The organism is Sphingomonas sp. MA1305 (assembly GCF_016107325.1).
In the GTDB taxonomy this organism is placed as follows: domain Bacteria; phylum Pseudomonadota; class Alphaproteobacteria; order Sphingomonadales; family Sphingomonadaceae; genus Sphingomonas.
This window is the reverse complement of record NZ_RCVT01000001.1, coordinates 1-115,343: the sequence shown is the minus strand read 5'-3', so window position 1 is coordinate 115,343 and position 115,343 is coordinate 1. Positions and strand designations below refer to the sequence as shown.

Below are 115,343 nucleotides of genomic sequence, written 5' to 3'. Positions count from 1 at the left end.
ATCGAGGAGGTGGTGATGCGGCTGCGCGCCCTGGTCCGCCGTGCGGCGGGGCATGCGGCGGCGCGGATCACCTGCGGGCGGCTGGGCTATGACACGCAATTGGGGCATTTCGATCTGGATGGCTTGCCGCTCAAGCTGACCGCCTTCGAATGGCGCGTGCTGTCGGCGCTGATGCTGCGCCGCGAGGTCGTCGTCGACCGCGGCGAGCTGATCGAGCGCGTCTACGAATATGATGCCGATAACGATTCCAACTCGCTCGAGGTGATCGTCGCACGGCTCCGCCGCAAGATCGGAGCGGAGATGATCGAGACGGTGCGCGGTCGCGGCTATCGGCTGACCGCGGGTGAGGGCAATCCGGCGTGACGCGTCTGTCGCTGCACGCACGCCTGCTGTTGATCGCCGCGATCAGCGGCATCGCCGCCCTCGCCTTCGCCAGTGTGACGATCGGCGGCGTCTTGGAGCGGTTCGTCATGCAGGGCCTCGACGAGCGGCTCGATGCCGAAGTCGGCATGCTGGCGCGTGCGATCACGCCCGACGGGCGCCTCGATCCGGCACGGGTCGCCGATCTGCCCGGCTTCGACACGCCGGGATCGGGCTGGGGCTGGCGGGTCCGCAGCGTAGCCGGCTCCTGGCAACGCGGCGCACCGATCGCCGATGCCCCGCCGCGCGGCGGGCCGCCCTTGGCGGGTCCTCCTGCCCTGCCACCCGCCGCGGGCATCGCACCAGGCGACGGGCGTGGCCCGGACGGGCGCCGCATCCACCTGCGCCGACTGGTCGTACCGATCGGCGGCGGCAGTGCGGAGATCGTCGCGGGCGCACCGCGCGCGCTGGTCGAGCGACCATTGTTGGCTGCGCGCGGCACGCTGGCGATCGCGCTGGCGCTGCTCGGCGCGGGCCTGGCGGCGGCAACCTGGGTGCAATTGCGGCTGGGCCTGCGGCCGATCCGCGCGTTGCAGGGGGCGGTGGCGCGGGTGCGGGCAGGGAGCGACGCGGCGCTGCCGCTCGACCAGCCGCGCGAACTGGTGCCGCTGGCCGAAGAGATCAACGCGCTGATTGCCCAGAATGCCGCGGGATTGGCCAACGCGCGCCACCATGTCGCCAATCTGGCGCATGGCTTGAAGACGCCGCTGGCGACGCTGGCGCTGCGTCTGGAGCGGGACGGCGCATCGGCAGAGGCCCGGGCACTGGTCGCGGAACTCGACGGCAGGATCGCGCACCACCTGCGGCGTGCGCGCAGCGCCGCTCCGTCGGCGGGCGAGCGGGCGCGCAGTGCGCTGGGCGAGGTGGCCGCCGACGTTGCCGATGCGCTGCGCCATATCCACGCCGAACGGCAGATCGTTGTCGAGGTCACCGTGGCGGACGGCGCGACGGTCGCGGTGGAGCGGCAGGATCTCGAGGAGATGCTGGGCAATCTCGTCGACAATGCCTGTCGCCATGCAAGCCGGACGGTGGAGATCGCGGCGGTTGCGGCGGAGCGCGCCTGGCAGGTCGCGGTGCTGGACGACGGGCCGGGCCTCGTCCCGGATGCACGCGCCAAGGCGCTGCAACCGGGGGTGCGGATCGACGAGCGCGGCGAAGGCTATGGCTTCGGCCTCGCGATCGTCGCCGAACTGGCGGAACTGTACGGCGGTGCGCTGACGCTAGACGAGGCGCCGCGCGGCGGACTGGCGGCGCGGCTGACCCTGCCGAAGGCCGGCTGAGATTGTCCCGCTAGCGGGGTGGCGGTCACATCAAAAGGTGAACGACATCGTCGGCCGGCCAGGCGACCAGGCGCGCGTCGCCGGCCAGCGTCGCTTCGTTCACCGCGCCGCGCGATGCGATGCGAATCCGGTAGCGGCCGGAATGCCGAGACGCCTCGACGACATTGCCCTCGCCGCCCAGCGCCAGCGCCAGCGCCGCCGGCAGCTCGATCCGTGTGACCGGTGCCGCCGCCGGCACGTCCGTCGGCGCGGCGTCGAGCGTCGCGCGCATATCCATCGCCAGCCCGTCGGCGATGCCGCCAACGATCACCTGAACGGCGGTGGGCGACGGGCGCAGCACGCCGCGTGCGCCGAGCGCCTTCAGCCGCGGCTCGTCGATCGCGTTGCTGTCCGCCACCACCAGCCGCAGCCGGGTCGTGCAGGCGTCGACCGCTTGCAGGTTGGCGGCGCCGCCAAGCGCCGCGACGAACGCCGCCGCCTTGGCATCCGCCGTCTTCGGCGCCGCCACGGCCGCGGTCCCGGCGTCGACCGGCTCGCGTCCCGGCGTCTTCAGGTCGAAGCGGACGATCGCCCAGCGGAACAGGCCATAATACAGAACGGCGTAGAGCGCGCCGATCGGCAGCAGCAGCAGCGGCCGGGTCGCCTTGCCGAAGTTGAGGACATAGTCGAACAGTCCGGCGGAAAAACCGTAGCCAAGCTTGACGCCCAGCGTGTTCATCAACGCCTCGGCCACCCCGGTCAGCAACGCGTGGAGCAGATAGAGCGCCGGCGCGAGGAACATGAAGCTGAATTCGATCGGCTCGGTGACGCCGGTCAGGAACGAGGTCAGCGCCAGGCTGAGCAGCATGCCGCCGACCGCCTTGCGTCGCTCGGGCAGCGCGCTGCGGTACATGGCGAGGCAGGCGGCGGGCAGGCCGAACATCATGACCGGGAAGAAGCCGCTCATGAATCCGCCCGCGGTCGGATCGCCGGCGAAGAAGCGGGTCAGGTCGCCGGTCTTGCCGTGGAAATCGCCGACGACGAAATAGGCGACATTGTTGAGAATGTGGTGCAGGCCGGTGACGATCAGCAGCCGGTTGAGCACGCCGAAGGCGAACAGACCCCAGCCGCCGGCCGCGACGACGCCGCGGCTGAGCGCGTCGACGCCCGCGCTGATCGCGCCATATCCCGGGCCGAGCAGCCCGCCGATCGCCAGGCCGGCGAAACCGGCGAGGATGGGCACCAGCCGCCGCCCGCCGAAGAAGGCGAGATAGTCGGGCAACTTGACGGTCGAGAACCGGTTGTAGAAGCCGCCGCCGACCAGGCCCGCGACGATCCCGATCGGAACCTGCAGCTTGTCGACCGCCGCCGCCTTCCACGCCGCCGCCAGCGTCGCGGCGACCGTGTCCGCCAATCCGGTGGGGACGGTGCCGGGCGGTACGACGAAGAACAGTTGCGCGCTGTTGCCGATCACCAGATAGCAGACCACGCCCGCCATCGCCGCAGCACCATTGCCGTCGCGCGCGAAGCCGGTGGCGACGCCGACCGCGAACAGCAGGCCGAGATGGTTGAAGATCGCATCGCCGGCCGCGCTGACGAAGGCGATGTCGAGCAGGTCGGGCTGGCCGAGCCTCAGCAGCAGGCCGGCGACGGGCAGCACCGCGATCGGCAGCATCAGCGCGCGACCGAGCGGCTGCAGGAAGGTCATCGGATTGGGCAGGCCGCGCGGCATCAGCGGGACTCCTGGCTAAAGGCGCGGGCGAGCGCGCGCACCGCGGCGGGTCCGTCAGCGGCGAGGGCGGCGCGGGCGTGGGCGGCGGCCGCCGCCCCGTCGAGCGTCGCGACCAGCGCCTTGGTCGCCGGCACGCGCGCCGGCGGCACCGACAGGGTGCGGACGCCCAGCCCGACGAGGATCGGCGCGGCGAGCGGATCGGCGGCAAGGCCGCCGCAGACGCTGACCGGTGTCCCGCTCCTGGCGGCAAGGTCGCAGGTGGTGGCGATCAGCCGCAGCACTGCCGGGTGCAGGCCGTCGATCCCGGCGGCGAGCGCCGGATTGCCGCGGTCCATCGCCAGCACATATTGGGTGAGGTCGTTGCTGCCGATCGACAGGAAGTCGGCCTCTGCCGCGATCAAATCTGCCGTGGCGGCGGCGGCGGGCGTCTCCACCATCGCGCCGAGCTGCACCGGCGGGCCGCCGATCTCGGCGAGCAGGCGGTCGAGCGCGGCGCGCACCGTGGCGAGTTCGCCGACGCTGGCGACCATCGGCACCATGATCCGGCAGGCGGCGCGATCCGGCACCGCGAGGATGGCCCGCAACTGCGCGTCGAGCAGCGCCGGCTGGGCGAGCGAGACGCGGATGCCGCGCACGCCGAGCGCCGGATTTTCTTCCGCCGGCAGGTCGAGATAAGGCGCCGGCTTGTCGCCGCCGACGTCGAGCAGGCGGATCACCACCGGTTTGCCGCCGAGCGCGGCGACCACGCCGGCATAATCTGCCGCCTGTTCGTCGATCGACGGCGGCGCGCTGCGGTCGAGGAACAGGAATTCGGTGCGCAGCAGACCGCAGCCTTCGGCCCCCTGCGCCGCCGCGGCGCGGGCATCGTCGACCGAGCCGAGATTGGCATAGACCGCGATCGGCGTGCCGTCGCGCGTCGTCGCCGGCCGGTCACCCGCGGCGCGGGCCGTCGCTTCCGCCGCCGCCCGCGCATCGATCGTCGCCACCGCCGCCGCGCGGCGCCGGGCGTCGGGTTCGGCCAGCAGGGTGCCGGCATCGCCGTCGAGGATCACGCTCGCCCCGTCGGCGACGCCGTCGAGCGGCCGGCCGAGCGCCACCGCCATCGGCACGCCCATGCCCGCCGCGAGGATCGCGACATGCGAGGTCGGGCCACCCCCGGCGACCGCGATCCCGGCCAGTCGCGCGGCATCGAGCGCGGCGAGCTGCGACGGCAGCAGATCCTCGGCGAGCAGGATCGCGCCCTCTGGCAGCGTCAGCGCGGCGGGCTGCGTTCCAAGCGCCGCATAGACAACGCGCAGCGCGACGTCGCGAATGTCGTCGGCACGCTCGGCGACGCGGGCATTGCCCGTTGCGCGGAGCCGCGCCCCCTGCGCTTCCGCCGCGGCGAGGATCGAGGCCGCGGCGGATGCCCCCGTATCGATCCGCCGCCGCGCGTCGGCGACGAGATCGGGATCGTCGAGGATCGCGCGGTGCGCGGCCATCACCGCCGCGATCTGCGCGCCGCCCGCGGGCGCGGCGAGCGCCGCACCGACGCTGCGCAGGGCGGCGTCGAGCCGCGCCTGTTCCTCTGCGACCGTGGCGGCCGGGGGCAAATCCGGTTCGGCCGGCCTCAGCCAGCAGGCGGTGCCGATCACCAGCCCCGGCGCGGCCGCGACTCCGACCAGCGCGTCGGGGTCGACCGGAGCGGGCGCGACGGGAGCCGGCGAAGATCGGTGCGTAACATCCCCCTCCACTTCGGCCGTCAGCAGCGGGACGATCGCCGCGATCGCCGCGGCGGCGCCCGCCCCCCTCGCCTCGATCGTCACCGCCGCATCGTGAGCGAGACCCAGCGAGAGCAGGGCGACGGGGCTGGTCGCCGCCGCCCGATCGGCGCCATGCAGCAACGTCACCTCGGCACCGCTGTCCCGCGCGGCGGCGGCGATCCGCGCAGCCGGTCGCGCGTGCAGGCCGTGCGGCAGGCCGACGCGCATCTCGTGGCGGAGCGTCTCGCCGGTCGCAGTCGCGGCGGCGCCCGACGTGTCGGCGGCCGTGACGCGATACAGCGGGTCGCCGACCCGGATCGGCCCCTCGGCGGCGAGATCGGTGATCGTCGCCCCATCCGGCTCGACGACCAGCACCGGCGTCGCCGCAGCGGCGGCACCGCGCACCAGGGCGTCGAGATCGAAGCGGACCAGGGGATCGCCCGCACCCACCCGGTCGCCGATCGCGACCAGCATGGTGAACGGCGCGCCGCCCAGCGTGACGCTGTCGATGCCGAGATGGAGCAGGATCTGGACGCCATTGCCCGCGTCGAGCGTGACTGCATGGCGCGCCGCATGGATCGCCGCGACGCGGGCATCGCAGGGTGCGTGCAGCGTATCGCCGGTCGGATCGATCGCGAGGCCGCCCCCCATCATGCCACCGGCGAAGACTGGATCGGGCACGCTGCCCAAGGTCATCGCCCAGCCGTCCAGCGGCGCCCTCACCATCACATCGGTCATCGCTGCATCACGGTCTGTCGCATCGGCGCATCGTATCGGATACCGTCGCCAGAACAATACCTATTGAAGACCATTTTGTGACGATCGTCAGCAGGTTCGCTCCGGCATCAAGGAGATGCTCGGGCGGCAACTCCGGCGCCGGGCCGCCGACCCAGCGGAAGCGTCCGGTCCATGGGGCGGCACGCACATCGTCCTGGACAAGCGCTATGCCCGCCGTCGGCTCACGATCTACGGACAAGACCCCGCTATGCAACGGGAGCGGTCACGCCGCGGCTCACGACCGGGCGACGCCGACCCCGCCGGTGATCCCCGCCGGTGCCCCGGCCGCCGCCTCCACGATCAGCGTCACGGTGCGCTCGCCCGCGCCCGGCGGCATCCTCGCCACCAGCGGCCCGGCGGCGACGTCGGTCTTGCTGCCCACCGACACACCGTCGACGAAGGCGGTCGCCCGTCCGGTGATGCTGGCGAAGCGGATCGTGCCGCCCGATTGCATGACGCTACGCAGCGGGGTCACCTTGGCGCGATAGACGCGCCAGCCCGCCGCCGGCTCGGCCGGCGTCGCGACGCCGCTTCGCACCCATGCCCAGCTGTTGTTGTCGCCGGCACCGGGCGCGAGGGCCGCATCCGGGCGCGTCGCAAGCAACGGGGACACCCGCCAGCGCTCGATCCGCGTCTCGGTCGCGCGCGGCGGCACCTGTGGGCGGATCGGGCCGGCCAGCAGGTCGACGCGGATCTGCGCCGGCTTCAGTCCGGCCGCCGTCACCCGCAAGGTCAACGGCCCCCGACCCGCCCCGGCGCGGACGATCACTTGCGCCAGGCCGTTGAACAGCGAGCGCGCATCGCCCTTCTCGCTCTCGTGGCTGTTGGGATCCCCGTTGCCCAGACCGATGATCGTCCCGCCCTCGATCGCGAAACGGACCGGCAGGTTGGCGGTCGGCACGTGCCGACCCGCGGCATCGATCGCATCCACGCTGAACGGCTGCACGTCCTCGCCGTCGCCGGCCATCACCCGCCGCGCCGGCGTCAGCCGCAGCGCGACCGGTCGGCCGGTCGTCGCATGCGCCGCGCGCGCGACGATCCGTCCGCCGCGCCAGGCGATCGCCTCGATCGTCCCCGGCGCATAAGGCACATTGAAACTGTTGCCCATGATCCGGTCGACCGCCGCTTCTCCCACCGGCTTGCCATTGAGGCGAAGCTCGATCCGCTCGGCGTTCGACATGACGAGCAGTGCGATCAGCTGCCCCTCGCGGCCCGGCCAGGTCCAGTGCGGCGCGATGGAAACGACCGCCCGATCGTCGATCCAATGCGCCCGATGGATGTCATAGGCAGTCTTGGGAAAGCCGCAGAGGTCGAGGATGCCGAAGAAGCTGGCAATCGTCGGCCAGTCATAGGGCGTCGGCTCGCCATGATAGTCGAAGCCGGTCCAGACGAAGCCGCCGGCGACGAACGGCCGCGCCGCGATCTGCTTCCAGGTCTCGCGATGCGTCGCGCCCCAGGGCGCGGCCTCGGTGTCCATCGAGGTGACGACACGCGCAGCCTTGTCGGTCGCATAGGCGCCGCGCGTCATGAACGCGCTGGTATCTTCCGAACTGGTCGTCGGCTTGGCCGGGTTGAGCGCGTGGAACCGATCATAGTCGCGCTGATAATAATTGAACCCCATCACCTCGACCACGGTCGAAACGTTGACCGGTTCGAAGAACGATCCGTTCATCGCCGCGGTGACCGGCCGGCTGCCGTCGAGGCGATGGACCGCGGCGGCCATGCGGCGCACCATCTCGACCCCCGACGGGGTGCCCTGCATCGGCTCCTCGTTGAACACCGACCACAGGATGACGCTGGGATGATTGCGGTCGCGGCGCACCAGCCATTCCAGCTGCGTCATATAGTCGGGCGCCGGATTGAAATTGCGGTTCTCGTCCATGACGAGGAAGCCCATCCGGTCGGCGAGGTCGAGCAAGGCCGTCGCCGGCGCATTGTGCGAACAGCGGATCGCGTTGCAGCCCATGTCCTTCAGCCGCGACAGCCGCCATTGCAGCAGGGCATCCGGCACGGCGACGCCGACACCGGCATGGTCCTGGTGCAGGCAGACGCCCTTCAGCTTGACCGGCACGTCGTTGACGAACAGCCCCTTGTCCGCGTCGAAGCGCAGCATGCGGAAGCCGACCGCGACACGCCGGCTGTCCACGGCGGCGCCGTCGCGCTCCAGCGTCACCTCGACGGTGTAGAGCGTCGGCTGGTCGACCGACCACAGGCGCGGCGATGCCACGGCGAGGTCGAGCGCGAGTTCGGCGCTGTCCAGCGTCGGCACCGTGACAGGCTGCGACCGCACCTCGGCGACCATCGCGCCGGCGGGATCGAGCAGTCGCGCATGCGCCACCACCGGCATGTCCGTCGCCTCGATCGACCGCGCGGTGACGGTGACCGGCACATGCCAGCCGCTGTCGCCGCGGCGCGGATCGCAATGGACGCCGTCGGTGACGATTGATACCGGCGCGCGCCGCGCCAGCCAGGCATGACGGTAGAGGCCGGCGCCTTCGTACCACCAGCCCTCCATCGCGTCCGCATCGACGCGGATCGCGATCACATTGGGCTCGTCGCCGAAGCGCGCGAACGGCGTGATGTCGATATAGACGCTGTTATAGCCGGACCAATTGTGCGCGACGGTGCTGCCATTGACCCAGATCGTCGCATTGGTCGCGATCGCGTCGAGCTGCAGTTCCAGATAGCGGCCGCGATCGGCGGGATCGAGGCGGAAGGTGCGGCGGTACCAGCCGATGCCACGCGGCCGATAGCCCTGCGAGATGTTTGCCGTCTCGACGAACGGCTGGAAGCTGACCCAATCGTGCGGCAGCGCCACCGCCTGCCAGTCACTGTCGTCGAAGGCGAGCGCGGCCGCGCCGGGCGCATTGCCGGCCTTGGCGCGCAAATAGGTCTGCTCGTGATCCTTGGGCGGCGCGAACGGCAGGTCGCCGAGGTGGAACAGCCAGCCGGTATCGAAGCCGATGCGCGACGGATCGACGACCGGCAGCGGCGGCGGCAGCGTCGTGGCGACCGGCGGCATCGGCAGCGCCCCGGCCTCGCCATAGGTCAGGCTGCGCGCGTCGCCGCGGTACGGCAGGGCGATCGTCAGACCGGCGGCGGATGTTCCGAGAAGCAGCCCGCGCCGGTCGATCGTCATGCCTGTCGTCCCCCGATGGTCGTCACGACTGGCGCCATCGCCGTCGTCAATTGTACCCAATCCGCCCTTAAGCCGGGGGCGAGCACGCCGCGCTCCCCGGACAGGCCCAGGAACGCGGCCGGGTTGCCCGCCGCGAGCCGTGCCGCTGCCGCCGGATCCAGCCCCAGCATGGCCATGGCGTTGGCAACCGCTTGTGCCATGTCGAGGTCGGAGCCGGCAAGCGTCCCATCCTCATAGGCGCAGATGCCGTCGGCGACATGGATCGCCCGCCCCTGCAGCACGAAATCCTTGTCCGCCGCGCCGACCGACGACATGGCGTCGGTGACCAGCATCATGCGGTCGAGGCCGCGTGCGGCGATCGCCACGCGCAGCACCGCTGGGGCGACATGGACGCCGTCGACAATCAGGCCGCACCATGGCCGCGGATCGTCGAGCGCGGCGCCGACCAGGCCCGGCACACGCTGCACCATCGGCGGCATCGCATTGAACAGATGGGTGATGCTGGTGAGACCGGCGTCGAACGCGGCGACCGCGGTATCGTAGGGTGCCTCGCTGTGCCCCGCGCTGACCAGCACGCCGGCCTTGGCCAGCGCCGCGATCTGCGCGATCCCCGCCAGTTCGGGGGCGAGCGTCACCATCACCCGCCCGCGCCGCGGCCGGGTCAGCAGCGCGACCATCTCGTCATCGAGCAACCGAAAGCGCGCGGGATCGTGGATGCCCTTGCGCGCGACGTTGAGCCACGGTCCTTCGATATGCACGCCGACGATGCCCGGCACGCCCGCGGCGATCGCCGCATCCATGGCGTCCAGCGCCAGCGCGATCCGGTCGGGCGTATCGCTGATCAGCGTCGGCAACAGGGCGGTGGTGCCATAGCGCGCATGCGCGGCGGCGATCGCGGCGATGCCGTCGACGTTGGTCTCGTCGTTGAACAGCACGCCACCGCCGCCGTTGACCTGCGTGTCGACGAAGCCGGGCATGATCCAGCCGCCGGCCAGGTCGATCGCGTCGGGCGCGTCCGCGGCAAGCGGGCGAAGCGCGGCGATGCGATCGCCCGCCAGCGCGATCTCGACGCCCGTCCAGCATTCGTCGCCGACCACGATGTGGCCGTTCACGTAACGATGAAGCGTCGTCATAGCGTGCGGGTCACCTTGGCGAGGTGCGGCGGCTGATCGGGGTCGAGACCGCGACGTCGCGACAGCCGCTCCGCCATGCCGTAGAAGCTCGCCAGCATCAGGATCGGCTCGATCGCCGGATGCGCAGCGGCGGCGGGCAACGTGCCCGACAGATCACCGGCATGCGCGCGCAGCACCGTCGCGCCACGCTCGGCGAAGGCGCGGGCGACGCTGACCACATCCTCGCCGGCCGCGTCGGACGTGGCGAGCGCAAGCACCGGGAACCCCTCGCCGACGATCGCCATCGGACCATGGCGGACTTCGGCGGCGCTGAACGGCTCGGCCTGCAATTGGCAGGTTTCCTTGAGCTTCAACGCGCATTCCTGCGCGACACCGAAGCCGTAGCCGCGGCCGATCACGAACATCTGGCGCGCGTCCGCCAGCGGCTCGACTCCGGCGCTCCAGTCGCGTGCGACGGCCGCGTCGAGCATCGCGGGCAGATCGGCGAGCGCCGCCTTCAACGCCGCATCGTCCGACCAGGCGGCGACCAGCGCGGCCAGCCCGGCCATCGCCGCGATGCACGATTTGGTCGCCGCGACGGAACGCTCCGCACCGGCGCTCAGCGCCAGCAACGTATCCGCGCCGGTCGCCAGCGACGATGCCTCGTCGTTGACCAGCGCCACCACCGCCGCACCGCCGCGGCGATAGGCCTCAACGGTCGCCAACAGGTCCGGACTGCGCCCCGACTGCGAAATCGCGACGCACACCGCGCTTTGCGTCGCGACCGGTGCATCGAAAATCGACACCACCGAGGGAGCAGCCGACGCGACGGGCACGCCGACCAACGTCTCGATCAGATATTTGCCATAGGTCGCGGCATGGTCCGACGAACCTCGCGCGCAGGTGACGACCACCGCCGGGGGCTGGGCGCGCAACTGCTCGCCGAGCGCGGCGAGGCGATCGCCATTGCGCGCGAGCAGGCGTGCGACGGCGGCACCGGCTTCCCGGGTTTCGGCACGCATCAGCGTTTCGGCGGTCGCGGTAGTCACGTCGGTTCAATCCTCGAAAAGCTTAGCCGTCGGCGAGTTCGGCGACGAAATCGTAGCTGTCGCCGCGATAATAGGAGCGGGTGAACTCGACGACGCGGCCGTCGCGCAGGAAGCCGCGCCGCTCGATCAGCAGCCCCGGCGAGCCCGGATCGACGCCGAGCATCCGGGCATGGTCGGTGCCGAACGGCACCGCGCGCAGCCGCTGCAGCGCCCGCACCGGGCGATGCCCGGTCTGGGTCAGCGCCTCGTAGAGCGAGGTGCCGACGACATCGATGGACGGAAGGCTGAACCCCGCCATGGTCGACAATTCGAGCGCCATCGGCACATCGTCGGCACAGCGCAGACGCTGGAACCGATAGACCGGCTCGCCGGGCGAAAGCGACAGCGCCATCGACTCCTCGGGACTGACGATGCCGGTGTTGCGCGAAATCCAGGCACTGCTCGGCACGCGTCCGCGCGCGATCATATCCTCCGTGAAGGAGGATAGTTTGGAGAAGCTCTTTTCGACCCGCCCCGCGACGAACGTGCCCGCGCCACGCCGCCGGGTCAGCAGGCCTTCCTCGACCAGCCCCTCGATCGCCTTGCGCACGGTGATCCGCGACACGCCGTAATCGGTGGCGAGATCGCGTTCGGCGGGAATGGCATCGCCGCGGGCGATCACGTCCGCGGCGATCGCATCGCGGATCAGCTGCTGCAATTGCAGGTAGAGCGGCGACGGATTGTCCTGCCGGAAGCTCCCGATCCTGCTCACGAAGGTCATCGACGACTCCTAGCTGGCCGCTGCGGAATGCATCGGCATGGAACGAGCGGAACGGGGAACGATCGACGCAGGATCGCGGTCCACATCACATTTGTCCTATATTGGTTATCTCGTCAATGACGTGCCTCAGTCGGGCAACGGCATTGATGTCGGTGAGCCTAGGGTTGGGCCCGAAGCCCAGCTTCGACGATGCTTCGTCCTCCGGCCGACCGGCGCCGCTCGCGGAGCCATGCACCTCCCTGATGCCGGTCGCAGCGATCAGGGCCGCGACGTTATCGGCCTGCACCCCCGCCCCCGCCATGATCGAGCAGCGACCGTCGGCACGCGCGACCATCCTGGCGATTGTCGCCGCACCGGCAGGCGCAGATGGCGCCCCGCCCGATGTCAGGATGCGGGAAAATCCCATCGCGATCGCCGGCTCCACGGCGGCGGCGGGATCGTCGAGCAGGTCGACCACGCGATGCAACGTCAGCGCCGGCGGCGCCTCCGGCCGCGCCAAGCCGTCGACCCAAGCCCGCAAGGCGGCTACGTCGAGCATGCCGTCGCGCGCCGCACCGAATACGAGGCCCTCCACGCCCTGCTTCCGCAATGCCGCCGCTTCCGCCGATGCAAGGGCGAGCATATCCGCATCATAGGCGAAGTCGCCTGGCCGCGGCCGCACCATGGCGTGCACCGGAATACGCGCCGGGCCAGCGATCGCGAGCACCGCGGCAACCAGTCCCTGCGACGGCGTCAGCCCGCCGAGCGCCAACGCGGCGCACAATTCGATCCGGTCAGCGCCGCCGGCGATGGCGGCTCGTGCCCCCGCCACCGAATCGACGCAAATTTCCAGACCGATTCGGCCGTCACGCCCCCCTCCCGTCATCATCCCTCCCATCGGGCGACCGCCATATCGTCGGCAGCGCCCGCCAGCCTATCCGCTTCTACGCATTCCGGTGCGATTTGCACGAGGTGTAGGGCCAATCCTATTCCTGAAACAATAATGCAATTTTTCTGGTAGCGTCTTGGGTATGGATTGGTATACATACGTATACAGTAACTTGTCGGACGCGCCCCGGAAGCGGGTTCGCCGACGCAGGGACGGAACATGCCGCCGGTGATGACGGCATCGCTTTTTTGGGGCCCACCGCCCGGGGTGCGCCCGCGACCTTTATTGGGGGAGGATTCATCCATGCGTCTGCGCCACGTCATCCTCGTGACCACCGCTCTCGCGGGCCTTGCCGGCCCCGCCCATGCCCAGACTGTCGATGCACCTGCCCAGACGCAGGACGAAAGCGCGGTCGGGCAGAATAACGACATCGTCGTCCGCGGCATCCGCAAGAGTCTTCAGGACGCGATCGAAACCAAGCGCTCGACCAACGCCATCACCGACGTGATCAGCGCAGAGGACGTCGGCAAATTCCCCGACACCAACGTCGCGGAATCGCTGTCGCATCTGCCCGGCGTCACCGTCGACCACCAGTTCGGCGAAGGCGAGCAGGTCTCCATCGCCGGCGTCGAGCCCGCCCTCAACCGCGTCCTGATCGACGGCCATTCGATCGCGTCTGCCGACTGGGGCGGCAACCCCGGCGACCGGTCGAGCCGCACGTTCAACTATTCGCTGCTGTCGCCGGAGATCATCAGCCAGGCGGTCGTCTACAAGACGCCGGAAGCGCGTATTCAGGAAGGCGCCATCGGCGGCACGGTCGACATCGTCACGCGCAAGCCGCTCGACCTCAAGCCGAACACGCTGACCGCGACCGGCGGCTACGAATACAACGACCGTTCGAACAAGGGCAATTTCCGCGGCTCCGCGCTGTACAGCTGGCACAATGCCAGCGACACCTTCGCGATCCTCGGCTCGGTCAATTACGACAAGGAAAACCTCGCCCGCGCCGGCGTCGCCGTCTACGGTTATTTGACCGGCAGCCAGTTCACCACGACTAACGCTGCCGGTCAGACCGTCCTGCAGAACCCGAATGCGAAGATCACCGGCGGAACGATCGCTGATCTGCAGACCGCTCGTCTGCCTGCGTTCCTCGCTCACGAATATTTCCAGCAGACGCGCGAGCGTCTTGGCTTCACCGGCACGATGCAGTTCAAACCGGCGGACAATTTCACGCTGACCGCCAATGCGATCGTCATCAAGGGTAATTACGACAACTTCAGCAATTCCGAATACAGCTACAACGTCCGCGGGTCGCAGCTGACCGCGGCGACGATCAGCAACGGCCTGATCACGTCGGCAACCTTCGCCGCCCAGCCCAGCACCAGCAAGACCTGGATGGGTGAACTCGACACCAACTTCCGCCGCACGCGCATCTCGAACCAAAGCTATACGGCCCTGTTCGACTGGGATCTGGACGGCGGGTGGAAGGTCACCGGCAACGGCGGCTATACCCGCGCGACGGGTGGCAAGGACCCCGAATATCTGCTGAACTTCCGCACGCGTCAGGGCTTTACGGTTGGCGCCAACGGCCGCAACACGCTGCTCAACTGGGATTATCCGGCGAGCGACGGCACGCAGTGGATCAGCACTTCGCCGGCGGAATCGAGCCTCCAGACGGAAGCCGCGGTGCTCGCCAAGACCAACGGCGCGGGCTTCTACGGTGCGCAGATCGGCGGCATCACCTCCGCGGACAACACCGTCGACCAGGAGAAATTCGGTCAGATCGACTTCACGCACGACCTCGATGGCTTCTTCAAGAAGCTGTACTTCGGCGTGCGCGTCAACGTGCACAACAACCAGCAGACGACCTACGGCGGCGCGACCTTCACCAACAACTTCTTCACGCTTGCCGACCTGGGCGCCTATACGCTCGACAGCAGCGTGTATGACGGCCTGTCGACGTCCGGCAACGGCACGCCTTATGCGACCTTGACCCAGGAGAATGCGATCAAGGCGCTGACCGCTGCGGGTACGCTCAACGTCACGCGTGCGCTCGACACGGGATCGTTCTTCAAGGTGCAGGAGCGGATTGGCACCGGCTATGTCCAGCTCGATTACGCCGCGGGCAAGTTCCGCGGCAATATCGGCGGGCGCTTCGTCCGCACCCGCGACATCTCGTCCTATTATCTCTCGTCGAACAATCAGACGGCGCTCGTCGTCGCACCGCGCACCGACGATCGCTTCCTGCCTTCGGTCAACGTCGCTTACGACGCCAGCAGCTCGGTCGTCCTGCGCGCCGCCGCGGCGAAGGTCATCGCCCGTCCGCGGTACAGCGATCTCGCCGGCTCGCTGTCGCTCGACGACACGCAGCGCACCGGCAGCGGCGGCAACCCCGATCTGAAGCCCTATGCCGCCACCAACTTCGGCCTGTCGGCGGAATGGTATTTCGCACCGGCCAGCTATTTCTCGGGCGAGGTCTTCTACCGCGACATCACCAACTATATCGGCAACCAAACGGTCGAGCAGCAGATCACTAACCAGCTGACCGGAAACACCTATACCTACAGCGTGTCGCGGCCGGTGAACGGTGGCAAGGCGTCGGTAACCGGCTTGTCGCTGACCGCCCAGGCCAACCTCATTTGGGGTTTCGGCATCCAGTCGAACTACACCTTCGCCAGTGCCGACACCGGCACCTCGGGCCAGGGCCTGCCGTATCTGTCGCGCGATACCTACAACATCGTGCCCTACTTCGAATCGGGACCGTTCCAGGCGCGCCTGAGCTACAATTACCGCTCGAAGTATTTCTATGGCTTTGGTCGCCTGCAGTCGTCGAACTATACCGACGCCTATCGCCAGCTCGACTTCTCGGCGTCCTACAACATCAACGAGCATTTCCGGGTCACCGCCAATGCGTCGAACCTGCTCGACGAGACCTATTATCAGTACAGCAGCACGCCAAGCGCGCCGACCGCCATCTACAAGAACGGGCGTGTCTTCTCGCTGACTGGTACCGCACGCTTCTGATCAGACTTCCTCCGGAGGCGGCGTCCTCATTCCGTGCCGCTTCCCTCCTCCACAGCCCCGGCGTCATCGCCGGGGCTTTTTTGTGGACCGGGCATGGACGGGCGCCGCCGGGTCCGTCATGGTACCTGACAATACCAAAACCACACCAAGGGAGCCGGTCATGATCCGCCACGCATCGCGTCTCATCGGAACGGCGCTGCTCGGCATCGCCGGTGCGGCAACGGCACAGACCAAGCCGCCGTCGCTGGTGCCGATGCCGCAGAGCGTGACGCCCGCCGCCGGGCGCTTCACCATCACCGACGCAATGCAGGTCGGCACCCCCGCCGGTGACGCCGGCACCGCCGCCGCCGCGCGCTTCCTCGTCGATCAGGTCAAGGCGACGCGCGGGCTGACGCTGCGCTCCGTCGATACCGATGCGCGGATCCGCTTCGTCCGCGATCCTGCGGTCGCCGGTGACGAAGCCTATCGGCTGACCGTGACCGCACAGCGGATCACCGTCGCCGCCTCGGGCGACCGCGGCCTGATCCACGGCGCCGCAACGCTGGCGCAGCTCGCCAGTCCCGACGCCGCCTTCGGCAAGCCCGCGGTGGTGGCCGGCATGACGATCGCCGATGCGCCGCGCTTCGCCTGGCGCGGGCTTATGGTCGACGTCGCACGCCACTTCCAGCCGATCGACTTCCTCTACAAGACGGTCGACCGCATGGCCGCCGTGAAGCTCAACACGCTGCACCTGCATCTGACCGACGATCAGGGATGGCGGGTCGAGATCCGCAAATATCCGAAGCTGACCAGCGTCGGCGGCTGGCGCACCCCGCCCTCGACCGGCGGCGCCGCTCCGGCGGAGAAGGTCGGCGGCTTCTACACGCAGGAGCAACTGCGCGGCCTCGTCGCCTATGCCGCCGCGCGCGGCATCACGATCGTGCCCGAGATCGATCTGCCCGGCCACGCCACCGCGTTGGTCGCCGCCTATCCGGAACTCGGCATCCTTGGCGACCGGCCGGCGGTGAGCAACCAATGGGGCATCATGCCCTATCTGTTCAATCCCAACCCGCGCGGCATCCAGTTCGTCAAGGATGTGCTCGACGAGCTGATGACGGTCTTCCCCGGCACCTACATCCATTTGGGCGGCGACGAGGCGATCAAGGACCAATGGCAGCGCAGCCCCGAGGTGCAGGCGCAGATGAAAGCGCTGGGCATCAAGGACGAGAATGCGCTGCAAAGCTGGATGATCGACCAGTTCGGCCGCTATCTCGAAGGCAAGGGCCGGCGGCTGATCGGCTGGGACGAGATTCTGGAGGGCGGTCTGCCGCAATCCGCCTCGGTGATGTCGTGGCGCGGCGAGCAGGGCGGCATCGACGCCGCCAATCTGGGGCATGACGTCGTCATGTCGCCGGGCAATCCGCTCTACCTGAACGGCCTGCAGAGCCGGCGCAGCGACGAGCCGCCGGGCCGGCTCGACATCACGACGCTCGCGCAGGTCTATGCTTATGATCCGCTGCCCAAGGGCATCGCCGCCGATAAGGCGCATCACGTGCTCGGCGCGCAGGGCAATTTGTGGAGCGAATATATCGTCACGCCGTATCAAATGGAGCATCTGATGTTCCCGCGCGCGGCAGCGGTGGCGGAGATCACCTGGTCGCCGCAGCAGCAGCGCGACTTCGCCGGCTTCCTGCCCCGCGTCGTACGCCAGGCAGACCGCTGGACGAAGAGCGGCGCGCATGTCGCCGACAGCGCCTTCGCCGTCGACTTTGCGCTGACCGGCACGCGGGGCGCGGCGCTGCGCGCCGATACGGTCGGCGTGACGCTGGCGACGCAGGTGCCCTATGGCATGATCCGCTACACGCTCGACGGCCGCGCGCCGACGCTGGCGTCGAAGGTCTATGCCGCACCGCTGTCGGTGAAGCCCGGCACGGTGGTAACCGCGGTCGCCTTCGCCGACGGCCTGCCGACCGCCGCACCGCGCAGGTTCGACACGTCGCGCGCCGCCCTGCTCGCGCGCACCTCATCGGAGATGCAGGCGTGCCCGGCCGGCGCGCTCGGCCTGCGCGTCCCGCTGACCTCGGAATCGACCGCCAACGCGCCGGCATACAACATCAACCTGTTCGACACCTGCACCCTCTACCCCGATGCGCCGCTCGACGTCGCCCGCGACTATCGTGTCGATGTCGTCCGGCTTGCCCGGCATTATGGCCTGGCGCACGAGGCACGGATGCTGCGTGAGCATTACAACGTCTCGGACTTTGGCGAATTGCTGGTGCAGGTCGGCTGCATCGCCGCCGCCAAGGCGCAGGAGGCGGGCGACAAGACCGCGCACCCGATCGCGGCCGGCGCCTTCCCGCTGCCCGATCCGGCGTCGAGCCCGCAGCGCTTCAGCTTCACCGGCACTTTGCCCGCGGGGACCGGCGATCAGGACGTCTGCTTCCAATTCACCTCGCCGCTCGACCAGCCGTTCTACACCGTCGCTGCGGCGCAACTGACCGAGGCGGCGCGATGATCCGACGCCTCGCGCTGGCCCTACTGCTCGCGGGCAGCGCCGTCCCCGCGCTCGCCGCTCCGCGCGACACCCAGACGCTGGACGGCGCGTGGCAGGTGCGGATCGATCCGGCCGACGCCGCCGCGGCCAAGGCGCATCCCAAGGAAGCACGCTGGTTCGCCGCCCGCGTGCCGGGCAGCGTGCAGGAAGACCTGATCCGCGCCCGCCGCGTGCCCGACCCCTTCAAGGGCACCAACGAAGCCGCGATCCAGTGGGTCGGTCTGACCGACTGGCAGTTCCGCCGCACGCTGACCGTCACGCCGGCGATGCTGGCGCACGATCATCTCGACCTCGTCTTCGACGGGCTCGACACCTTCGCCAGCGTCAGCGTCAACGGCACGCGGCTGTTGTCCGCCGACAATGCGCACCGCCGCTGGCGCGCCGATGCCAAGGCGCTGCTCCACGCTGGCGACAATGAGGTGTTGGTCACCATCGCCTCGCCGATCCGCACGCTGCAACCGATGGTGCTGGCAGAGAAGAACCCGCTGCCCGGCGAATATGACAGCGCGTTCGGCGACGAGCCCAAGGGCAAGCAGACCAGCCCCTATATCCGCAAGCCCAAGTATCAATATGGCTGGGACTGGGGCCCCCGCCTGGTCGCCATGGGCATCTGGCGACCGGCGCGGCTCGAAGGCTGGGACGTCGCGCGGATCGACCGGCTGGGCATCGCCCAGGATGCACTGAACGACGCCGAGGCGCGGCTGACCGCCAACGTCTCGATCGTCGCAGATCGGCCGGGGCCGCAGGCCGTCACCGTTACGCTCACCGGGCCCGACGGCACCAGCCAGACCGTCACGCGTACCGCCATCCTCGCGCCCGGCGTCAACGCCGTGCCGATCCCGCTCACCGTCGCGCAGCCACGCCGCTGGCAGCCGGTCGGCTATGGCGCGCAGCCGATCTATACCGCGACCGCGACGATGGGCGACGACCGCGCGACGCGGACGATCGGGCTGCGCACGGTGACGCTGGATCGCAGCGGCGGCGCCTTCGCCCTGTCGGTCAACGGCACGCCGATTTTCGCCAAGGGCGCGAACCTGATCCCGTTCGACAGCTTCCCCGCGCGCGTCGAACCGCGCGAGATGCAAAACCTGCTGGCGTCCGCGCGCGACGCCAACATGAACATGATCCGCGTCTGGGGCGGCGGCTATTATCTCGACGACGCCTTCTACGACCTCGCCGACCGGATGGGGCTGATGGTCTGGCAGGATTTCATGTTCGGCGGTTCGGTGACCCCGCCCGACGCGGCCTTCCGCGCCAGCGTCGCGGCGGAGGCGGACGAGCAGACCGCGCGGCTGGGCAACCATCCGTCGATCGTGATCTGGACGGGCAACAACGAGGTATTGTCCGGCTGGGAAAACTGGAGCGACCGCAAGGACTTCAAGAAGGCGGTCGGCGCGGATGCGCAAGAGCGGATCGGCAGCGGCATGGCCGTGCTGTTCGATCGCGTGCTGCGAGACGCGGTGACGCGCAACAGCCCCGGCACCCCCTATATGCCCGGTTCGCCGTCGAGCGGCTATGACGGTCCCGTCGACACCGACGCCAACGGCGACCGGCATTTTTGGGACGTTTGGTCCGGATCGAAGCCGGTCGAGAACTACCTCGACAGCTGCCCGCGCTTCATGAGCGAATACGGCTTCCAGTCGATGCCGACGCTGGAGACGATCCACGACTTCGCCGGCTCGCTGAACGGTCTGACCCCCGACAGCCCGGTGATGAAGGCGCATCAGAAGTTCCTGGCCGGCGAAGGCAATGCGCGGCTGCGCCTGTATCTCGACCTGCGGCTGCGACCGGCGAAGGATTTCGCCGACTTCGTCTATCTGACACAGGTCAACCAGGCGCAGGCGATCGGCCTTGCCGCCCGCCATCACCGCGCCTGCCGCCCGGTGACTATGGGGTCGCTGTTCTGGCAGCTCAACGACGTCTGGCCGGCGGTGTCCTGGTCGAGCATCGACCATCTCGGCCGCTGGAAGCTGCTGCAATACGAGGCGCGGCGGATGTTCGCGCCGCAGGCGATCGTCGCCGAGCATCGGAACGCAGCGACGCGGATCGCTCTGGTGTCGGATGCGACCACGCCGATCGCGGCGCACTGGCGCGTGACCGTGCGCGACATGGCCGGCGCGACGCTCAGCACGCGCGCGGGGGACACAACGCTGGCGCCGCTGTCGTCCGCCGACGTCGCAACATTCGCCGACCCGGACCTGTTCGGCAGCGCTGATCCGGCGCAGAGCTATGCGGTCGCCGAGTTGATCGTCGGCGGCAAGAGCGTCAGCCGCACGGTCGTCGAACGGCTCGCGCCCAAGGACATGGCCTATCCCGATCCCGGCCTGACCCTCACCCGCGACGGCGACCGGCTGACGGTGTCGGCGCGCAAGCTCGCCCGCGCGGTGATGCTCGACTTCGGCGCGACCGGGGGCAGCGCCTCCGACAACGGCTTCGACCTGCTGCCCGGTGAAAGCGTCACCGTGACCATTTCCGGCAAGACGCCGACGCCAAGGACGCTCGCACGATGATCCTCGCCCTGTTGCTCGCGCAAGCCGATCCCGTCGCCGCCGCGGTTGCCAAGATGTCGCCCGAGCAGAAGGCGGCACAGTTGCAGAGCACCGCCCCCGCCGATCCCGCCGCCGGTCTGCCCGCCTACGACTGGTGGAACGAGGGGCTGCACGGCCTCGCGCGCAACGGCATCGCCACCGTCTTTCCGCAGGCGATCGGCATGGCGGCGACCTGGGACCCGGCGCTGATCGAGGCGGCGGGCACAATCGTCTCCACCGAGGCGCGCGCGCGTTTCAATGCGCAGCCCGTCTCGGCGGACCGGCGAATCTACCAGGGGCTGACGATCTGGTCGCCCAACATCAACATCTTCCGCGATCCGCGCTGGGGCCGAGGCCAGGAGACCTACGGCGAGGATCCCTATCTGACCGGCACGCTCGGCACCGCCTTCGTGCGTGGCCTGCAGGGTCCGGACCCGGCACATCCGCGCGTCATCGCCACGCCCAAGCATCTCGCCGTGCACAGCGGGCCGGAGGCGGGGCGCGACGGCTTCGACGTCGATCCCTCGCCCCGCGATCTGGAGGAGACCTATCTGCCCGCCTTCCGCCGCGTGGTGACGGAGGGCAAGGCGCAGTCGCTGATGTGCGCCTACAATGCGATCCACGGCACGCCGGTGTGCGCGGCGTCGTGGCTGATGAACGACCGGTTGCGCCACGATTGGGGCTTCACGGGCTTCACCGTTTCGGACTGCGACGCGGTCGCCAACATCCATCTGTTCCACCACTATCGGCTCGACGGTGCCGCGGCGGCGGCGGCGGCGGTGCGCGGCGGGACTGATCTCAACTGCGGTACCGCCTATGCGGCCTTGCCCGAGGCGCTGCGCCGTGGACTGGTGACGCCGGCGGAGGTCGACACGGCGCTGATCCGGGCGTTGCGCGCCCGCCGGCAGCTCGGCATCGCCTTCGGCGCGACCAGCCCCTATGCGCGGATTGCGACGGACGAGGTCGACACGCCCGCCCACCGCGCGCTGGCGCTCGACGCGGCGCGCAAGGCGATCGTGCTGCTGCAGAATGACAAGGACCTGCTGCCCCTGAAGCCGGGTACCAGGATCGCGGTGATCGGCGCCGATGCCGACGATCTCGGCGTGCTGCAGGGCAATTATCACGGCACCGCCGCCGCGCCGGTGACGCCGCTCGCCGGCCTGCGCGCCGCCTTCGGTGCGGACAAGGTGCGCTATGCGCAAGGATCGCTGCTCGCCGACGGTGCCGCGGTGGTGCTGCCGGAAACCGCGCTGCGCAGCGGCGGCCGTCCCGGCCTGTCGGTCGAGTATCGCATCGGCACGTCGGTGATCCGCGACTGGAGCCGCCGCATCGACCTCGACCTCGATCGCGCGGCCCCGGCCAGGGGGCTGCCGGCGACCGGCTATGTCGCGCAATGGATCGGCGAGTTCGTGCCGCCGGCCGCGGGGCGCTACCGCCTGGTCCTCGACCAAGCGCAATGCTGGAAGGACTGTAAGACGCACGACAGCGTCCGCGTCACGCTCGGCGGCGCGACCCTGCACGACGGCCCCTTGCCCAAGGGCCGTGTCGAGCTGACCGTCGACAGCGACGGCCGGCCACAGCCGATCGCCATCACGCTCGACCACAGGAGCGAGGACGAGAGCTTCCGCCTGTCGTGGATGCCGCCGGCCGCACCGCTGATCGCCGAGGCGGTGGCGGCGGCGCAAGCGTCCGACGTTGCGGTGATCGTCGCCGGCCTGTCGCCGGACCTCGAAGGGGAGGCGCTCAGCGTCTCCGTGCCCGGCTTCGTCGGCGGCGACCGGACCGACATCGCCCTGCCCGCACCGCAACGGGCGCTGGTCGAGGCGATCCGTGCGACCGGCAAGCCGGTGGTGATGGTGCTGACCAGCGGCAGCGCGGTGGCGGTCGATCCGGCGAGCGCCGACGCGATCCTCGCCGCCTGGTATCCGGGTGAGGCGGGTGGCACCGCGATCGCCGATACGCTGGCCGGGCGGAGCAACCCGGCCGGGCGCCTGCCCGTCACCTTCTACAAGGCGACCGCCGACCTGCCCGCCTTCGTCGATTATGGCATGAAGGAGCGGACCTATCGCTTCTTCACCGGCGCACCGCTGTGGGGTTTCGGCCACGGCCTCAGCTACACGCGCTTCGCCTACGATCCGGTCACCGCGCCGGCGAGCATCACGGCAGGCGACACGCTGGCCGTCACCGCCACCGTGCGCAACACCGGCGGTCGCGACGGCGAGGAGGTCGTGCAGGCCTATCTGGTCCCACCGGCCAACGGCACGCCCGGCTTCACCGACCCGGTGCTGCAGCGCCAGCTCGTCGGCTACAGCCGCATCGCGGTCAAGCGCGGTGCCACCGCGCGCGTCCGCTTCGCGATCGACCCGCGTCGTCTCAGCATCGTCGACCGTGACGGTCGCCGGCAGGTGCAGCCTGGCGCCTATCGCCTCTATATCGGCGGCGGCCAGCCCGGCGACGGGGCGGGCGTGTGGCACGACTTCACGGTGACGGGGACGGACAGGGAGCTGCCGAAATGAGCGACATGCGAGTGACCCGCCGCCAGATCCTCGCCGCCGGCGCCGCGACCGTCGCCGCGCCGGCCCTTGCCGCCGCCCCCGCATTCGCCAGCAAGCGCCCCGCCCCGGCCGATCGCCACTTCACCAGCCCGGCGGTGGAGCGCGAGATCGTCCGCATCTCCAAGCAGATCGCCGATCCCAAGCTGCGCTGGATGTTCGGCAATTGCTACCCGAACACGCTCGACACCACGGTGCGCATGGCCGTGACGAACGGCCAGCCCGACGCCTTCGTCATCACCGGCGACATTCCCTGCCTGTGGCTGCGCGATTCCTCGGCGCAGCTGAAACCCTATCTGCATCTGGTCGCCGAAGACCCGAAGCTCGCCGAGCTGTTCCGCGGGCTGATCGCGCGACAGGCGCGGTCGATCCTGATCGATCCCTACGCCAACGCCTTCATGCAGAATCCAGCCGCGCCGACCAACCTGGCCTGGGCAGCGAAGGACGAGACGGTCATGAAGCCCGGCGTCGCCGAGCGGAAGTGGGAGGTCGATTCGCTCTGCTATCCGATGCGGCTGGCGCACCAATATTGGCAGGCGACGCACGATGCGCGCCCCTTCGACTCGACTTGGGCCGCATCGGTGCGGGCGATCCTGCGCACCTTCCGCGAACAGCAGCGGACGGCGGGTGACGGCCCCTACAGCTTCCGCCGCAACGCGCCGCAGCCGACCGAAACCTTGCTATGGGGTCACGGCAATCCGGTCCGGCCGGTCGGGCTGATCGCCTCCGGCTTTCGGCCGTCGGACGATGCCTGCATCTACCCGTTCCTGATCCCGTCGAACCTGTTCGCGGTGACGGCGCTGCGCGAGATCGCGACGGTGGCGCGCGCCGCGCGTCAGGACGACGCGCTGGCCCGCGATGCGGAAGCGCTGGCCGGCGAGGTCGCCGCCGCGCTGCGCCGTCACGGCACGATGCGCCTGCCCGACGGACGCACGGTCTGGGCCTATGAAGTCGACGGGTTCGGCAACCAGCTGTTCATGGACGACGCCAACGTGCCGTCGCTGTCCGGCCTTGCCTATCTCGGCTGCGTCGCCCCCGACGACGCCTTGTGGCGCGCGACCGAGGAAGCGGCGTGGAGCACCGCCAATCCCTGGTTCTTCCGCGGTCGCGCCGGCGAGGGAATCGGCGGCCCGCACGTCGGGCCGGGGCAAATCTGGCCGATGTCGTTGATCGTCCGTGCGCTGTCGACGCGCGACGCGGGCGCCATCCGCACTTGCCTGAAGACGATCCGCGACACCGACGGCGGCACCGGCTTCATCCACGAAACCTTCGATCGCAACGATCCGGCCAAATTCACTCGCGACTGGTTCGCCTGGGCCAACGGCCTGTTCGGCGAACTGGTCGTGCAGATCGCGCGCACGCAGCCGGCGATCCTCCAGGAGACGTTCTGATGCCGCATCTTACCCGCCGCGCGCTGCTCGCCTCCACCGCCGCCGCCACGCTGCCGCTGCCCGCCTTCGCCGCGCGAACGGCACCGACCGAACCGAACCTGTTCGTCGGCACCGGCGGTCACGGCCATACCTATCCCGGCCCTTCGCTGCCCTATGGCATGGTACAGCTCGGCCCCGACACCGACGTCGAGCGCTGGGACGCCTGCTCGGGCTATCACCGCAGCGACACGTCGATCATGGGCTTCAGCCACACCCATCTGTCGGGCACCGGCATCGGCGACATGCTCGACGTGCTGCTCGTTCCCACGCGCGGCCCGGTCGAGCTTCTGCCGGGACCGCTGAACGACCCGGACAGGGGGTACCGCCAGCGCTTCCGCGACGAACGCGCCGAGCCCGGCTATTATCGCGTCACGCTGGAAAGCGGCGTGCAGGCCGAACTGACCGTGACGCAGCGCACCGGCTGGCACCGCTACACCTTTCCGGCGGGTGCGGGGCATATCCTGATCGATCTGTCGCACCTGATCCTTGATTCGAGCGACCAGCCGCCGCTGGTCACCGACGCGACGCTGGCGGTCGAGCCGGACGGCACGATCACCGGCGGCCGCACGGTCAACCGCTGGGCGAAGGGCCGCCACATCCGGTTCGCGCTGCAGCTGTCGCGCCGGCCCGACCGCATCACCTTCTACGGCGACGGCGATGCCGAGCAGCCCGCCGGCACGCGACGGATCGCCGGCAACCGGCTGAAGGCGGTGCTGCATTATGACGACGCCGGCAGCGCGCCGATCCTCGCCCGTTGCGGCATTTCCGCGGTCGATGTCGCCGGGGCGCGGGCCAATCTCGCCGCCGAAGCGCCGCATTGGGATTTCGACCGCACCCGCCGCTCGGCGCGCGCCGCCTGGGCGACAGTGCTCGACGTCGTGCAGGTCGAGGGGGGCACCGCCGACCAGCGGACGATCATGACCTCCGCGCTTTATCATGCGCAACTGGCGCCGACGCTGTTTTCCGACGTCGACGGCCGCTATGTCGGCATGGACAAGGCGGTGCATCGCCTGTCGGCCGGGCAGGCCGCCTACAGCACCTATTCGCTGTGGGACACCTATCGCGCGCTGCATCCGCTGCTGACCATCGTCGCGCCCGACTATGCCGCCAGTCTCGTCGCCGACCTGATCCGCCAGTGCCAGCAGAGCCCCTATGGCCCGCCGGTCTGGCCGCTGCAGGCGGTCGAGACCGGCTGCATGATCGGCTGGCATTCAGTGTCCGTGCTCGCCGAGGCGCAGGCCAAGGGCATCCCCGGCGACTATGCCGCCGCCTGGCCGGCGATCGCCAAGCGGTCGTTCGACTTCACCGCGCCCGACCTCGACAACAGCAAGGGCCGCGACCTCTACGATGCCAAGGGCTATGTGCCCGCCGACGCCTGGTTCGAAAGCGTCAGCCGGACGCAGGAATATGCCTATGACGACTGGGCGTCCTCCCACCTCGCCCGTGCTGCGGGCAAGACGGCGGAGGCGGACCGGCTGCTCAAGCGCTCGCGCAACTGGCGCAACGTGATCGACGCCAGCATCGGCTTCGCCCGGCCGCGCTTCGCCGACGGCAGCTGGTGGACGCCCTACGATCCCGTCCAGCTCGGCCACATGCCCAAACCCTGGTGGCGCGACTATACCGAGGCGAACGGCTGGCAGGCGACCTTCCTCAACCAGCATGACGTTTATGGCCTGATCGACCATATGGGCGGCGATGCGGCGTTCGAGGCGAAGCTCGACGCCCTGTTCACCGCGCCGTCGACGCTGCCGAAGAACGCGCCGCCCGACATCTCCGGGCTGGTCGGCCAATATGCCCATGGCAACGAGCCCGACCACCACGTCGCCTATCTCTACGCCTTCACCGGCGCGGCGTGGAAGACGCAGGCGATGGTGCGCCGGCTGTGCACGGAGATGTACAAGAACGATCCCGACGGCGTCATCGGCAACGACGATTGCGGCCAGATGAGCGCGTGGTTCATCCTCTCCGCGCTCGGCTTCTATCCCGTCGATCCGGTCGAGGCGGTCTATGTCTTCGGTTCGCCCCTGTTCGAGCGTGCGACGATCCGTCTGCCCGGCGCCAAGCGGCTGGTGATCGACGCGCCGGGCAACCGCGCCAATACGCCCTATGTCACCGCCATCCGGCGCAACGGCCGGCCGTGGAGCAAGAACTGGATCAGCCACGCCGAGCTGATGCAGGGCGGCACGCTGACCTTCACGATGAGCGCGACGCCCGACCCGGCCTTCGGCCGCGCCGCTGCGGACCGCCCGCCCTCCAACGGCCGCCGGGCGACCTAGCTTGCCGTCATTCCAGCAACCCGTAATTCCGAGCGGAGCCGCCGCATGACCGACCTGACCCGCCGCACGATGATCGCCGCCAGCCTCGCCGCCGGCGCCACGCCCGCCTTCGCGGCGATGCCCACCGCGGCGCCTAAGCCCTGGGGCGCGACGCCGTCGGCGCGCCAGCTCGCCTGGCACCGGCGCGAGCGCTATGCCTTCATCCATTTCTCGATCAACACCTTCACCGATCGCGAATGGGGCTATGGCGACGAAAGCCCCGCCCTGTTCAACCCGACCGACTTCGACCCCGACCAGATCGTCGGCGCGGCCAAGGCGGGCGGCCTGACCGGCATCGTGCTGACCGCCAAGCATCACGACGGCTTCTGCCTGTGGCCGACGCTGCTGACCGAACATTGCATCCGCAACAGCCCCTACAAGCACGGCAAGGGCGACATCGTCGGCGAGATGGAACGCGCCGCGCGCCGCGCCGGCCTGTCCTTCGGGCTCTATCTGTCGCCGTGGGACCGCAACCATCCCGACTACGGCCGGCCCGCCTATGTCGACTATTATCGCAAGCAGATCGTCGAGCTCTGCACCCGCTACGGCGAATTGTTCGAATTCTGGTTCGACGGCGCCAATGGCGGCGATGGCTATTACGGCGGCGCCCGCGAGACGCGGCAGATCGACGCGCCGAAATACTATAATTGGCCGTCGATCATCGCGCTCGTCCACCAGCACCAGCCGATGGCCTGCACCTTCGACCCGCTCGGCAGCGACATCCGCTGGGTCGGCAACGAGGACGGCATCGCCGGCGATCCGTGTTGGCCGACCATGCCCGACCACCCCTATGTCCAGGCGGAAGGCAATAGCGGCGTGCGCGGCGCCCCCTTGTGGTGGCCGGCGGAGACCAACACGTCGATCCGCCCCGGCTGGTTCTACCATGCCGACGAGGATGCGAAGGTGAAGAGCCCCGCCCGGCTCGTCCAATTCTTCGACGAATCGGTGGCGCGCGGCACCAACATGCACCTCAACCTGCCGCCCGACCGGCGCGGGCGGATCGCCGATCACGACGTCGCGGTACTAAGAAGCTTCGGCGACGCGATCCGCGCCAGCTTCGCGACCGATCTGGCCCAAGGCGCGGTGGCCAGCGCCAGCGCGACACGCGGGCCCGCCTTCGCCCCAGCCAAGGTGCTCGACGGCAACCGCGACACCTATTGGTCGACGCCGGATACGGTCACCACGCCGACGCTGACGCTCGACGTGCCGCCGGGCCGCTCCTTCGACCTGATCCGCCTGCGCGAATATCTCCCCCTCGGCGTCCGCGTCACCCGCTTCGCGGTGGAGGCGGAGGTCGGCGGCACCTGGCAGCGGCTGGCGACGCACGCCTGCATCGGCGCGCAGCGGATCATCCGCCTGCCCGCCCCGGTCAGCGCACGGCGTGTGCGACTGGTGATCCTCGACGCCCCCGCCTGCCCGGCGATTAGCGAGTTCGCCCTGTTCCGCAGCGTCGCCCCCGTGCCCGTCGCGCCCCCCAAATCGAGCGACCCGACGGTTCTGTCGCCACGCGGCTGGACCGTCGTCGCCGCCAGCGCGCCGGGGGCGGAGGCCCTGCTCGACACCGACGGTTCGACCGTCTGGAGCCTCCCTGCGCCGTCCACCGCCTCGCCCGCCAGCGTCACGATCGACACCGGCAAAGCGCAGACGATCGCCGGCTTCAGCCTGACCCCCTGGCGCCATCCGACGCCCGACGCGGCACCGCCGCGCGGCTATCGCGTCGAGACCAGCGGCGACGGACGGCACTGGATGCCCGCCGGCGAGGGCGAATTTCCCAACATCGCCTATGCGCTGTCGACCCAGCGCATCGCCTTCGCCGCGCCTGTGCAGGCGCGCTTTCTGCGCCTGACGTTCACCGCCGTCGCCAAACCGGCGGCGAAGCTGGCGATCGCCGACCTGGGCGCGTTCACGCGGTAAATCCTCCACGCCTATGGGAAGGACGTTACTCGTATCGCAGCGCCCGCGCCGGCTCGGCGCGGGCGACGCGCCACGCCTGCCCCGCCACCGTCGCCGCGGCGATCGCGACGGCGGCGACGCCGGCCAGCACGAAGAACGCCGGCGAGAGCGCGATCCGGTCGGCGAAGGCCGCCAGCCACTGCCGCATCGCATAGAAGGCGATCGGCGCGGCAAGCACCGTGCCCAGCAGCACCGGCCGCAGGAATTGCCCGATCAGCAGCCGCAGCACCTCGGCGGTCGAGGCGCCCAGCGTCTTCCTGATCCCGATCTCCTTCACCCGTCGCGCCGTGTCGAACGAAGCCAGGCCGTACAGGCCGATGCACGCGATGATCACCGCCAGCACCGCGCCCATGGTGAACAGCCGCATCCGCTGCGCGTCGGCACGGAGAAATTCGTCGTAACGCGCCTGCTCCACCGTCTTGGCGTCGAACGGCACGGTCGGTGCGAGCCGGCGCCAGACGCCCTCGATGTTCGACAGCGTCGCCGCGGTGGCGCCGGTGTAGCGGACAAACCCCGTTGCACTGTCCGGCGGCTCGTGCCGCCAGATGTACATCATCGCATCCTCGCCGTTCCTCGGCCCGTTGAAACGCAAGTCGTCGATCACGCCGACGATCTGCGAGTGTCGGTCGTTCTTCGCGATCATCTTGCCCGCCGCCTTCTCCGGCGCGCCGAGGCCCAGTTTCCGCACCGCCGCCGCGTTCAAGATGACGTTGCTGAAGTTGATCGCGCCCGCATGCATGTTGTGGCTGCTATCGTCGGTGGCGAAGCGCGAGTCGAAATCGCGACCGGCGATAAGCCGCGCTCCGATCAAACGGAGGAAGCCGTCCCCGACCTGCGTGAAGTTCATCGACAGATTTTCTCCGGCGCCCGTGCCGGTCTTGACGGTGCGCATCATGAACACCCCGCCGGCTGGCGTGAAGCTGCTGTGCGACACCGTCGTCACCCCCGGCAGGTGACCGATCGCCTCAAGCAGCCGCAACCGCCGGCCAGGATCCAGCGCGGTGTCGCCCAAGGACGGGATCAGCAGCAGCCCGCGCTGATCGAACCCGAGGTCGGCCGAACGAACGTGGTGGGTCTGCGCGATCAGGATCGCCGTGCCGGTCCCCAGCGCGGCGGCGATGGTGAATTGCAGGACCACCAGCGCCTGACGCAATCGGGTTCCGGCGCGGCCACCGCCCGGTGCGCGCGCCGATGCGAGCACGGCAGCGGCCCGGAACCGCGACAGCAACAGCGCCGGATACAGGCCGGCGAGCACGCCCGCCCCGATCACCGTCGATGCCAGCGGCAACAGGATCGACTCTGCCCCGCCATACCGGATGGCCAGCGACGTGCCGCCAGCGGCATTGATCAGCGGCAATGCCAATTCGGCAAGCGCGAGGCCGATGATGCCTGCCAGGGCGGTGGCGGCGATCGACTCCCCCAGGAACTGCGCCACCAGCATCCGCCGCGTCGCGCCCAGCACTTTGCGCATCGCCACCTCTCGGGCGCGTAATCCGGCACGCGCGGTGGCAAGGTTGACGTAATTGACCAGCGCGATCAGCAGCGTGACGATTCCGATCACGCCCAATGTGGCCACCACCGTCTGCGCGGACGTCTCGCGCAGATGCACCGCCGACATCGGCACGAGGGTCAGCGTCGCCTTCATCCCCTCCATCGTTTCCCGCAGCGGATGGCGGCGGATGAAGGCAGGCAGATCCGCCTCCAGCCGCTGCGCCGCCGCGGCATCGGGCAGCTGCAACAGCACGGTCGCATCGCCAAATCCCCAATTATCTTTGGTCGGGTCGACGGGCGCGATGGGGATGAAGATGTCCGCCTTGAAATCGGTGTCCGGTGGCAGATCGCGCAGCACCGCGGCAACGACGACGTCGACGGGCTTGCCGCCGGACGTAACCGTCAACGTCCGCCCGACCGCGTTGACACTGCCACCGAAGTTGGTGCGGGCCACGGTTTCGGTGATCGCGGCCTTTCCAGGCATCATCATCGCCTGCACCGGGTCACCCGCGACCGCTGGATAGGGCAGCAGGCGGAAGAACGCGGGATCGACGCGCATCATCCGTTCCGCCACCGCGCCGCGGCCATTGCGTAAGCTGACGCTTTCGGCTGTGAACCGGGTGCCACGGATATCCGGCCGCTCGCCGCGCAGCAGCGACAGGAAGGAGTGGGCCGTGCTGTCGTTGTCGAAACCGGTCGGGAAATCGCGGAAGGCGACCTTGCTGTGCACCATCCACAGCCGGTCGCTGCCGGGGACCCAGCGGCCGTAGCCCGTCTCGAACCGGACGAACAGGAACAGCACTAGGAACACCGCGATGCCGAGCGCCAGCCCGCCGATGTTGAGCACCGCGTACAGCCGGTGCCGGGCAAGGGATCGATAGAGCGAGGTCAGGATAGACGGCATAGTGCGCTCCCTATTCGTAGCGCAGCGCGCGGGCGGGTTCGGCGCGGGCGACACGCCAGGCCTGGGCGAAGATCGTCGCAGTAGCGATGACGACCGCGACCAGCGCGACGCCGATGAAGAACAGCGGTGACAGCCCGATGCGGTCGTCGAACCCGCTCAGCCAGCGCCGCATCGCCAGAAAGGCGATCGGCCAGGCGATGATGTTGGCGAGTACGACGGGGCGCATGAACTGGCCGATCAGCAGGCGCAGCACGTCGGCGGTCGACGCACCCAGCGTCTTCCTGATGCCGATCTCCTTGATCCGCCGCGCGGTGTCGAAGGCGGCGAGGCCGTACAGCCCGATGCAGCCGATCAGCACCGCCAGCACCGCACCGATAGCGAACAGGTTCGCCCGCTGCGCATCCTGCTTGTAATATTCGTTGTACAGATTCTCCTCGACGCTGCGCCCCTTGAACGGGATGGTCGGCACCAGTCGCTTCCACGTCGCTTCGGCAAGGTCGCGGAACTTCGCCGGATCGCCCTGGTAGCGGATGGTCGCATAGGGGCTGGCGAACGGCTTGCTCGAGTAACGGTACTCGACCCCGCCGACGCGCTCGCGGGGCCCGCGGAAGCGCAGATCGTCGACCACACCGATGATCGTCATCAGGCCATTGCCGTCGAGCGACTGGCCGACCGCCGCCGCCGGGCTGGCGAAACCGAGGTCGATCGCCGCGCTACGATTGATGACGACGTTATGGGGCGTCGTGCTGCCCTTCTGGCGCAGCGCCAAATCATCGGCGGGGTGGGCCCGGTCGAATAGCCGACCGGCGATCAACCGCCCGCCGAAGGTACGGAAATACTCGTCGCCCACTACGACATCCATGATCGACCGTCCGCGGCTGCGGTCCTGACCGGCGCGGAAGATGGTTGAATTGTTGGTCGTCATCTGGCTACCCGGCGTGTTCTGGCTGGAGGTGACGGCGACCACCCCCGGCAGGGCGGCGAAGGCGCGCAGCAGGGACGCCTTCTGACTGTCGTCGACCCAGGCGTACTTCTTCAGGATGAACAGGCCGTCGCGCTGGAAGCCGAGGTCGGCGGCACGGACATGCGCCGCCTGCGCCAGCATCGTCGCGGTGCTGATGCCGAAGGCGATGGCGATGGCGAACTGGCCGACGACCAGCGCCGCGCGCAGGCGCGCGCCCGCCCGGCCGCCGCCCGGCGCGCGTGCCGAGGCGAGCACCGCGGCCGGGCGGAATCGGGTGAGAACGATGGCAGGATAGATGCCGGCGATCGCACCGACGATCAGGACCAGCAGGATGAGCGGTGGCAGGATCGATCCCGCCCCCAGATAGGTGATCGACAGCGTCATCCCGCCGATCGCATTGACCAGCGGCAGCGACAGCTCCGCGACCGCCAGCCCGATCAGCGCGGCAAGCGCGACGGTCGCCACCGCCTCCAGCGTGAACTGGCGCATCAGCGCGCTGCGCGTACCGCCCAGCACCTTGCGCACCGCCACCTCGCGGGCGCGGAGGCCTGCCCTCGCCGTCGCCAGATTGACGTAATTGACGATCGCGATCAGCAGCGTCAGCACGCCGACGATACCCAATGTCGTCACCGCGGTCCGGTCCGCCGGATCGTACAGATGGTTGTCGACCAGCGGGCGCAGCGTCTGCTGCCACTGACCCTTCTTGATGTTGCCGTCGGGGAAGACGCGCCGATCGGCGAAGCGTGCCAGCTCACCCTCGAACGCCTTGGCCGCGCCCGCATCCGGGAAACGGAGCAGCGTCATCAGCGACGTGCTGCCCCAATGGTCGAACCATTCATTGGCGAAACGGGCGCGGACCAGCGGCACGTAGATGTCGGCCGGAAAACTGACGTCGTTGCGCATGTCGGCGATCACCGCGCCGACCCGATAGGTATATTCCTTGTTGTCGCCGATCGTGATCGCCAGCGACCGGCCGATCGCCGGTTCGGTCCCGAAATATTTCCTGGCGATCGCCTGCGTGATCACCGCCGTGTCGGGATCGGCCAGCGCCTTGGTCGGGTCGCCGCTGATCGCCGGAAAGCGCAGCAGCGAGAAGTAATTAGGGTCGACGACGGTCAGATGTTCGTCGGTGACGTTGCTGCCCTGGCGGACGGTGGCGTTCTGCTCCCAATAGCGGGTGCCGACCAGCGTCGGATAATCGGCGCGCAGATAGTCCAGCTGCGCGCCCATCGTGAACGGGCTCGCCTCCTCCGGATAGCCCGGCATGAAATAGCGTTCCTGCAGGACGTAGAGCTTGTCCGCGCCGGGGATCGCGCGGTCGTACCCCGTCTCGAACCGAACGTAGAGGAACAGCACCAGGAACACCGCGATGCCGAGCGCCAGCCCGCCGATGTTGAGCAGCGCGAACAAACGGTGGCGGACGAGGGAACGGTAGAGCGAGAGGACGGCCGACTGCATGATGTGCGATCCTATTCGTAGCGCAGCGCGCGGGCGGGTTCGGCGCGGGCGACCCGCCACGCCTGGGCGAAGATGGTGGCGGTGGCGATGACGATCGCGACCAGCGCGACGCCGATGAAGAACAGTGGCGACAGCGCGATGCGGTCGTCGAAGCCGCTCAGCCAGCGCCGCATCGCGAGAAAGGCGATCGGCCAGGCGATGATGTTGGCGAGTACCACGGGGCGCATGAACTGGCCGATCAGCAGGCGCAGCACGTCCGCGGTCGACGCGCCCAGCGTCTTGCGGATGCCGATCTCCTTGATCCGCCGCGCGGTGTCGAAGGCGGCGAGGCCGTAGAGGCCGATGCAGCCGATCAGCACCGCCAGCACCGCGCCGATGGTGAACAGGTTCGCCCGCTGCGCGTCCTGCTTATACCAGCTGTCGTACAGGCTGGTCTGCGCGGTGACGGCGTCGAACGGAACGGCGGGCACGATCTGCTTCCAGCGCGCTTCCAGCGCCGCGATCACCGCCTGGGCATCGACGCCGCGATAACGGACGATCGTCATCATCGGCCAGTCGGCATTGTCACCCCAAAGGTACAGTGTCGGCCGCATCGGCTCGCGCGGCGATTCGAACCGCATGTCGGCGATGACACCGATGATGCGCGCGCTGCCCAGCCCGTCGATCATCTTGCCGATCGCCGCAGCAGGTGTCGCATAGCCGAGCTTCTGCGCTGCAGTGGCATTGACGACGACGTTGGTGACATGGCCGGCGACCGAGGCCTTGGGCTCGTAGCGCCAGTTGCTGTCGTCCTCGCCACGCCTGGGGTCGAACAGGCGACCGGCGAGAAGATGCGCACCCGCCGTGTGGAAATAGCCTTCGCCGGTATCGACGATCGAAATCTGTACCTTGCGCTGTGGATCGTCGGTCGGCACCGCCGTGGTCGTATTGGTGGTGCTCTGCCGCCCCGGTGCGTTGAGGCCTAGTGCCGCCGATACGACGCCGGGACTGTTGCGAAGCGCTGTCAGCACCTCGCGCCGCTGGCCGAGCGACAGGCCGTCGTCGGCGGTGGATTTGACGACGATCATGCCGTCGCGGCGAAAGCCCAAATCGGTCTTGGCAAGATGGTCGGTCTGCGCCAGCATCACCGCGGTCGCGATGCCGAAGACGATCGCCGTGGCAAATTGCACGATCACCAATATGGCGCGCAGCCGCGACCCGGATCGTCCGCCGCCGGGCGTGCGCGCAGAGGCTAGCACCGCCGCCGGGCGATAACCGGACAGCGACAATGCGGGATACAGGCCGGCGAGCACGCCCACCGTGACGACGAGCATGGCGAGCGGCGGCAGAATGCCATCGCGACCCCAATAGCGGATGGTCAGCGTCGTCCCGCCCACCATGTTGACCAATGGCAGGGCGAGCTCGGCAAGCGCGAGTCCGATCAACGCAGCCAGGGCGACGGTGGCGATCGCCTCGCCGATAAACTGCGCGATCAGCATCGTCCGCGTGCCGCCGAGCACCTTGCGCACCGCCACTTCGCGCGCGCGCAGGCCGGACCGTGCGGTGGCGAGGTTGATATAGTTGATGATGGCGATGATCAGTGTCAGCACACCGACGCCGCCCAGCGTCCGCACGATCGCCCGGTCGCCGGGATCGCTGAGGTGCAAGTCGGCGAGCGGCGTGACGAATTGGCGGTATTGGCCTCTGGGTATGTTTCCGCTCGGATAGGCATGCCGTTCCACGAAGCCCTTCAGTCGCTGGTCGAAGGCCTGTGCGGCGGCGGGATCGGCGAAGCGCACGATGGTGTGCAGCGACGTACTGCCCCAATGGTCGAAGAACTGGTCGGCGAAGCGGGCTCGCACCATCGGCACGTAGAGGGGCGATGTGAAACTGACGTTTCGCGGCGGATCGCGCAGCACCGCGCCGACGCGATACACATGATCCTTCTTTCCGATCGCCAGGGTCAACGTGTGGCCAAGTGCCGACTGCTCGCCGAAATATTTGTGTGCTGCGGTTTGCGTGACCACCAGTCCGTCGGGATCACGCAGCGTCCGGTCGGCATCGCCCTCGACGGTCTCGAAAGGGAACAGGCGGAAGAAGCCGGGATCGACGATCGTCATCGTCTCGTTGGACACCGCATTGCCTTGCCGGATCGTCGTGCCGCTCGGCTGGACGCGGGTGCCGATCACATCGGGAAAGTCGCCGCGTAGCAGGTCGAGCTCGCCGCCCATTGTGTAGCTGTTCGGCTCCGCCGGGGCGCCCGGCCGATCATATTCCTCGTTGACGACGTACAGCCGCTCCCAGCCGGGCAGCACGCGATCGTAGCCGGTTTCGAACCGCACATAGAGGAACAGCACCAGGAACACGGCGATGCCGAGGGCCAGCCCGCCCACGTTGAGCAACGCGAACAGGCGATGACGGATCAGCGAGCGATAGAAGCTGAGCAACGCGGAAGCCGATGCGGTCACCGGGCTCCTCCCTTCAGGCGACGGGTTTGGTTTGCGCGGCGACGCGCAGCACCAGCAGCAGGACGAGGACGAGCAGCACGACGACGAGACCGTGGCCGCCCGCGCGGGGGACGCGGCGCAGCATCACGCCGCCAGCCGTGCGGAGGCGAGGATGCGGCCGTCGAGCATGTGGACGGTGCGCTTGGCGATGTCGGCATGCGCGGGGCTGTGCGTGACCATCACGATCGTCGCGCCTTCCGCGTTCAGCTGCTGCAGGATCTCCATCACCTGCGCGCCGTTGGCGGTGTCGAGGTTGCCGGTCGGCTCGTCCGCCAGGATCAGCCGCGGCTCGCCGACGATGGCGCGGGCGATCGCCGCGCGCTGCTGCTGACCGCCCGACAATTGGTGCGGATGGTGGCGCTGGCGGTGGGCGATGCCGACGCGGTCCATCGCCGCGGCGATCCGCTCCTTCTTCTCGCGCGCCGGCATCGACCGATAGGCGAGGCCGAGCGCGACATTCTCCGCGATGGTCAGCTCGTCGATCAGGTTGAAGCTTTGGAACACGAAGCCGAGCCGGTCGCGGCGCAGCTTCGCCAGCTCCGCTTCGGGGGCTTTGGCGATATCTTCGCCCTCGAACAGATAGCGGCCGCCGCTCGGCCGATCGATCGTGCCGAGGATGTTGAGCAGCGTCGACTTGCCGCAGCCCGACGGGCCCATGATGGCGACGAATTCGCCCCGTTCGACGTGCAGGTCGATGCCGCCCAAGGCGGTGGTCTCGACCTCGTCGGAGGCGTAGGTGCGGCTGACGTCCTGAAGCTGGATCATGGCGGTTCCTATCGAATGATCAGGGTCTGGTAGGGGGCGTAGGTGGCAAGCGGGGTGGTCACGATACGGTCGCCGGGGGCGAGGCCGCCGGTCACCTCGACCTGGTCGGGATTGCGGCGTCCGGTCTGGATCGCACGGCGCACCGCGCGGCCGTCGCCCTCCATCACGAAGGCGGTGGTGCCGCCGGCATCGAGCCAGCCGCCCGCCGGGGCGACGATCGCCGGCCGGTCGGCGCCGAGGACGAGGCGGGTGTCGAGCGTCTGGCCGCGGTTGAGTCCCGCCGGCACCGCGCCGTCGAAGCCGAATTCGACGCGGAACCGGCCCTCGGTGACCTGCGGCAGGATGCGGATGACGTGCAGCGGATAGCTCCTGCCGTCGAGATCGGCCCGCGCGGTCAGCCCGGTTCGGACACGGCCGAGATAGAATTGGTCGACGTCGGCGACCAGCTTCCACTGCCCCTCCGAATCGATCTGGCCGACCGGATCGCCCGGCTTGATCATCTGCCCCGGCTGGATGGTGAAGGCGGTCAGCCGCCCGCCGACCGGCGCGCGCAGCGTCAGCGCGGCGAGGCTGGCGCGCACCATCGCCAGGCTCTCGCGCAGCTCGCGCCCCGTCGCGGCGATGCCCTGCGACTGGTCGGCGAGCGTGCCGTTCGCCTGCGCCTGCCCGCTCGCCAGCGCGGCGACGCGGCTCTTCTGATAGGCCACCTCCTCGCGCAGCGGATCGATCGCGGCGGCGGTGACGAAACCCTTGTCGAACAGGACCTGCTTCTGGCGCAACGCCGCCTCCGCCTTGGACAGGGCGTTGCGCGCATCGGCAAGGTCACGCGCCGAATCCTGCCGCGTGCGCTGCACCGACAGTTCCGCGCCGCTGTTGGCGCTGAGCTGGCCGACGATGCTCGCCGAGCGGCTGGCAACGTCGAGCTCCAGACTGGGGTTGGACAGCCGGGCCAGCGGCGCGCCGGCGGCGACCATCGACCCGTCGGTCGCGATCAGCTCCGCGACCGATCCGCCCTGGACCGCGCCGACGAAGACGGTGCGCAGCGGCGCGACCTCGGCCCTGAGCGGCACGAAGTCGCGAAAGGCCTCGCGCGTGACGGTGCCGGTGCGGATCATCTGCGCGTCGACCGCCAGGCTGTTGCCCCCCGGCATCAGCCACCACAGTGCGAGCGCACCGACCAGCACCGCCACGCCGATCGCGACGCGGAAGATCAGGTTGCGCCGCTTGCGGCCCGGCCGTTCGATCCGCCGGTCCATGCCCGCGCCGCTGATCGTCGAAGAGGGTGTATCGATCATGCGTTCAGTGTAGCCCGGACACTGTCCGCACGCCTAAGCTGCTGAACTTCGTTGCTTTTCTACAAAGCGCTGGCCAGTGTCCGGGCCGGCCGTGTACCGACTGTCCGTTTCCGGACAGGCCGCACCCCATGTCAACCGAATCACCGCACATTCTGGTCGTCGACGACGACGCCGACATCGCCCGCGCCGCGCAATTGCTGCTCGAACGGCAGGGCATGACCGTCGCGCACGCCCCCGACCCGGCCGCCGCCTGGGTGCGGCTGGCGGAGCGGCCCGCCGACGTCATCCTGCTCGACCTCAATTTCGCCCGCGGCCATACCAGCGGCGAAGAAGGGTTCGCGCTGCTCGACCGGCTCGTCGCGGCGGATCGTCATGCGGTGGTGATCGTCGTCACCGGCCATAGCGGCATCCAGGTCGCGGTGCAGGCGATGCGCGGCGGTGCCGCCGATTTCATCATCAAGCCGTGGAACAACGCCCGGCTGACCGCGACCGTCGAACGCGGTCTCGCGCTGCGCCGCGCCAAGCTCGACACCGCGCCGCCACTGCCCGCCGGCGAGGCGCCCCTGCTGCTCGGCGACAGCGCGGAGATCGCCACCGTGCGCGACCTGATCGCCCGCATCGCGCCGACCGACGCGGCGCTGCTGCTGCGCGGCCCGGCGGGCAGCGGCAAGACGCTGGCCGCGACCCTGGCCCACCGCGGATCGGCGCGTTTCGAACGCCCGCTGGTGACGCTCGACGCCACCACCGAAGTCCGGGCGATCCCGGCGTTACTGGCGGAGGCGACGGGCGGCACCCTGCTGCTCGATCAGGTCGACCGGCTGCCGCCGTCCGTTCAGGCGGCGCTCGCCCGCGAACTCGACACGATCCGCGACCTGCGGCTGATCACCACCACCCGGCTCGATCGGGCGGCACTGCGCGCGGGCCTGCACGAGGATCTGCTCTACCGGATCAGCACGATCGAATGCGACCTGCCGCCGCTGGCCGCGCGGGAAGGCGACGCAGTGCTGCTCGCCCGCCATTTCGCCGCCGTCTTCGCGGGTCGCCACGCCAAGCCGCTGCGGCCGCTGACCATCGAGGCGGAGCGCAGCATCGCCGCCGACGCCTGGCCCGACAATGTCCGCGGCCTGCGCCAGGCGACCGAGCGCGCCGTGCTGCTCGCCACCGGCGACCGGCTCGACGTCGCCGATTTCGCGCTCGCGCTGCCGCCCGAGGCGCAGCCGCGCGCGCTCACCGCCGACCTCAATCTCGCGCGAAGCGAGGAGACTCTGGTTGCCGCCGCTCTCCAGCGCCACGGCTTCAACGTCAGCCGCGCCGCCGCCGAACTGGGCCTGACCCGCGCCGCGCTGTACCGGCGGATGGCGCGCTATGGCCTCTGACCGAGTCGCCGCCGCCGTCCGCGCCCTGGTCATCGCCGGCGCCGGCGCCGCGGCGGCAGCGAGCATCGGCAGCGGACTCTATGCCACGGCGGTGGTCGCGCTGCTCGTCGCCGGCTGGACCGGCGCCACCGCAGTGATCGCGGCACAGACCAGCGCCCTGCCGCCACCACCGCCGCCGCCCGCCCCCGACGCGGCGGAGCGGCAGCGGCTGGTCGCCTATCTCGACCTGTCGCCCGCCCCCCTCGTCGCCTATCGCGCCGGCGCGCTGCACGCGGTCAACCGCGCCGCCCGGCGCCTGTTCGCCAGCGACGACACGATCCTCACACCACCGCCCGCGCTGGTCGAGGCGATCACCCATACTTCGCCGGGCCGCACCGCGACGGTGACGATCGACGAGGCGCCGTTCGCGCTCGCCGTCGGCGCGCTGACCCTGGCGGGCGACGTCGCGCAGGTCGGCGCGCTGATCGACATCGGGGCCGAGCTCAAGGCGGCGGAGGCGGCGGCGCTGCGTGAGCTGGTCCAGATCCTCAGCCACGAGATCGTCAACACGCTGACACCGATCGCCTCGCTGGCCGAGACCGCGGCGGAGATGCTGGGCGATCCGCAGCCGGATCACGAAGCGGTGCGCGAAGCGGTGACCACCGTCGCGCGGCGCGCCGCAGGCCTGCAACGCTTCGGCGATGCTTATCGCAGCCTCGCCCGCTTGCCTGCACCGGAGCGGCGCCGGCTCGCCACCGCCGACCTCATCGCCGATCTCGCCCGCCTGTTCGCGGCGCGCTGGCCGACGCTGCCACTGAATATCGCGGCGGCGCATGCGCCGGTGCAGCTGCTCGCCGACGTCGATCAATTGTCCGCGGCGCTTTGGGCGATCCTGCAGAATGCGGTGGAGGCGGCCGATGACCCGGCGGCGCTGTCCGTGACGCTGACCGTCGAGACCCTGCCGGACACGATCGCCTTCGCCATCGCCAACACCGGGCCGCCGATCCCGCCTGGACAGGCGGAGGCGATCTTCCATCCGTTCATGACCACCAAGCCGACAGGCAGCGGCGTCGGCCTCGCGCTCGCCCGTCAGATCCTGCGCGGCCATGGCGGCGACGTCATCCTCGCCCATTCCACGCCGGCGGAAACGCGCTTCGTCGCGACGCTTCCAAGGATGGGCGGCGTCGGCTGACGCGCCGCCGCGCTACTCCCCAGCCCACACCGTCAGCAGCGTATGCGCGATGGCATAGGGCGGCGGCGGCACGAACGGCCCCTCCCCGCCCGCCAGCACCGCGCGCACCACCTCGCGCGGTACCCAGATCGCATCCTCCAGCTCGGTCGTGTCGAGCGTGATCGCATCGTCGTCCGCCACCGCGACGCAGGCGATCATCAGCGACGACGGGAACGGCCACGGCTGGCTGGCGACGTAGCGGACGTCGCGCACGCGCACGCCGGCTTCCTCGGCGATCTCGCGCGCCACCGCCTCCTCGATCGATTCGCCCGGTTCCAGAAAGCCGGCGAGGGCCGAATAGCGGCCCGGCGGAAAACTCGGCTGGCGGCCGAGCAGGGCGCGCCCGTCATGTTCCGCGATCATGATGACGACCGGATCGACGCGCGGGAAATGCTCCGTCCCCTCCGCTTCGCACCGCCGTCCCCAGCCGGCGCGGAACATCCGCGTCGGCGCGCCGCATTTGGCGCAGAAGCGATGGCGCGCATGCCAGTCGAGCAGGCTGCGCGCGCTGGCATAGGTCGCCGCCTCGCCGGGCGCGAGTGTGGCCAGGATCGCCATCAGCTGCGGGTTGCGCATCGCCGGGGCATGGCCCTCCGCCCCCATCGGCGGGATGGCGACGACATGCGCCCGGCCGTCCGCGTCGAGGCCGAGCAGCGCCAGTTCCGCCCCGTCCGGCGCCTCTGCCAGGCTGCCCCAGCTCAGCCGATCGTCGGCGATCGCCGGCATCAGCCCGTCGAGGCGCAGCAGCCGCGCCGCCGGCGTCATCACCGCCGCCAGCGCGTCCGGATCGTGGCGCAACGCATCGGCGCGGTCGAGCGTCCCGCCGGTGAAGCCCGGCACCGGTCGCACGCTCACGGGCGCAGCCGCGTCACGTCGCTGGCGAAGGCGGCGACCGTCTGCTCGCGCACCGGCCAGCGGTCGGCGGGGAAATAGTTGACCATGATCGTTCCCCGGATGCGTTTGACCGGATCGACGAAGGCGACCGTGCCCGCGGCGCCGCCCCAGCCATAGGTGCCCTTTGACGGCACCCCCGCCGGCCCGTCGGCGAGATAGACCGACCCGCCCGCGCCATAGCCCATCGGCACGCTGCCGCGCGTGCCGCCGGTATTGCCCGCAACCCCGCCGAAGGTGACGCCGGCGGGCAGCAGGTTCGACATCGCCAGCCGCACCGTCTCCGGCTTCATGATCCGCACGCCGTCCAGCGTGCCGCCATCGGCGAGCATGTGCAGGAATCGGTCGTAGTCGCGCGCCGACATGACCAGTCCGGCGCCGCCATAGGGAAAGCTCGGCGGCTTCAGCCAGACCGAGGTCGCGCCCGGATCGACCGGGCTCAGCTGGTCGCCGACAAAGGCATAGTTGGTCGCCAGTCGCGACGCGTCGGCCGCCGGCACCGTCCAGAAGCTGGAGCGCATCTGCAACGGGTCGAAGATCCGCGTCTGCACGAACCGGTCGAACGGCATGCCGGAGGCGATCTCGATCACGCGGCCCATCACGTCGAGGCCGATCGAATAATGCCATTCGGTGCCCGGCTGCGCGACCAGCGGCGCGGTCGCGACGCGCTCGGCGAATTCGGCGAGCGTCGCCGGCCGTGTCCGCCGCGCCAGCGCCTCGACCTCGTTATTGACCGCCGCCGGTACGATGCCGCGCGATTCGTACAGCTTGAGCAGCGGCCCCTTGGCGCTGATATTGTAGCCCAGGCCCGATGTGTGGGTGAGCAGCTCGCGGATCGTGATCTCGCTCTTCGCCGGTACGCTGTCGAGGCTGGTGTCAGGGCTCGTCAGCACCCGCATCTGCTTGAATGCCGGAATGTATTTGGACAGGGGATCGTCCAGCCCGATCTTGCCCTGTTCGATCAGGATCATCGCCGCCATGGCGGTGACCGGCTTGGTCATCGAATAGACGCGCCACAGGCTGTCCGGCGTGACGGCGGGCGCGGCGGCGTCCGTCGACAGCTTCCCCGCCGCGACGAACTGCGTCGGATAGTCGCCGATGCCGAAGGCGGCGACGATGCCGGGCATCTTGCCGTCACGGACATAGCCGTCGAACAGCGCCTGCGTCGCCGGAAACGGCGTCGCCCGCGCCGGCGTCGAGACACTGGCCGGGGGCGTCACCGGCGCGCTCTGGCGCAGCGCCTGGCCGCCCACCGCACTGGCCGCCAGCGCGGTCAGCGTCACCCCAAATCCGATCCGCATCCGCATCACTCGTCCCTCCTCAACACCGCCTGTGCCGCCTTGGCGAACAGCGTCGGCAACCCCGCCTCGTCCAGCCGGTCGATCGGCCACCATTCGCCGACGGCTGCGTGATGCGCCTGCCCCTTGGCGACGGCAAGCGACAGTTCGATGTCGAAATGCGTGAAGCCGTGTGACACGCTTGCGTTGCGCATCGCCCAGTCCGCCGCGACGGGCGCGCCGGCCAGCCCCGGCGGCGCCTCCTGCCACGGCCCGGTGGGCAGCGCCCGCATGCCGCCGAGCAGTCCCTCGTCCGGCCGCCGCACCAGCAGCACCGCGCCGTCGCGTTCGAGCCAGAAGATCGTGCCGTGGCGCAGCGGCTTCGCCTTCTTCCTCGCCTTGACCGGCAGCGCCGCCGGATCGCCGTCGGCAAAGGCACGGCACTGCCGCTGCAACGGACAGAGCAGGCATTTCGGAACCCGCACCGTGCAGATCGCCGAGCCGAGATCCATCATCGCCTGCGCGAAGTCGCCGGCGCGCGCGTCGGGCGTGATCGTCTCGGCCGCCGCGCGGATCGCCGGCCGCGCCGCGGGGATCGGCGTCCGGATGGCGAACAGTCGCGCCACCACCCGCTCGACATTGGCGTCGACCACCACCGCGCGTTCGCCGAAGGCGATCGCCGCCACCGCCGCCGCGGTATAGGCGCCCAGGCCCGGCAGGGTGCGCAGCGCCGCCTCGGTGCGCGGAAAGGCGCCACCGTGATCGGCGACCACCGCCTTCGCCGCCTTCACCAGATTGCGCGCGCGGGCGTAATAGCCAAGGCCTGCCCAGGCGGCCATCACGTCCGCCTCGTCGGCGGCGGCGAGGCTGGCGAAATCGGGCCACCGCCGCGTCCACGCGAGGAAGCGCGGCGTCACTGCGGCGACCGTGGTCTGCTGCAGCATCACCTCCGACAGCCAGACTCGATAGGGGTCCGCCGCCTCGCCCGGCCTCGCCCGCCACGGCAGGTCGCGCCGATGGCGGTCGTACCAGTCGAGCAGAAGCGGTGCGATCCCGGCAGGTTGCGGGCAAGTGCGTGTAGCGTCCACGCCGCCGCTATGGCATGGGCGTGGCGATGAGCAAGCGCGGCCGCGGCCCCGACCCCGAATCGCCCCGCCACAACCGCCCGCGCGCGGTGGCCGAGCTGCTGCCCGCGGTCGGCGGCGCCGCCTTCCGCCGCTTCGGCTTCGTGCAGAGCGCGCTGGTCAGTCGCTGGCCGGAGATCGTCGGCGAACGCTGGGCCAGCGCCTCGGCCCCCGAATCGCTGCGCTTCCCGCCGGGCAAGAAGGCCGACGGCACGCTGACCATCACCGTGCGCGGCAGCCACGCGCCGATGATGCAGCATATCGCGCCGGAGATCGTCGAGCGGGTCAATCGCTTCTTCGGCTATACCGCGGTGGCGCGCCTGACGCTGCGTCAGGGCGATGTCGCCAAACCCGTCCGCCGCGCGGCGCCGCCGTCTATCAAGACCGTCCCCGCCGACATGGGCGAGGGGCTGAAGACGATCGCCGATCCGGAACTGCGCGCAGTGCTCGAATCGCTCGCCGCCGGCGTCGCCGCCACGCCGCGTGGCCTGCCCAAGATAGGATAGACATGCGCCCGTTGCTTGCCGCCCTCGCTCCGCTGGCCCTTGGTGTCCTGGTCGCCGCCGCGCCGGCGATCGACTGGACGCAGACGGCCAATGTCACGCCCAAGGGCGCCTTCGTCCTCGGCAACCCCGCCGCGCCGCTCAAGCTGGTCGAATATGGCAGCTATACCTGCTCGCATTGCGCCGCTTTCTCGAAGGAGAGCGAGGCGGTGCTCAAGGGGCGGATGATCCGGTCGGGCAAGGTCAGCCTGGAATATCGCCACCTGATCCGCGATCCGCTCGACCTCGGCGCCGCGATCCTCGCGCGTTGCACCGGACGCAAGGGCTTCTTTCCGACCTCGGCGATGATCTTCGCGACGCAGGACACGTGGCTCGCCAAGGCGCCCGCCTTCGCACAGGCGCATCCCGATCTCGACGGCAAGCCCGGCATCGTCCAGGCGCGCGCCCTCGCCGACGGCGTCGGCCTGACCCAGGCGGTGCGCGTCCGCGGTCTCACCCCGGCGCAGATCAACGCCTGTTTCGCCGACAAGGTGGCCGTCGCGCGGATCACCGCGATGACCGGCGATGCACCGATCGAGGTCAATTCGACCCCAACCTTCTACCTCAACAACATACTGCAACCGCCGATGGCCTGGGCCCAGCTCGAACCCGTCCTCACCGGCCGCGGCGCCAAGTAAAGCAACCGGAGCGTATCGATGAATCTCGCCACCAAGGCCCTCGCCTTCCTGCTCGCACCGCTGGCGCTGGTCGCCTGTTCGAAGAGCGACACGACCTCTGGCACGCCCGCCGCCCCCGCCTCGCCGGTCGCCGCGGTCAGCGCGCCCGCCGGCCAGCATTGGACGGACACGGTGTCGCAGACCAAGGAAGGCTATGTGATGGGCAATCCCGCCGCGCCCATCAAGCTGGTCGAATACGGCTCGCGCCTGTGCCCGACCTGCGGCGCGCTGGCGCGTGAGGGCTATCAGCCGCTGACCAGCAATTATGTCGATTCGGGCAAGGTCAGCTTCGAATTCCGCGAATTCCTGGTCCACGGCGCGCTCGACGTGCCGCCGACCTTGCTCGGCAATTGCGTCGACAAGGCGGCGTTCTTCCCGCTGCTCGAGCAGATGTACGCCAACCAGCAGTCGTTTCTCGACAAGATTCAGGCCGCGCCGCCGGCGGTGCAGCAGCAGATCCAGGCCGCCAAGCCGGTCGACGCCTTCCGCCTGATGGCCGAGACGATGGGCCTGATCGACTTCGTCAAGCAGCGCGGCATTCCGGAGGCCAAGGCGCGCCAGTGCCTCGCCGACCAGGGCCAGATCGACCGCTGGACCAAGCAGACCCAGGACAAGAGCGCCGACGGCACGGTCACCGGCACGCCGACGCTGATCCTCAACGGCAAGAAGGTCGACGCGATCACCTGGGGCCAGCTCGAGCCGCTGCTCAAGGCCGCCGGCGCGTAAAACGCCGCCCGCCCCGGACGGGGTCGCAGGCGGGCGGGGAAGCGGCCGCACGCCGCGGCGCCTGAACACCGCCGCTATGCGGCGCTCCCCTCCCTCGCCAACGGGGGAGGGGTAGCGCCCGAGGCGCCGCTTGCCCTCCCCCGCCGCGACGGATGGATTCTCGCGTCCCGCGCGACTACACCCGGTGCGTCCGCCATGTCGCCCCGCCTTCCCTGACATGCAGATCAAGCGTCTGCGCCTCACTGGCTTCAAGAGCTTCGTCGACCCGGCCGATCTGGTCATCGCACCGGGGCTGACTGGCGTCGTCGGGCCCAACGGCTGCGGCAAGTCCAACCTGCTCGAGGCGCTGCGCTGGACGATGGGCGAGAACAGCGCCCGCTCGCTGCGCGGCGCCGGCATGGACGACGTCATCTTCGCCGGCACCGCGACCCGCCCGCCGCGCGATTTCGCCGAAGTGTCGATCCTGCTCGACGGCGCCGACGGGGAGGAGCGCGAGATCGTCCGCCGCATCGAGCGCGGCGCCGGCAGCGCCTATCGCATCGACGGCCGCGACGTCCGTGCCAAGGACGTCGCGCTGCTGTTCGCCGATGCCGCCACCGGTGCGCACAGCCCGGCCCTGGTCAGCCAGAACCGGATCAGCGCGGTGATCGCCGCCAAGCCGGCCGAGCGGCGCGCGATGCTGGAGGATGCCGCGGGAATCGCCGGGCTGCACGTCCGCCGCAAGGATGCCGAGGCGCGACTGCGCGCCACCGAGGCGAACCTGCTCCGCCTCGACGAGCTGATCGCCGAACAGGACGTCCGCGCCGCGGCATTGCGGCGCCAGGCGCGTCAGGCGGAACGCTATCGCACGCTCTCCACTCAAATTCGCCTGGCCGAGGCGCGGATGATCTATGCCCGCTGGCGCGATGCCGCCGCCGCCGCCGAGGCCGGCCGCCGCGAGGCGCAGGCGGCGGAGGCGCGCGCCACCGCCGCCGGCGAGGCGGAACGGACCGCCGCCGCCGCGCAGGCGGGGGCGGCCGCGACACTCGCCGCCGCCCGCGCCGCTGCCCTCGCCGCCCGCGATCTTGCCGGCGAGGCGGGCCACGCGTTGGCCGCGCTGCGCACCGAGCGCGCCGCGGCGGCACGGCGCGTCACCGAACTCGCCGACGCCCGCCGCCGTATCGCCGAGGATCGTACCCGCGAGGGCACGCTCGCCACCGATGCCGCCGAAGCACTGGCGAGGCTCGGCGACGAGGCCAAGGCGCTCGACCGCGACATCGCCCAGGCGGCCGCCGATCTGCCGGCGCACGACGCGCTGTTGGCCGAGGCGGAACGCGCCGCTCGCGACGCCGAGGTCGCGCTGGCGCAGGGGCTCAGCCGACAGGCGGCGGAGGCAGCGGAAGTGCGCGTCGCCGCGGCCGCGCTCGCCGCGGCACAGGCACGCCACGACCGCGCGATCCGCGACGCCACGCAGCTCGCCGCCCAGCGCCGGACGCTCGGCACGTCGGAGCCGTTGCAGGCGGCGCGCGATGCCGCCGCCGCCCGCCGCACCGCCGCCCTCGCCGCCGCTGAGGCGGCGCGCGCGGACATCGCCGCCGGCGACGCCGCCGAACGGGCCGCGCTCGCCGACCGCGACGGCGCCGAGACCCATCGGGCCTCAGCGCGGGCGGAGCTCGCCGCGCTCGACGGCGAGGTCGCGGCGCTGACCCGCGCGACGCAACGCAGCGGCCGCGACCGTCTGCTCGACCATGTCGTGCCGGATGCCGGCTTCGAACGCGCGCTCGCCGCGGCGCTCGGCGACGATCTCGATACCGCCCTCGCCGCCTGGCCCGGCGCTGCCGCCATGCCCGGCGATCCCGGCCCGCCCGGCGATGCGCTGCCGCTGGCCGATCATGTCCGTGCCCCCGCCGCGCTCGCTCGGCGGCTGGCGCAGGTGTTTCTGGTCGAGGCGGACGACGGTCGTCCGCTCGCGGTCGGGCAGCGGCTCGTCACGCGCGACGGACGGCTGCGCCGCTGGGACGGCTTCGTCGCGTTGGGCAGCGGCGCCGCCGCGGAACGGCTGGAGCGGCTCAACCGGCTGGCCGCGCTCGCCGCCGCCCGTCCCGCCGCCGCCGCGGCGCTGGCGGCCGCGGATGCTGCCGCCGCCACCGTCGCCGCGCGCATCGATCAGGCCCGCAGCCACGCCCGCAGCGCGCGCGACGCCCTGAGCCGCGCCGACGCTGCCGTGCGCGAGGCGACGCGCGACGAGGACCGCGCCGCCACCGCCCTCGACCGGCTGCTCGGTCAGCAGGCCGATTGCGATGCCCGCGCCGCCCGCATTGCCGGCGAGCAGGCGGAGGCGCATGCCGAACTCGACACCGCGCGGGCCGCGCGGGCGGCCCTGCCCGACGGCCGCGACAGTGCGCAGGCGGTGGCGGCGCTGACCGCGACGGCGGATCGCTGTCGCGCCGCGGTCGCCCAGGCCCGCGCCGAGCGGACCGCACGCGAACGCCTGAACCAGGCGCAGCGCGAGCGGCTCGCCGCGGTGCAGGCGGAACTGCGCGGGTGGCGCGCCCGTGCCGGCGAGGCGGCGCGCCGTATCACCGACATGGACAAGCGCGATGCCGCGCTCGTCGAGGAAGCAAATGCGGTCGCCGAACGCCCGGCGTCGTTGGACGCGACGATCGCCGCGGACGAGGCGCGGCATGCGATGCTGCGTGGCGAGGCGGATCGGCTCGCCGCGGCCGAGCGTGACGCCGAACAGGCGATGCGACGGGCCGAGGGTGCGCACCGCCGCACGCAGGATGCGCTGGCCGCCGCGCGCGAGGATCGCGCCGGCGCCGCCGCTCGGCTGGAGAATCAGGAGCTGCGCCGGGTCGAGATGGGGCGGCTGGCGGGCGAACGGTTCGAATGTCCCGCCCCCGTCCTACCCGAACGGATCGGCTTCGCCAGCGACACCGTCCGCGCCCCCGCCGACGAGAGCGCGGCGCATGAGCGGCTGACGCTGGAGCGCGAACGGATCGGGCCGGTCAATTTGATCGCCGAACGCGAGCTGGCCGAGATCGAGGCGGCGGGAAGCGCCACCGCCGCCGAACGCGACGAGCTCGGCCAGGCGGTGGCCCGGCTGCGTGGCTCGATCGGCACCCTCAACCGCGAAGGGCGGCAGCGCCTGCTCGCCGCCTTCACCGCCGTCGATGGCCATTTCCGCCGCCTGTTCGCGACGCTGTTCGACGGCGGCCAGGCGCATCTCGAACTGGTCGATTCGGACGACCCGCTCGAGGCGGGGCTGGAGATCATGGCGCAACCGCCGGGCAAAAGGCTGCAGTCGCTGACCCTGCTCTCCGGCGGCGAACAGGCGCTGACCGCGGTGGCGTTGATCTTTGCGCTGTTCCTGACCAACCCCGCCCCGATCTGTGTCCTCGACGAGGTCGACGCGCCGCTCGACGATGCCAATATCGAGCGGTTCTGCGATCTGCTCGACCGCATGTCGCGCGACACCCGGACACGCTATCTGATCGTCACGCACAATGCCGTGACGATGAGCCGCATGCACCGCCTGTTCGGCGTCACCATGGTCGAACGCGGCGTCAGCCGTCTCGTCTCGGTCGATCTCGGCGGCGCGGAAGGCTTGCTCGCGCACTGACCGGTCGAGGGCGTAAGCAGCATGTCTGATTTTGGGGGGAAGCGGACGTTCGTAGTTCGATCTCTGCCCCCGGCGCGACGCCCTAACTTCGCACCGATCACACGTGCTATGACGCTTGCAGAACGACGAAGTGGTATTTGAGCGTAGTCACAGCGTTACCTCCGCCATAGCCCATAGGCACGTTAGCGATCTCGACGGTGAATTTGCCGGACTGTCGGAACTGCCCGGTAAGAAATGTCGCGTCCCGCTGCCCCTTGCCGCTGTCACGCCGCACCGTCGCGGGAGAGGTGACAGTGAAAGCAGGGATCGAACGTACCTGCCAGTTGCAGCCGGTGCTAAGGTCAGTGGGCAGCGCGAACCGCACAGGCTCACCCACTTTCACCTCGATCTTCCTGCCTGCATCGCCTGAACGAAGCGGTGCTGACTGAGGCAAAGCCGATGCGGCTGACAGGCAGGCAATCAGGGGAAGTGCCGCTAGGGCCAGCAAATTTGTAAGGCGCAGCATGATGCCTCCATCCATGACTGAAGGGCTCGACGTGCGCTTCATACTTGCTGGTGGCAATGGCGCCGCTGTTCGCTCGGCCGATAAACAGGCCGAAAAACGCTATATCAGACGTTCGTGGAACGTCCGCTTCTGGGTGGGGGCGGAATAGCCGCGTTTGATAGCAAACTTCTTGCGAACGTCCCTATCCGGACTAGTTACCCCCCTGGATCAATCTACGTGGCGCAAGTTGGTGTCACGATACCGATCATAATGGCTGAAAATGCGTCGCCGCTTGTCCGCAACCGACACCACTCAAAGAATGCCAAGGCAGAACACGATAACAATGCACGAAAGCATAGCGACACCTATGAGGCCCCGCCCGTAATTCTGACTGAAGCCATCTTTGTATGCGTTGTCGACTTTGGCGCACAAATATAGGCTTATCGCAATGATAAAAGACTCCTTTACGATGAGCGCCCAGCGGACGATTTCTAATTGATCATCCGTCATAATAATTTTCCGTTACCGCCGCCACACGAAGTGTGAGGGCTATAACTTCGTGACAGCAAATGGCTGGCACGTCTAGGGATGGGCAACAGCGGAACGTCCGTTCATGGGCGTTTGTCGACAACTTGATCAACGGCATTGGCCCAATCGTCGGGAGTAGCTGGGTCGCCGTGCAGGATGATCAGAAGCTGCGCGATATCATCGGATGAGCGCAGACCCCGTTTCCAGTACGCTTCAAGGTAGACGCACATCGCCCGGAACGCAGCATCTTCGTCCAACAGGCGCGGGTGGAGCTGGCTCGACATCACTGCAAAGTGGCATAACGCAATGTGGCGCTCAATGTCCGCTACTGGGCGTAAGCGGGCCGTCCGCGGTTGGGCAGTTACCGGCCGTTACGCCTGGATCGTCTGATTCGCGACCGGTCGAACTCAGCCCGCCGACGCCCGTCGCGTCAACCGGGCTAGGGCCTGTCCGATATAGAGCAGGCATAATTCCTGATGCACCGCCGCCACCACCGGATGGGTCGACTGGATCGACCGGATCGCTTCCTGCTGGGCGCGGCTCGAAAAATAGGAGGTATCGGGCATCGTCTCGGCTCCGTGGCATCCCCTGCGCCCTCGCTGTGGCGGGCCGGTGTTGCACGCGGATGGCCGAACCGCGTCAGTGGCGACGCAATCGTCGCGAAATGTGGCGAGACGGTCAGCCGACGCGCTGCGCAGCCTCGACCGCCGGCGGCGGGATGACGTGCGCCGCCTCGCCGTCGGCGGGATCGAGGATCGCGATCACCGCGCGCCGCTCATAATCCATATGCTCCCAGATCCGGTCGATGAACGCCAAAATCTGCCCGCGCTGCGCCTGGGCCGAGGCGCTTTGCGTTCCGCTGCGATCCGCCACGAAGCGACGGACCTCCTCGCCCAGGCTGATGCACTCCGCCTTCAGCCGCCGCGCGATCCGCGCCTCGTTGTTGTTGCCGTCGGCGATCAGCACATCGAACACTTCGCGGTGCTTGAAATATTGGTAGGCGCTCATCAGCCGCACCATCTCCCAGCGCAGCCGTGCGAGCAGCGCGTCGTCGGGGACGCCCTCCGCCAGTGCTTGGCGCGCGCGGTTGGTGTTGGCGAGGATCGCCGCCTGATGTTCGCGTAGCCGTGCTACCAGTCGATGCCCGTTCATGGCGCCACGCTACCCACGCCATGGTCACCAAATGTTTATCGCGGATTGGCGTAAGTGACGGTTTTTGCTGTATTTTACCTACCATATCGGGGCTAGATCATAACCAATCCGAGGTCATTGATCTAAGCCCTTGTTCCGGCGCATCGCGGAACGTACATGGAACGGATGGCGCAACTCGATACCCGCGAAAAGCTGGCGATCCTCGCGGACGCGGCCAAATATGACGCGTCATGCGCCTCGTCCGGCACTGCCAAGCGCGACAGTCGCGACGGCAAAGTCCTGGGTTCGACCGAGGGTATGGGCATCTGCCATGCCTATGCGCCCGACGGCCGCTGCATCAGCTTGTTGAAGATCCTGCTGACCAACAGCTGCGTGTTCGACTGCCATTATTGCATCAACCGCAAGAGCAGCAATGTCCGCCGCGCCCGGTTTACCGCGCAAGAGGTTGTAAACCTTACTCTTTCTTTCTACCGCCGAAATTACATCGAGGGGCTGTTCCTGTCCTCCGGCATCATTCGCTCCTCCAACTACACGATGGAGCAACTGGTCGAAGTCGCCCGTTCTTTGCGTGAAGATTATCAATTTCGCGGCTACATCCACCTCAAGACGATTCCCGACGCCGACCCCGAGCTGGTCCATCAGGCTGGCCTCTACGCCGATCGCGTCTCGATCAATGTCGAGCTGCCCACCGCGAGCGGCCTGAAGCGGCTCGCGCCCGAGAAGGACGGCGCCCGCATCGAGGGCGCGATGAAGGACGTGAAGGCGGCCATCGCCGATTCGGGCGACGCGCGGTCCAAGTACAAGTCCGCGCCCCGCTTCGCGCCTGCCGGCCAGTCGACCCAGATGATCGTCGGGGCGGACGCCGCCACCGACGGCGAGATCGTCACCCGCGCCTCGACGCTGTACGACCGGTTCGGCCTGCGCCGCGTCTATTATTCGGCGTTCAGCCCGATCCCCGACGCCAGCGCCGTGCTGCCGCTGCAGCGCCCGCCGCTGATGCGCGAGCATCGCCTCTATCAGTCCGACTGGCTGATGCGCTTCTACGATTATGCCCCGCACGAGGTGGTCGCGGCGGCGGACGATGCGACGGGCATGCTGCCGCTCGACATCGATCCCAAGCTCGCCTGGGCGCTCAAGTTCCGCGACCGCTTCCCGGTCGACGTCAACCGCGCGCCGCGCGAGATGCTGCTGCGCGTCCCGGGGCTCGGTGTGAAAGCGGTCGACCGCATCATCGCCAGCCGGCGCTGGCGGCGGCTGCGGCTCGACGACGTCGCCCGCCTCACCGTGTCGGTGGCCAAGATCCGGCCCTTCATCGTCGCCGAGGACTGGCGTCCGGTAACGCTCGCCGACCGGGCCGAACTGAAGCCGATCGTCGCGCCGAAGCGGCAGCAGCTCGAGCTGTTCGCGGCCTGAGAACGACTCGCGTCTGAAACGACCCCGGCGTTCGCCGGTTGAGCGGGGCGAAGGAGACGCGAGCCATGGCCACCGCCCAAATCTATGCCGATCTGAAGCGCGATCACGACAAGCAGCGCGAGATGCTCAAGCAGCTCGGCGAGCTCAAGGGCAACAGCAGCAAGCGCAAGAAGCTGTTCGAGGCCTTCCGCCTCGAGCTGCAGAGCCACGCCGCCGCGGAGGAGGAGTCGCTTTATGCGACGATGCTCGGCAATCCCGACCTGCGCGACGACGCCCGTCACTCCGTCGCCGAGCACAAGGAGGTCGACGACCTGCTCGGCAAGATGATGGACATGGATTTTGCGTCCGACGAATGGGAATCAACCTTCTTCCACATGCGTCATCGCTACGAGCATCATATCGGCGAGGAGGAGGAAGAGATGTTCCCCGCCGCCGAGGAGAAGCTCGACGACGCTACCGAAGAGCGCCTCGCCGAAGTGTATGAGGAGCGCAAGCCCGAGGAGCTGAAGCTCGCCAAGGCCAATCCTCCGGGCGGCGACGAGCGCGACTGATCGACCATGCACGTCGTCACGCTGGCCGAAACCGATGATTTCGACGGCTGGCGCGACGCCGCCCGGGCGCTGGCGGCGTCGGATACGCCGCCCGACGACATCGTGTGGCAGGTCGGCGCGGCGGCGACCGACCTGTTCGCCACCGCTGCAACCCCGGTGGCGGCGACGGCCGGCGGCGGCTTTTCGGTGCCGCGCAGCTTCGTCGACCTGGCGCGCAGCGTCGTGCTCGCCGCCGATCCGGAGCGTTTTGCGCTGCTCTACCGTCTGCTCGTCCGCCTGCGTCGCACACCGGGCGCGATGGAGGACAAGGCCGATCCGCTGCTGCGCCGGCTGGAGACGATCGCCAAGAACGTGCGGCGCGACATCCACAAGATGCGCGCCTTTTTGCGCTTTCGGGAAATGCCCGACGGCGACGGCAGTCGCTACGTCGCCTGGTTCGAGCCCGAGCATCATATCGTCCGCGCCAACGCCGCCTTCTTCGTCAATCGCTTCGCCTCGATGCGCTGGTCGATCCTGACGCCTGAGGTATCGCTGCATTGGGACGGTGCGGCGCTGACCCAAGGTCCCGGCGCCACTCGCGCCGACGCGCCAGAGGGCGATCCGGTCGAAGAGGTGTGGAAGACCTATTACGCCAGCATCTTCAATCCGGCACGCGTCAAGATCGGCGCGATGCTCAAGGAGATGCCGCGGAAATACTGGAAAAACATGCCCGAAACCGCGTTGGTCGGGGAATTGATCGCAGGTGCGCAGGCGCGGGAGAGCGGCATGATCGAACAGGCGCGGGCCGCACCGGGCGGCAACAGCGAGGCCGCGTGGACGGCGCTGCGTGAGGAGGCGATGGCGTGTACCCGCTGCCCGCTCTACAAGCCTGCGACGCAGACGGTGTTCGGTGAGGGGCCGGTCGACGCGGCGATGATGTTCGTCGGCGAGCAGCCGGGCGATCAGGAGGATCTTGCCGGCAAACCCTTTGTCGGTCCCGCCGGGCAGGTATTCGATCGCGCAGTCACGGCGGCGGACATCGACCGCAGCCGGGTCTACGTCACGAATGCGGTCAAGCATTTCAAGTTCGAGCAGCGTGGCAAGCGCCGTATCCACGCCAAACCGGGAGCGGGCGAGATCGAGGCGTGCCGCTGGTGGATCGAGCAGGAACGACTGCTCGTCCGGCCGCAAGTGACCGTTGCCTTGGGTGCGACGGCGGCGCGGTCGCTGCTCGGCCGGGTGGTGACGATCGGCCGCGAGCGAGGCCGCGCCATTGCGCTCGCCGAGGGTGGCGAAGCCTGGATCACCGTCCACCCGAGCTACCTGCTGCGCCTGCCCGATCCGGCGCAGAAGGAAGACGAGTTCGCCCGTTTCGTCGAGGACCTGAAAGCGGCGAAAGCGGCGCTCCGCTGAGCGTGTGGACGGCGGAGTGGGCGCCTACCGCTCCCGCGGCCGCGCCAGCGTCGACAGCACGCCGCGCAGGGTGCGGATCTCCTGGCTCGACCAGCCCGGCTTGGTCAGCAAGGTGCGCAGCGTCCGCTTGGTTGCGGGCGTGCGATCCGGCGGGAAGAAATAACCGGCATGGTCCAGCATCTCCTCGAGCTGGCCGATCATGCCATCCAGCTCGATTTGCGGCGCGACATCGGGCAGCTCGACCTGGGGCGGCTGCGCCAATCCCTGCCCCTTGGACCATTCGTAGGCGCAGAGGATCACCGCCTGGGCGAGATTGAGGCTGCCGAATTCCGGGTTGATCGGCACGGTCAGGATCGTCCGCGCCACCGCGACGTCGTCCGTTTCCAGACCCGACCGTTCCGGCCCGAACAGGAAGGCAGAACGGCCAGCCTCCCTATGGATCGCCCGCGCCGCTTCCTCGGGCGTGACGACCGGCTTGGTGACGCCGCGCTTGCGCACCGTCGTCGCATAGACATGCGCGCAATCGGCGACGGCATCGGCGACCGTGTCGAACACCTTCGCCCGCTCCAACACCACGTCGGCGCCGCTCGCCGCCGGCCCGGCATTGGGGTTGGGCCACCCGTCGCGCGGCGCGACCAGCCGCATTTCGGTCAGGCCGAAATTCAGCATCGCCCGGGCCGCCTTGCCGATATTTTCGCCGAGCTGCGGCCGCACCAGGATGATGACGGGCTGGCTCACGAGTCGCGCCCCGCCTGTTCGACGCTGCCGGCGAATTCCTCGAAGTCCCGAGCTTCGCTGAAGTCACGATAGACGCTGGCGAAGCGGATATAGGCGACGGAATCGAGTCCCTTCAGACCTTCCATCACCATCTCGCCGATCCGCTTCGACGACACCTCGCCGTCACCCGCCGTTTCCAACTGGCGCTGGATGCCGCTGACCAGCTTCTCGATCCGCACCGGGTCGATCGGCCGCTTGCGGGTCGCGATCGCGACCGAGCGGAGCAGTTTCTCGCGGTCGAACGGCTCGCGCCGGTTCTCGCTCTTCAGCACCCACAATTCGCGCAGCTGGATGCGTTCGAAGGTGGTGAAGCGTGCGGCGCAGCCTTCGCACTGGCGCCGACGGCGGATCGCCGCCCCATCTTCGGTGGGGCGGCTGTCCTTTACCTGGCTGTCCTCATGGCCGCAAAATGGGCATCGCATGTCGGGTCGTTCGTGCCCTTAGATCTTGTTGCGGCGTGCATAAGCGACGCCGGCGCCGACGATCGCGCCGAACACCGGGCCGACGAACGGCACGGGGATCGCCACCACCGCGCCGATCGCGCCGTACTTGGCCATTTTCTTGCCCAGGCCCGGGGTGTGCTTGACGGTATCCTGGACCTCTTCGATCTTCGACATGGCTTATCCTTCGTAGATGGGGAAGCGTGCGCAGAGCGCGCGCACGCGGCTCCGAACGTTCGCCTCGACCTCGGGGTCCCCCGCCTCGCCCTTCTTCGCCAGACCGTCGAGCACGTCGGCGACCATATGGCCGATCTCGCGGAACTCGGCCGGACCGAAACCGCGCGTCGTGCCGGCGGGCGAGCCGACGCGGATGCCGCTGGTCTTGACCGGCGGCAGCGGATCGTTGGGGATGCCGTTCTTGTTGCAGGTGATGCCGGCGCGTTCCAGCGCCTCGTCCGCGTCCTTGCCGGTGATGCCGAGCGGACGCAGGTCGATCAGCGCCAAATGCGTGTCCGTGCCACCCGCGATGACGTCGGCGCCGCGCTCCTTCAGCGTCGCAGCCAGAACCTTGGCATTCTCCACCACCGCGGCAATGTAGGTCTTGTATTCCGGCTGCAGCGCCTCGCCGAACGCCACCGCCTTGGCGGCCACGACATGCATCAGCGGCCCACCCTGCAGGCCCGGGAACACCGCCGAGTTGATCTTCTTGGCGATGGCCTCGTCGTCGGTCATGATCATGCCGCCGCGCGGACCACGCAGCGTCTTGTGGGTCGTCGTGGTGACGACATGCGCATGGCCGAACGGCGTCGGATGCAGGCCGGCGGCGACGATGCCGGCGAAATGCGCCATGTCGACCATGAAATAGGCGCCGACCTTGTCCGCGATCGCACGGAAGCGCGCGAAGTCGATGACGCGCGGATAGGCGCTGCCACCGGCGATGATCAGCTTCGGCTGATGCTCGATCGCCAGCGCCTCGACCTGGTCGTAGTCGATCAGGTGGGTCACCGGATCGACGCCATATTGGACGGCGTTGAACCACTTGCCGCTCATCGCCGCGCGCGCGCCATGGGTCAGGTGACCGCCGGCATCCAGGCTCATGCCGAGGATCGTGTCACCCGGCTTGACCAGCGCCAGCATCACCGCGCCGTTCGCCTGCGCGCCCGAATGCGGCTGGACGTTGGCGAACTGGCAGCCGAAGATCTGCTTGGCGCGTTCGATCGCCAGCGTCTCGACTTCGTCCGACGGCGCGCACCCCTGGTAATAGCGCTTGCCCGGATAGCCTTCGGCATATTTGTTGGTGAACACCGAACCTTGCGCCTCGATCACGGCGCGGCTGACGATGTTTTCCGACGCGATCAGTTCGATCTGCGTCTGCTCGCGGGTCAGTTCGTGGGTGACGCCGGCGAACACCGCCGGATCGGCATTGGCCAGACCACGGGTAAAGAAACCGTCGGCGCGGATCGCGTCGGTATGGACAGGCTGGGTGCTCATCGGGTCAATCCTTTCGCGACAATTTGTCGACGCGGTGCTGGTGACGGCCGCCCTGGAAATCGGCGGACAGGAAGGCATCGACGCAGGCCTTGGCCATCTCCTCGCCGATCAGGCGCGCGCCCATTGCGATGGCGTTGGCGTCGTTGTGAGTTCGAGCCAGTCGTGCGGACAGCGGCTCCGACACCAAGGCGCAGCGGCAGGCGGGATTGCGGTTGGCGGCGATCATGATGCCGATGCCGGAACCGCAGAGCGCGATCCCCCGCTCGACCCGCCCGTCGGCCAGCGCTTCGGCAATGGCGAAGCCATAATCCGGATAGTCGACGCTGGCGGTACCGTCCGTACCGAGATCGAGCACCTCGTGACCCGCCGAACGGACGTGATCGGCGAGCGCCGCTTTCAGCGCGACGGCGGCATGATCGGAAGCAAGGGCAATGCGCAAGGCGTATGGCGTCCCGACAAAGGATGAATGCGGCGGCCTTAGCCCTGCATGGCGGGGATTTCCACCTCTGGAATGCGCTTCGTCGCGCCCATGTCGGTCACGAGGGAACGTTAGCGTACGCCCACGGTTGGCGGCGCATGAACTTTGATCCGGATCAGTCGCGGGCGCCGCCCACGCCAGTGGCGCCCGCTCTTCCGACGCATGGCATCGGCCAGATCGGCGAGTCGCCGTTGATCCTCGGCTATGCCGGACTGCTCCCGCAGATCGCCGCGACCGCAGTGTCGGCGCTCGATCCGGCCAGCGACATCGGTCCGCTCTTTGCCTTCGGCTATGCCGCGCTGATCCTGAGCTTCCTCGGTGGCATCTGGTGGGGATTCGCGATGTGCCGTCAGTCTGCCGGCCAGGGGCGGCTGGCGACGATCGCGGTGGTGCCGCCGATCCTGACCGCTTTCGTCATCCTGCTTGCGATCAGCCGGGTCGTGCCGACCGATCTGGCGCTGGTGCTGTTGGGATCGGGCGTGCTGCTGACCCTGCTGGTCGATCGCCGGCTTGCCGATGCGGGCATCGCGCCGGCCGGTTGGATGGCCATGCGCGTGCCCTTGTCGATCGGACTGGGCGTGCTGACGATCGTCTGCGGCTTCCTCGACTGAGCCGTCAGGCCGCCTTGCGCAGGTCGAGGCGGCCCCAGATCTCGACCAGCGCGCCGGTCAGTTCCCGCATCATCGCCTCGTCGTGGCTCGGCCCCGGCGTGAAGCGCAGACGTTCGGTACCGCGCGGCACCGTCGGATAATTGATCGGCTGGACGTAGACGCCATATTCGGCGAGCAGGATGTCGCTGATCGCCTTGGCCTTGACCGGATCGCCGACCAGCACCGGCACGATATGCGTCTCGCCCAGCATCACCGGCAGACCGGCCTCGCTGAGCATCGCCTTCAGCATCGACGCCGCCGCCTGCTGTCCCTCGCGCTCGACGCTCGACGCCTTGAGGTGGCGGACGCTGGCGAGCACCCCGGCGACGAGCACGGGCGACAGCGAGGTGGTGAAGATGAAACCCGGCGCGTAGGAGCGGATCACGTCGACGATCGTGCGGTCGGCGGCGATATAACCGCCCATCACGCCGAACGCCTTGCCCAGCGTCCCCTCGATGATCGTCAGCCGGTGCGCGACGCCATCGCGTTCCGAAATGCCGCCGCCGCGCTCCCCGTACATGCCGACCGCATGCACTTCGTCGAGATAGGTCAGCGCATTGTATTTATCGGCGAGGTCGCAGATCGCCGCGATCGGCGCGACGTCGGCCTCCATCGAATAGACGCTCTCGAACGCGATCAGCTTGGGCACCGACGGATCCTCGGCCGCCAGCAGTTCCTCGAGATGGGCAAGGTCGTTGTGGCGGAAGATCCGCTTCTCGCACCCGGCATTGCGGATGCCGGCGATCATCGAGGCGTGATTGAGCTCGTCGGAGAAGATCACGCAGCCCGGCAGGATCTTCGCCATGGTGGAGAGCGTCGCCTCGTTCGAGACGTAGCCGCTGGTGAACAGCAGCGCCGCTTCCTTGCCGTGCAGATCGGCGAGTTCCGACTCCAGATCGACGTGGTAATGGGTGTTGCCGCCGATGTTGCGGGTGCCGCCAGAGCCGGCACCAACGTCGTGCAGAGCTTCTTCCATCGCCGCGATCACCTTGGGATGCTGGCCCATGGCGAGATAGTCGTTGGAGCACCAGACGGTGATCGGCTTCGGCCCGTTATGCCCGGCGAAGCACCGCGCATTGGGGAACATGCCCTTGTTGCGCAGGATGTCGATGAAGACACGGTAGCGGCCTTCGGCATGCAACCGGTCGATCGCCTGGGTAAAGACGCGCGAATAGTCGACGCGCGCGTCACCGGCGGAGCGGGGGATGACCGGATGGGTCACGAGGCCGTCGCTGTTCATGGAGAGCCGATGTAACCTTCGCATCGCTCCCATGCCAGTGGAGAAAAGCACTGACCGTCATCGACGGCTTGGACAAATTGTCCCAGCCTTCCCGCGGCTAAAGCTGCTCCGCCGCGCCGAAGCCGTGGCGGGCGAGCCCGTTTGCGATCGCCTGTTCGCGCGCACCGACTTGCGTGAAGACGAGCCGCGCCAGTCCGGCGGCGGCGGGCCAGTCCTGCCCCTCGGTCAGCGTGGCGATGCGCCGCGCGATGCCGGGGCCGCCATCGACGAAGCGTACCCCCGCAGGCGCCACCGCCGCCATCGCGGTCTCCAGCAGTGGGAAATGCGTGCAGGCGTTGACGATCACGTCGATCGCCGCGCCGCCGGGCTGGCCGAACAGACCAGCCAGTTCCCCGGCCAGCGCCTCGGGCGGCGGCGGCGTTCCCGCAAGCGCCGCCTCGGCCAGATCGACCAGCCGTGCCGAGCCGTGGCGGAGCACCAGGCAATCGGCGGCGAAGCGCGCGGCGAGATCGTCGACATAGGGTTGGCGCACGGTCGCTTCCGTGCCCAGCACGCCGATGACGCGCGTCGTGCTGAGCGCGGCGGCGGGCTTGATCGCCGGGACCGTACCGACCACCGGCACGTCGAGCGCGGCACGCACCGCCGGCAGGGCGATCGTCGAGGCGGTGTTGCAGGCGATCACCACCAGTCGCGGGCGATAGCGTTCGACCAGTCGCCCGAGCAACGCCGGCACGCGGGCGGCGATCTCGCTTTCCGTCTTGATGCCATAAGGAAAGCCCGCGGAATCGGCGGCGTAGACGAGCGGCGCACGGGGCAGCAGCGCCTGCGCCGGACGGACCACCGACAGGCCCCCCACCCCCGAATCGAAAAACAGGATCGGCCGCGCGTCCATCGCGGCCGCCATAGAAGCGCGGCGTACACCTGGCAAAGCCCGGCGAGTATCCTTCGCATCGCGGCATGGGCCAGCCGTGACCGCCCGAAATTCCGCGAACCGACCCACGCGATCGATGTTGTGGTCAATCCCGATCGGCCCCGCTATCATGCGGAACGGAAGGGGGCCGTTTGCAGACCGACATTCTCTGGATCGCGCCGACGCTCGCGCTGGTGATCGGCTATTTGCTCGGCTCGATCCCGTTTGGCGTGATCCTGACGCGGATCGGCGGGGCGGGCGACCTGCGCCAGATCGGCTCGGGCAATATCGGCGCGACCAACGTGTTGCGCACCGGCCGCAAGGGACTCGCGGCGGCGACGCTGCTGCTCGATCTGCTGAAAGGGGCCGTCGCGGTCTGGCTGATCGCCTGGCTGTTCCCGGGCAACGAACCGGTCGCCGCGGCCGCCGCTTTCATCGGCCATTGCTATCCGGTCTGGCTGCGCTTCCGCGGCGGCAAGGGGGTAGCGACGCTGATGGGCATCGTGCTGGCCCTCCACTGGCCGATCGGGCTGCTCTATGCCGTCGTCTGGCTCGGCCTGCTGGCACTGATCAGAATCTCGTCGGTCGCCGGCATGGCCGCGGCCGTCGCCGCGCCGGTCGGCGCCGCGGTGTTCGGGCGGTTCGACCTGGTCATGCTGCTGCTCGCACTCGCCGCGATCGTGCTGTGGAAGCACCGCGAGAATATCGAGCGGCTGGCGACGGGGACGGAGCCGCGCATCGGCGGCGACAAACGCGACTGAGCTGAGGCGGTCGTGGGAGACCCCGTCCTCGACCATCTACGCTTGATCCGCACGCCGGGAGTCGGTCCCGTCACCTACCGCCAGTTGATCGCGCGCTTCGCCGATCCTGCCGCGGCGCTGGCGGCGCTGCCGATGCTGGCGCGGCGCGGTGGCGGGCAGGCGCCGCGCATTCCCGATCCGGCGGTCGTGGCGCAGGAGATCGCCACCGTCGACCGGCTCGGCGCGCGGCACCTGTTCCTCGGCGACCCAGACTACCCCCCTTTGCTCGCCGAACTGGACAGCGCCCCGCCGGTGCTGATCGTTCGCGGTGACATCGCCCTCGCCCGCCGCGCCTGTGTCGCGATCGTCGGCGCCCGCAATGCGTCGGCCGCCGCATGTCGCTTCGCGCGCGGGCTGGCGCACGATCTCGCGGCGGAGGGCGTGACGATCGTCTCCGGCCTGGCGCGCGGCATCGACACCGCCGCTCATGCCGGCGCGATGCCGCACACCATCGGGGTCATCGCCAGCGGCATCGATATCGCCTTCCCGCCCGAAAACGCCGCCTTGCAGGAAAGCGTCGCGGAGCGGTCCTTGCTGATCGCCGAACAACCGCCCGGTGCGCAGCCACTCGCCCGCCACTTCCCTTCCCGCAACCGGATCATCGCGGCCCTCGCGATCGGCACCGTGGTGGTGGAGGCGGCACCCAGGTCCGGGTCGCTGATCACCGCCCGCCTCGCGAACGAAGCGGGCCGGGAGGTGATGGCGGTACCCGGCAGCCCACTCGACCCGCGCGCGCAGGGGTGCAATCTGTTGATCCGCGAAGGCGCGACGCTGATTCAGACCGCCGCCGACGTGCTCGAACAGATCCGCCCGATCGACCCGCGCAGCGTCCGTGCGCCGGCCCTCCCGTTCGAGGCGCCGCCGCCCGCCGATGCCTCCGATCGCGAGCGCGCCAGGGTAACGGCGCTGCTCGGCCCTGTACCGGTGCCGGTCGACGAGCTGATCCGCCAGTCGGACCTCGCCCCCGCGGTGGTACAGACGATATTGCTGGAACTGGAGCTCGCCGGTCGGCTCGAGCGCCATGCCGGCGGTCGCGTCAGCGGGTAGCAGCCGCGCGAGTCTTGACAGAATTGACGCCTGAACGTGCTATCTTCGACCCCGCTGACGAACGATTGCTGCGTCAAACCCGAACGGTCTCGGCACTCGCACTTCTCGATTCGTGCGAAAGCCGTCATCATCGATGAGAAAGAGCGAAGGCGCCGTGCACGCCTGCCGGATCATAGCGTTTCGAACCTTTGTAGGACAGCGATTGTCCTGCGTGCGGGAGGGGGTGTTCGGTGATGGGCTCTTTGGCGGAGCGGATCCCTTCGCGGGCGCGGTTGCCGTTGGAGCGACCATGACGCCCAAGCGGTCGCTGGCGCCCACCCCGGTCGGGCAGGCTGGTGATCCGGGCTACCCGACACTGCCGTTCGATATGCGCGATCTTGCCCGTTTCTCCGTCTCCGACATGCCCTTTCGGGAAAGAGCAATTGGGAACGGATCTAGGGAAGCAGGCGCCGCAGACTACCGTCGCCTTAGACGACTCGGACGACTCCACCGCAATGGGTTCGTTTGCGGGAAAGCGGCAGGCCGCTACAACAGGGTTGGCAGATAGAGCGGATGCGACAATGAAAGCAGCCTGTCAGTGCAATCAGTTGACGATAGACCTGCCTTCGCGTCCGCTTATCACGATCGCTTGTCATTGTGTCGATTGTCAGAAACGAACCGGCGCGCCGTTTGGTGTGCTGGCGTATTACCGAATGGATCAGGCCGCCATAGCTGGTGAGGCGAAAGCCTATGAACGTGTCTCGGCTGTAGGAAACAAGGTCGAGACATTCTTCTGCCCGGTGTGCGGCTCGACGATTTTTCTCAAGCTGGCGAAGCAGCCTGACCTTCTCGGCGTTGCGCTCGGGTCAATCGCTGATCCAACCTTCTCCGCACCATCGCGGTCAGTCTGGGAACAGTCCAAACACCATTGGATCGACATACCGGGTGAGGTTCAGCACTTCCCGCAAGGCCAATAGCGGGTTTCTCACTTCATCATCCTTTTCGGGAAAGGCGGGGCCGCGCTCTGTCGGCGATCGCCATCGGCGTTCCCGTAAGCGGTCTTTCCGCTTCCCCGGACGCGGACACCCAGTCTTCCCAGCCGACTTACCCCCGGCGCCGCCCGGCATATCGTCCGACCAGCACGGAGATCAGCGGGCTGCCGATCATCAGCACGGCGAGTGCCGCCATCCAGGTCACCATGCCCCCGGCGAAGGCGGCGAGGCCGATCAGGATCGGGATCCAGCTGCGTCGCAGAAAAGGAGCGAGATCCTCCACGGTCATGCCGTGGTCGAGCAGCGCCGGATTTTTGATGATGCTGCGGATCAGGAGGCGGTTGAGCAGGCCGAGCAGGATCAGCCAGCCGGTGTAGAAGCCGATGCCGACGCGCAGCTGGACGTATTCGCTGATGATCGCGGTCGGGAACGGCATGAACGCGACGCCGAGCAGCAGGAAGAGGTTGACCGACACCAGCCTTTTGTCCGCCGCCTTGAGCAAGCCCATCACCTCGTGGTGCGCCAGCCAGAACCGGCCGAGAACAAGGAAGCTGACCAGGAAGCCGACGTAATTGGGGATCAGGTCGAGCAGCGCCTGGCCGAGCTGCGGCCCGGTCGGGTGATGCAGCGCGGGCAGCTTCACCTCGACCACCAGCAGGGTCATGGCGATGGCGAAGACCGCGTCGGAAAAGAAGGTCAGCCGCTCCAGCTGCGCGCGGTCGTGCCCTTCGCGGGTGCCGCCGTCGATCACGACTTGCGCCGCCGGCGCCAAAATCCCCACATCCGTCCAGCCCCCTGTTGACAGTGGCCGCGCCGGCTTTCCACCCTCGCGCGTACACGCAAGGACCTTATACGACCGTCATGCAACTCGTCATCGTCGAATCGCCCGCCAAGGCGAAGACCATCGAAAAGTACCTCGGTGCGGACTATCGCGTCCTCGCCTCCTACGGCCACGTCCGGGACCTGCCGGCGAAGGACGGCAGCGTCGATCCGGATGCCGGCTTCGCGATGGAATGGGAGAATTACGCCGACAAGACGCGCCAGCTGAAGGCGATCGCCGACGAGGCGAAGCATGCCGACCGCCTGATCCTGGCGACCGACCCCGATCGCGAGGGCGAGGCGATCAGCTGGCACGTGCAGGAGGTGCTGCGCGCCAAGAAGGCGCTGCCCAAGGACGTGCAGCGGGTGACGTTCAACGCGATCACCAAGCCGGCGGTGACCGCGGCGATGGCCGCCCCGCGCGAACTCGATACCGACCTGATCGACGCCTACCGTGCCCGTCGCGCGCTCGACTATCTGGTCGGATTCACGCTGTCGCCGGTGCTGTGGCGCAAGCTGCCCGGCGCGAAGTCGGCGGGCCGCGTCCAGTCGGTGGCGCTGCGCCTGATCGTCGACCGCGAGCGCGAGATCGAGAAGTTCGTTGCGCAGGAATATTGGTCGGTGACCGCGCAGATGGAGCAGGACGGCACGCCGTTCACCGCACGGCTGGTGACGTGGAAGGGCCAGAAGCTCGACCGCCTGTCGATCGGCAATCAGGGCGACGCGCTCGCCGCCAAGGCGGACGTCGAGGCGGGCAAGTTCACCGTCCAGTCGGTCGAGACCAAGCCGGCGACGCGCAATCCGCCGCCGCCGTTCACCACCTCCACGCTCCAGCAGGAGGCGGCGCGCAAGCTCGGCTTCTCGGCCGACCATACGATGCGGATCGCCCAGGGCCTCTACGAGGACGGCGCGATCACCTACATGCGTACCGACGGCGTGCAGATGGACGGCAGCGCGATTTCCGCCGCGAGGAAGGCGATCGCCGACCGCTATGACGCCCATTACGTGCCGGATTCGCCGCGCCAATATCAGACCAAGGCGAAGAACGCGCAGGAAGCGCACGAGGCGATCCGGCCGACCGATTTCGGCAAGGACCGGGTCGGCGGCGGCGACCATGCACGCCTCTATGACCTGATCTGGAAGCGCGCGCTCGCCAGCCAGATGGCGTCCGCTCGGCTGGAGCGGACGACGGTCGAGATGGCCGACGGCACCGGGCGCAACGTGCTGCGCGCCACCGGTCAGGTGGTGATGTTCCCCGGCTTCCTCGCGCTCTACGAGGAAGGCACCGACGATTCGCAGGATGAGGAGGCGCGTCGCCTGCCCCGGCTGCGCGACGGCGACGCGCCGGCGAAGAAGGCCGTCGATGCCGAACAGCATTTCACCCAGCCGCCGCCGCGTTTCTCTGAAGCGTCGCTGGTCAAGCGGATGGAGGAATTGGGGATCGGCCGCCCGTCGACCTATGCCTCGATCATCAAGACGCTGAAGGACCGCGGCTATGTCCGGGTCGAGAAGAACCGCTTCTTCGCCGAGGAAAGCGGCCGGCTGGTGACCGCCTTCCTCGAACGCTTCTTCGAGAAATATGTCGGCTTCGATTATACGGCCGAGCTGGAAGAGGAGCTGGACGACGTGTCCGGCGGCCGTGCGCAATGGCAGGCGGTGCTGGAAGCCTTCTGGCGCGACTTCAAGCCGCGCACCGCCGAGGTGATGGAGCAGCAGCCGAGTGCAATCACCGCCGAACTCGACCAGTTCCTGGGCGACTATCTGTTTCCGGAAAAGGCGGACGGCTCCGACCCGCGGCTGTGCCCGAATTGCGGCGAGGGTCGGCTCGCGCTGCGCGGCGGCCGGTTCGGCGCGTTCATCGCCTGCTCCAATTACCCCGAGTGCAAATTCACCCGCCGCTTCGCGCAGGCTGGCGGCGCGGCCGGCGAGGATACGGGACCGGAAAACCTCGGCAAGGACCCGGCCACCGGTCTGGAGGTCGAGCGCAAGTCGGGGCGCTTCGGCCCCTATATCCAGCTCGGCGAGGGCAAGGAGGCAAAGCGCGCGTCGATCCCCAAGGACATCGGCGAGCTCGATCTCGAATGGGCGCTGAAGCTGCTCAGCCTGCCGCGGACGATCGGCCAGCATCCGGAAACGGGCAAGGACATCACCGCCTCGATCGGCCGCTATGGCCCCTATCTGGCGCATGACGGCAAATATGCCCGGTTGCAGTCGACCGCCGAGGTGTTCGAGACCGGCATGAACGCCGCGGTCGCCAAGCTGGCGGACGCGGCGGCGGGCGGCGGCCGGCCGCAGCGCGGCGCGGCGCGGGCCCCGCTCAAGGAACTGGGCAAGCATCCGCGGACCGAGGCGGAGATCAAGCTGATGGAGGGGCGCTACGGCCCCTATGTCACCGACGGCACGACCAATGCGACGCTGCCCAAGTCGGTGACCCCCGACGCGCTGACGCTGGAGGAGGCGGCGCAGCTGATCGACGCGCGCGCCGCGGCGGCACCGCCCGCGAAGGGCAAGAAGAAGGCACCGGCCAAGAAGACGGCGGCGAAGGGCGCGGCAAAGCCTGCCGCGAAGAAGGCCCCGGCAAAGAAGAAGGCTGGATAACCACCATCCGTCATTCCCGCGCAGGCGGGAATCCAGACGCGCTACCGTTGCGCCTCTTGCTGCAAGGTGAGAGGTTCTGGATTCCCGCCTGCGCGGGAATGACAGTCTTTGGGATGTATCCCGCACACTCCATCGTCCCGGCGAACGCCGCGAGAACGATGAAGGGGTCGTCCAGCGATGGGCGGTTACAACCGTCGATGCTTACGCCGCGCGGCGCTGGGTCGTGCCGAGCCACGCGCGCGCCTGGCGCTGCGCCTCGGCGATCTCGCGGGCGGTCATGTCCTCGGCCACCTCGGTGCGCGCATCGGCGGCTTCGGCCAGACCGTACATCGCCGCCAGATTGAACCATTTATGCGCCTCGATCAGGTCGATACCCGCCCCCGAGGTGCCGGTCGAATAGCAGACGCCCAGATCGAACAAGGCTTCGGGACGGCCGCTGGCCGCGTCCCGGAACCGACTTTCTAGAAGAAATTGCGCACTCTTGAGACTGTTGCCCATCGGTCACCCCTTTTATTCATGGGGTCACTGTGGGGCATCGCCTGCTACGAAATGGTTAACGCCAAAAGAACCATAATGATCAGCTATCCGCCTCGATAGCGATGTTGTCGATCAGGCGGGTCGATCCCATTCGTGCCGCGGCGAGCAGGCGGCGTGGACGGTCGGCGGCAGGGTCGGCGGCCAGCGTCTCGGCATCGGCGAGCGCGACATAATCGATCTCGAAGCCTGCTGCGACCAAGGCGGTCCGCGCCTCGGCCAGCGCTGTCTCGACGTCGTCGCCGCGGCCGATCGCGCGCGCCGCGACGCCCAGCGCACGCGGCAGCGCCGTCGCCTTCGCCCGCTGCTCTTCGTCGAGGTAGATGTTGCGCGAGGACAGCGCGAGGCCGTCGTCGTCGCGCTGCGTCGGCACCCCGACGATCTCGATCGGCAGGTCGAGATCGGCGACCAGGCGGCGGATCACGGCGAGCTGCTGGAAGTCCTTTTCGCCGAAATAGGCGGCATCGGCACCGACCTGGTTGAACAATTTGATGACGACGGTCGCGACGCCGTCGAAATGGCCGGGGCGCGCCGCCCCGTCGAAGCCGTCGCTGACCCCGGCGACGCTGACCGTGGTGGCGAAGCCATCCGGATACATCACCTCGACTGGCGGCATCCAGAGCAGGTCGCAACCGGCGTCGGTCAACAGGCGCGAATCGGCCATTTCGCGACGGGGATAGCGGGCGAGGTCCTCGTTCGGGCCGAACTGCCGGGGATTGACGAAGATCGAGGCGACGACCTTGGTCCCCGGCCGCCGCGCCGCCTCGACCAGGGCGAGATGGCCGGCATGGAGCGCGCCCATCGTCGGGACGAGCGCGATTCGGCTGCCGTCGGCACGCCAGCCGGCGATCGCCTCGCGAAGGCCATTCAAGTCCCGGACCGTCTGCACGCGCTTACCCCCTCGAACAATGAGCGCGCGGCTTCTATGAAGGGAGCAACCAACGATCAACAAGGAAGCGACCAGTGGCCGACGGCCCCCCTGTTCCTGCCCATTCCGGCTCTGGCCCGCATGTCATCGTCTTCGCCAATGAGAAAGGCGGCACGGGCAAGTCGACCACCGCCGTCCATGTCGCGATCGCGCTGGCGGCGAAGGGCGCGCGGGTCGCCTGTTTCGATCTCGACCATCGCCAGCGTACGGTCGGCCGCTATCTCGACAACCGCGCCGCGACCATGCGCCGTACCGGCAGCGACCTGCCGATGCCGATCCACGACACCCATGACGGCGTCCACGAGGATGTTTTCGAGGAAAAGTGGCATCGACTCGCGGAGGGCGCGGATTTCCTGATCGTTGATACGCCGGGTCGCGACGATCATTTCGCGCGCACGGCCGCGGCGCTGTCCAACACCCTGGTCACGCCGATGAACGACAGTTTCGTCGACTTCGACCTGATCGGCCAGGTCGATCCGGAGACGTTCAACGTCACCCGACCGAGCTTCTATTCCGAATTGATCTGGGACGCGCGCAAGCAGCGCGCGCGTGCCGACGGCACGCAGATCGATTGGGTGGTGCTGCGCAACCGCCTGCAGCATATCGAGGCGCGCAACATGCGCCGCGTGTCGGATGCCCTCGCCCAGCTCGCCAAGCGCGTCGGCTTCCGCATCATCCCGGGCCTCGGTGAGCGCGTGATCTATCGCGAGATGTTCCCGGCCGGGCTGACCATGATCGATTCCAAGGAATTCGGCGCCATGGGCCTGGGCCATGTCGCCGCGCGCCAGGAATTGCGGGAGATGATGGCGGCGCTGCAACTGCCCGAACCGACGTTGCCGCTGTTCGCGGACGCCTCGTGAAATGGCTGATCGCGCTGGCGGCGATCTGGCTCGCCTGGCGCTACCTGCGACCGGCGCCCAAGCCCAGGACGACGCCGGAACTGGCGGCACGGCGACTGCTCGGAGTCGGCCACGATGCCGATGCGGCGACGATCCGCGCCGCGCACCGGCGACTGCTCGCCGAGGTTCACCCCGATCGCGGCGGTTCGGCCGAGGATGCGCGGCGCGCCAATGCCGCGCGCGACCTGCTGCTCGAGCGACTGTCTTGAGGGCCTCTGCCCTCCGGCCCGATCCGGCATGATCGACCGTCACGTCTTCGATCCCGCCATCCTGCGCGAATATGACGTGCGGGGCACGGTCGGGCGCAATCTCGGCCCGGCGGATGGCTATGCCGTCGGTCGCGGCTTCGCCACGCGCGTGCTGGCCGCAGGCGGGCGCAGGATCGCGGTCGGCCGCGACGGGCGGCTGACCTCGCCGGAGCTGGAACGCGCCCTGGTCGCGGGGCTGACGGACAGCGGCGCGGACGTGGTGCGGATCGGCGTCGGGCCGACGCCGATGCTCTATTTCGCCGAGGCGACGCTGGACGTCGATGCCGGCGTGCAGGTGACGGGCAGCCACAACCCACCGGCGGACAATGGATTCAAGCTGGTGTTCCGCCACCGCTCCTTCTTCGGCGACGACGTGCAGGACCTCGCCCGCCTCGCCGCCAGCGGTGCCTGGCGCGCTGGCAGCGGCCGCGTCGAGGACGTGGATGTGATGGCCGATTATGTCGCGCGGCTGCGCGCCGGGCACCGCGGCGGCGCCTATCGGATCGGCTGGGACTGCGGCAACGGTGCCGCCGGACCGGTGGTCGAGCGACTGACGCGCGATCTGCCCGGCGAGCATCACCTGCTCTACACGGACGTCGACGGCCGCTTCCCCCATCACCACCCCGACCCGACCGAGGAGGCGAACCTCGCCGACCTGCAGCGTCTGGTGCGTGACAAGAGGCTCGATTTCGGCATCGCCTTCGACGGCGACGGCGACCGCATCGGCGCGGTCGACGGCGAGGGTCGCGTGCTGTGGGGCGACCAGCTGCTCGCGCTGATCATGGCACCGGTGCTCGCCGCCTGCCCCGGCGCGACGGTGGTCGCCGACGTCAAATCCTCGCAGTATCTGTTCGACCGGATCGCCGCCCTGGGCGGCCGGGCGGTGATGGGATCGACCGGCCATAGCCTGATGAAGGAGGCGATGATCGCGCACGATGCGCCGATCGCCGGAGAATTGTCCGGCCATATCTTCTTCCGCCACGGCTGGTACGGCTGCGACGACGCCATATATGCCGCGGTGCAGCTGATTGGTGCCCTCCACGATGCCGGCGTTTCGCTCACCGAGGCGCATGCGACGATGCCGCAGCTGGTCAACACGCCCGACGTCCGCATCCCGGTCGACCCGAGCCGCAAATGGGCGGTGGTCGACGAGGTCCGCGGCCGGCTGGAGGCACGCGGCGCGGAGCCGACGACGATCGACGGCGTCCGGGTGGCCACCGCCGACGGCTGGTGGCTGCTGCGCGCCTCGAACACGCAGGACATGCTGACCCTGCGCGCCGAGGCGGCGGACCGGGCCGGGCTCGACCGGCTGCTCGCCGAGGTCGATGGCGAACTCGCCGCCAGCGGCGTCGTGCGCAATTGACAGCACCGACGCGTCCGATAGGCTTCGACCCTATGGTGGGGACCTATATCGCCGAGCGAGAGGTGGATGCTTTCCGGTCGAGCACCGGCCGCTGGCTGCTGGGCAGCTTCCTCGGCTGGATGACGATCCTCGCCTGCGTGATCGGCGTCGGGCTGGTGATCCTGGCGGTGCGCTGGCTGCAGAATATGGCAACCAGCTATGAGGTCACGGACCAGCGGCTGATCGTCCGGCGCGGGCTGGTGATGAAGTCGATCGACGAGATCGAATTGTACCGGATCAAGGACATCCGCGTCGATTATTCGCTGGTCAACCAGCTCACCGACATCGGCACGATCACCATCACCTCGACCGACCGGACCACCGGCAACGCCCAGTTCGTGCTACGCGACGTGCCCGCCGCCCGGGAACGGCGGGAGGGGATTCGTAAATTGGTCGACCGCGCGCGCCAGCGGCGCGGCGTGCGCGAACTGGACGTCGACGGCGAGGATTGGCGGTAGCGCGTTACTCCTCCCCGCTCGCGGGGAGGGGGACCAGCGAAGCTGGTGGAGGTGCATTTCCGCGAGCGCTGCGTCGCGGGGGGAGCCCCCTCCGTCAGCGCTGTCGCGCTGCCACCTCCCCGTACCGGGGAGGATAGGGCTGGCGATTTGCCCCCCGACAACCCATGTTGGACGCAATGCGTCCCACCCCTCAGATCATCCGCGTCATCGACCTCGAAACCACGGGCAGCGCGCCGCCCGCGCATGGCGTGTGCGAGATCGGCTGGCAGGACGTCGCGCTGCAGCCATCGGGTCGCTGGGAACTGGAAGGCGAAGGTGGCTCGATCCTGGTCAATCCCGGTCGCGCCATCCCGCCGATCACTCAGGCGATCCACCACATCCTCGACGAGGATGTCGCCGAGGCACCGTGGTGGCATGATGTGGCGCGGCGGGTGCTCGATCCCTATCCGCGTCGGGTCGCGCTGGCCGCGCATCGCGCCGATTTCGAGCAGCAATTCTGCACCGCCAATCTGACCCACGGCGCCGACTGGATCTGCACGTGGAAGTGCGCGCTGCGGCTGTGGCCCGACTCGCCCAGTTTCTCCAACCAGGTGCTGCGCTACTGGCGCCGGCCGGACGGCCTCGACCAGCAGCGCGGGCTGCCCGTCCATCGCGCCTTTCCCGACGCCTATGTCACCGCCTTTCACCTGCGCGACCAGCTTAACGAGGCGAGTCTCGCGCAATTGCTGGAATGGTCGCGCGATCCCGGCCTGCTGCCGCGCGTCCGCTACGGCCCGCATCGCGGCAAGGAATGGCGCGAACTGGATCATGAAAGCCTGATGGGTTTCCTGACCGACCGCGATCCCGACATCCGCTTCACCGCCAATGCGGAAATGGACCGGCGCAGCGGCGGCGGCCGGATCGGCCGGGCCGGCGCGCAAGACCTGCTGCTGTAGCGCGCGGTTGCCGGGTCAACCCAGGATAGGCCGACCCCGGCTAGGCAAGCCAGCAGCCCTGCCCTAAGCACGCCAAGTGCTGGCTACCATCCGCAACCGCTTCACCGTCTCGCAGGAACGCTTCGGCCGCGTCATGCTGTCGTTCCTGGCAATCGGCTTCCTCGCCCTGGTCGCAGCCGGGATCGCCGCAGCCTGGGCGACGGCGCGCAACCAGGATCATAGCCGGGCGATCGTCCATACCTATGACGTCGAACTGTCGATCGCGACCGCGCGCCGCCTGATCGAACAGGCGGAGGCGTCGCGCCGCGGCTATCTGCTTACCGCCAATCCCGATTATCGCGACGGCTATCGCCGCTGGTCTGTGCAGCTGCCGCAGGCGCTCGATCGTCTGCAGCGGCTGACCAGCGACAATCCCCGCCAGCGCGCGACCATGGCCGAGCTGCGCCGGATGCTCGGCGCGCTGTTCGCCCTGCGCACCCAGTCGATCGCGCTGATCGAGCAGGGCCAGATGACCGAGGCGATGGTGCTGTTCCATCAGGAAGCCAGCGTCCGCCGCCTGACGATGATCCGCGCTGCCTTCGACCGAATGGCGACGGAGGAACGACGGCTGCTCGCGACCCGCGATGCGGCGCAGCGCGCCAGCCTGCGCACCTTCTACGTCATTCTCGCCGTCGCCGGCGTGCTGCTGGTCCTGGTGATGCTCGCCTCGTTGCTGACCATGATGCGCTACACCCGCGATCTCGCCGCGTCGCGCGACGACCTGCGCCGGTTCAACGAGCATCTCGAGGAGACCGTGCAGGAGCGCACCGCCGACCTCAGCCGCGCCAATGAGGAGATCCAGCGCTTCGCCTATATCGTCAGCCACGATCTGCGCTCGCCATTGGTCAACGTGATGGGCTTCACCGCCGAACTGTCCGCCGCGACGACGCCGCTGGCCGAATTGATCGACCGGGCGGAGGCGGAATGCCCCGGCCTCGTCACCGAGGATGCACGACTGGCGGTCCGCGAGGACCTGCCGGAGGCGATCGGCTTCATCCGCGCCTCGACGCAGAAGATGGATCGGCTGATCAACGCCATCCTCAAACTGTCGCGGGAGGGCCGCCGCGTCATCGCGCCGGAGCGGATCGACCCGGTCGCGGTGGTCGAGGGGATCGAGGGGTCGATCCGCCACGTGCTCGACGATCGCGGCGTGACGCTGACCATCGAGCGCCCGCTGCCGTCCCTCGTCACCGACCGCGTCGCGCTGGAACAGATCCTCTCCAACCTGATCGAGAACGCCTCCAAATATCTGCAACCTGGGCGGCCGGGTCGGATCGGCGTGGCGGGCGAGGAACGGCGCGGACGGGTGATCCTGTCGGTCACCGACAATGGCCGCGGCATCGATCCCCGTGATCACCAACGGATCTTCGACCTGTTCCGCCGCTCCGGGCCGCAGGACCAGCCCGGCGAAGGCATCGGACTGGCGCACGTCCGCGCGCTCGCCTATCGCCTCGGCGGGACGATCGAGGTGGACAGCACGCTCGGCGAAGGCGCCACCTTCCGCCTTTCCCTCCCCAAGACCTTTGAAGTGCAGGACAGCAAATGAACGCCCACCAATCCGTCGGCATCGTCATGATCGAGGATGACGAAGGCCACGCCCGACTGATCGAAAAGAACATCCGCCGCGCCGGCATCCTGAACGAGATCAAGCATTTCACCGATGGCACCCAGGCGCTCGACTTTCTGTTCGAGGCGCCCGACGGGCCCGCCAAGAACGGCCCGGCGCTGGTCCTGCTCGACCTCAATCTCCCTGACATGAGCGGCACGGACATCCTGGCCAAGATCAAGGCCGAAGGCAGCCCGCTCAAGCGTACGCCGGTCGTCGTGCTGACCACCACCGACGACAAGGTCGAGATCCAGCGTTGCTACGACCTCGGCTGCAACGTCTACATCACCAAGCCGGTGAATTACGAAAGCTTCGCCCAGGCGATCCGCCAGCTCGGCCTGTTCCTGTCGGTGATCCAGGTCCCCGAGATCGAGGAACAGTGAGCACCGATCCCCGCGTCCTGTACATCGACGACGACGCCGGTATCCGGCGGTTGGCGGCGCGTGCCCTGGCGCGGCGCGGCTATCAGGTGACCCTGGCCGACGGCGGCGCGGAGGGTCTGGCGCTGGCGACGGCGGAGCCGTTCGATCTGGTCGCGGTCGATCATTACATGCCGGGGATGGACGGGCTGGAGACGCTGGCCCGGCTCGCCGCTTTGCCGTCGCCGCCGCCGGTCGTCTATGTCACCGGCTCGGACGAGGGACGGATCGCGGTCGCGGCGCTGAAGGCGGGCGCGGCCGACTATGTCGTGAAGACGGTCGGCGAGGATTTCTTCGACCTGCTCGCCGCCATCTTCGCCCAGGTGCTCGACGCCTCGCGACTCTCGCGGGAGAAGGCGCTCGCCGAGGAGGCGCTGCGCGCCAGCAATGCCCGGCTCGAGGCGCTGCTCGGCGAGGTCAACCACCGCGTCGCCAATTCGCTCCAGCTTGTCTCGGCGATGGTCCGGCTGCAGGCGAGCGGCGTCGCCGATCCCGCCGCGCGCGCCGCGCTGGAGGACACGCAACGCCGTATCGGCGCGATCGCGCAGGTGCACCGCCGCCTCTATTCGGCGAACGATGTCGAGAGCGTCGACATGCGCGACTATCTCGGCTCGCTGATCGAGGAATTGAGCGAAACCCTGTCGAGCGACAGCGCGCCGCACCGGCTGCGTCTTGCCGCCGACCCGATCCGTCTGCCGACCGACCGCGCCGTGTCCTTGGGCGTGATCGTCACCGAACTGGTCACCAATGCGTGTAAATATGCCTATCCGGGCAGTGGCGGCGAGGTGCGCGTCGCGCTGACACAGCTGGACGACGCCTTCTTCCTGCTCGCGGTCGAGGACGACGGCTGCGGCATGCCGGCCGAGGCGGCGCCGAAGGGTACCGGGCTTGGCACGCGGATCATCCGCTCGATGGCGCAAAGCCTGCAGGCCGCCGTCGAATATGAGCCGTGCGAGCGCGGCGTCCGTGCGGTGCTGCGCGGGGCGGTCGGCTAGGCTCCAGCCACCGTCGCCGCTTACATCGTCCGAGGATCGGGGCCGATCCGCTGCTGCCGGTCGAGCCCGTCGATTGCCGCGACATCCTCCGCCGGCAGCGTCAGTTCCTGTGCCGCGACATTGTCGCGCAGATGCTCGGGGTCCGCCGCCTTGGGGATTACCGACAGGCCATGGGCGAGGTGCCAGGCGAGGATCACCTGCGCCGGCGAGCGGCCATGTTTGTCCGCGATGCCGGCGATCGTCGCGTCGCGCAGCAGCTCGCCGCCTTGGCCGAGCGGGCTCCAGCTCTGCGTGACGATGCCGTGCCGTTCGTGAAAGGCGCGTTCCTCGCGGCGCTGGTGATGCGGGTGCAGCTCGATCTGGTTGACCGCGGGCACGACGCCGGTCGCATCGATGATCCGCTCGAGATGGTCGGGCAGGAAGTTGGACACGCCGATCGATCGCGTCTTGCCGGCATCGCGCAGCTTCACCAGCGCCTGCCACGCTTCGACATAGCGATCCTGCCCCGGCGACGGCCAATGGATCAGATACAGGTCGACGCTGTCGCGGCCGAGCAGCGCCAGGCTCTCGTCGAGCGCCGCCTCGGCATCGCCCTGCCGGTCGTTCCACAATTTGGTGGTCAGGAACGCCTCCTCGTCGGTCATCCCCTCGCCGACGCCGCGTTCGTTGCCGTAGATCGCCGCCGTGTCGATCAGCCGCACGCCGAGGTCGAGGGCGCGGCGCACGGCCATCGCCGCCTGCGAATCCGGAATCTGCCAGGTGCCGAAGCCGAGCCGCGGCATCGTGCGGCCATCGTTGAGGGTAAGATCGTCCATCCGCCCCAAGCGCTTAGCGCGCACGCCGGTTCCCCCTTCCCTTACCCCTCGGGATCGGCCAAGCGCGGGTCCCATGTTCGAAAAGATCCTGGGCGTCCTTGCCACCTTCACCATCTGGGTGATCTCCAGCGGCGGCTATGTCGGCATCGCCATCCTGATGGCGATCGAAAGCGCGTGCATTCCACTGCCGTCGGAAATCATCATGCCGTTCGCCGGCTATCTGGTCTCGACCGGTCGCTTCGACCTCTATCTGGCGGCGACCGCGGGGGCGATCGGCTGCAACATCGGATCGATCGTCGCCTATGAGATCGGCAAGCGCGGCGGCCGGCCGGTGGCCGAACGCTGGGGCCGCTATCTACTAATCGGCCCGGGTGAGCTCGACGCGGCGGACCGGTTCTTCGCCCGCTGGGGCAGCATCGCCGTGCTGATCGGGCGATTGCTCCCGGTGATCCGCAGCTTCATCGCCTTTCCGGCCGGTGTCGCGCGGATGCGGCTGGTGCCGTTCCACGTCTATACCTTCCTCGGCTCCTGGCCCTGGTGCTTCGGCCTCGCCTGGGTCGGCATGAAGCTCGGCAGCAAGTGGAACAGCGATCCCCGGGTCAAGGCGGCCTTCCACCGTGCCGACTTGCTGATCGGTATCGTCCTCGTCGCATTGGTCGCCTTCTACTTCTGGCACCGCGTCCGCGGCCTCAAGCGCGCGCCGCACGCCTGACGCTGGCGACCAGCCAGCCGAGCATCGGCAGCGCAAGCGCCGCCCACCAGGCCAGGCCGAACCACGGCGACCAGCCGAACCATTCGCTGGCTACCGTGCGCAGCTCGCCGTCGGCGAACCGCCCGGCCAGCACCCAGTCCCACAGCGGGAAGGGTGTCGTCGGCGGCGCGAAGATCTCTGCGGCGGCGATGGCGGCATTGAGCGCGATCGATCCGCCGAGCAGGATCGCCGCCGCGATTCGCGAACGGCGCCCCGGCAGGATCGACCAGAGGGCGGCCAGGCCCACCGCCAGCGGCGCCACGGCCGGCATGGCGAGGCGCGGACCGGTCGTGTTGCCCCCTTCCCAATAGACATAGGCCGCGTTGACGAGCAGCGTGACCACGGCCGTCGCCATGCAGGTCAGGGCGAGGCCCCGGCGCGCGCCCTCGCCGTACAAGGCTGTGAGTCCGAACGGCGCGAGCAGCAGCACCGGCGCCACCCAGACCAGGCCGACCTTCCAGCCGACGAGGATCGCCGCCAGTGGTCCGGTGCGCGGCCAAATCAGCCCGAACAGCCCCTGATGCATGCCTTCCCACCCGACCACGCCGGAATAAGCGACGCGGAACGGCGTGCCGAAGACGAACAGATTGTAGCCGAGCACCGGCAGCACGCCGATCGCCGCGCCGCAGAATAGCAGGGCGATGAGGCGCGGCCAGTCAGGCCGTCGATCGAAGCGCAGCATGGCCCAAAGGCCGATCGCGCTGCCGGCGAGGATCGCCTGATGCTCGATCGCCACCGCTCCGCCCAGCGCCAGTCCGGCGAGCAGCGCCTGCCGCCCCCCGCCCCGCCAGATCGCCAAAAGCGCGATCAGGTAGAGGGCCGCGACCGGCGCATGCCCCATGACGGTCGTCGACCAGCCCCAGATCGGCGTGCCGAGCGCAAAGCCCAGGCTGGCGAACAATCCCGCCGCCGCGCTGCCGGCGGTCGCCAGAGCGAGGTCGAACAGCGCCACCGCCGCCAGCGCGGTCAGCACCGCCGCGCCACTTGCCGCGGCAAGCCGGGTGCGCAAGCGCAGCATCCGCTCGAATGCGGGCCCGACCGGCAGCACGCCGAAATCGGTGCCACGCTGCCCCGTCATCCAGTCCGCCACTACCACCGCGGGCAGCGCGAGCAGCGTCATGCCAGGCGCCTTGTCGAGGTAATAATGGCCGTCGAACATCGCCTTGTCGATCGTTTGCGACTGGTAGCGATCGATCGCGCCACCTTCGCCCTCCGCCAGGCTCATCGCCGCGAACATCCGCGTCGCATTGTTCGGATTGAGTTCCCACGAGCCGAACCAGGCGCAGCTGAACCAGACGAGCGCGAACAGGACGATGCGGATGCCGCGCATCGCGATCAGCCGAACAGCCAGTGGCCGAGCATCCGCCCGAACGGGAAGGTGAACACCCCCGCGATCAGCAGGGCGCCCGTCACCATCGCACGGACGCCCCGGCGGTGGCGGTCGACGCGATGCGTGCGGGCGGCGTGCCAGAGCAGCGGCACCTGCACCAGCGTGAAGGCAGAAAGCAGGTGGATCAGGCTGAAGCCGCCATGATTGGTCTGGCGGATGCCGAAGGACAGGGCTGCGGTCAGCACCATCGCCACGACCCAGATCGTGCCGAGCCGGCGATGGCGACGGTCGCCGCGGCGCCCCAGCAGCATCACCGGCGTCAGCGCCAGCGCGACGATGATCGTGGCGAGATGCGCCCAGACCAGCATCGGCACCCGCCCCCAGTCGGCCTGGCCGCGGGCGATCGCCACCAGCACGACGGCGAGCAGCAGTGCGGCGGCGTAAGCGAGGATCCGCTCGTAGCCGTCCGCGGCGAAAGGCATCCGTGGCCGAAGTTGGTCGATCGTCGTTGCCACGGCATCCCCCTCTGCGGCCTCTCCTCCAGACTATCCCCTCGACACGCGATGCGAAAGGAGGTGGCCGCGTTCCGCTTACGTCTCTTCGTCATCCCGGACTGGTTCCGGGATCCACCGTGCCGCAAACTCATCGACCGTTCGGCACGATGATCAGTGGATGCCGGAACTAGTCCGGCATGACGAAGGAGGGAACGGCACCAAAGCCCCCCTCACTGCCCCCAGGTCGCTTCCGCCTTCTGCTGTTTGCGCTCTTCTCTCGCCGCGCGCGCCTGTTGGGCGAAACAGCCGGACTGGCCGCCGGCGCCGACAACCGAGCAACTGCCGGTGCTCGACACGCCGACACCGGTATCGAGCACGCCCTTGGCGCGTGCCGCCCAGCTCTGATTCTGCGGCGTGATCTGCAGATCGCGCAACTCCTTAGGCACGCGATATTGCTCCTGCGCGCTGCGCCGCTCGCACACCACGATCTCCGCGCCGTCGCTGTTCGTCGGGCAACGCTCGTTGCCGTAGAGGACCAGCACGCCGTTGATCGGCGCGCGCTTGGCGACCTCGCCCGGCCCCTGCACCGGCTTGGGCTTGACCGCACCGGGTAGCGCCGGCGCCGGGGTGACGAACAGCGGCTTGGCGTCGGCGGCGCTCGTCGCCGGGGCCGCGGTGGTCGCGGCCGGCGTGCTACGCTGCTGCGCCACCGCCGGCGTGGCCATGGCCAGCACGGCCAGGGTCAGGGAAAGACGCATCACCAAACTCCCGTCAGATCCTCTTGGCAGCCGCGATCGCCACCTTGCACCCCATCCGGATCAGCCCGAACATCACCGGATAGGCGATCGCATTTTCCGCACCCGCGCCGATCGCATGGTCGCGATGCTCCAATTCCTCCGCCTGGAAATCGGCGATCGCTTCCGACAGAACGGGCTCGCTGTCGCCAAGCTCGTCGAGCTGCGCCTGATAATGTTTGTCGATCTCGGTCTCGACCGCCGCGGTGCAGGCCATCGCCGCCTCCGGGCCGATCGCCGCGGTCACCGCGCCGAGCGCGAAGCCGGCGACGTTCCAGAACGGCTGGAACAGCGTCGGGCGAACGCCGCGTTCCGCGATCAGCCGGTCAAAGAAGGCGCGATGCCGCTCCTCCTGCACCGCCATATGGTGGATCGCCCGGCTGGCGGGATGGCGGTCGCCGAGCACCGCGAGCTGCCCCGCATAAATGCGCGTCGCGCCATATTCGCCCGCCTGATCGACGCGGATCATCGCCTCGACCGGCTCGCGCCGGTCACCCGGTTTCCAACTCATCGGCTCTTCCTCATCAGCACGAGGACGGTGAACGCGCCGGCGAGCGAGAAGATCGCATTGAAGCCGGCGAGCGAGACGCCGGCGAGCGTCCACTGGGGCGCGTCGCAGCGCACGATCGGCGCCTTCATCAGCGCGTCGAGCCGCGCCGCCGCATCGAGCCCGCGCAGGTCGACGGTGGAGGTGCAGGCGGTGAAGCCGTTCCACCAATGATATTCGACGCCGGCATGCAGCACGCCGATCACACCCGATACCGCGACCAGCAGTGCGGCGACGATCACCAGCGCCTTGGCGACGCTACGCTGCGGCACCACAAACGCGAGCAGGGCGAAAGGCAGCGCGGCATAATGCGGCCAGCGCTGCCAATGGCACATCTCGCACGGGTACAGGTGCCCGAACAGCTGCGATCCCCAGGCGCCGGCAAGCAGCGCGGCAGGGAGCAGCAGCGCGATCCACCGCGCGAGCCGTTGGTTGCGGGTCATTGCGCCGGCGCGGGCGTCTTGACCGGCCGCGGCGCGGTCGCCGCCGCCACCTGCGTCGGGCCGCCGAGCCGTGCAACGGTCTTCAGCGCATAATAGAGCTGGAAGTCGTCGATGCCCTGCTTCTTCAATTGCTCCGCGGTCATGCCGAAGCGCGGATCGTCCTTGTTGTCCTCTTCGAGGATCTTGTCGTCCGCCTTGACCTCGTTGATCAGGTGGCGGCGCAGGTCCGCCTCGCGGAAGACGGGGCGCGTCTTGAAATCGGGGTCGCTGATCTGCGGCACCTTGATGTCCGGCTCGATGCCGCCTTCCTGCACGCTGCGCCCCGACGGGGTGTAATAGCGCGCGGTGGTCAGGCGCAGCGCGGTCTTGGGCCCGAGCGGCAGCAGCGTCTGTACCGATCCCTTGCCGAAGCTGCGCTCGCCCATGATCAACGCGCGGTGATGATCCTGCAACGCGCCGGCGACGATCTCGGAGGCGGAGGCGGTGCCGGGATTGGTCAGCACGATCACCGGCAGGCCGTGCGCGTCGTCGCCCGGCTTGGCGAAATAGCGCTCGATATCGGTCTTCTCGCGGCCGCGCTGCGAGACGATCTCGCCATGGTCAAGGAAGGCGTCGCTGACCGCGATCGCCTGCGTCAGCAAGCCGCCGCCATTGTCGCGCAGGTCGACGACGTAGCCGAGCGGGCGGTGGCCCAGGCTCTTGTCGATCGCCATGATCGCCGCGCGCGTGTCGGCGCCGGTATTCTCGGAGAAGGTATTGATGTTGATGTAGCCGACCTGGCCGCGCACCTCCCATTTCACCGGCTTCTGCACGATCACCTCGCGCGTCATGGTGACGTCGATCGGCTTGTCGTGGCCGGGACGGACCAGCGTCAGGCTGATCTTGGACCCCGGCTTGCCGCGCATCAGGCCGATCGCCTCGTCCAGCGTGTCGCCGTAGATCAGCTTGCCGTCGATATGGGTGATATAGTCGCCCGACTTGACGCCGGCGCGATAGGCGGGCGTGTCCTCCTGCGGGGCGACGACCTTGACCGCGCCGTCCTCCATCTGGACGGTCAGGCCGAGCCCGCCATAATTCCCCTCGGTCTGGATGCGCAGATTGTCATAGTCGAGCGCGTCGACGTAGCTGGAATGGGGATCGAGCGCCGCGAGCATGCCCTGGATCGCGCCCTTGATCAGCGTCTTGTCGTCGACCTTGTCGACGTAATCGGCCTTCACGCGGTTGAACACGTCGAGGAACTGATCGAATTCGCGGTAGGTGTCGGTGTCGACCGCGGCCATGGCCTGGGTCGCGAGCGGTATCAGGCAAAGCGAACCGAGGATCGCGGTCGCGGTAAGCAGCGGACGGGCCATCGAAAATCCTGAAGGCGACAAAAGCGGACCTGATCCTAGCGGGTATCGGATGACAATCAAAGCACGGCGGCGCTGAACGGCGGGTGAGCGGCGCCCCGCGATCAGCCGAGCAGCGCGACGATATCCATCGGCCGGCCACGGCGCCGCAGTTCCACCGTCACCTCGGGCTCGGCGCCCGAGCCGGCCCGACCGATCGGCGCGCCGGCCGCGACCCGCTGGCCCGGCCTGACCGCCGCACGGCCCAGACCGGTGACCAGCGACGTCCAGCCGTCACCGTGATCGACGATGACGATCGTGCCATAGTCGCGGAAGCGGCGGGCGTAGCGGATCGTCCCCGCCGCCGGCGCGATCACCATGGCGCCCGGCCGCACGGCGAGCGTCAATCCGCGTGCCCGTACGCCGGCGGCGGACAGTTCGTCCAAGCCCGTCACCAGCCGCCCCTGCACCGGCAGCCGATAGACGCCGCGCGGCCGCGCCGGGGCTCGTGCGCCCGGCGCCAGCGGGCGCGGCAGCGGACCGGGCAAGGCGGCAAGGTCGGCGGCGGTCGCCTGCGCGACATCGCCCTCGGCCAGCCGGTCGACCAGATCGCGCGCCCGTTCGCCCAGCGCAAGGGCGCGATCCTCCTCGCTCATCGCGCCGCGGCCCAGCGCCTGGCTGCGCGAACGATGCGCCGCTTCCGCCTGGGCCAGCGCGGTCCGGTCGGCCTCCAGCCGCGCCCGCCCCTCGCGCAGCGCCGCGGCGGCGGCGGCGGCACTCACCTGTAGCGACCGGGTGCGGTCGATCGCGGCCCGCACGTCCGTGGTATCGGCGCGGATCACCGGCAGCGCACCGCCAAGCACGGCGCGGACATGGACGAGGTCGTCGACCGATCCCGGCTGCGCCACCGCCGCCACCGTCGGCCGCCGCGCCAGCGATTGGAGCGCCGCCAGCAACCGTGCCAGCGGTGCCTGTCGGGTCGCCAGATCGGCCTGTTGCTCGGCAAGCAATCGGGCGACCATCGCGCTGCGGGTCCGGGCGGCGGTCAGATTCGCCTCCGCCGCCGTGACCCGCGCCGCCAGGGCGACCTCCTCCGCACGCGCGCGCTCCGCCGCCCCGCGCTCCGCCGCCGCCCGCTTGGCCAGGGCTTCGGCTCGCGCCGCCGCCGCCACCGATTCGCGCTTCGCCATCGCCAGCCGCATGCGCTGGTCCGCGAGCGACTGTCCGCTCGCCGCGACGCTGCCGGACAGCAGCAACGCCGTCGCGAGCCACAGCGCCGGTTGGGGGCGGCGAGTCCGCCAATCGCTGATCAAACCGCCGCTAGGAAGCCACGGGGCCATCATCGCGCCCTACCCTTCCCGATGGTAGGGATGCCCCGCCAGGATGCTGGTCGCGCGGAACAATTGCTCGGCCAGCATCGCCCGCGCCAGCAGGTGCGGCCAGGTCGCGCGGCCGAAGGACAGCAACAGGTCCGCCTCCGCCCGTTCGGCATCGCCGAAGCCGTCCGCCGCGCCGATCAGGAAGCGGGCCTCGCGCACGCCGTCGTCGCGCCAGCGTTCCAGCCGTCGGGCGAAGTCGAGCGAGCCGAGCACCTCACCCTTTTCGTCGAGCAGCACCCGCCGCGTCTGCGCTTCCAGCGGCGGCATGCGACCGCCGGTGTCGGGCAGTTCGGAGATACGCGTCGGCCAGGCGATCCGCTTCAGATAGCGGTCGACCAGATCGGCTTCGGGCGAGCGCCCGATCCGGCCGCGCGCGACGATATGAAGAAGGATGCTCAGGCCTGCGTCGGCTGGCCCGGCGCCGCCGGGGCCTCACCGAACTGCCACATCCGCTCCAGATTGTAGAAGGAGCGAACCTCGGGACGGAACAGGTGAACGATCACGTCACCGGCGTCGAGCAGCACCCAATCGGCCGCGGGCAGCCCCTCGATGCGCACGATGCGGCCGAACTCGGCCTTGATCTTCTCGGCGAGCTTGGTCGCCATCGACGCGACCTGGCGCGTCGAACGGCCACTGGCGATCACCATAAAATCGGCGATCGACGATTTGCCGGCGAGCGGGATCGATACCGCCTCCACCGCCTGGTCATCGTCGAGGGAGGCCATCACGAGTCGATGCAGCGCCTCGACCTCGGCCGGATCGGACATCGGCGCGGCACGCGAGGGTGCAGCCTGGGGGGTCGTCGCCAAGTTAGCTCCTGGGTTGCTGGACCGGTTGGCGCCGGTGCCAGTCGGGATCGGCCGCGCGGGCCGCGGTCGCGGACGTCGGGTCGGGGCGGAAGTGCAGCAGCACGAGGGCCGGCAATCTCCACGTCGTCCAATCGTTCGCCTGGTCTGCGGGCCGTTGGAAGCGTCGCAGCCAGCCCATCGCGACACTCGCGAGGGCCTTATCATCATACCCCGGACGGGCGATCACCGCAATCGGCATCGTGCGGGCGACCTCGCGCCAGCCGCGCCAGCGGTGGAACTGCGCCAGATTGTCCGCCCCCATCAGCCAGATGAAGCGCGTCTTGGGGTAGCGGCGGCGCAGCTTGCGCAGCGTGTCGAGCGTGTAGCGCGTGCCGAGCCGGACCTCGATGTCGGTCGCACGGATCGGCGCGCGCCGCGCCATCGCCCGCGCCGAGCCGAGCCGTGCGGCGAACGGCGCCATGTCCGGTGCGCCGTCCTTCAGCGGATTGCCCGGCGAGACCATCCACCACGCCTCGTCGAGATCGAGAACGCGGATCGCCGCCAGCGTGATCCGCCGATGCCCACGATGCGCCGGGTTGAACGAGCCGCCAAGCAGTCCGATGCGGGTCAAGACGGCAGCTGCCAGTCCTCGCGTTCGTGATGCACGCGCAGCACTTCCACAGCGTTCCCGACTATCCGATAGCGAAGCAGATAGGGGCTATTGCGCACCCGCAGCAGTCGGTGTCCGCTCGGCAACGGCCTCCCGGCACGCGGAAAGTCACGCAGGAAAGCCGCCCGCGCCCGCACCGCGCTGATCAGACGCAGCGCAACCCCGGGATTGGCCTCTTTCGACAGCCATTCGTCGATACCACGAATGTCCCCCAGTGCGGGCAGCGTCCATTTCACCCGCATTGCGCGCGATATTTGGCAATCATCGCATCGAGTTCGGCCATGACGTCCTCGTGCGACACGAATTCACCACGATCGGCGGCATCCACACCCGCCTGGATGAAGGCGTCGAAATCGTCGTCGGTTTCCGCCGCGCGCCGGATCGCCTCGGCCGCGAATTCGGGGCCGGTCATGCCACGGCGGCTGGCGACGCGTTCGACCATCGCCATCGTTTCGGCATCGATTTCGGTGGTGATCGGCTGAAGGCTGGCCATGGTTGCCATATAGGCGATACGCCGCCCCCGCTCAACTCAACCGCGCACCTGCCCAGTGCCGCGGCCGATCCATTTGTATGTCGTCAGCCCCTCCAGCGCCACCGGCCCGCGCGCGTGAAGCCGCCCGGTCGCGATGCCGATCTCCGCGCCAAGGCCGAATTCGCCACCGTCGGCGAATTGCGTCGAGGCGTTCCACAAGACGATCGCCGAATCGACCGCGGTCAGGAAGCGCTCCGCCACGGCCGGGTCGTCCGCGACGATCGCATCGGTATGGTGCGAGCCATGCGCGGCGATATGGGCGATCGCCTGCTCGACTCCGTCGACCATCGCGACTGAGGCGATGGCGTCGAGATATTCGGTGTCCCAATCGGCCGCGTCGGCGATGGCGACGCCAGGCACCAGCGCCGCGGCGTGATCGTCGCCACGCACCTCGCACCCCGCATCGCGCAAGGCTGCGATCAGCGCGCCCGCATCGGCGAAGGCCCGGTCGATCAGCAACGTCTCCATCGCCCCGCAGATGCCGGTACGGCGCAGCTTGGCGTCGAGCACGATCCGCCGCGCCATCGCCGGGTCGGCAGACGCATCGACATAGACGTGGTTGATGCCGTCGAGATGCGCGAGCACCGGCACCCGCGCCTCCGCCTGCACCCGCGCGACCAGGCTCTTGCCGCCGCGCGGCACGACCAGGTCGATGACCCCGTCCGCGGCCAGCATCGCCCCTACTGCGGCGCGGTCGGTGGTCGGCACCAGCTGCACCGCATCCGCCGGCAGTCCTGCCGCCGCGAACCCCTGCGCCAGCGTCGCATGGATCGCGGCGTTGCTGTGCACCGCCTCCGATCCGCCGCGCAGGATCGCCGCATTGCCGGCCATGACGCACAGCGCCGCGGCATCGGCGGTGACGTTGGGCCGCGATTCGTAGATGATGCCGATCACCCCGATCGGCACCCGGACGCGCGACAGTTCCAGCCCGTTCGGCCGCGTCGTCCAGTCGATCACCTGCCCGACCGGATCGGCGAGCCCGGCGACCACTTCCACCCCCGCCGCCATCGCGGCGATCCGCCCCTCGTCGAGCCGCAGCCGGTCGAGCATCGCCCCCGACAGGCCGCGTTCGGTCGCCGCGGCCATGTCCTGCGCATTGGCATCCGCGATCGCCGGCGCCTCGGCGCGCAGCGCCGCCGCCGCCGCCCGCAGCCCGTCCGCCTTGCGCGTAGTCGGCAGCCCCGCCAGCGACGTGGCGGCGGTGCGGGCACGGCGTCCCATCTCGGCGATCAGCATGGCGGGGTCGGTCATCGTCCCTTTGCTAACACGCTGATCCCCCTTGCGCCACGCCGCGGGCCTTGCCACCCTCCCGTCCCATGTCGGGGGATATCGCTGCAGCAGCAGACATCGTCACGGGTGCGCTCGCCGCCCGTTCCATCGAACCGTCCGCGGGGGAGGCGCACGGCCACGGCCATGCCGGCGCGCTGTGCCTCAATTGCGGGACTCGTTTGATCGGTTCGCACTGTCACGCCTGCGGCCAGTCGGCGCACGTCCATCGCTCGGTCGGCGCGATCGGGCATGAGATCGCCCATGGCGTCTTCCATTTCGAAGGCAAGATCTGGCGGACGCTGCCGATGCTGATCATGCGCCCGGGCGAACTGACCCGCCGCTACATCGCGGGCGAGCGTGCCCGCTTCGTTTCGCCGCTCGCCCTGTTCCTGTTCACCGTCTTCCTGATGTTCGCGACGATCAGCGCGCTGGGCGGCGACATCGCCGAACTGGCGACGCCGGGTGAGATCGGTCGGCATGTCGTCGGCCTCGCCAAGGGCGTCGAGCGGGTCCAGCACCAGCTCGACGAGGCGCAGAAGTCGCGGGCGGAGCTGGTCGCGGCGGGCAAGTCGACGGCCAAGATCGATCAGAGCATCGCCGAGCTGCAAACCGCGGTCACCGCCCTGAAGCGCACGCAGGCGGGTACCGCCGGCGACGGCGATCGGTCCGACTTCACCTTCACCAACGCCCGGACCGGCTGGGACAAGCTCGACCACGGTCTGGAAAAGGCCAACAAGAACCCCGGCCTCGCGCTCTACAAGCTGCAATCCAGCGCGTACAAATACAGCTGGCTGCTGATCCCGATCTCCACCCCCTTCGTCGCCCTGCTGTTCCTGTGGCGGCGGCGGTTCGGCCTGTACGACCATGCGATCTTCGTCACCTACAGCCTCGCCTTCATGATGCTGATGGTGATCGCGCTGATGCTCGGCGGGGTCATCGGCCTGTGGCCCGGCTTCATCGTGTTCACGGTGTTTCTGCTGCCGCCGATCCACATGTACCGCCAGTTGCGCGGCGCCTATTCGCTCCGCCGCGTCTCCGCACTGTGGCGGACGGTGGCGCTGCTGGTCTTCGCCTGGACCGCACTGATCGCCTTCGTCACGCTGCTGCTGCTCCACGGCCTGACCGACTAGGGTCTGATCCCCTGACGTGGAAGCGGCACCGGCCCCGATCCAACTTGGTGGATCGGACCCTAAGCCCTACAAGCCATAGCGCTTGGCGCGGTCCGGCAGCGTGCGGTCAACGGCACGCGCCGCGGCGAGATCGGCATCGGCCTGAGCAATCTGCCCCTGGCGCCGCTCCACCACCGAGCGGCCGTAGAGCGACCAGCCGAGCTTGGGGTTGATCGCCAGCGCCGCCGCGAAATCCCGGCTCGCCGCGGCATCGTCGCCCTGGCGCAGCGCGACCAGGCCGCGACTGTCGAGGAACGACGCATTGCTCGGCACCGCACGCACCGCCGCATCGCAATCGCTGCGCGCCTTGTCGAGATCGCGATTGGCGAGGACGCGCGCCCAGCAGCGGCCGTTCTGCGCCTGGCTGCGATGCGCGTCGTCGCGATGCGTCGCCAGCCAGCTGTCATATTGACCGATCGCCGCGTCGAAGGCGTCGGCGGCCGAATAGAGCTGGCCGAGCGCCATACGCCGCGCGTCCTCGCGCGGCAGCCGCGCGCTGATCGCGTCGAGGTCGCTGATGCTGCCCCCCAGATTGCCGGCGCGCAGCCGCACCTGGGCGCGAATCAGCTGCGCCTCGAGATCGTTGGGATCGAGCGTCAGCGTCGTGTTGAGGTCGTCGAGCGCGAGCACCGGTCGCCGCTGCGCCAGATAGACGAGCGCCCGCTGGCGCGGAAAGCGCGGATCCTTCGGCGCCAGCGTAATCGCCTGGGTATAGGCATCGATCGCATGCGGCAGGTCGCGCTGGGTCTGGAACATCGCCGCGCGTCGCGCCCAGCCGTCGGCATCGGTCGGCGCCGCCTCGGGCGCGCCGGAGGCGACGACGCTGCCGGCCGGGTCGATATGCGCGCCCATGTCGAACAGCCGGCCGCCGGTGTAGGTGAAATACATCCGCCGCTGCGCGTTCGACACGAAGATGCGGTGCGAGATGAAATAGTCGGCACCGATCAGCATGTCGGTGTCGAGATCGCCGAGATCGGCGATGCGCAGCCGGACGTTGTGCAGTTCCTCGTCGCCGATCTTGATCACGGCGAACTTGCCGATCCAGCCCTGCACCACGCGCTTGCCGAGCCCGGTCTGCCAGCCGGCCGTCTCGACGCCGGGATCGCCGGGATGGACGCCCGCCTTGGCCGCCGCGCGCAGCGTCACCACCGTCTGCGCCGCACCGGTGTCGAAGGTCGCGCGCAGCTTCGCGCCGTCCAGCTCGACCGCGCCGACCGTATGGTTGCGTGCGGCTTCCTTGCTTTCGATCGGCAGGGCGAAGAACGGCTTGCCCGCGCTCCAATAGGCCAAGGCGGTCTTGCCGCAGCCCGTCGTCTTGAACAGCCGCACCGCGCCGTCGGGCAAATCATATTCGACGTCCGCCAGCCCGAGCACGTTCTGGCCGAGCAGCCCTGTCTGGCCGATGTCGGTGCCGCCGACGACGAACTGGACGTCGTTCAGGTCGAACCCCGCCAGGCCGAAATGACGGACGCGCGCGACGCTGGCATCGCTGGTGCCGCCGATGCCGCGCAGCCGCAGGCCGCCGGGCATGTTGACGGCGGGAAGGTCGAGCGCCTTGGCGACCGGCGGCGAGATCGTGCTGAAGAAGGCGCCGCTGTCGACGATGAAGGGCGCGGGCTTGCCGTTGATCGTGGTCTGCACGATCGGGCGTAGCCCCTGCATCGTCACCGCCAGCTCGGCCACCTTGCCGACCTTGCAGGTCTCCGCCGCCGCCGGGGCGGCGGTCGCCACCGCCAGAACCGCGATCGCCATGCCGACACCGTTTCGCATCCCACCCCCCTGTCACCGCCCATCGGGTCGACCGGCAGCATCGCCGATCAGGGTAGAAGCGCAAGCTGACAATCGGCTTACAGCATTGGCTTGCCGCCCGGCCGGCGTTCCCTGGCCAGCCGCGCGTCGAGCGCAATGCGCCCGGCGGCGGCATAGTCGCGACACGCGGTCGGCGAAGCGAGTGGCTTGCGGCCATCGAGCCGCGCGTACAGGTCGCTGGCGCCCGGATGCGGGGTGACGATCAGCTCGCACGGCAAAGCAGCGACCGTCGCCAGCGCGGCCCGGAAGCGGCTGACATAGGCCGGGTGATCGGTGAAGCGATAGGCGTCGGTCGATACGGCGCTGACACTGTCGGCATAAACGACGCGGCGACAGGTCGTGCCGGCGCAACTGCGCCACGTCCATGACGTGCTGCCCGGCGCATGGCCCGGCGTCGCGTGCGCGGTCAGACGCAGATCGCCCAGCGTCACCACGCCATTGTCGCGGACGACCCGGTCGACGCGGACGCCGGCGAATTCCGGCCGGTTCGACGTTCGCTGCGGATCGTCCGCCGCCGGCACCGCGCGCTCCAGCATCGGTCGAGCCACCATGGTCGCGATCATCTGCGCGCCCGTCGCCCGCTTCAGCGCGGCGAGCCCGCCGGCATGGTCCTGATGCTCGTGGCTGGACAGCAGGATCTTGACGTCCCCCGGCCGCAGACCCAACCGCCGGATATTGGCGAGGATGTTCGGCACTGCCTGCGCCGTCGCCGCGTCGATGACGATCGCTCCGGCCGACCCGACGATCAGCGGCACGGTGATCCCGCAGCTGCCGATGTCGTAGACATTGGCGAAGATGCGGATCGGCGGGGCGGAATCGGCCCAGCCTTCCCTGCCCGCACAGGCGCGGCGGTGCTCGGCGATGCTGGCCGGATGCAGCGCGGTCGGCGCTGCGGTCGCACCGGGCGATGCGGCTGCCGCCAGCATGACGATTGAGGCCGTGCGCATGACGTGTCTCCCCTAGGTTGGGCGCGTCCGACGCGCTCGCCCCGCCCGCTTACGCCAGACGTCCGCTCCGCAGAAGCCGGCGCGCGATCCGGCCGGTCAGGAGGGACGCGCCGCGCCGGTCCATCGCGTCCGTCGCGTTCCTGTGCGGGCATGGCCGCTGTACGGCAGACTCGTCAGCACAGCCGAACGTCCCGCCGCGCAGGGCGCCTTTGCCGAGGCATGGCGTGGACATGACGCATCCACCCGACCTCGTTAAAGCCGCCCGCTCACTCCCTCACCCGCACGGAAAGCGCTTGGCCAGCACCCGCGCATAGCCGTCCTTGAGCGGCAGCCGCTTTTCCGCCGGGGTCAGCTCGTCGAGCCCCGACAGCATGTCGAGAATGCCGAGCGATTCGCCCTCCGGGATACAGGCGATCGGCGGCTTGCCCGCCGCGGCGCGGGCGGCGCGATCCGCCTTCAGCTCGCGCGTCGCCGCATCCGCCTCGGCCTTCAGCATCGGATAGTCGGGGTTGGTCAGCGCGGTAAACGGATTGGCGCGCAGCGGCGCAGCCTTGGTCAGGAAGGTCCCGACCGTGATCGCCGCCGCGGCGGGCGAGGCGACGAGCAGCGGAGCGGCCACGGCGGCCGCAAGAAATACTGGCAATCTGAACGACATCGGCGGCACTCCACCAGAGGAATGCCGCCGCTTAGTCGGATCAAACTGACGCCGGGCTGAACCGGTCCGGTCGTATCCCGTTCAGGCGCCGAGTGGGCTCGGCTGGCCGAACGGGCCGCCGGGACGACGCGTCTTGGGGATCGAGGTGCCGGCGCGCGGCACATTCGACTTGGGACTGGGATCGGGCCGGCCGATCTCCTCGCCCGCAATCAGCTTCTTGATCTCGTCGCCGGACAAAGTCTCATATTCGAGCAGCGCACCGGCGAGCAGATGCAGCTGATCGACATGCTCGGTCAGCACCTGCTTCGCCTTGGTCAGGCCGCCCTCGACGATGCCCTTGATCTCGTCGTCGATCAGTTGCGCCGTCGCGTTCGACATGCGGACCGGCTGGCTCGACGAATAGCCAAGGAAGCTCTCGCCTTCCGGCTGGGCATATTCGACCGGGCCGACCTTGTCCGACATGCCCCATTTGGTGACCATGTCGCGGGCAAGGCCGGTGGCGTACTGGATGTCGCCGGAGGCGCCGCTCGACACCTTGTCGTAACCGAAGATGATCTCCTCGGCGACGCGGCCGCCCATGCTCACCGCCAGGTTGGCGTACATCTTGTCGCGATGGTAGCTGTAGCTGTCCCGCTCCGGCAGGCGCATCACCATACCCAGCGCACGACCGCGCGGGATGATCGTCGCCTTGTGGATCGGGTCGGACGCCGGCTCGTGCAACGCGACGATGGCATGGCCCGCCTCGTGATAGGCGGTCATCCGCTTCTCGTCCTCGGTCATGACCATGCTGCGCCGCTCGGCGCCCATCATGACCTTGTCCTTGGCCTCCTCGAACTCGGCCATAGCGACCAGCCGCTTCGACTTGCGCGCCGCCATCAGCGCCGCCTCGTTGACGAGGTTGGCGAGATCGGCGCCGGAGAAGCCCGGCGTGCCGCGTGCGATGACGCGCGCATCGACGTCGGGCGCCAGCGGCACCTTCTTCATATGCACTTCGAGGATCTTGATGCGGCCCTCGATATCCGGGCGCGGCACCACGACCTGGCGGTCGAAGCGGCCGGGGCGTAGCAACGCCGGGTCGAGCACGTCAGGGCGGTTGGTCGCCGCGACGATGATGATCCCTTCATTGGCCTCGAAGCCGTCCATCTCGACCAGCAACTGGTTGAGCGTCTGCTCGCGCTCGTCATTGCCGTTGCCCAAGCCCGCACCGCGATGGCGGCCGACCGCGTCGATCTCGTCGATGAAGACGATGCACGGCGCGCTCTTCTTGGCCTGTTCGAACATGTCGCGGACGCGGCTGGCGCCGACGCCGACGAACATCTCGACGAAGTCCGAGCCGGAGATGGTGAAGAACGGCACGCCCGCCTCACCCGCGATCGCACGGGCGAGCAGCGTCTTGCCGGTACCCGGCGAACCGACCAGCAGCGCGCCCTTCGGGATCTTGCCGCCCAGTCGGGCGAACTTGGTCGGATCCTTCAGGAATTCGACGATCTCGGTCAGTTCGGCGCGCGCCTCGTCGATGCCGGCGACGTCGTCGAAAGTGACCTTGCCTTCCTTCTGCGTCAGCATCCGGGCACGCGACTTGCCGAAGCCCATCGCGCCGCCGCCGGTGTTTTTCTGCATCTGCTTGAGCACGAAGAAGGCGATGCCGAGGAACAGCAGGAAAGGCAGCGATTGATACAGCAGCAGCATCCACATCGACGTCCCCTCCTCGGGCTTGGCCGAGATGGTCACGTTCTTCTCGCGCAGATGCGGGACCAGCGACGGATCCTGGATCGGATAGGTGCGGAACTTGTCGCCGCTGGTGCCGGTGCCGGTGATCACGTCGCGGCTGATCGCGACGTCCTTCACCGTGCCTTCGTCCACCCGGTCGAGGAATTTTGAATAGGCGATCGTGTCGCCTTTCGCCCCGGTCGTCGTGCCGTTGAACTGCGTCAGGAACAGCCCGATCGCGAGCAGGATGCCGACCCAGATCAGCAGGCTCTTCATCCAGGGATTGCCGCCGCCGTTACCGCCGGAATTTCCGCCGTCGTTCTGGGGCTGCTTGTCGTTGTCGTTCATGCACGGACCTTTCAGCCATCAAGATAGGCGTGCCCAGGTTAATGGCAATGGAACAAGCGATCAGTTTGAGCGATCAGAGTGTGCGATCCGACCGGCGTCAGCCGGTGCGCCGTGCCGGGGCGGGACGGAAACGCCATTCCTCGCCCGCCGGCGTCGCCGCGACCCCTGCTTGGGTCGCGCGCTTGCCCGCCGCCAGCGAATCGAGCAGCGCCTCGACGTTCGCGGCCTCGCTCCATTTCGGTGCGACCAGCCGGGCCGAATCGATGACCGCCGTGATCGCCCGCCGCGCCAGCCGCCGCGTCAGTTCGCGGGGCAGGCCGGCGACGCGGACCCGCACCGTCGCGCCGCTGACGCTCGCCCGTTCCGACCACAGCCAGTCGACGATCGCCCGCACGTCGCCATCGGCCTCGCCCAGCGCCGCGGCGGCGCGGGCAAGCTGCGGCGGGCCGAGCCATTCGTTGGCGTCGAGCAAGCGCCGGAATCGCGTGCGATCGTGCGCCGGATCGTGATTCGCCGGATCGTCGATGAACGGCACGTCCTGGCGCCGCACGATCGCGCGCAGCTCGGCGCGGCGCCATTCCAGCAATGGCCGGACGACCGTCACTTCGTCGATCACGGTCCGCGGGCGAACGCCGGCGAGGCCCGACAGGCCGGAGCCGCGCGCGGCGCGCATCAGGAACGTCTCCGCCTGGTCGTCGACATGATGAGCCGTCGCCAGTGCCTCCGCGCCGATCGCCTTGGCGTGCCCGGTGAGCAGGCCGTAGCGCGCGGTCCGCGCCGCCGCCTGGAGGCTTGCCCCGCTGATCGCGCTGTGCGGCACCAGCGTCGCATGCGCGATGCCCAAGGTCGCGCAATGGTCGGCGACCATCGCCGCCTCCGCCGCCGCCTCGGGCCGCAGGCGGTGATCGACGCTCGCCACCGCGATGCCGCCAGCCAGTCCGGCCGCGGCGGCGAGCGTCAGCATCGCCATCGAGTCCGGCCCGCCCGAGACGGCAAGCAGCACCGGCGCGCGCGGCACATGGCCGAGCGCGCGGATCAGGTCATCGCGGAACCGGTCGCCCTCGGCGACGATCGGCTCACTTGCACTTGGCGGCGGTACGGCCCTTCTCGACATCGGCCTTCATCTGGGAGGAGATCTTGGTTCCGTAAACATCCGTCAGCTCGCCATAGACCTTGCAGGCATCGGCCGGCTTGTTCAGCTTGATGAGCGCCTGGGCGAGGTAATAGAGGCTGTCGGGCGCCCGTTCGCCGTCCGGCATCTTCTTGTAATTGTCGTAGAAGGCCATTGAGGCGAGGCTCGGCTTGCCCTCGTCCAGATAGGCCCGGCCGAGCAGGTTCTGGGCGTAGCTGGCGCGGCGGTGCTTCGGATAATCGGCGACCACCTTCTTCAGCTGCGCCTCTGCCTGCGGATATTGCTTCGCCGCCCACAGGCGATAGCCGTAGAGATAATCGTCCTCGGCATTGTTGCCGGTCGATGGCTTGCTGACCGGACCGGCACTGGCACCGGCGGTGCCAGCGTCGTCCGCATTGGCCGATGCCGGTCTGGCGGCGGGGGCCGCACCGCCACGGCTCGGCCGCGAGGCGGTCGCGCCGGCCGCGGGGCGGTCGTCCATCGGCTCCTCGTCGCTGCCGACCGCGGGAGAGGGCGCCGGCGCCGGTGCGCTCGCCAGCGACTTCAGCTTGCCGTCGGTCGCGCGCTTGTACGCCTCGAACTGGTCCTGCAGCTGGCGCAGCTTGTAGCCGTTCTGTTCGATCTGATCGGTCATCGACGCCATCTGGCTTTCCAGCGCGGTGACGCGGCTGGTCAGGTCGGCGACCGCGCTGGTCGCGGGCACGCCGCCCGCCTGCGCCGGCGTGTCGGGGCGCGTGACTTCGGGCTGCAGATACTGGCCCGCGCCGCCGGGGAAGACCTTGCGCTGCACGGCGCGCATCTCGCCCTCCAGCTTGCCGACGCGCCCGTCGAGGTTGCTGCTCTGCGCGCTGGCCGGCACGGCCAGCAGCGTCGCGGGAATCAGAGCGGCGGACGCGGCGAGCGCCCAGATCGTCTTAGACATGGTTCGGGCGCCCCCCGGCGCAGCTGATGGTGAGGTCCTGATTCATCATAACTGCAACCGGGCAGCTGTCGCCAGCCTTAAGGTGCGGTCGAATTGCCCGTCGTTGCGGCAGGTTGCGCCGCATCCAGATTGGCCCGCTGGGTCTCGCTGACCGCCGCCGGCGCCGGCGCGGCCTCGCGCCGCGGCCGGCTGGCGGCGCTACGCCGCGCGGACGTCCGCGTCGCCGTCTCCGCCGTCGCGACCGGGGTCGCCACCGGCAGCGGCTGGCCGTTGATCCGCGCCGCCAGCGCCGCGCCGTCGACGCGCACGTCCTTGATCGCGCGCGATCCGTCGCCGAGCGGCGGCACCGCCGACCCGTTGAGCGTCACCGCCAATTTGTCCGGCCGGCCGACGTTGATCATCGGTTGCTTGGCGTCGGCGGGCACGTCGAAACTGTCGCCCGGCTTCATCGTGCCGAGGTACAGCGTCTTGTTGTCGGCATCGTAGACGCGCAGCCAGACCTCGTCATTGGCGGTCAGCCGCACCTGCCCGCCCTGCGCGGGCGTTGCGGTCGGCGTCGCCGCCGGGGCGGCGGGCGCGGCGGCGATCGTCTGGCTGGCCACCGGGCCGCCATCGGTCGAGCCGGTGCGATAGCTCTGGAACAATGTGGTGCCGTACCACAGGGCGACCAGCACCAGCACCGCCACCGCGACACCGGCCGCGATCACCGCGACGCCGCGCGACGGCACGCGCGCCGGGTCGGCGGTTTCATAGGGCACATATTCGGGCTGGCGGGGCCCGAGCCGGTCGAGCTCGCCGCGCACGTCCTGTGCCACCGCCACCTCGTCCAGCCCGACCGCCCGCGCATAGGCCTTGGAAAAGCCCATCGCATAGGTCGGCGCCGGCAGCGCGCCGTAATTGCCGGTTTCCAGCGCCTCGAGATGCCGTTGCGGCACGCGCGTCCGGCCCGCGATCTCCGCGAGGCTGAGCCCGCGGGCCTCGCGCGCCACGCGCAACCGTCCACCCGCCGTCATCGGCGTCGCAGAGTTGGCATCAGGCTGGCCGCGATCGACCTCGTCCATTCTCATCTCCAAGGGAGTGACGGTCTTCCAGGCCGCCGCTGACGGGGGCGACATTCCCAGAGGGCCAGCGGCATGTCAACGCGCTCGACCCCCGCTTCGGCGGACGATCAGGCCAGATCAACGCCGTTTGCCGACGCCCATCCGGCCAATGCGCCACGCATGTCCCGCGGCGGACGCGCCAGCAATTCGTCGACGAAGCCGGCGATCGCCGCGCGATCGAGGCTGCGCACCATCGCCTTGATCGGCCCGACCGCGGCCGGGGTGATCGACAGCCGGTCGATGCCGAGGCCGATCAGCGCCATCGCCTCCAGCGGCCGGCCGCCCATTTCCCCGCACACCGCCAGCGTGACCCCCGCCTCGCGCACCGGCACCAGCACGCGCTTCAGGAAGCGCAGGATCGACGGGCTCAGCCAGTCGTAGCGCTCGGCGAGCTTGGGATTGGCGCGATCGGCGGCGAACAGGAATTGCGTCAGGTCGTTGGTGCCGACCGACAGGAAGTCGATGTCCGGCAGCAGCAGGTCGAGCTGCTCGGCCAGTGCCGGCACTTCCAGCATCGCGCCATAACGGATCTCGACCGGTGGCCGCCGGCCACGCCCGGCCAGCCAGGCCCGCTGCGCCTCGAACAGCGCCTTGGCCTCGCCGAACTCCCACGCCTCGCTGACCATCGGGAACATGACGTTGAGCGTCCGCCCCGCCGCCGCCTCGATCAAAGCCCGTGCCTGCGCCTTCATCAGGCCTTCGCGTTCCAGCGCGAGCCGCAGCGCGCGCCATCCCATCGCCGGATTTTCCTCGTCGCCGTCGGCATGCTGCAGATAAGGCAGCGCCTTGTCCCCACCGATGTCGACGGTGCGGAACACCACCGGCCGGTCGCCCGCGGCATCCAGTACCTCGCGATACAGGCGCTGCTGGCGTTCGCGCTGCGGCAGGGTGGCGGATACCAGGAACTGGAACTCCGTGCGGAACAGGCCGATGCCGTCGGCGCCGGTTACGTCCAGCGCAGCGGCATCGTCGCGCAGCCCGGCGTTGACCATCACCGTGATGCGATGGCCGTCGCGCGTCGTCGGCGGCACGTCGCGCAGGGCGGCGAAGGCGGCGCGCCGCTTCTGCCGCAAGGTCAGCTTCGCCTCGAACGCCTCTTCCATCGCCGCCGATGGGCGCGCGAAGACATTGCCGGCAACTGAATCGAGCAGCAGCAGGTCGCCTTCTGCGATGAGCCGACGCACGTCGCGCACCCGGCCGAGCACCGGCACGCCCATCGCCCGCGCGACGATGGTGACGTGGGCGGTCAGCGAGCCTTCCTCCAGCACCACGCCCTTCAGCCGGCGCTTGTCATATTCCAGCAGTTCGGCCGGCCCGAGGTTGCGCGCGATCAGGATCGCGTCCTGACGCAGGCCGAGCTGCGCGGCCGTGCCCATTTGCCCCGACACGATGCGCAGCAACCGGTTGGACAGGTCCTCCAGGTCGTGCATCCGGTCGGCGAGCAGCGGGTCGTCGATCTGCCGCATGCGCTGGCGGGTGCGCTGCTGCACGCGCTCGATCGCCGCCTCCGCGGTCAGCCCGGAATCGATCGCCTCGTTGATCCGCCGCGCCCAGCCTTCGTCATAGGCAAACATCTTATAGGTCTCGAGCACCTCCTTGTGCTCGCCGTCGACCCCGAACTCCGCCTCGCGCGTCATCCGGTCGATCTGCTCGCGCATCTTGTCGAACGCGGCATAGACGCGATGCCGTTCGGCGTTGATGTCCTCGGCGACGGTATGTTCGACGACGACGCGCGGCTGGTGGAAGACCGCGAATCCCGATCCCATGCCCTCGACCAGCTTCAGCCCCATCAGGCGGACGGCGGCGGTCGACTGCGGCCGGTCCTTGGCGGCGCCGGCGGGATCGATCAGCCCGGCATTGGCGATCAGCTCGGACAGCACCATCGCCACCGTCTGCAGCGCCTCGATCTCGACGTCCTGATATTTGCGCTGCTCGCTGTGCTGCACCGCCAGCACGCCCACCGCCCGCTCGCGCCGGATGATCGGCACGCCGGCAAAGCTGTGGTAGCGTTCCTCGCCCGTCTCGGGCTTGTAGGCGAAGTCCGGATGACTCGCCGCCTCGTCGAGGTTGAGCACCTCGACATCCTCGGCGATCGTGCCGACCAGCCCCTCGCCCAGCGCCAGCTTGGTGACGTGCACCGCCTCCGTGGCGAGGCCGCGGGTCGCGAACAGCTCCAGCACGCCCTCGCGCAGCAGGTAGATGGAGCAGACCTCGCTATCCATCGCCTCCGCGATGATCGCCACCACCGCGTCCAGCTTCGCCTGCGCAGGGTTACGGCCCGCCATCACATCGTGCAGGCGGGTCAGGATCTCGCGGGCGGAGGCGGCGGCCGAGCTGGGCATGACAGAGGCGGCTATCAGATGCGAAAGCCGGGTGCCACGCAACATTCTTTTGCAGGCGATGGAACAAAATCGCCATTGTTGGCGCGAGCCGGGTCGCGGCCGGCTTGTCCGCGGACGCGGGATCGGCGACGCTATGTCCGACATGAATGATCCCGACCCCTCCCCGCCGGTCGCGGCGCTGGCCGTGCGCGGCCTCGCCAAACGATTCGACCGCCCGGTCATCGCCGACCTCGACCTCACCATCCGGGCCGGCGAACTATATGCGCTGCTCGGCGCGAACGGCGCGGGCAAGACGACGACGCTGCGCATGGTCACCGGCCTCGCCCGGCCCGATGCCGGCCGGATCCGCATCTTCGGCATCGACGCGCGGCGCGATCCGCTCGCCGCCAAGGCGATCACCGCCTGGCTGCCCGACGAGCCGATGCTCTACGACAAATTGACCCCGGCGGAATATCTCGCCTTCGTCGCCGGCCTGTGGCGGATGGACCCCGGCCATGCCGCCGCGGAGGCGGAACGGCTGCTCCACTGGCTCGAACTATGGGACCAGCGCGACACCCGCTGCGAGGGTTTCTCGCGCGGGATGAAGCAGAAGGTCGCGCTTGCCGGCGCGCTGATCCACGATCCGCGCCTGCTGATCCTCGACGAACCGCTGACCGGGCTCGACGCGGCGATGGCGCGCAGCGTCAAGGACGCGCTGCGCGCGCAGGTCGATGCCGGCAAGACGGTGATCGTCACCACCCACATCCTCGACGTCGCCGAGCGGATGGCCGACCGGATCGGCATCCTCGCCGACGGTCGCCTGATGGCCGAGGGCACGCTCGCCGAGCTGCGCCACCAGGCGGGAACGGAGGGACTGACGCTGGAAGACACGTTCATCCGGCTGACCGGCGGGCATTGAGGCGATGATCCGACCCGGTACCCTGCCCTGGCTGATCGGCCATGAGGTGCGGCTGGCATGGCGCGGGCGGCCGCGCGGCTGGGGCAGCGCGCTGATCCTCGGCGTACTGCTCGGCCTCTACATCCTCGGCGGCATCGCGCTGGCGATCGGGCTGCGCGACACGCCGATCGCGCCCCGCCCCTGGCTCGCCGTGCCGCTGTTCGGCATGACGCTGCTCGTCACCTCGCTGATGACGACCCAGGCGATGATCGCCAGCCAGCAGACGCTCTACGGCGCCCGCGACCTCGACCTGCTGCTCACCGCGCCGCTGCCGCCGCGCGCGGCGATCCTCGCTAAATTGCTCGGCATCGCGGCGTCGGTGGTCACCGTCTATGCCGCGCTGCTGCTGCCGATCGTGCTGCCGGTCGCGACGCTCGGCCACCCCCGCCTGTTCGGCACCGCCGCCCTGCTGATCGCGCTCGCCCTTGCCGCGGCGGCGACGGGCCTTGCGCTGACGCTGCTGATCGCGGCGGTTGCCGGGCCGCGCGCGGCGCGCACCGTCGGCCAGATCGCGGCGGCGGTGCTCGGCGGCGCCTTCTTCCTCGCCACCCAGATCGCCAGCCACAGCGGCAGCGGCACGCGCCGGTCGTTGTTCGCCTGGTTCGCCGAACACGGCATCGGCCGCGCCGGCTGGAGCCTGCTGCCGCTGCGCGCCGCCTTCGGCGACGGCACCGCTTTGTCGCTGATCGGGCTGGTGTCGATCGCGCTGTTCGTCGCGGTCGGCGTGGTGCTGGAGCGGCGCTTCCTGTCGACCTATGTCGACGGCGGCATGCGGCTGTCGCGGCACCGCGTCCGCTCGCGCGGCCTCGCCGGCCTGTTCCACGCCTCGCTGCGCCGCACCGTCTTCGCCAAGGAATGGCGGCTGCTCGCCCGCGACCCGGCGTTGCTCGCGCAGATCGTGCTGCGCCTCGTCTATCTGCTGCCGCTGGTGCTCGTCGGCATGCAGCATCGCGGCGGCGACGGTTCGTTCGCGCCGCCGCTCGCCGCCGCCGGGGTGCTGATCGCCAGCCAGCTCGCCGGCAGCCTCGCCTGGCTGACGCTGTCGGCAGAAGACGCGCCGGAATTGCTCGCGGTCGCGCCGGTCGCCACCGGCGTCGTCCGCCGCGCCAAGCTTACGGCCGCGCTGGCGATGGCGGCGCCGTTCGCGCTGCTGCCGGCGCTGGTCGTCGCCGCCTCGACGCTGGCCGGCGCGCTCGTCACGCTGGCGATGGCCGCACTTGCCGGCCTCGGCACGGGCGGGATCGAGATGCTGTTCGGCAAGCCGGGCAACCGCGCCGGCTTCGCGCGGCGCCAGAAGGGGTCGGTCGCCGCCGGGCTGCTGTCCTTGTTCGTCGCGGCGATCTGCGGCGGCATCGCCGCGCTGGCGGTCTATTGGCTGATCCGCTGACGATCAGGAATCGAACAGGCCGTCCTGGCTGCCGACCGGCGGGTTGAGGCCGAGATGCTTCCAGCCGCCAGCGTTGAGCACCCGGCCACGGGCGGTGCGGGCGACCAGGCCGAGCTGGATGAGATAGGGTTCGATCACCTCCTCGATCGTGTCGCGCGGTTCGGACAGGCCGGCCGCCAGCGTCTCCACGCCGACCGGCCCGCCGCGATAGATGTCGGCGATCATCGTCAGATAGCGCCGGTCCATCGCGTCGAGGCCGAGCGTATCGACCTCCAGCCGGTTGAGCGCGCGGTCGGCGACCGCGGCGTCGACCACCGCGGCGCCGGCGACATTGGCGAAGTCGCGTACCCGGCGCAGCAGCCGGCCGGCGATGCGCGGCGTGCCGCGGGCGCGCCGCGCGATCTCCGCCGCGCCATCGGCGGCGATGCCGAGGTCGAGCAGCCCCGCCGCGCGGCTGACCACCCGGGTCAGTTCCTCGACCGTGTAGAATTGCAACCGCACCGGAATGCCGAACCGATCGCGCAGCGGCGTCGTCAGCAGCCCCTGCCGCGTCGTCGCGCCCACCAACGTGAAGCGCGGCAGGTCGATGCGCACCGAGCGCGCCGACGGTCCCTCGCCGATCATCAGGTCGAGCGCACGATCCTCCATCGCCGGATAGAGCACCTCCTCGACCGCCGGTTGCAGCCGGTGGATCTCGTCGATGAACAGCACGTCGCCGTCCTCGAGATTGGTGAGCAAGGCGGCGAGGTCGCCCGATTTGGCGATCACCGGACCGGAGGTCGCGCGGAAACCGACCCCCATCTCGCGCGCGATGATCTGCGCCAGCGTCGTCTTGCCGAGGCCCGGCGGGCCGAAGAACAGCACATGGTCGAGCGCGTCGCCGCGTCCGCGCGCCGCCTCGATGAACACGCGCAGGTTTTCGCGCGCCGCCTTCTGCCCGACGAATTCGTCGAGGCTGCGCGGCCGCAGCGCGGCGTCGACATCCTCGGGGCGGCGGGCGGCGGTCAGCAGGCGGTCGGCGTCGGTCACGCTTCGTTCCGTAGCGGCTCGCACCGGAGCCGAAAAGGAAAATGACCTGTCAAGACGAAAACGTCGCAACCGAAACGCTCGCGGAACATTTCGCCTGCCTCGAGAGTATTTTTGGCAGAGCCCAGCGCGGGCTAAATGGAGGGACCTATGGGTATCATTCTTTGGCTGATCATCGGCGGCGTCATCGGCTGGCTGGCCAGCATCATCATGCGCACCGACGCGCAGCAGGGCATCTTCCTGAACATCGTCGTCGGCGTCGTCGGCGCCTTCATCGGCGGCCTGATCATCTCGGGCGGCTCGATCAACAACGCGCCGCTGACGGTGACGTCGTTCCTGGTGTCGCTGCTCGGTGCGGTGGTGCTGCTCGGCATCGTCAACCTGGTGCGTCGCGGCAGCGTCCGCTAAGCCTCACCCGGCTGAACGCGATCGGGCCGCCCGGGCAACCGGGCGGCCCTTTTCGTTTGGGTGGCTGCGGCGCCTCCCCGCATCCGGGGAGGCGCTTTTTCCGCGTCACCCCAGCAGGAAGCGCACCGACAATGTCACCGTGACGTCCTTCTCGCCCGGCGCGATCTGCGTCGGCGCAGCCTCCGCCTGGACGCGCATCATCATCATCGGCCGGACCGGCTCGGGCCCGCCGGCGTCCTGGCCGGCCTCGCTGATCGACACCATGCGGACGACGCGCAGGCCGGCGGCGGCGGCATAGACGTCCGCCTTCGCCCGCGCCCGCTTGACCGCGTCGGTGCGCGCCTCGTCGAGCGCGGCATCTGGCTTGTCGATCGACAGGTTCGGCCCGTCGATCTGGTTGGCCCCCTGCGCCACCAGCGCGTCGAGGATCGTGCCGGCCCGCGCCACGTCGCGGAAGCGGATCGCCACGCTGTTGGTCGCCTGATAGCCGGTGATCGTCGGCGGCTGGTTGTCGGCATAGCGATATTGCGGCGCCAGCCCGACCGTCGAGGTGGCGATGTCGCGCTCGGCGACCCCGGCGCGCTTCAGCGCCGCGATCACGCGCGCCATCCGCTGCGCATTGTCCGACAGCGCCGCGGCCGCGGTCGGCGCCTGCGACACCACGCCGGCGCGGATCGTCGCCAGATCGGGCACCCGCGTCGTCCGGCCCTCTGCGCTCACCTCCAGAACGGTGCCGGCGGCCGGTACCAGCGGCTCCACCGTCTGCGCCGCCTGTTGCGCCGTGGCGGGCACCGCCACCAGCAGGGCCGCGGCCAACATCGCCGCGCCCGTCGCCGTCCGCACCCCGATCGCCTGCTTCACACTATGTCTCCCGTTATTGATCCTTGTCGTCCATGCGCCCTGCCCGACCCTGCTACAACCTTGGCTGAACGGGCCTTTTCCTTGCGGTTGCAGCATATTTCGGGCACAGCGCGGCACCGCTCGCCGGGGGGCTTGAGCGAAGTGCTATATTCATGTAATACAGCTGTTCGGTGAGGATTGGGGTCGGGCATGAATTACGAAACCGGGATGATCGGACAGGAAGAGCGGCTCGCCTTGCCCGGCGCGCCCGCGCCGCGCGGCAAAGGCCGCGTCGTCGGGATCATCGCCGTGATCCTGGTCGCGGTAATCGCCGGCTGGCTGCTGTTCGGCCGCAAGCACCAAGCGCCCAAGGCGCAGGGCGAGCAGCTGCCGCTGGTCAGCGTCATCGTCCCCGGCCGCCAGCTGGTCGACCGCACCGTCAACGCCACCGGCACGCTCGCCGCCAAGCGCGAGATGCCGGTCGGCGTCGCCGGTGAGGGCGGCATGATCACCCGCGTGCTGGTCGAGCCCGGCCAGTGGGTGAAGGCCGGTCAGGTCCTCGCCACCGTCGACCGATCGGTGCAGGCACAGACCGCGCAGAGCCTCGCCGCGCAGATCGCCGTCGCCAAATCGGATCAGGACATCGCCCAGGCCGAACTCGACCGGGCGCAGGCGCTGGTCGACCGCGGCTTCATCTCCAAGGCCGATCTGCAGCGCAAGGCGGCGACCCGCGACGCCGCCGCCGCCCGCGTCCGCGTCGCCCAGGCGGCGCTGCGCGAGACGCAGGCGCGCAACGGCCGGCTCGACATCCGCGCGCCCGCCGCCGGCCTGGTGCTGACCCGCCAGGCAGAGCCGGGCCAGATCGTCAGCAGCGGTTCGGGCGTCCTGTTCCGCATGGCGATGGACGGCCAGATGGAGCTGCGCGCGCAGGTCGCGGAAACCGACCTCGCCGGCCTCCACGTCGGCTCGCGCGCCACCGTCACGCCGGTCGGGTCGACCCAGGGCTTCCCCGGCACCGTCTGGCAGCTGTCGCCGATCATCGACCCGCAGACGCGCCAGGGCACCGCCCGCGTCCAGGTCGCCTACAACAATGCGATCCGCCCCGGCGGCTTCGCCACCGCGACGATCATCGGCGGGGCCGGCCAGGCGCCGCTGCTGCCCAATTCGGCGCTGCAGAGCGACGAGAAGGGCAGCTTCGTCTATGTCGTCGGCAAGGACGACAAGGTCGAGCGCCGCAACGTCAAGGTCGGCCAGGTCTTTGACACCGGGATCACCATCGCCAGCGGCCTCGACGGCACGGAGCGCGTGGTGCAATCCGCCGGCGGCTTCCTGTCGCCGGGGCAGAAGGTCAAGCCGCTGCTCCGCGCTGCCACCACCAAGGCGAGCTGATCGTCATGAGCTTTCGCAACATTTCCGCCTGGGCGATCCGCAACCCGGTTCCGCCGATCGTGCTGTTCGTCGCGCTGACGCTGGCCGGCGTCGTGTCGTTCATGCGGATGAGCGTCAACAACGATCCCGACATTGACTTCCCGGTCGCGATCGTCGTCATCAGCCAGCCGGGCGCCGCGCCGACCGAGCTGGAGAACCAGGTCACGCAAAAGGTCGAATCGGCGCTGCGCAGCCTGCAGGGCGTCGACGAGATCAATTCCACCGTCACCGAGGGCCAGTCGCAGACCGTCGTCCAGCTGACGATCGGCACGCCGATCGACCGCGCGGTCGAGGACGTGCGCAGCGCGATCCAGCAGATCCGCAGCAACCTGCCGGACGGCATCCTCGAACCGCAGGTGTTCCGCGCCAACACCACCGACAACGATCTCGCCAGCTATTCGGCGATCTCCAACGACATGACGGTGGAACAGCTCAGCTGGTACATCGACAATACCGTCACCAAGGAATTGCTGTCGGTACCCGGCATGGCCGCGGTCAACCGCAACGGCGGCGTCACCCGCGAGATCCGCGTCATCCTCGACCCCGCCAAGCTGCAGAGCCAGGGGCTGACCGCCAGCCAGGTCAACCAGCAGCTGCGCGCGATCAACCTCAACGCCGCCGGCGGCCGCGCCGAGATCGCGGGCGCGGAGGAATCGGTGCGCGTGCTCGGCAATGCCAAGAACGCCTACGACCTCGGCCAGACGCTGATCCCGGTGTCGGCCGGCCGCACCGTCCGTCTCGCCGACATCGCCACGGTCCGCGACCTCTATGCCGAACAGCGCAGCCGCGCCGCGGTCGACGGCCGCCAGGCGATCAGCTTCGACTTCCAGCGCGCCAAGGGCGCGTCCGACGTCAGCGTGTTCAACGGCGCGGTGAAGAAGCTCGCCGATCTCGAGAAGCGCAACCCCTCGGTGCATTTCGTGCTGCGTTCGAACAGCGTCAAATACACCGAGATGCAATATGAGAGCGCGATCCATGCGATGATCGAGGGCGCGATCCTCGCCGTCATCGTCGTGTTCCTGTTCCTGCGCGACGGTCGCGCGACGCTGATCTCCGCGCTCGCCATCCCGCTGTCGGCGATCCCGACCTTCTGGTTCATGGAGCTGCTCGGCTTCAACCTCAACCAGATGACGCTGCTCGCGCTCAGCCTCGTCGCCGGCGTGCTGGTCGACGACGCGATCGTCGAGATCGAGAACATCGTCCGCCACATGCGCATGGGCAAATCAGCCTATCAGGCATCGATCGACGCGGCGGACGAGATCGGCCTCGCCGTGCTGGCGACGACGATGGCGATCGTCGCGGTGTTCATGCCGGTCAGCGTCATGCCCGGCATTTCCGGCCAGTTCTTCAAGAATTTCGGCCTCACCGTCGTCGTCTCGGTGCTGATGAGCCTGGCGGTCGCGCGCCTCGTCACGCCGATGATCGCCGCCTATTTCCTCAAGGCCGCCGGTCCCGCCAGCCATGGCGAGGGCCGGCTGATGGACGCCTATATGGGCGTGCTGCGCTGGACGCTCGACAGCGGCCGCGCCAAGGCGAGCGCGACGCGCGGCGGCATCCACCGCATCCTCGGCCGCTTCCGCGATCATCGCCTGTGGGTGGTCGGCATCGGCGTCGGCGCCTTTGCGCTGACGCTGGTCATGTTCGCGGTGCTGCCGTCGCAGTTCAGCCCCGAACAGGACCAGGACGATTCCACCGCGACGATCGAGATGGTGCCCGGCACCACGCTGGAACAGACCGACGCGGTCGTCCGCCAGGTCGCCGACCTGCTGCGCAAGCAGCCCGACGTCGCCTCCGTCTACGCCCGCACCGGCTCCAACGGTTCGGTCAACACCGGCCGCGTCACCGCGACGCTGAAGGACGACCGCAAGCTCAAGAGCACCGAATTCGAGCGCCAGCTCGCGCCGCAGCTCGCCAAGATCCCCGATGCGCGCGTCGGCTTCCGCTCGCAATTCGGCTGGGGCTCGTCGGGCCGTGACATGACCGTCGTGCTCGGCGGCGACGATCCCGACCTGCTCACCAAGACGGCGAACCAGATCGTCGCCGAGATGAGCAAGCTGCCCTCGCTGACCGCCCCGCGCGTCGCCGGCAACATCCAGCGGCCGGAGATCGTGATCAAGCCGCGGCTCGATCTCGCCGCCCAGCTCGGCGTGACGACGCAGGCGCTGTCGAGCGCGATCCGCATCGCGACCCTGGGCGACATCGACCAGAATTCGGCGCGCTTCTCGCTCTCCGACCGCCAGGTGCCGATCCGCGTCGCGCTCGACGAGGGCGCGCGGACCGAGCTGTCGACGATCCAGAACCTGCCCGTCACCACGCAGAACGGCGGCTCGGTGCCCCTGAGCGTCGTCGCCGACATCGGCCTCGGCTCCGGCCCGACCAAGATCGACCGCGTCAACCAGCAGCGGCAGATCACCGTCGGCGCCGACCTCGCCCCCGGCGTGCTGTCGGGCGTCGCGCAGAAGCAGATCGACAATCTGCCGACCATGAAGAACCTGCCGATCGGCGTGAACAAGCTGACCCTCGGCCAGGCCAAGTGGCAGCAGGAGATGATCACCAACTTCGTCATCGCGGTGGTCAGCGGCACCTTCCTGGTCTTCGCGGTGCTCGTCCTCCTCTATCGCCGCGCGCTGCCGCCGTTCGTCAACATGGGCTCGCTGCTGCTTGCCCCGCTCGGCGGCCTGATCGCCCTGTGGGTGGCGGGCAAGCCGGTGTCGCTGCCGGTCTACATCGGCCTGCTGATGCTGCTCGGCATCGTCGCCAAGAACTCGATCCTGCTGATCGACTTTGCGCTGGAGGAGATGGCAAAGGGCGTCGACACGATGACCGCGATCATCGACGCCGGCCACAAGCGCGCCCAGCCGATCGTGATGACCACGGTGGCGATGGTCGCGGGCATGATCCCGACCGCTTTGTCGCTGAACGGCGACGGATCGTGGCGCGCGCCGATGGGCATCGTCGTGATCGGCGGACTGACGCTGTCGACCGTCCTCACGCTGCTGATCGTGCCCGCCGCCTTCAGCCTCGCCGTCGGCGTCGAGCGGTTCGTCGGCCCGCGCCTCGGCCGGCGCCTGCTCACCTACCGCCCCGGCGACGACGGCAGCGCGGTGGTCGGCATCGCCGGCGACCCGGCCGCGCCCAAGCTCGGCCCCGCGCAGGGCCGCATCGGCTACGAGGGCGACCAGCCGGCGGAGTGAGGGTCGGGGAGGCCGACGACGCGCCAGTGATCGTCATCCCGGCGCACGCCGGGACCCATGGATACGGGACGGCAGAGGCATCGCACGACCGCCGATGTCTCCTGTCCATGGGTCCCGGCGTACGCCGGGATGACGAAGATCGGGACGGCGGCCCAACGGCACACCCTCCCCTTCCGGAGACGGAAGCAGCATCGCAAGCTTCCCCCTTGAACATTCCCGTCGTTCGGGGATTGTTTCGGGGATGATCACCGCCACCCGCGCCAGCGCCATGCCAGAGGCGACACCGCCCGCGCTGGTCCGCATGCGGCTGGTCGCGACCGCCTTGCTGGTGGCGATGGCGGCGCTGTTCCTCGCCAGCCGCGCGCTGGCGCCGGTCCATCCCGCCTGGGGCTTCGTCCAGGCGTTCAGCGAGGCGGCGATGGTCGGCGGCCTCGCCGACTGGTTCGCCGTCACCGCCCTGTTCCGCCATCCGCTCGGCCTGCCGATCCCGCACACCGCGATCGTGCCGCGAAACAAGGACCGGATCGGCGACACGCTCGCCGTCTTCCTGCGCACCAACTTCCTGCAGCCGGTGGTGATCGCGCGCCGCATGCGCCGGCTCGACGTCGCCGGCGCCATCGTCCGCTGGCTGACCGATCCGCCGGAAGGCGCCGGCGGCCGCTTCCGCCAGGGCGCGTCCAAGATGGTCGCGCAACTGCTCGAGGGACTCGACCCGCAGCGGCTCGGCGGCATGGTCAAGGCGGGGATCGCCGGCCGCCTGCGCGACACCGCCCTCGCCCCGATCCTCGGCCAACTGCTGACCGCGATGATCGCCGGCAACCGTCATGCGCCGCTGCTCGACTCGACGATCCGCTGGTCGGCCAAGGCGCTCGCCGCGAACGAACATCTCATCCGCCAGATGGTCCATGAGCGCGCCGGCTCGGTGATGCGCTGGACCGGCCTGGACGAGACGGTCGCCGACAAGTTGATCGACGGGCTGGAACGGCTGATCGTCGAGATGAGCGAGAATCCCGACCATCCCCTGCGCCTCAAGGTCGAGGAAGGGCTCGACCGACTCGCCTGGGACCTGCAGCACGATCCGGACACCGCGCTGCGCGTCGAGGCGATGAAGGCGGAGCTGATCGACAATCCGGCGATGCAGCGCTGGCTCGACGGCCTGTGGGAACAGGCGCGCGGCCGCCTGCTCGCCATCGCCCGCGATCCGGAAGGCGCGATGAACGGCCAGCTCGGCGACCTGCTGCGCCAGCTCGGCCAGACGCTCGGCGGCGACCCGCGGCTGTCGCGCTCGATCAACCGCTTCGTCCGCCGCACCGTCGTCGGCATCGCCGCCGATTATGGCGACGGCATCGTCCGGCTCGTCTCGGAAACCGTGCGCAGCTGGGATGCGCGCACAATCACCCGCCGCCTCGAAAACGCCGTCGGCCGCGACCTGCAATATATCCGCGTCAACGGCACATTGGTCGGTGGGCTGGTCGGCCTCGCCATCCATGCGGTGGATGTGCTACTTTGACTCAGGCTGAACCGGACAAACCGTCCGGCGTACGCAGGATGCGTCTTGCCGTTCGTCCCGCAATGGCCCAAGAGCGAGATCGATGAGCGCAAGAGCCGAATTCAGCGAGGATGGCAGCGGCACGCTGCGCTTCTCCGGCGACCTCTTGCTGCGCACGATCGGCGACCTGCCCGATCGGCTCGACAAGGTGCAGGGCAAGGTCGACCGCATCGACCTCAACCATGTCGGCCGGATCGACACGGTCGGCGCCTGGCTGGTCCACCGCCTCGCCGCGCGCACCGACGCGGCCATCGACGGTCTCGACGAGGATGGCCGCCACCTGCTCGACCAGGTCGTCGCCGCCGACCAGCCCGTCGCGTTGCGCGAAGGCCGCCGCGGTCTCGTCGGCCAGCTGGTCGGCGAGGTCGGCGATGCCGTCATCATCGCGCTGAAGACGCTGTACGGCCTGCTCGGCTTCCTCGGCGCCACCGTGATCGCGCTGGGCAATGTCATCCGCCATCCCTCGCGCTTCCGCTTCAACGCCACCGTCCACCGGTTCGAGGTGGTCGGCGTGCAGGCTTTGGCGATCGTCGGCCTGATGAGCTTCCTGATCGGCATCGTCATCGCCCAGCAGGGCGCGGTGCAGCTCCGCCAGTTCGGCGCGGAGGTATTCACGATCAACCTCGTCGGCCGGCTGACGCTGCGCGAGCTCGGCGTGCTGATGACCGCGATCATGGTCGCCGGCCGGTCCGGCTCCGCCTTCGCCGCGCAGCTCGGCACGATGAAGCTGACCGAGGAGATCGACGCGATGCGCACGATCGGCGTCTCGCCGATGGAGGCGCTGGTGCTGCCGCGTACCATCGCCGCGGTGCTGCTGATGCCGCTGCTCGGCTTCTATTCGTCGCTGATCGCGATGATCGGCGGCGGCCTGCTCTGCTGGATCGGGCTCGACATCCCGCCCGTCACCTTCATGCAGCGGATTCGCGAGGTGGTGCCGATCACCGACCTGTACATCGGCCTGATCAAGGCGCCGGTGTTCGGCGCGATCATCGCCATTGCCGGCTGCTTCCAGGGCATGCTGGTCGAATCGGACGCGGAGCAGGTCGGCCTGCGCACCACCTCGGCGGTGGTGCAGGCGATCTTCCTGGTGATCGTGCTGGACGCCTTCTTCGCGGTGTTCTTCACCTGGGTGGGGTGGAACTGATGGCCCGCGCCGGCACCCGCGCCCATGGCGACGCGCCCGTCATCCAGGTCCGCGGCCTGAAGAACGCCTTCGGCGATTCGATCATCCACGACGGCCTCGACCTGGAGGTGCGCCGCGGCGAGATCCTCGGCGTCGTCGGCGGCTCGGGCACCGGCAAGTCGGTGCTGATGCGCTCGATCATCGGCCTGCAGACGCCGGTCGCGGGCGAGATCACCGTGTTCGGCGAACCGACGATCGGCCGCGAGGAGACCGAGGCGGTCGAGATCCGCAAGCGCTGGGGTGTGCTGTTCCAGGGTGGCGCGCTGTTCTCGACGCTGACCGTCGCCGAGAATGTCGAAGTGCCCTTGCGCGAATTCTACAAGGAACTGCCGCCGGCGCTGATGGCGGAGATCGCGGCGTACAAGGTGGTGATGACCGGCCTGCCCGCCGACGCCGGGCCGAAATATCCCGCCGAGCTGTCGGGCGGCATGCGCAAGCGCGCCGGCCTCGCCCGCGCACTGGCGCTCGATCCCGAACTGCTGTTCCTCGACGAACCGACCGCCGGCCTCGACCCGATCGGCGCCGCCGCCTTCGACGATCTGACCAAGTCGCTGCAGAAGACGCTCGGCCTCACCGTCTTCCTGATCACCCACGATCTCGACACGCTCTATGCGATCTGCGACCGGATCGCCGTGCTCGCCGACAAGAAGGTGATCGCGGTCGGCACGATCGACGAATTGCTCGCGCTCGATCACCCGTGGATCCAGGAATATTTCAACGGCCCGCGTGGCCGCGCCGCGATCGATTCGAAGGAGCGCGCCGCGGCATCCGCCGATGCCCAGGCGGCGGCGCATCCGACCGACGTCAAGCAACAGCAACTCCAGGACTCCGGTGCCGCCGCCACCGAGACACCCGCGCAGCAGGCGAGGACCGACTGATGGAAACCCGTTCCAACCATGTGATCGTCGGCGCGGTGGTGCTGATCCTGCTCGCCGTTCTTGCCATCTTCACCGTCTGGATCGCCCGGCTGGGCGGCGAGTCGGTGAAGGAATACGACATCTTCTTCAAGCAGAGCGTCGACGGCCTCGCCAAGGGGTCGACCGTCACCTATTCCGGCGTGCCGAGCGGCCAGGTGAAGCAGATCCTGTTGTGGAAGCCCGATCCGCAGTTCGTCCGCGTCCGCGTCACGGTCAACAACGACACACCGATCCTGCAGGGCACGACCGCGACGATCCAGGGCAGCTTCACCGGCACCAGCACCGTCGCGCTCGACGGCGGCCGCAAGGGCGCGCCCGAGATCAAATGCCCGGAAGAGCCCAATGCGCAGCTCTGCCCCTATGGCGTGCCGGTCATCTCGACCAAGCAGGGCGGCATCGGCGCGATCCTGAACAGCGCGCCGCAGCTGCTCGAGCGGCTGTCGACGCTGACCGAGCGACTGACCGGCCTGCTGTCCGACCGAAACCAGGCGTCGATCGCCGGCATCCTCGACAATACCAACCGGCTGAGCGGTGCGCTCGCCGATCGCGGCCCGGAGATTGCGGCGACGCTGGCGCAGACGCGGGTCGCGATCCAGCAGGCCGGCGACGCGGCGCAGTCGATCGGCAAGCTCGCCGACACCACCAACGGCGTGCTCGCCGAGGACGTCAAGCCGACACTCGCCAACCTCAACCAGACGATCGCCGCCGCCAAGCAGAGCGCCGAGACGTTGAATTCGGCGATCCAGGATGCGCGGCCAGGCCTGCAGACCTTCTCCAAGCAGACGATCCCGGAGGCGAACCGGTTGGTCCGCGACCTGCGCGTCACCGCGACCGCGCTGTCGTCGATCGCCGACAAGGTCGACCAGGGCGGTGCCAGCTCGCTGATCGGCCAGCAGAAGCTCCCCGACTACAAGGGCAAGTGAGACCATGACGCGCAAACTTCTCCTGCTCGCCGCGGCGCTGCCGCTCGCCGGCTGCATCAGCTTCGGCGCCAAGCCGCCGCCGCAGCTGCTCACCCTGACCTCCAGTTTCGCGCCACAGCCCGGCGCGACGCAGGATTCGGCCAAGGCGCGCTCGATCGTCGTGCAGGTGCCGACCAGCCCCGCCGCGATCGCGGTCGCGCGCGTGCCGGTGTGGACCACCCCGACCGAGGTCGCCTACGTCAAGAACGCGCAATGGTCCGAACCGCCGTCGCGGCTGTTCGCGCGGCTGCTCGCCGATGCGCTGACGACGCGCAGCAACATGGTGGTCCTGTCGACGGTGCAGTCGATCGGCGATCCCAGCGCGACGCTGGCCGGCGAGCTGCGCCAGTTCGGCTTCGACGCCGGGCAGCGCCAGGCGGTGGTCGTCTATGACGCGGCGCTGACCCGCGCCGGCAAGCAGACGGTCGAGAAGCGCCGCTTCGAGGCGCGTGTGCCGGTCGGCGCGATCGACGCGGCCAATGCCGGCACCGGGCTCAGCCAGGCCGCCAACCAGGTTGCGGCCCAGGTCGCCGACTGGGTCGCGCAGAGCTGACGCCCAGCGCCGGCGGCGCTGTCCTACAACGCCATCGGCCGTTAGGATGCGGGCGGCAGTGCCCTGCCCGCTCTTTGACGCCGTAGACTGATCGCCCGCCGGCCACCGAACCGCCGGGCCCGACGCGGTGTTGCGGGGCCGCGCACCCCGTCGCAGGTGCGACTTTTGAGACTTTCCGCAGCGCCGGCACGGGCGGGCGCAAAGAGCCGATGGCACAGCCGCGGTTCGGTCTGCGCCGGCAGCGTTGCGTGCGACCTTTGAGACTTTCCGGAACGTCCCGGTCGACGCGCTGCGCCGGTCTCAGGGCGCGCGCCGGACCGCCGGCAGCACGTCGCACACCGCCGCACCGCCCAACGAGACCATCGGCGGCTCGGGATTCTCGCGCTTCGCCACCGCGGCGGCGAAACGGGGATTGTCCGCGGCGCGATACTGGAAATGCGGCCGCTCCGCCGCCGGCAGGTCGCTCGCCAGTCGCACGGAGACGATCGGCACGCGCTGCTCGTCGCGATCGTACATGCCCATCGCCGCCTCGCTGCGCGGCAGGGCGGACAGATATGGCATGCCCTCCACGATCCGCCCGACGACCGTATAATTGCGGTCGAGTCGCCGCGCCGACTGGCCGATCGGCGTGAACAGCTCCGCCCCGCTGCCCGTGCTGGGTAAATTGTCGCGGGCGACGCCGACCATGCCGTAGCAATGCGTCAGCCAGGCCGCCCTGCCGTCGGTCGCGACCGGCCAGCCGTCGGCGGTGATCCCCGACGCGCTCGAGTAACTGTCCGCCTTGCGCATCCGCACCGCCGGCCGGAAGGCGGCGATCTCGAATTCCGCCGCGGGCTGGTCGGTGACGCCGGCGGGCAGCGGCTTCTTCTCGGTATGGTCGCCCCATTGCGTCACCCAATTTTCCTGGACGCGATATACGCTGGTTCCATCCCACCAGCGCGTGCGGGCGAGCGTGCGGATGTTGCCGACATGCGCCGGCGCCAGCGCCGCGGCGAGGCGGATCACCACCTGCTTGCCGGTGCCGAGCGTGACGATCATCAGCTCGTCGTCGGGGATCGGTCGCCAATCGCCGGGCAGCGGATCGCTCAGCGACCGCGCGGCGGCGGGCGCCGGCGGCGTCGCCTGGGCGGCGGGGCTGAGGACGGCGGCGAGCAGCGCGAGCAGATCGGTCATCGCCTCAGACTGGCGCAGGCCGCGGCGATGCGCAATCGCCTTGCGATCCGGCCCGCGACACGCTAGGCGCCGCCACTTCCGGGAGAATGCGGAGCGGTGGCCGAGTGGTCGAAGGCGCTCGCCTGGAAAGTGAGTATACGCCAAAAGCGTATCGAGGGTTCGAATCCCTCCCGCTCCGCCACCCCGTTGTTTCACCCCTACCCTGATCATACCGAAAAGCGCGGTTTTCTGCGGCTTTGATCCGGCAGGCCCGCTCGCTGATCGGGTGATGGCGGAAAGCTTGCGACGAGTCCCGGGCTTGGGAGGCGCCGGTCAGCGCTGAGGGCAA

At 69.2% G+C, this 115,343-nt stretch carries 98 protein-coding genes and 1 tRNA gene (1 of these 99 running past the window's edge); 45 read left to right on the top strand and 54 right to left on the bottom strand.

Annotated features, from left to right (window positions below; translation table 11 throughout):
- Positions 1-363: the 3' portion of a response regulator transcription factor gene (locus D9601_RS00490; protein WP_198351993.1), read on the top strand. The gene continues 312 nt to the left of window position 1, outside the view; only the last 363 of its 675 coding nucleotides appear in the window; its start codon lies beyond the left edge, outside the window; it ends in the stop codon at positions 361-363.
- Positions 360-1,700, top strand: a complete 1,341-nt coding sequence (locus D9601_RS00485; protein ID WP_198351992.1) for a sensor histidine kinase — start codon at positions 360-362, stop codon at positions 1,698-1,700. The genes D9601_RS00490 and D9601_RS00485 overlap by 4 nt, the downstream gene beginning before the upstream one ends.
- Positions 1,701-1,725: 25 nt before the next feature.
- On the opposite strand, the gene nagE is transcribed toward D9601_RS00485, so the two are convergent.
- The 7 genes from nagE to D9601_RS00450 all read right to left on the bottom strand — a co-directional run bounded on the left by nagE (position 1,726) and on the right by D9601_RS00450 (position 12,858).
- Entirely contained in the window at positions 1,726-3,411 is a 1,686-nt protein-coding gene (nagE, locus tag D9601_RS00480) for an N-acetylglucosamine-specific PTS transporter subunit IIBC (RefSeq protein WP_232473755.1), read from the bottom strand.
- Positions 3,411-5,891: a phosphoenolpyruvate--protein phosphotransferase gene (gene ptsP, locus D9601_RS00475; protein ID WP_198351991.1), complete on the bottom strand. Its 2,481-nt coding sequence runs from the start codon at positions 5,889-5,891 to the stop codon at positions 3,411-3,413. The genes nagE and ptsP (D9601_RS00475) overlap by 1 nt, the downstream gene beginning before the upstream one ends.
- A gap of 274 nt (positions 5,892-6,165) precedes the next feature.
- On the bottom strand, positions 6,166-9,069 hold the full coding sequence (gene galA / locus D9601_RS00470; protein WP_198351990.1) for a beta-galactosidase GalA: 2,904 nt from the start codon (positions 9,067-9,069) through the stop codon (positions 6,166-6,168).
- Positions 9,066-10,202 (bottom strand): N-acetylglucosamine-6-phosphate deacetylase, encoded by a 1,137-nt coding sequence (nagA, locus tag D9601_RS00465; RefSeq protein WP_198351989.1) that lies wholly within the window; start codon positions 10,200-10,202, stop codon positions 9,066-9,068. The genes galA and nagA overlap by 4 nt, the downstream gene beginning before the upstream one ends.
- Complete coding sequence (locus D9601_RS00460; protein ID WP_198353309.1) at positions 10,199-11,203, bottom strand: SIS domain-containing protein; 1,005 nt, start codon at positions 11,201-11,203, stop codon at positions 10,199-10,201. Before D9601_RS00460 ends, nagA begins: the two co-directional genes overlap by 4 nt.
- Positions 11,204-11,252: 49 nt before the next feature.
- Positions 11,253-11,990, bottom strand: coding sequence for a GntR family transcriptional regulator (locus tag D9601_RS00455; protein ID WP_198351988.1), 738 nt, complete (start codon positions 11,988-11,990; stop codon positions 11,253-11,255).
- An 85-nt stretch (positions 11,991-12,075) separates the two neighbouring features.
- Entirely contained in the window at positions 12,076-12,858 is a 783-nt protein-coding gene (locus tag D9601_RS00450) for a copper homeostasis protein CutC (RefSeq protein ID WP_232473754.1), read from the bottom strand.
- Positions 12,859-13,161: 303 nt separating this feature from the next.
- Here D9601_RS00450 and D9601_RS00445 point away from each other — a divergent pair, with 303 nt between their 5' ends.
- The 7 genes from D9601_RS00445 (at position 13,162) to D9601_RS00415 (ending at position 29,154) form a co-directional block, all read left to right on the top strand.
- Positions 13,162-15,882, top strand: a complete 2,721-nt coding sequence (locus D9601_RS00445; protein ID WP_198351987.1) for a TonB-dependent receptor — start codon at positions 13,162-13,164, stop codon at positions 15,880-15,882.
- A 160-nt stretch (positions 15,883-16,042) separates the two neighbouring features.
- The gene (locus tag D9601_RS00440; RefSeq protein ID WP_198351986.1) at positions 16,043-18,376 is read left to right on the top strand and encodes a beta-N-acetylhexosaminidase; all 2,334 of its coding nucleotides are present in this window, start codon (positions 16,043-16,045) and stop codon (positions 18,374-18,376) included.
- Positions 18,373-20,925 (top strand): beta-mannosidase, encoded by a 2,553-nt coding sequence (locus D9601_RS00435; protein WP_198351985.1) that lies wholly within the window; start codon positions 18,373-18,375, stop codon positions 20,923-20,925. Before D9601_RS00440 ends, D9601_RS00435 begins: the two co-directional genes overlap by 4 nt.
- Positions 20,922-23,459: a glycoside hydrolase family 3 C-terminal domain-containing protein gene (locus D9601_RS00430; RefSeq protein WP_198351984.1), complete on the top strand. Its 2,538-nt coding sequence runs from the start codon at positions 20,922-20,924 to the stop codon at positions 23,457-23,459. Before D9601_RS00435 ends, D9601_RS00430 begins: the two co-directional genes overlap by 4 nt.
- A 5-nt stretch (positions 23,460-23,464) precedes the next feature.
- Positions 23,465-24,886, top strand: a complete 1,422-nt coding sequence (locus D9601_RS00425; protein WP_198353307.1) for a glycoside hydrolase family 125 protein — start codon at positions 23,465-23,467, stop codon at positions 24,884-24,886.
- Positions 24,886-27,201, top strand: a complete 2,316-nt coding sequence (locus D9601_RS00420) for a GH92 family glycosyl hydrolase (protein ID WP_198351983.1) — start codon at positions 24,886-24,888, stop codon at positions 27,199-27,201. The genes D9601_RS00425 and D9601_RS00420 overlap by 1 nt, the downstream gene beginning before the upstream one ends.
- 45 nt (positions 27,202-27,246) lie before the next feature.
- Positions 27,247-29,154: an alpha-L-fucosidase gene (locus D9601_RS00415; protein WP_198351982.1), complete on the top strand. Its 1,908-nt coding sequence runs from the start codon at positions 27,247-27,249 to the stop codon at positions 29,152-29,154.
- Between the two features lie 25 nt (positions 29,155-29,179).
- Here D9601_RS00415 and D9601_RS00410 read toward each other — a convergent pair whose 3' ends face one another.
- From D9601_RS00410 to D9601_RS00390, 5 genes are all read right to left on the bottom strand, one after another.
- Positions 29,180-31,588, bottom strand: coding sequence for an FtsX-like permease family protein (locus tag D9601_RS00410; RefSeq protein WP_232473753.1), 2,409 nt, complete (start codon positions 31,586-31,588; stop codon positions 29,180-29,182).
- A gap of 10 nt (positions 31,589-31,598) precedes the next feature.
- Positions 31,599-34,010, bottom strand: a complete 2,412-nt coding sequence (locus D9601_RS00405) for an ABC transporter permease (protein WP_198351981.1) — start codon at positions 34,008-34,010, stop codon at positions 31,599-31,601.
- A gap of 11 nt (positions 34,011-34,021) precedes the next feature.
- Positions 34,022-36,457 (bottom strand): ABC transporter permease, encoded by a 2,436-nt coding sequence (locus D9601_RS00400; protein WP_198351980.1) that lies wholly within the window; start codon positions 36,455-36,457, stop codon positions 34,022-34,024.
- Between the two features lie 123 nt (positions 36,458-36,580).
- Entirely contained in the window at positions 36,581-37,261 is a 681-nt protein-coding gene (locus D9601_RS00395) for an ABC transporter ATP-binding protein (RefSeq protein WP_198351979.1), read from the bottom strand.
- Positions 37,262-37,269: 8 nt separating this feature from the next.
- A complete protein-coding gene (locus D9601_RS00390) occupies positions 37,270-38,556 on the bottom strand; it encodes an efflux RND transporter periplasmic adaptor subunit (RefSeq protein WP_232473752.1) in 1,287 nt (428 codons plus the stop codon).
- Positions 38,557-38,684: 128 nt separating this feature from the next.
- On the opposite strand from D9601_RS00390, the gene D9601_RS00385 reads away from it, so the two are divergent.
- A complete protein-coding gene (locus tag D9601_RS00385) occupies positions 38,685-39,932 on the top strand; it encodes a sigma-54-dependent transcriptional regulator (RefSeq protein ID WP_198351978.1) in 1,248 nt (415 codons plus the stop codon).
- On the top strand, positions 39,922-41,103 hold the full coding sequence (locus tag D9601_RS00380) for a sensor histidine kinase (RefSeq protein WP_198351977.1): 1,182 nt from the start codon (positions 39,922-39,924) through the stop codon (positions 41,101-41,103). The genes D9601_RS00385 and D9601_RS00380 overlap by 11 nt, the downstream gene beginning before the upstream one ends.
- 12 nt (positions 41,104-41,115) lie before the next feature.
- Here D9601_RS00380 and nudC read toward each other — a convergent pair whose 3' ends face one another.
- Genes nudC through D9601_RS00365 form a run of 3 tightly spaced genes read right to left on the bottom strand, consistent with a single transcriptional unit; the run spans position 41,116 to position 44,398 of the window.
- The gene (gene nudC / locus D9601_RS00375) at positions 41,116-41,991 is read right to left on the bottom strand and encodes an NAD(+) diphosphatase (protein WP_332837937.1); all 876 of its coding nucleotides are present in this window, start codon (positions 41,989-41,991) and stop codon (positions 41,116-41,118) included.
- 2 nt (positions 41,992-41,993) lie between these two features.
- The gene (locus D9601_RS00370) at positions 41,994-43,334 is read right to left on the bottom strand and encodes a serine hydrolase domain-containing protein (RefSeq protein ID WP_443024710.1); all 1,341 of its coding nucleotides are present in this window, start codon (positions 43,332-43,334) and stop codon (positions 41,994-41,996) included.
- Between the two features lie 5 nt (positions 43,335-43,339).
- A complete protein-coding gene (locus D9601_RS00365) occupies positions 43,340-44,398 on the bottom strand; it encodes an A/G-specific adenine glycosylase (protein WP_198351975.1) in 1,059 nt (352 codons plus the stop codon).
- A 26-nt stretch (positions 44,399-44,424) separates the two neighbouring features.
- On the opposite strand from D9601_RS00365, the gene D9601_RS00360 reads away from it, so the two are divergent.
- From D9601_RS00360 to D9601_RS00345, 4 genes are all read left to right on the top strand, one after another.
- Positions 44,425-44,940, top strand: coding sequence for a DUF721 domain-containing protein (locus D9601_RS00360; protein WP_232473751.1), 516 nt, complete (start codon positions 44,425-44,427; stop codon positions 44,938-44,940).
- Positions 44,941-44,942: 2 nt separating this feature from the next.
- Entirely contained in the window at positions 44,943-45,614 is a 672-nt protein-coding gene (locus D9601_RS00355) for a DsbA family protein (protein ID WP_198351973.1), read from the top strand.
- Positions 45,615-45,632: 18 nt separating this feature from the next.
- On the top strand, positions 45,633-46,379 hold the full coding sequence (locus D9601_RS00350; protein WP_198351972.1) for a DsbA family protein: 747 nt from the start codon (positions 45,633-45,635) through the stop codon (positions 46,377-46,379).
- A 217-nt stretch (positions 46,380-46,596) separates the two neighbouring features.
- Positions 46,597-49,980 (top strand): chromosome segregation SMC family protein, encoded by a 3,384-nt coding sequence (locus D9601_RS00345; RefSeq protein ID WP_198351971.1) that lies wholly within the window; start codon positions 46,597-46,599, stop codon positions 49,978-49,980.
- 106 nt (positions 49,981-50,086) lie between these two features.
- Here the strand turns inward: D9601_RS00345 and D9601_RS00340 are convergent, their stop codons facing one another.
- On the bottom strand, positions 50,087-50,485 hold the full coding sequence (locus D9601_RS00340) for a hypothetical protein (RefSeq protein WP_198351970.1): 399 nt from the start codon (positions 50,483-50,485) through the stop codon (positions 50,087-50,089).
- Positions 50,486-50,498: 13 nt separating this feature from the next.
- On the opposite strand from D9601_RS00340, the gene D9601_RS19970 reads away from it, so the two are divergent.
- Positions 50,499-50,633: a hypothetical protein gene (locus D9601_RS19970; RefSeq protein WP_269769632.1), complete on the top strand. Its 135-nt coding sequence runs from the start codon at positions 50,499-50,501 to the stop codon at positions 50,631-50,633.
- 442 nt (positions 50,634-51,075) lie between these two features.
- Here D9601_RS19970 and D9601_RS00335 read toward each other — a convergent pair whose 3' ends face one another.
- The 3 genes from D9601_RS00335 to D9601_RS00325 form a co-directional block, all read right to left on the bottom strand.
- Entirely contained in the window at positions 51,076-51,276 is a 201-nt protein-coding gene (locus D9601_RS00335; protein WP_198351969.1) for a hypothetical protein, read from the bottom strand.
- A 123-nt stretch (positions 51,277-51,399) separates the two neighbouring features.
- Positions 51,400-51,558, bottom strand: a complete 159-nt coding sequence (locus D9601_RS00330; protein ID WP_198351968.1) for a hypothetical protein — start codon at positions 51,556-51,558, stop codon at positions 51,400-51,402.
- Positions 51,559-51,670: 112 nt separating this feature from the next.
- Positions 51,671-52,144 carry a hypothetical protein gene (locus tag D9601_RS00325; RefSeq protein ID WP_198351967.1) on the bottom strand — a complete coding sequence of 158 codons (474 nt, stop codon included), beginning with the start codon at positions 52,142-52,144 and terminating at the stop codon, positions 51,671-51,673.
- A 165-nt stretch (positions 52,145-52,309) separates the two neighbouring features.
- Between D9601_RS00325 and D9601_RS00320 the strand changes: the two genes are divergently transcribed.
- The 3 genes from D9601_RS00320 to D9601_RS00310 all read left to right on the top strand — a co-directional run bounded on the left by D9601_RS00320 (position 52,310) and on the right by D9601_RS00310 (position 55,500).
- Complete coding sequence (locus D9601_RS00320; RefSeq protein WP_198351966.1) at positions 52,310-53,557, top strand: putative DNA modification/repair radical SAM protein; 1,248 nt, start codon at positions 52,310-52,312, stop codon at positions 53,555-53,557.
- A 65-nt stretch (positions 53,558-53,622) separates the two neighbouring features.
- Positions 53,623-54,108, top strand: coding sequence for a hemerythrin domain-containing protein (locus D9601_RS00315; RefSeq protein ID WP_198351965.1), 486 nt, complete (start codon positions 53,623-53,625; stop codon positions 54,106-54,108).
- 6 nt (positions 54,109-54,114) lie between these two features.
- Positions 54,115-55,500 carry a UdgX family uracil-DNA binding protein gene (locus D9601_RS00310; protein ID WP_198351964.1) on the top strand — a complete coding sequence of 462 codons (1,386 nt, stop codon included), beginning with the start codon at positions 54,115-54,117 and terminating at the stop codon, positions 55,498-55,500.
- A 24-nt stretch (positions 55,501-55,524) separates the two neighbouring features.
- On the opposite strand, the gene D9601_RS00305 is transcribed toward D9601_RS00310, so the two are convergent.
- Genes D9601_RS00305 through rpiB form a run of 5 tightly spaced genes read right to left on the bottom strand, consistent with a single transcriptional unit; the run spans position 55,525 to position 58,647 of the window.
- On the bottom strand, positions 55,525-56,238 hold the full coding sequence (locus tag D9601_RS00305) for an RNA methyltransferase (protein ID WP_198351963.1): 714 nt from the start codon (positions 56,236-56,238) through the stop codon (positions 55,525-55,527).
- Positions 56,235-56,699, bottom strand: a complete 465-nt coding sequence (gene nrdR / locus D9601_RS00300; RefSeq protein ID WP_198351962.1) for a transcriptional regulator NrdR — start codon at positions 56,697-56,699, stop codon at positions 56,235-56,237. Before nrdR ends, D9601_RS00305 begins: the two co-directional genes overlap by 4 nt.
- A gap of 18 nt (positions 56,700-56,717) precedes the next feature.
- Entirely contained in the window at positions 56,718-56,894 is a 177-nt protein-coding gene (locus tag D9601_RS00295) for a hypothetical protein (RefSeq protein WP_198351961.1), read from the bottom strand.
- A gap of 3 nt (positions 56,895-56,897) precedes the next feature.
- A complete protein-coding gene (glyA, locus tag D9601_RS00290; protein ID WP_232473750.1) occupies positions 56,898-58,208 on the bottom strand; it encodes a serine hydroxymethyltransferase in 1,311 nt (436 codons plus the stop codon).
- 4 nt (positions 58,209-58,212) lie between these two features.
- Positions 58,213-58,647: a ribose 5-phosphate isomerase B gene (rpiB, locus tag D9601_RS00285; RefSeq protein WP_198351960.1), complete on the bottom strand. Its 435-nt coding sequence runs from the start codon at positions 58,645-58,647 to the stop codon at positions 58,213-58,215.
- Positions 58,648-58,784: 137 nt separating this feature from the next.
- Here rpiB and D9601_RS00280 point away from each other — a divergent pair, with 137 nt between their 5' ends.
- Positions 58,785-59,297 (top strand): DUF3429 domain-containing protein, encoded by a 513-nt coding sequence (locus tag D9601_RS00280; RefSeq protein ID WP_198351959.1) that lies wholly within the window; start codon positions 58,785-58,787, stop codon positions 59,295-59,297.
- A gap of 4 nt (positions 59,298-59,301) precedes the next feature.
- On the opposite strand, the gene hemA is transcribed toward D9601_RS00280, so the two are convergent.
- Both hemA and murI read right to left on the bottom strand, forming a co-directional pair.
- A complete protein-coding gene (hemA, locus tag D9601_RS00275; RefSeq protein WP_198351958.1) occupies positions 59,302-60,576 on the bottom strand; it encodes a 5-aminolevulinate synthase in 1,275 nt (424 codons plus the stop codon).
- Between the two features lie 97 nt (positions 60,577-60,673).
- On the bottom strand, positions 60,674-61,468 hold the full coding sequence (gene murI / locus D9601_RS00270; protein WP_198351957.1) for a glutamate racemase: 795 nt from the start codon (positions 61,466-61,468) through the stop codon (positions 60,674-60,676).
- Between the two features lie 170 nt (positions 61,469-61,638).
- On the opposite strand from murI, the gene plsY reads away from it, so the two are divergent.
- From plsY to D9601_RS00255, 3 genes are all read left to right on the top strand, one after another.
- The gene (gene plsY, locus D9601_RS00265; protein WP_232473749.1) at positions 61,639-62,247 is read left to right on the top strand and encodes a glycerol-3-phosphate 1-O-acyltransferase PlsY; all 609 of its coding nucleotides are present in this window, start codon (positions 61,639-61,641) and stop codon (positions 62,245-62,247) included.
- Between the two features lie 12 nt (positions 62,248-62,259).
- Positions 62,260-63,333: a DNA-processing protein DprA gene (dprA, locus tag D9601_RS00260; protein WP_198351956.1), complete on the top strand. Its 1,074-nt coding sequence runs from the start codon at positions 62,260-62,262 to the stop codon at positions 63,331-63,333.
- Between the two features lie 560 nt (positions 63,334-63,893).
- Positions 63,894-64,289 (top strand): GFA family protein, encoded by a 396-nt coding sequence (locus D9601_RS00255; RefSeq protein WP_198351955.1) that lies wholly within the window; start codon positions 63,894-63,896, stop codon positions 64,287-64,289.
- 127 nt (positions 64,290-64,416) lie between these two features.
- On the opposite strand, the gene D9601_RS00250 is transcribed toward D9601_RS00255, so the two are convergent.
- Positions 64,417-65,085: a TMEM175 family protein gene (locus D9601_RS00250; RefSeq protein ID WP_332837863.1), complete on the bottom strand. Its 669-nt coding sequence runs from the start codon at positions 65,083-65,085 to the stop codon at positions 64,417-64,419.
- An 80-nt stretch (positions 65,086-65,165) separates the two neighbouring features.
- Between D9601_RS00250 and topA the strand changes: the two genes are divergently transcribed.
- On the top strand, positions 65,166-67,721 hold the full coding sequence (topA, locus tag D9601_RS00245) for a type I DNA topoisomerase (RefSeq protein ID WP_198351954.1): 2,556 nt from the start codon (positions 65,166-65,168) through the stop codon (positions 67,719-67,721).
- Between the two features lie 201 nt (positions 67,722-67,922).
- Here topA and D9601_RS00240 read toward each other — a convergent pair whose 3' ends face one another.
- On the bottom strand, positions 67,923-68,219 hold the full coding sequence (locus D9601_RS00240; RefSeq protein ID WP_198351953.1) for an SEL1-like repeat protein: 297 nt from the start codon (positions 68,217-68,219) through the stop codon (positions 67,923-67,925).
- A gap of 79 nt (positions 68,220-68,298) precedes the next feature.
- Positions 68,299-69,144, bottom strand: a complete 846-nt coding sequence (gene panC / locus D9601_RS00235) for a pantoate--beta-alanine ligase (protein WP_198351952.1) — start codon at positions 69,142-69,144, stop codon at positions 68,299-68,301.
- Between the two features lie 74 nt (positions 69,145-69,218).
- On the opposite strand from panC, the gene D9601_RS00230 reads away from it, so the two are divergent.
- The 8 genes from D9601_RS00230 (at position 69,219) to D9601_RS00195 (ending at position 76,184) form a co-directional block, all read left to right on the top strand.
- The gene (locus D9601_RS00230) at positions 69,219-70,043 is read left to right on the top strand and encodes a division plane positioning ATPase MipZ (protein ID WP_198351951.1); all 825 of its coding nucleotides are present in this window, start codon (positions 69,219-69,221) and stop codon (positions 70,041-70,043) included.
- Positions 70,040-70,291, top strand: coding sequence for a J domain-containing protein (locus D9601_RS00225; protein ID WP_198351950.1), 252 nt, complete (start codon positions 70,040-70,042; stop codon positions 70,289-70,291). The genes D9601_RS00230 and D9601_RS00225 overlap by 4 nt, the downstream gene beginning before the upstream one ends.
- Positions 70,292-70,319: 28 nt before the next feature.
- Positions 70,320-71,693 (top strand): phosphoglucomutase/phosphomannomutase PgmG, encoded by a 1,374-nt coding sequence (gene pgmG, locus D9601_RS00220; RefSeq protein ID WP_198351949.1) that lies wholly within the window; start codon positions 70,320-70,322, stop codon positions 71,691-71,693.
- 32 nt (positions 71,694-71,725) lie between these two features.
- Complete coding sequence (locus D9601_RS00215; protein ID WP_198351948.1) at positions 71,726-72,190, top strand: PH domain-containing protein; 465 nt, start codon at positions 71,726-71,728, stop codon at positions 72,188-72,190.
- Between the two features lie 176 nt (positions 72,191-72,366).
- On the top strand, positions 72,367-73,125 hold the full coding sequence (locus D9601_RS00210; protein WP_198351947.1) for an exonuclease domain-containing protein: 759 nt from the start codon (positions 72,367-72,369) through the stop codon (positions 73,123-73,125).
- Positions 73,126-73,201: 76 nt separating this feature from the next.
- A complete protein-coding gene (locus D9601_RS00205; RefSeq protein WP_332837862.1) occupies positions 73,202-74,710 on the top strand; it encodes a sensor histidine kinase in 1,509 nt (502 codons plus the stop codon).
- Positions 74,707-75,153, top strand: coding sequence for a response regulator (locus D9601_RS00200; RefSeq protein ID WP_198351946.1), 447 nt, complete (start codon positions 74,707-74,709; stop codon positions 75,151-75,153). The genes D9601_RS00205 and D9601_RS00200 overlap by 4 nt, the downstream gene beginning before the upstream one ends.
- On the top strand, positions 75,150-76,184 hold the full coding sequence (locus D9601_RS00195) for a response regulator (RefSeq protein WP_198351945.1): 1,035 nt from the start codon (positions 75,150-75,152) through the stop codon (positions 76,182-76,184). The genes D9601_RS00200 and D9601_RS00195 overlap by 4 nt, the downstream gene beginning before the upstream one ends.
- A gap of 20 nt (positions 76,185-76,204) precedes the next feature.
- On the opposite strand, the gene D9601_RS00190 is transcribed toward D9601_RS00195, so the two are convergent.
- Positions 76,205-76,999, bottom strand: coding sequence for an aldo/keto reductase (locus D9601_RS00190; protein ID WP_198351944.1), 795 nt, complete (start codon positions 76,997-76,999; stop codon positions 76,205-76,207).
- Between the two features lie 73 nt (positions 77,000-77,072).
- Between D9601_RS00190 and D9601_RS00185 the strand changes: the two genes are divergently transcribed.
- Positions 77,073-77,711 carry a DedA family protein gene (locus tag D9601_RS00185; RefSeq protein WP_198351943.1) on the top strand — a complete coding sequence of 213 codons (639 nt, stop codon included), beginning with the start codon at positions 77,073-77,075 and terminating at the stop codon, positions 77,709-77,711.
- Here D9601_RS00185 and D9601_RS00180 read toward each other — a convergent pair.
- The 13 genes from D9601_RS00180 to D9601_RS00120 form a co-directional block, all read right to left on the bottom strand.
- Positions 77,689-79,080 (bottom strand): hypothetical protein, encoded by a 1,392-nt coding sequence (locus tag D9601_RS00180; RefSeq protein WP_198351942.1) that lies wholly within the window; start codon positions 79,078-79,080, stop codon positions 77,689-77,691. The genes D9601_RS00185 and D9601_RS00180 overlap by 23 nt on opposite strands.
- 5 nt (positions 79,081-79,085) lie before the next feature.
- Positions 79,086-79,562, bottom strand: a complete 477-nt coding sequence (locus tag D9601_RS00175) for a DUF2306 domain-containing protein (protein ID WP_198351941.1) — start codon at positions 79,560-79,562, stop codon at positions 79,086-79,088.
- A 242-nt stretch (positions 79,563-79,804) separates the two neighbouring features.
- Positions 79,805-80,332 carry a hypothetical protein gene (locus D9601_RS00170; RefSeq protein WP_198351940.1) on the bottom strand — a complete coding sequence of 176 codons (528 nt, stop codon included), beginning with the start codon at positions 80,330-80,332 and terminating at the stop codon, positions 79,805-79,807.
- A gap of 13 nt (positions 80,333-80,345) precedes the next feature.
- Positions 80,346-80,879 carry a demethoxyubiquinone hydroxylase family protein gene (locus D9601_RS00165; RefSeq protein WP_198351939.1) on the bottom strand — a complete coding sequence of 178 codons (534 nt, stop codon included), beginning with the start codon at positions 80,877-80,879 and terminating at the stop codon, positions 80,346-80,348.
- A complete protein-coding gene (locus tag D9601_RS00160) occupies positions 80,876-81,358 on the bottom strand; it encodes a disulfide bond formation protein B (protein WP_198351938.1) in 483 nt (160 codons plus the stop codon). The genes D9601_RS00165 and D9601_RS00160 overlap by 4 nt, the downstream gene beginning before the upstream one ends.
- Entirely contained in the window at positions 81,355-82,710 is a 1,356-nt protein-coding gene (locus tag D9601_RS00155) for a S41 family peptidase (protein ID WP_198351937.1), read from the bottom strand. The genes D9601_RS00160 and D9601_RS00155 overlap by 4 nt, the downstream gene beginning before the upstream one ends.
- 101 nt (positions 82,711-82,811) lie before the next feature.
- Complete coding sequence (locus D9601_RS00150) at positions 82,812-84,029, bottom strand: murein hydrolase activator EnvC family protein (RefSeq protein ID WP_232473747.1); 1,218 nt, start codon at positions 84,027-84,029, stop codon at positions 82,812-82,814.
- A 6-nt stretch (positions 84,030-84,035) separates the two neighbouring features.
- On the bottom strand, positions 84,036-84,458 hold the full coding sequence (locus D9601_RS00145; protein WP_198353298.1) for a 23S rRNA (pseudouridine(1915)-N(3))-methyltransferase RlmH: 423 nt from the start codon (positions 84,456-84,458) through the stop codon (positions 84,036-84,038).
- Positions 84,459-84,460: 2 nt separating this feature from the next.
- Entirely contained in the window at positions 84,461-84,832 is a 372-nt protein-coding gene (gene rsfS / locus D9601_RS00140) for a ribosome silencing factor (RefSeq protein WP_198353297.1), read from the bottom strand.
- 43 nt (positions 84,833-84,875) lie between these two features.
- Positions 84,876-85,484: a nicotinate-nucleotide adenylyltransferase gene (locus D9601_RS00135; RefSeq protein ID WP_198351936.1), complete on the bottom strand. Its 609-nt coding sequence runs from the start codon at positions 85,482-85,484 to the stop codon at positions 84,876-84,878.
- On the bottom strand, positions 85,481-85,765 hold the full coding sequence (locus D9601_RS00130) for a type II toxin-antitoxin system RelE/ParE family toxin (RefSeq protein ID WP_198351935.1): 285 nt from the start codon (positions 85,763-85,765) through the stop codon (positions 85,481-85,483). Before D9601_RS00130 ends, D9601_RS00135 begins: the two co-directional genes overlap by 4 nt.
- A complete protein-coding gene (locus tag D9601_RS00125) occupies positions 85,756-86,016 on the bottom strand; it encodes a CopG family transcriptional regulator (protein WP_198351934.1) in 261 nt (86 codons plus the stop codon). The genes D9601_RS00130 and D9601_RS00125 overlap by 10 nt, the downstream gene beginning before the upstream one ends.
- A 36-nt stretch (positions 86,017-86,052) precedes the next feature.
- The gene (locus D9601_RS00120; protein WP_198351933.1) at positions 86,053-87,306 is read right to left on the bottom strand and encodes a glutamate-5-semialdehyde dehydrogenase; all 1,254 of its coding nucleotides are present in this window, start codon (positions 87,304-87,306) and stop codon (positions 86,053-86,055) included.
- A 65-nt stretch (positions 87,307-87,371) separates the two neighbouring features.
- Here D9601_RS00120 and D9601_RS00115 point away from each other — a divergent pair, with 65 nt between their 5' ends.
- Positions 87,372-88,454 (top strand): DUF3667 domain-containing protein, encoded by a 1,083-nt coding sequence (locus D9601_RS00115; protein ID WP_198351932.1) that lies wholly within the window; start codon positions 87,372-87,374, stop codon positions 88,452-88,454.
- Positions 88,455-88,520: 66 nt separating this feature from the next.
- Here the strand turns inward: D9601_RS00115 and D9601_RS00110 are convergent, their stop codons facing one another.
- From D9601_RS00110 to ptsP (D9601_RS00075), 8 genes are all read right to left on the bottom strand, one after another.
- On the bottom strand, positions 88,521-90,245 hold the full coding sequence (locus D9601_RS00110; protein WP_232473746.1) for an aspartyl protease family protein: 1,725 nt from the start codon (positions 90,243-90,245) through the stop codon (positions 88,521-88,523).
- 95 nt (positions 90,246-90,340) lie between these two features.
- Complete coding sequence (bla, locus tag D9601_RS00105; RefSeq protein WP_232473745.1) at positions 90,341-91,249, bottom strand: subclass B3 metallo-beta-lactamase; 909 nt, start codon at positions 91,247-91,249, stop codon at positions 90,341-90,343.
- A gap of 274 nt (positions 91,250-91,523) precedes the next feature.
- Complete coding sequence (locus tag D9601_RS00100) at positions 91,524-91,892, bottom strand: hypothetical protein (protein WP_232473744.1); 369 nt, start codon at positions 91,890-91,892, stop codon at positions 91,524-91,526.
- 93 nt (positions 91,893-91,985) lie between these two features.
- Positions 91,986-93,962, bottom strand: a complete 1,977-nt coding sequence (gene ftsH / locus D9601_RS00095) for an ATP-dependent zinc metalloprotease FtsH (RefSeq protein WP_198351930.1) — start codon at positions 93,960-93,962, stop codon at positions 91,986-91,988.
- Between the two features lie 97 nt (positions 93,963-94,059).
- Entirely contained in the window at positions 94,060-95,076 is a 1,017-nt protein-coding gene (tilS, locus tag D9601_RS00090; RefSeq protein WP_198351929.1) for a tRNA lysidine(34) synthetase TilS, read from the bottom strand.
- A complete protein-coding gene (locus D9601_RS00085) occupies positions 95,039-96,016 on the bottom strand; it encodes a tetratricopeptide repeat protein (protein WP_198351928.1) in 978 nt (325 codons plus the stop codon). Before D9601_RS00085 ends, tilS begins: the two co-directional genes overlap by 38 nt.
- Positions 96,017-96,093: 77 nt before the next feature.
- Positions 96,094-97,077, bottom strand: coding sequence for a helix-turn-helix domain-containing protein (locus D9601_RS00080; RefSeq protein WP_198351927.1), 984 nt, complete (start codon positions 97,075-97,077; stop codon positions 96,094-96,096).
- Positions 97,078-97,184: 107 nt separating this feature from the next.
- Entirely contained in the window at positions 97,185-99,458 is a 2,274-nt protein-coding gene (ptsP, locus tag D9601_RS00075; protein WP_198351926.1) for a phosphoenolpyruvate--protein phosphotransferase, read from the bottom strand.
- A 133-nt stretch (positions 99,459-99,591) separates the two neighbouring features.
- On the opposite strand from ptsP (D9601_RS00075), the gene D9601_RS00070 reads away from it, so the two are divergent.
- Positions 99,592-100,356, top strand: coding sequence for an ABC transporter ATP-binding protein (locus D9601_RS00070; protein WP_232473743.1), 765 nt, complete (start codon positions 99,592-99,594; stop codon positions 100,354-100,356).
- A gap of 4 nt (positions 100,357-100,360) precedes the next feature.
- Entirely contained in the window at positions 100,361-101,782 is a 1,422-nt protein-coding gene (locus tag D9601_RS00065) for a hypothetical protein (protein WP_198351925.1), read from the top strand.
- Positions 101,783-101,785: 3 nt separating this feature from the next.
- On the opposite strand, the gene ruvB is transcribed toward D9601_RS00065, so the two are convergent.
- Positions 101,786-102,811, bottom strand: coding sequence for a Holliday junction branch migration DNA helicase RuvB (gene ruvB, locus D9601_RS00060; RefSeq protein ID WP_198351924.1), 1,026 nt, complete (start codon positions 102,809-102,811; stop codon positions 101,786-101,788).
- A 147-nt stretch (positions 102,812-102,958) separates the two neighbouring features.
- Between ruvB and D9601_RS00055 the strand changes: the two genes are divergently transcribed.
- Positions 102,959-103,216 (top strand): GlsB/YeaQ/YmgE family stress response membrane protein, encoded by a 258-nt coding sequence (locus D9601_RS00055; protein WP_198351923.1) that lies wholly within the window; start codon positions 102,959-102,961, stop codon positions 103,214-103,216.
- A 105-nt stretch (positions 103,217-103,321) separates the two neighbouring features.
- On the opposite strand, the gene D9601_RS00050 is transcribed toward D9601_RS00055, so the two are convergent.
- Complete coding sequence (locus D9601_RS00050) at positions 103,322-104,035, bottom strand: SIMPL domain-containing protein (protein WP_198353293.1); 714 nt, start codon at positions 104,033-104,035, stop codon at positions 103,322-103,324.
- Between the two features lie 231 nt (positions 104,036-104,266).
- Between D9601_RS00050 and D9601_RS00045 the strand changes: the two genes are divergently transcribed.
- The 7 genes from D9601_RS00045 (at position 104,267) to D9601_RS00015 (ending at position 113,842) form a co-directional block, all read left to right on the top strand.
- Positions 104,267-105,445, top strand: a complete 1,179-nt coding sequence (locus tag D9601_RS00045) for an efflux RND transporter periplasmic adaptor subunit (protein WP_198351922.1) — start codon at positions 104,267-104,269, stop codon at positions 105,443-105,445.
- 5 nt (positions 105,446-105,450) lie between these two features.
- On the top strand, positions 105,451-108,678 hold the full coding sequence (locus tag D9601_RS00040; protein WP_198351921.1) for an efflux RND transporter permease subunit: 3,228 nt from the start codon (positions 105,451-105,453) through the stop codon (positions 108,676-108,678).
- 301 nt (positions 108,679-108,979) lie between these two features.
- Positions 108,980-110,188 carry a DUF445 domain-containing protein gene (locus D9601_RS00035; RefSeq protein ID WP_198353292.1) on the top strand — a complete coding sequence of 403 codons (1,209 nt, stop codon included), beginning with the start codon at positions 108,980-108,982 and terminating at the stop codon, positions 110,186-110,188.
- Positions 110,189-110,270: 82 nt separating this feature from the next.
- A complete protein-coding gene (locus D9601_RS00030) occupies positions 110,271-111,371 on the top strand; it encodes an ABC transporter permease (RefSeq protein ID WP_198351920.1) in 1,101 nt (366 codons plus the stop codon).
- Positions 111,371-112,288: an ABC transporter ATP-binding protein gene (locus D9601_RS00025; RefSeq protein WP_198351919.1), complete on the top strand. Its 918-nt coding sequence runs from the start codon at positions 111,371-111,373 to the stop codon at positions 112,286-112,288. Before D9601_RS00030 ends, D9601_RS00025 begins: the two co-directional genes overlap by 1 nt.
- Entirely contained in the window at positions 112,288-113,250 is a 963-nt protein-coding gene (locus tag D9601_RS00020; RefSeq protein WP_198351918.1) for an MlaD family protein, read from the top strand. The genes D9601_RS00025 and D9601_RS00020 overlap by 1 nt, the downstream gene beginning before the upstream one ends.
- A gap of 4 nt (positions 113,251-113,254) precedes the next feature.
- A complete protein-coding gene (locus D9601_RS00015) occupies positions 113,255-113,842 on the top strand; it encodes an ABC-type transport auxiliary lipoprotein family protein (protein ID WP_198351917.1) in 588 nt (195 codons plus the stop codon).
- 300 nt (positions 113,843-114,142) lie between these two features.
- Here D9601_RS00015 and D9601_RS00010 read toward each other — a convergent pair whose 3' ends face one another.
- Positions 114,143-115,015 carry a peptidylprolyl isomerase gene (locus D9601_RS00010; RefSeq protein ID WP_198351916.1) on the bottom strand — a complete coding sequence of 291 codons (873 nt, stop codon included), beginning with the start codon at positions 115,013-115,015 and terminating at the stop codon, positions 114,143-114,145.
- 90 nt (positions 115,016-115,105) lie between these two features.
- Between D9601_RS00010 and D9601_RS00005 the strand changes: the two genes are divergently transcribed.
- Positions 115,106-115,196: transfer RNA gene (locus D9601_RS00005), tRNA-Ser, on the top strand.
- Positions 115,197-115,343 lie beyond the last annotated feature (147 nt).

What these genes read in the sequence shown, in the direction of transcription:
- D9601_RS00460 (WP_198353309.1), bottom strand. Translation starts at nt 11,203, where the DNA reads ATGCGTGCCGAAACCCGGGAAGCCGGTGCCGCCGTCGCACGCCTGCTC.
- D9601_RS00110 (WP_232473746.1), bottom strand. Translation starts at nt 90,245, where the DNA reads ATGGCGATCGCGGTTCTGGCGGTGGCGACCGCCGCCCCGGCGGCGGCG.
- D9601_RS00310 (WP_198351964.1), top strand. Translation starts at nt 54,115, where the DNA reads ATGCACGTCGTCACGCTGGCCGAAACCGATGATTTCGACGGCTGGCGC.
- D9601_RS00255 (WP_198351955.1), top strand. Translation starts at nt 63,894, where the DNA reads ATGAAAGCAGCCTGTCAGTGCAATCAGTTGACGATAGACCTGCCTTCG.
- ptsP (WP_198351926.1), bottom strand. Translation starts at nt 99,458, where the DNA reads ATGCCCAGCTCGGCCGCCGCCTCCGCCCGCGAGATCCTGACCCGCCTG.
- D9601_RS00010 (WP_198351916.1), bottom strand. Translation starts at nt 115,015, where the DNA reads ATGACCGATCTGCTCGCGCTGCTCGCCGCCGTCCTCAGCCCCGCCGCC.
- D9601_RS00360 (WP_232473751.1), top strand. Translation starts at nt 44,425, where the DNA reads ATGAGCAAGCGCGGCCGCGGCCCCGACCCCGAATCGCCCCGCCACAAC.
- D9601_RS00025 (WP_198351919.1), top strand. Translation starts at nt 111,371, where the DNA reads ATGGCCCGCGCCGGCACCCGCGCCCATGGCGACGCGCCCGTCATCCAG.
- murI (WP_198351957.1), bottom strand. Translation starts at nt 61,468, where the DNA reads ATGGACGCGCGGCCGATCCTGTTTTTCGATTCGGGGGTGGGGGGCCTG.
- D9601_RS00435 (WP_198351985.1), top strand. Translation starts at nt 18,373, where the DNA reads ATGATCCGACGCCTCGCGCTGGCCCTACTGCTCGCGGGCAGCGCCGTC.
- glyA (WP_232473750.1), bottom strand. Translation starts at nt 58,208, where the DNA reads ATGAGCACCCAGCCTGTCCATACCGACGCGATCCGCGCCGACGGTTTC.
- D9601_RS00150 (WP_232473747.1), bottom strand. Translation starts at nt 84,029, where the DNA reads ATGATGGCCCCGTGGCTTCCTAGCGGCGGTTTGATCAGCGATTGGCGG.
- D9601_RS00185 (WP_198351943.1), top strand. Translation starts at nt 77,073, where the DNA reads ATGTTCGAAAAGATCCTGGGCGTCCTTGCCACCTTCACCATCTGGGTG.
- D9601_RS19970 (WP_269769632.1), top strand. Translation starts at nt 50,499, where the DNA reads ATGACTGAAGGGCTCGACGTGCGCTTCATACTTGCTGGTGGCAATGGC.
- galA (WP_198351990.1), bottom strand. Translation starts at nt 9,069, where the DNA reads ATGACGATCGACCGGCGCGGGCTGCTTCTCGGAACATCCGCCGCCGGT.
- D9601_RS00170 (WP_198351940.1), bottom strand. Translation starts at nt 80,332, where the DNA reads ATGCGTCTTTCCCTGACCCTGGCCGTGCTGGCCATGGCCACGCCGGCG.
- D9601_RS00210 (WP_198351947.1), top strand. Translation starts at nt 72,367, where the DNA reads ATGCGTCCCACCCCTCAGATCATCCGCGTCATCGACCTCGAAACCACG.
- D9601_RS00330 (WP_198351968.1), bottom strand. Translation starts at nt 51,558, where the DNA reads ATGCCCGATACCTCCTATTTTTCGAGCCGCGCCCAGCAGGAAGCGATC.
- nagA (WP_198351989.1), bottom strand. Translation starts at nt 10,202, where the DNA reads ATGACGACGCTTCATCGTTACGTGAACGGCCACATCGTGGTCGGCGAC.
- D9601_RS00040 (WP_198351921.1), top strand. Translation starts at nt 105,451, where the DNA reads ATGAGCTTTCGCAACATTTCCGCCTGGGCGATCCGCAACCCGGTTCCG.
- D9601_RS00055 (WP_198351923.1), top strand. Translation starts at nt 102,959, where the DNA reads ATGGGTATCATTCTTTGGCTGATCATCGGCGGCGTCATCGGCTGGCTG.
- D9601_RS00370 (WP_443024710.1), bottom strand. Translation starts at nt 43,334, where the DNA reads ATGCGGATCGGATTTGGGGTGACGCTGACCGCGCTGGCGGCCAGTGCG.
- D9601_RS00160 (WP_198351938.1), bottom strand. Translation starts at nt 81,358, where the DNA reads ATGACCCGCAACCAACGGCTCGCGCGGTGGATCGCGCTGCTGCTCCCT.
- D9601_RS00130 (WP_198351935.1), bottom strand. Translation starts at nt 85,765, where the DNA reads ATGCGGGTGAAATGGACGCTGCCCGCACTGGGGGACATTCGTGGTATC.
- D9601_RS00450 (WP_232473754.1), bottom strand. Translation starts at nt 12,858, where the DNA reads ATGATGACGGGAGGGGGGCGTGACGGCCGAATCGGTCTGGAAATTTGC.
- D9601_RS00070 (WP_232473743.1), top strand. Translation starts at nt 99,592, where the DNA reads ATGTCCGACATGAATGATCCCGACCCCTCCCCGCCGGTCGCGGCGCTG.
- hemA (WP_198351958.1), bottom strand. Translation starts at nt 60,576, where the DNA reads ATGAACAGCGACGGCCTCGTGACCCATCCGGTCATCCCCCGCTCCGCC.
- D9601_RS00035 (WP_198353292.1), top strand. Translation starts at nt 108,980, where the DNA reads ATGCGGCTGGTCGCGACCGCCTTGCTGGTGGCGATGGCGGCGCTGTTC.
- D9601_RS00395 (WP_198351979.1), bottom strand. Translation starts at nt 37,261, where the DNA reads ATGATCCAGCTTCAGGACGTCAGCCGCACCTACGCCTCCGACGAGGTC.
- D9601_RS00165 (WP_198351939.1), bottom strand. Translation starts at nt 80,879, where the DNA reads ATGAGTTGGAAACCGGGTGACCGGCGCGAGCCGGTCGAGGCGATGATC.
- D9601_RS00085 (WP_198351928.1), bottom strand. Translation starts at nt 96,016, where the DNA reads ATGTCTAAGACGATCTGGGCGCTCGCCGCGTCCGCCGCTCTGATTCCC.
- D9601_RS00295 (WP_198351961.1), bottom strand. Translation starts at nt 56,894, where the DNA reads ATGTCGAAGATCGAAGAGGTCCAGGATACCGTCAAGCACACCCCGGGC.
- topA (WP_198351954.1), top strand. Translation starts at nt 65,166, where the DNA reads ATGCAACTCGTCATCGTCGAATCGCCCGCCAAGGCGAAGACCATCGAA.
- D9601_RS00050 (WP_198353293.1), bottom strand. Translation starts at nt 104,035, where the DNA reads ATGTTGGCCGCGGCCCTGCTGGTGGCGGTGCCCGCCACGGCGCAACAG.
- D9601_RS00415 (WP_198351982.1), top strand. Translation starts at nt 27,247, where the DNA reads ATGACCGACCTGACCCGCCGCACGATGATCGCCGCCAGCCTCGCCGCC.
- rsfS (WP_198353297.1), bottom strand. Translation starts at nt 84,832, where the DNA reads ATGTCCGATCCGGCCGAGGTCGAGGCGCTGCATCGACTCGTGATGGCC.
- D9601_RS00020 (WP_198351918.1), top strand. Translation starts at nt 112,288, where the DNA reads ATGGAAACCCGTTCCAACCATGTGATCGTCGGCGCGGTGGTGCTGATC.
- D9601_RS00350 (WP_198351972.1), top strand. Translation starts at nt 45,633, where the DNA reads ATGAATCTCGCCACCAAGGCCCTCGCCTTCCTGCTCGCACCGCTGGCG.
- D9601_RS00065 (WP_198351925.1), top strand. Translation starts at nt 100,361, where the DNA reads ATGATCCGACCCGGTACCCTGCCCTGGCTGATCGGCCATGAGGTGCGG.
- D9601_RS00390 (WP_232473752.1), bottom strand. Translation starts at nt 38,556, where the DNA reads ATGATCGATACACCCTCTTCGACGATCAGCGGCGCGGGCATGGACCGG.
- D9601_RS00380 (WP_198351977.1), top strand. Translation starts at nt 39,922, where the DNA reads ATGGCCTCTGACCGAGTCGCCGCCGCCGTCCGCGCCCTGGTCATCGCC.
- D9601_RS00440 (WP_198351986.1), top strand. Translation starts at nt 16,043, where the DNA reads ATGATCCGCCACGCATCGCGTCTCATCGGAACGGCGCTGCTCGGCATC.
- tilS (WP_198351929.1), bottom strand. Translation starts at nt 95,076, where the DNA reads ATGTCGAGAAGGGCCGTACCGCCGCCAAGTGCAAGTGAGCCGATCGTC.
- pgmG (WP_198351949.1), top strand. Translation starts at nt 70,320, where the DNA reads ATGATCGACCGTCACGTCTTCGATCCCGCCATCCTGCGCGAATATGAC.
- D9601_RS00320 (WP_198351966.1), top strand. Translation starts at nt 52,310, where the DNA reads ATGGCGCAACTCGATACCCGCGAAAAGCTGGCGATCCTCGCGGACGCG.
- D9601_RS00080 (WP_198351927.1), bottom strand. Translation starts at nt 97,077, where the DNA reads ATGGACGAGGTCGATCGCGGCCAGCCTGATGCCAACTCTGCGACGCCG.
- D9601_RS00120 (WP_198351933.1), bottom strand. Translation starts at nt 87,306, where the DNA reads ATGACCGACCCCGCCATGCTGATCGCCGAGATGGGACGCCGTGCCCGC.
- D9601_RS00190 (WP_198351944.1), bottom strand. Translation starts at nt 76,999, where the DNA reads ATGGACGATCTTACCCTCAACGATGGCCGCACGATGCCGCGGCTCGGC.
- D9601_RS00200 (WP_198351946.1), top strand. Translation starts at nt 74,707, where the DNA reads ATGAACGCCCACCAATCCGTCGGCATCGTCATGATCGAGGATGACGAA.
- ptsP (WP_198351991.1), bottom strand. Translation starts at nt 5,891, where the DNA reads ATGACCGATGTGATGGTGAGGGCGCCGCTGGACGGCTGGGCGATGACC.
- D9601_RS00240 (WP_198351953.1), bottom strand. Translation starts at nt 68,219, where the DNA reads ATGGGCAACAGTCTCAAGAGTGCGCAATTTCTTCTAGAAAGTCGGTTC.
- D9601_RS00045 (WP_198351922.1), top strand. Translation starts at nt 104,267, where the DNA reads ATGAATTACGAAACCGGGATGATCGGACAGGAAGAGCGGCTCGCCTTG.
- D9601_RS00405 (WP_198351981.1), bottom strand. Translation starts at nt 34,010, where the DNA reads ATGCAGTCGGCCGTCCTCTCGCTCTACCGTTCCCTCGTCCGCCACCGT.
- D9601_RS00280 (WP_198351959.1), top strand. Translation starts at nt 58,785, where the DNA reads ATGAACTTTGATCCGGATCAGTCGCGGGCGCCGCCCACGCCAGTGGCG.
- D9601_RS00420 (WP_198351983.1), top strand. Translation starts at nt 24,886, where the DNA reads ATGCCGCATCTTACCCGCCGCGCGCTGCTCGCCTCCACCGCCGCCGCC.
- D9601_RS00175 (WP_198351941.1), bottom strand. Translation starts at nt 79,562, where the DNA reads ATGCCTTTCGCCGCGGACGGCTACGAGCGGATCCTCGCTTACGCCGCC.
- D9601_RS00115 (WP_198351932.1), top strand. Translation starts at nt 87,372, where the DNA reads ATGTCGGGGGATATCGCTGCAGCAGCAGACATCGTCACGGGTGCGCTC.
- D9601_RS00030 (WP_198351920.1), top strand. Translation starts at nt 110,271, where the DNA reads ATGAGCGCAAGAGCCGAATTCAGCGAGGATGGCAGCGGCACGCTGCGC.
- bla (WP_232473745.1), bottom strand. Translation starts at nt 91,249, where the DNA reads ATGCGCACGGCCTCAATCGTCATGCTGGCGGCAGCCGCATCGCCCGGT.
- D9601_RS00410 (WP_232473753.1), bottom strand. Translation starts at nt 31,588, where the DNA reads ATGCCGTCTATCCTGACCTCGCTCTATCGATCCCTTGCCCGGCACCGG.
- D9601_RS00425 (WP_198353307.1), top strand. Translation starts at nt 23,465, where the DNA reads ATGCGAGTGACCCGCCGCCAGATCCTCGCCGCCGGCGCCGCGACCGTC.
- D9601_RS00430 (WP_198351984.1), top strand. Translation starts at nt 20,922, where the DNA reads ATGATCCTCGCCCTGTTGCTCGCGCAAGCCGATCCCGTCGCCGCCGCG.
- D9601_RS00015 (WP_198351917.1), top strand. Translation starts at nt 113,255, where the DNA reads ATGACGCGCAAACTTCTCCTGCTCGCCGCGGCGCTGCCGCTCGCCGGC.
- D9601_RS00125 (WP_198351934.1), bottom strand. Translation starts at nt 86,016, where the DNA reads ATGGCCAGCCTTCAGCCGATCACCACCGAAATCGATGCCGAAACGATG.
- D9601_RS00385 (WP_198351978.1), top strand. Translation starts at nt 38,685, where the DNA reads ATGTCAACCGAATCACCGCACATTCTGGTCGTCGACGACGACGCCGAC.
- nagE (WP_232473755.1), bottom strand. Translation starts at nt 3,411, where the DNA reads ATGCCGCGCGGCCTGCCCAATCCGATGACCTTCCTGCAGCCGCTCGGT.
- D9601_RS00215 (WP_198351948.1), top strand. Translation starts at nt 71,726, where the DNA reads ATGGTGGGGACCTATATCGCCGAGCGAGAGGTGGATGCTTTCCGGTCG.
- nrdR (WP_198351962.1), bottom strand. Translation starts at nt 56,699, where the DNA reads ATGCGATGCCCATTTTGCGGCCATGAGGACAGCCAGGTAAAGGACAGC.
- D9601_RS00455 (WP_198351988.1), bottom strand. Translation starts at nt 11,990, where the DNA reads ATGACCTTCGTGAGCAGGATCGGGAGCTTCCGGCAGGACAATCCGTCG.
- D9601_RS00180 (WP_198351942.1), bottom strand. Translation starts at nt 79,080, where the DNA reads ATGCGCGGCATCCGCATCGTCCTGTTCGCGCTCGTCTGGTTCAGCTGC.
- D9601_RS00445 (WP_198351987.1), top strand. Translation starts at nt 13,162, where the DNA reads ATGCGTCTGCGCCACGTCATCCTCGTGACCACCGCTCTCGCGGGCCTT.
- D9601_RS00355 (WP_198351973.1), top strand. Translation starts at nt 44,943, where the DNA reads ATGCGCCCGTTGCTTGCCGCCCTCGCTCCGCTGGCCCTTGGTGTCCTG.
- ftsH (WP_198351930.1), bottom strand. Translation starts at nt 93,962, where the DNA reads ATGAACGACAACGACAAGCAGCCCCAGAACGACGGCGGAAATTCCGGC.
- D9601_RS00315 (WP_198351965.1), top strand. Translation starts at nt 53,623, where the DNA reads ATGGCCACCGCCCAAATCTATGCCGATCTGAAGCGCGATCACGACAAG.
- D9601_RS00335 (WP_198351969.1), bottom strand. Translation starts at nt 51,276, where the DNA reads ATGTCGAGCCAGCTCCACCCGCGCCTGTTGGACGAAGATGCTGCGTTC.
- D9601_RS00345 (WP_198351971.1), top strand. Translation starts at nt 46,597, where the DNA reads ATGCAGATCAAGCGTCTGCGCCTCACTGGCTTCAAGAGCTTCGTCGAC.
- D9601_RS00155 (WP_198351937.1), bottom strand. Translation starts at nt 82,710, where the DNA reads ATGGCCCGTCCGCTGCTTACCGCGACCGCGATCCTCGGTTCGCTTTGC.
- D9601_RS00340 (WP_198351970.1), bottom strand. Translation starts at nt 50,485, where the DNA reads ATGCTGCGCCTTACAAATTTGCTGGCCCTAGCGGCACTTCCCCTGATT.
- D9601_RS00325 (WP_198351967.1), bottom strand. Translation starts at nt 52,144, where the DNA reads ATGAACGGGCATCGACTGGTAGCACGGCTACGCGAACATCAGGCGGCG.